Source organism: Agrobacterium sp. SORGH_AS 787 (assembly GCF_030819035.1).
Taxonomy (GTDB): Bacteria; Pseudomonadota; Alphaproteobacteria; order Rhizobiales; family Rhizobiaceae; genus Agrobacterium; species Agrobacterium larrymoorei_B.
On sequence record NZ_JAUTBG010000003.1, the window covers coordinates 1 to 115,343 of the forward strand.

Here is a 115,343-nt window from a genome sequence, read left to right on the forward strand (position 1 = left end):
CAGAGCATCGCATCGGATCGGATCAATCCTGGGATCGGTCCGAGCAATCGCTGAAAGCAGCGCTCGACAAACTGGGTCGCCACTACACCATCAATGAAGGTGAAGGCGCCTTCTACGGTCCCAAGCTCGAATATGTGCTGCGCGATGCCATCGGCCGCGACTGGCAGTGCGGCACGCTTGTCTTATGACAATCCTTGCTTCTTGTGAGAAAAAAGAAGCGCCGGCTCGGGTAGCGGCCCTTGCCGGCGATGGGGGATGGATCGAAGACACGCGGGCCACCATTTTGAATGCCGGGCCGAACTAAAGTTTGATCACCCCCATCTTTTCCAATCGTCCTGAACGGATAGCTGAGCTTTTAGCTCGGATGACAAGCATGGGAGACGGAAAAGATGACTGAGCTTACCATTGGTGCCGATATCTCGAAAGACCATATCGATCTGTACCGATTGCCAGATGGTGACAGGCTGCGCGTGAGCAACGATGGCAAGGGTTTTGAAGCCATCCTCGGCTGGATCGGCAACACGCCTGTCGCGCGTCTTGTCTATGAACCGACCGGTGCCTATCACAGGGCTTTCGAACACTTCATGCTCACTCGGAAACTGCCCGTTTCCAAGGTCAATCCGCGCCAGGCGCGTCGGTTTGCCGAGGCGATCGGAAAACTGGCCAAGACAGATCGTGCGGATGCCTAGATACTGGCGCAATTCGGCATGCTGCTGAACCCGCGTCTCTTGTCACCGGATGCCATTTCTTTTGCTGAACTCAAGGAGTTGCATGCCGCACGCCTGGCGCTGGTGAAGGACAGAACGGCTGCGAAGAACCGGGGCAGAAACATCACTCAGCCGCTCCTCAAACGGCACAATGCTGCCCGCCTGAAGCAGATCGAAGCGCAGCTCGCCCAGGTCGAGCAGGCCATCACCGACCAGATTGCAATCGACGAAAGCCTCACGGCGCGCTTTAACATCCTGGTCCATACCCGGTCTTTCAAAGATCACAGCCTTTACCCTTCTTATCGAAATGCCAGAACTGGGTGAACTCGATGAGAAGGCCGTTGGCAAGCTTGCAGGTCTTGCGCCGAGCGACAGGCAATCCGGGCGATGGACCGGACGCGCCTTCATCGTCGGCGGCTGTGCCATCGTCCGGCAGGCGCTCTATATGCCGGCGCTGGTCGCTACCCGCTTCAATCCGGATCTCAAGGCAAAATACGACGCTTTGCGAAAAGCTGGAAAGCCACCCAAAGTCGCCATCACTGCGATCATGCGAAAGCTCGTAGTCCTCGCAAACGCACTCCTGCGTAAGCAGCAAAAATGGACCCCAAAAACCAATTGATCAAAACGGATACTTCAGGTCGACTTCAACCTGCCGGAGCGCTTCGGCGCATTCTATATCAATACCGACGGCGAAAAGGTTACGCCGGTCATGCTGCACCGCGCGATGTTCGGTTCGCTTGAACGCTTTACCGGCATCCTGATCGAGAACTATGCGGGCAAGCTGCCGCTTTGGCTTGCCCCGGTCCAGGCCGTCGTTGCGAGTATTACGTCCGATGCGGACGACTACGCCCGGGAAGTCGTCGCGCAACTGCACGCGCGCGGCGTCCGCGTCGAACCTGACCTCCGCAACGAGAAGATCCCCTATAAGGTACGCGAGCACAGCCTCGCAAAGGTTCCCATGATCCTGGCGCTCGGCCGGCGCGAGGCGGCAGAGAGAACCGTCTCCCTTCGTCGAATGGGATCGCCCGACACGCAGAGGCTTGCACTGGATGAGGCTTTGTGCCTGCTTTTGGCCGAGACACAGGCTCCTCAATCGGGTATCGCCGACCCCGCCTCGGACAGAGGCGGTCGTGTTCTGCCGAAACTGGGCCTTGCAATCTGATGGCGGCGCGGTCGGCGAGCGGGAAGGTAGTGGGAGAGCTGCCCGGAATACTTGTTCAGGGGTCCGCGTGGCTGGCGACCATCGTCCTCGCGCACGTCGTGACCTGCGCCCGGTGAAGAGAAGGCGGTTGCTGCGCAGACAGCTGCAGCCGGCAGAGGCCAGACGACGCAACATACGCATCAACCAGGTACCTGGATGCCAGGCTTTACGAGAAGGCGCGCGGGCAGGCTTCCCTGACAAGCTTTGCAATATTGGTTATGTCACGTGGCAAAGTCGAACTGGCGCGGTCCTCGACGCAACCTTGGCAAATGCGAGCGGAACCGCAGGGCGCCAGGCGGCTTCGGATACGCTTAACCGCATGGATGATCGTTAACGCACCACATTGGCCACGGGCAAAGCCCCGCTTTACGGGATTGCTTGATTCCCCCTCGGTAAGCGCATTCCCTGCGGCTCGCGAGCAAGAGCCTCCTCGACCAAATCAGCCTGCGCTACTGCCCGATCAGCCTTTAAAAAGACGTCGGTCCGGGCATTGATGAACGCTGGAAAACCTAAGGAGTCAGCAGCTCGACGAGCGGCACGTATCCGAGAGACCTGATCTTCAACACTATAAAGACCCGGGCCATCTACGATCTGGTCCTCAAAATTAAAGCCGACAACGCCGAGCTCCAGCAATCTGCGAACGTTCTGCCCAACCGTTTCAGGATCGGCAGCGTACCCACCCTCAAAATCGACGGTAACTGGTAACTCGACCGATCTTGCAATCTTCGCAACGGTTGCCAACATTTCATCGAGAGGAAGCTGCTCGCCATCCTCATAACCGTGAGCCGCAGCTACGGACCAACTGCTGGTCGCCACGGCTTTTGAACCAGCGCTTTCCACGGCCTTGGCGCTGCCAGCATCCCAGATGTTATAGAGGAAGAGTGGGCTGTAAGGCACGTGAAAGCTTCGGAATTGTCGAGCCTTTTCGATCTGGGATATCACGCAGAGGTTTCCTTACTTATCGTTTTGAGTTGTCGTTCGATTTCTATCAGCCGCTGTTTGCGCCATAGCCCACCGCCATATCCGGTCAGGGAGCCATCTGCCCCGATGACTCTGTGACAAGGAATCATAAGAGCGATTTGATTGGCACCATTGGCACGGGCCACCGCCCGAGTTGCCGTCGGATGGCCGATCTGGCGAGCAATTTCAGAGTAGCTTCTCGTTTCACCAGCGGGGATCTCGCGCAAAGCATCCCAAACTTGCTGAGTAAATGCGCTTGCAGGCGCCGAAAGTGGCGTCAAAAACCTGTCAGAACGAGCCGCGAAGTACTCAGTGAGTTCTGCGGCAGCTTGCTCTGAAGGAGGCATCCTGCCGATACCGATACCCTCTCTGGAGGTCTTCTGTAGCTTCTTAAGCTCTGCTGGAAGGCCTTTTCGATCCAAGAATTCCAGAAGATGAAGATGGCTTCGGCTGCTGACCGCGATCATGTCGCCGAGCGGCGTCGGTATCCATGTTGCGCGCAGCAACTTATCGGATCGCAAATCAGAGGGAGATTGGCCGAGAAGGCGAGCAAAAGCGGCGCGAAACGCGCTGGCGGATTCAAAGCTGGCCTCATGCTGGGCCGTAACCACTTTCCCGCCGACAGCCAACGTCTCGAATCCTTCTCGGAGCCGCCGTTGACGCGCCATTTCGAGGAATGTCATTCCGAACTGCCTTTTGAAGCTTCGCCGCACCGTTGAGGGGTCGTAACCAAGCTTGATCACATGGTCTTCAGACCAACGGAGATCAGGCCGCGAGTCCAGAGCACTTAGAAGTGCTGCAATTGTAGGATCTGCAAGCGCAGCCGCCTGAAGAGGATGGCAGCGCTTACAGGGGCGAAAGCCGGCCTCAACGCATTGTCTAATCGTCGGATAAAATGCGCAGTTCTCGCGCTTTGGCTTTCGTGCGGGGCACGTCAGGCGGCAAAAAACACCTGTAGATGAAACACACACGAAGACCTGCCCGTCGAAACTTTCATTCCGTGCAAGGAGAGCGGCATAGAGTGTATCGGTATCTGGGAGATCGAATAGCATACGGAATTCTTAGACCCGCTTGAGGCGATATGCCGCCGGATTTCGGGCGTCTATTCTTTTTTCCGATGGGCTCAGTTTCCGCAACTCCGCCGCTCCAGAAGTTCAACCCATCAAACGATGCCTCGCAACGCGGCGACCTCTCCGTTGATGTTGAAGCCTTATTGCACGAAGTCTTTTGGATCGGTTTGAGCGGTGGGTACGGTGGCGACGGGACGCCGCCATCCGTTGGTTCAGACTATCGGAAAACTAGCCAGCGAGCTCTCTCCGGAGGATCTCAGCTCCTGCACTCAAGGCACTCAGCTTGCCTCTTGCCACACGACGAGACAGAGGGACCATGCCGCAATTAGTACAGGGGCAAAGGTTATCGGCGTCGACAAATTGAAGCGCCTTGCGCAGCGTTGCAGCGACCTCTTCCGGGGTTTCGATGGTATCGCTGGCGACATCTATGGCTCCAACCATCACTTTCTTCCCTCGGACAAGCTCCAGAAGATCCATGGGGACATAAGAGTTGTGGCATTCGAGAGAGATCATTCCGATGCTGGATTTCTGCAATTTGGGGAGAGTTTCCTCATACTGACGCCATTCTGAACCGAGGGTCTTTTTCCAATCCGTATTGGCCTTAATGCCGTAACCGTAGCAAATGTGGACGGCGGTCTCGCATTTCAGCCCTTCAATTGCCCTTTCCAAAGTCGCAACACCCCAGTCATTCACCTCGTCAAAGAAAACATTGAACGCAGGTTCATCGAACTGGATGATATCGACGCCGACAGCCTCCAGTTCCCTTGCTTCCTCGTTCAGTATCCCGGCAAATTCCCAGGCAAGCTTTTCACGGCTCTTATAATGGCCGTCAAACAGCGTATCGATCATCGTCATTGGACCCGGCAAAGCCCATTTGATGGGTTGTTTGGTCTGCTGACGCAAAAACCTGGCGTCTTCGACGAAAACTGGCTTCTGGCGAGAGACGCTCGAGACGACTGTCGGAACGCTCGCATCGTAGCGATCGCGAATTCTGACGGTTTCGCGTTTCTCGAAATCGACCCCTTCGAGATGCTCGATGAATGTCGTAACGAAATGCTGGCGAGTTTGCTCGCCATCACTGACGATATCGATGCCGGCCTGTTGTTGATCGTAAAGTGACAGGCGCAGGGCGTCTCTTTTGCCCTCCAGCAATTCCTCATCCTCCAGTTTCCAGGGCGACCACAGTTTCTTGGGCTCCGCAAGCCAGGAGGGTTTCGGCAGGCTGCCGGCTGTCGATGTGGGGAAAAGTGTCTTCACAATAAGGACCTCTTATAAGTGTTGATCAGGCGGCGCACTGGGCAAACAATTGCTCAAGGACGGCGCGGTATGGCTTGATGAAATGTTTTTCGGTGAATCTGCCCTGATCCACCGCTAGGCGATTGCGTTCTTCGCGGTCGTAGACGATCCGGGTCAGCGAATAATCCTGGTGCTTCAGATCGGGCTGGTAAAACGTCCCGGCCGCTGCATTAGCATTGTAGATCTCAGGGCGATAAATCTTCTGAAACGTTTCCATCGTGCTGACGATGCCGATGAGCTCGATATTGGAATAATCCCCCAGCAGGTCACCAACAAAATAGAAGGCCAGCGGCGCAACGCTGCCCGGAGGCATGAAGTGGCGAACCTCCAATCCCATTTTCCCGAAATACTGATCGGTGGACGAGAGCTCATGCTGCCGGTACTCGACGCCCACGACTGGGTGATGATTTTCGGTCCGGTGATAGGTCTTGCTGGTCGAGGCACTGATGCAAATGACCGGCGGCTTGCGAAAGTGCGACCGGTAGGCATCCGACTGCAGAAAGGACTTGAACAGGTTCCCATGCAGGTCGCCGAAATCGGCCGGAGTACTGAAGGCAGGAAGGCTCTTGTTATACGCCGGCAGCACGACGCTGAAGTCGTAGTCCCGCACATAGGAGGAGAAGTTATTCCCCACAATGCCGTCGATACGTTCGCCGGTCTTGTGATCGATGATCGTCGTCTTCAGTATCTCGATGAGAGGAAATTTCTCGCCTTTAAAATCGAGGCATATTTCGACCGAAATGATCTCTAGTTCGACTGAATACCGGTCCGATTTGGGATTATCCCAATACGCAAGGGCGTTGAAACGGCTATCGATCATCCGTAAGACATTGCGCAGGTTCTCCTGCCTCTTTTCGCCCATGGCCAGATTGGCGAAATTGGTGGTGATGCGCGTATGCTCCGAAGGGCGGTAGTCCTCGTCGAAGGGTACGCTCGTGATTGTGAAACTGCAGGTCTGAGACATGTTGTGCCCCTTTAAAGCTGGGGGCATGGGTCTGCGGACGCATAGCAAGACAGGCCGCTACAGCGCAGCCTTTGCTACGGCACACTGGGACACCCCGCCCGTGGACGTTACTTCGCCAAAGGCAGGTCTCCTGGCTCACGGTTCATCACTTCCGTCCGTCTTCCCGGGTAAACCAGTGACATACTGGACTTCAGCTCGCCGCTTACAGTTGCGGGGGCAGCGTCGGCATTTCCGAATGACACGGAGCACCGACTTCCCTCTTAGCTCCGGCACGTTGCGCGCAACGACCGGAGAACCTTAGGCACCATGACCATATTGAAGGGTAAGCCGTCAGTCAACATCATATAACGATATCTTTATATCGTTAAATCACAACTCGACCGCAGGCTTAGATCTGATGGATTGCGCGATTGCATGCGGCGTTGAAATACGACCCTTATACGCCGCAGCCGGACCCGCACCATTAACGGCATCGATCAGAATGTTGGCTTCAATCGCGCCCTATGGACGCTGGCCGAGGGAATGTAGCGCCTGAAAACCGCCAGATCGTAAAACCGTAGAGCCGCCAAACCGATCGTCTGGAAGCCCAGGGTCCTCAAGTCGGCGACGATCTTTTCCGGAAGTCGCAACAGAGAAAGCGGAAGCCTCTCGACCGCCTGAAGCGTCCCGCCCCTCGGGACAATGACGGTCTCTCTGTTGATCGCCCGCGCGCAGGCACGCGCCGCACCGCAAGTGTCTGCCACAGCAACGCGGGCATTGAGCTTCCTGCCTAAAAACTGGTTAACGATTGTTGTCGCCATTGGCAGCTCTCCGCCCTGCAGGTGATCGGCGCCCTCGGTATCTATCACGATGCCGTCGATCCCGTCGATGGCCACGATCGGCGAATAGACGGTCAATGCCCAAAGGGTGATCCGTTCAAGGGCAGCGGCGTCGGCCGCAGGGTCGGCCTCGACCATCATCAAGTCGCGGAAGATCGCCTGTGCTTTCGCGGCCGGCATCCCTGCTCTCACGCCCGCTTTCCCGGCGGCTGCATCGGCGGCAGAGACCCAGCGCTTCGACCCCGACTTGGCGATCACGGCAATGGCCTGTTCAGGCGGAATGGAGGGATCCGCGCGCCGTATTCGATCCGTCGGCAGATCGGGAAGATAGATGGATACGACCCTTGTCATCACACGCTCTCACGAGAAACTCAGCACACTCACCCACTTTCACGCGCATTAATTCCAGAAACCATTGTGCACTCCCCACCCCCGGAACCGGCAGTTCTTCCGACGGCATCACGCTGACCGGCCATCTGGTGGTCGAGGCCGCCGGTTGCCCGAAATCGTTCGCCTCCGTTTGCCGTCGCCAGCGTCGGACGGCGATGGCCATGGTTCTTGTCTTTTCAGCGACAAGCTGGAGACGCCGCGACGCCGTCATCGGCAACCGCACCAGTTCGCCGACGACAACGCCAAGGCCCCCAAATGAGAGGCACTCCTCCATGCTCGCCAGGACGTCCTCCTCCTTGTGTCCCTCAACGAATACGACCCGGTCAGGATGAAGGCCGACTTGCGCCAGCGCCGGCATGAAGAGGTCGGGCCTTGTCAAACACCATGCCATCTGGCCCTTTGTCCGGGCCGCTATTCCGGCAACGAAGAGCGCGGCGGCCGCGCCATCGACGGTGCCAGAACCTCCGCCTGCGAACTCATGAAGTGCCCCATAGGATCCCCGCCCGGCAAGACCGCATCGATCTCCAGCGCGCCGAAGGGAAGACAGCCGGCACGTCTGCTCGGCGCGCCCTGCATCGAGGCGATGCGCTCGCGCAGATCGGAGATCAACCTCTCTCGGGCAGCAGTCATCGTTCACGGCTCCCTTCAAGATCGTGTTCAAGGATCGACGTCATGTCGTTCAACCTATTTGTTCACTTTTTGTTCATGCCCGGCACAAGAGTCAAGCCGGGCTAACGTTCGGAAATCCGTCCTAATGTAAGGATAGAGAAATATTCTCTGCCGAATCAAACAACTAAAGATGAAAGAATTTTTTTGCAGCGGCATCCCTGGTTTGCGCGGGAATGTATATCGGAGGGTGCACATCGGTCAGCAGAGTATTCTTAAGGTTTTCTGTTGAACTGCCGCCATGACGACCCCCCCCCCCGAGATCTAAGCCGCTTCTTCGTGAGACTGAGGCCCCGATCCGCTCGAAGCCGCATCGGAAGCGAAATCCCGCGCAGCCACAGCTTCCGTTTGATCCGATGCCTGAACGCGTCGAGCCGGCGCTAGCGCAACTGAAAGCACATCCGCCAAAAGGTGATCAGTGGAGGTGGGAGCTGAAATGGGACGGCTATCGCCTAGCTGTCCATATTGAACCGAAACGTGTGCGAATCCTCACACGCGGTGGCCATGACTGGACGCATCGATTTCCAACGATCGAACAGGCGGCCCGAGCGCTCGGGCCGGCGACGATGATCATCGATGGCGAGGCGGTGGTGCTTGATGAGGAAGGCCGGCCTGACTTTGGCTTGCTACAGAAGTCGCTCGGCGCTTCCAGCAAGACGGCTGGCAAGGGCGAGTCTGACGCCGTTCTCTACGCCTTCGACCTCATATATCTCGACGGCCACGACGTGCGGGAGATGGAGTACCGATCTCGCCCTCATCTTCTCGAGGACACGCTTGATGATAGGGTTTCCAGGAAAAGTAAGGTCTTCGCTTATGGCTGGTGTTGTCCAGGCCCGGCCCCGGCAAGCATTAGGGCGCGGGTTTGCGATACCTCGAAACCCGCAAAGAGCCGACTTCAGGGAGGTGGCTTCACAACCAGCAGGTTGTGACACCTATCTCACCAGAGGTGCATCCCTGTGTGATCGACGATACTCCATGTCGCGCAGCAGATCGACGAAATGCCGTACGCGTGCCGAGCGGAAGCGTGCTTCGGGATAGACGGCGTATATACCCCCTTCGGGCAATGACCATGCGGGCATCAGGTGAACTAGTCGGCCTGCTGCAATGTCGGAAGCCACCACAAAGTCTGGCAGCACCGACAGACCGCCGCCAGCCAAGACGCAGGCATGGGCCGCCGGTGTTTTGTCCGCCATGATTGTCGGCTGCCCGACCACGCGATCGTCGACTCCGTCGTTCGTAAACGTCCAGTCGAGCGGATGACGCAGCAACCGGTTTCCGATCCACGACATATCTCGAAGCTCGTGCGGGTTTGTCAGTCGCGTCGCTCGCGCCGCCAATGCCGGGGTACAGACCAGCAGCTGTCGGAAACTCCCCAGCCTGCGCATCTGCAAACCGCTGTCGGCCAACCACCCCAGCCGGATTGCGACCTCGACCTCGGTATCGATCAGGTCGACGATGGCATCGTCGAATGTCACGTCGGCACGGAGGCCGGGGAAGCGCGACAGGAACTCGGCGATGGCGGGTGCGACCACCGTCCGGCCGTAGTCGCTGGGTGCGGTGACGGTCAGCGTCCCGGTTGGCGTCTCCAACCCCAGCGCGGCCTCGCCGAACGCGTCGTCAGCGTCGCGCAGGATTACGCTCGCGCGTTCGTGGAACCGGCGTCCTGCCTCGGTGAGATGGAGCTTCCGCGTCGTGCGCTTCAGCAGCGTCACCCGTAGCTCTTCCTCCAATCGCGCGACTTGATGGCTGACGACGGTCTTCGCCACCCCCAAACGCTCGGCTGCGCGGGTGAAAGAGCCGGCATCGACGGTGGCAGTGAAGTAACGGAGCCGGTTTAGGTTGGGCGCGTCAGTCATGTTCTCATTGTGCAATCCAGACTGACAGTCTATCCAGCTTGCACGGATTTATCCAGCGTAATCTCCGGCCTATCTCCTAACCAACAAAGCGGCCGAAGCCGCGCCAAGGAGCAGACCATGACCAAAATCGCGATCGTATACTTCAGCGGCTACGGCCACACCGCCCGCCAGGCCGAAGCTGTCCAACGCGGGGTGGAAGGTGCCGGTACCGAAGCACTAATCGTCCGCATCCCGCAGGATGGTGAGGTACCAACGGAGACGCTGGAGGCGATCGGTTCGGCCGATGCGATCATCTACGGCAGCCCGACCTACATGGGCGGCGTGCCGTGGCAGTTCAAACGCTTCGCCGATGCCAGCTCGAAGACATGGTTTGGTCAGTCGTGGAAGGACAAGCTGGCGGCAGGCTTCACCAACTCGGCGTCGCTTAACGGCGACAAGTTCTCGACCATGACCTATTTCTGGACGCTGTCACAGCAGCACGGACAGCTCTGGGTCGGGCCGGGCCTGCTGCCCTCGAACAAGCTGGCCAGCACGAACGAGGATACCAATTGGGCTGGCGGCTTCGGCGGGGCTTACGCGATTTCGCCCTCGGACTCGTCGCCCGAACAGGCACCGTTCGCCGGCGATCTGGAAACCGCTCGCATCCTTGGTGAGCGGGTCGCGACATTCGCCGCCCGTCTCGCCCAAAAATCTTGAGTGTGGAGGTAATCATGACCATCTACACCATGCGTTTCCGCTACTTCTTCGATCCGTTGTGCGGGTGGTGCTATGCCAGCGCACCTGCGCTCGCCGCGCTTGCCGAGCGTGCCGGCGACCGGATCACGATGATGCCATCCGGGCTGTTCACCGCGCCCCGCCCCGTGTCGACCATGGCCGATCATGCGTGGCGCAACGATCGGTGGATCATGGAGTTGACCGGCCAGCAATTCACTGAGGACTATCACCGGAACGTCCTGCTGGCGGCTGATGGAGTGTTCGACTCCACCGCGCTGACCAGAACCCTAGTCGCACTTGGTGAGCAGGACCGTGCCCTCGAAGCACGCTTCCTGCACGACGCCCAGATCGCCCGCTACGTTCGCGGCGAGGACACCGCCAAGGCGGAGGTCGTGGCCCGTGTCGCAGCGACGGTGGCAAACGACGCAGGTATCACGCTCGGCGCCGATGCGCTGGCGGACCGACTTTTGCGCGATGCAAGGCTGCACATGCTGACCGACGACCGGATCGCCCAGACGCAGCGCGACATGAGCGCGCTCGGGATACGCGGCGTGCCCCAGCTTGTCGTCGATGTGGACGGGCGCTCGCATCTCATCAGCGGCGAAGCGCTGTATGCAGGCGGAAACCGCCTGTTAGATGCGCTCTCCAGGCTAACCGTCGCAGCATAATCAGTACAGGAAAGAAACAGGCCGATGAACGTCGCTCTTATCGGTGCCTCAGGCAATGCCGGCTCGCGCATCCTCGCCGAACTCGTAAACCGTGGTCACACGGTCACCGCCATAGCCCGGGACCCTGCGCGGATTACCGCTGGCGAAGGCGTTCGTGCGGTCGCTGCCGATCTGCACGACCAGTCGGTGCTGACCGATGCCCTGCGCGGCCATGATGCCGTCATCAGCTCGGTCCACTTCGCCGCCAGCGATGCCGACAAGCTGATCGGCGGGGTGAAGGCGTCCGGCGTGCGTCGCTATCTCGTCGTCGGTGGCGCGGGTAGCCTGGAGGTTGCGCCCGGATAGCGTGTGATCGACACGCCCGATTTCCCGGCAGCGTATCGCGACGAAGCTCAGGGCGGCATCGATTTCCTGGACAAGCTGCGTGCGGAAGATGACCTCGACTGGACGTTCCTGTCGCCGACGGCGGTCTTCACCGCCGGCGAGCGCACCGGGACTTTCCGTCTTGGCAAGGACCAGCTCCTGACCAACGCGAACGGAAGCAGCATCTCGTTGGAGGACTATGCGATCGCGCTCGTCGACGAACTAATGGGTTAAAATTGCTATTTCGACTTGGATAAGGAGTTTTCTTTGCCTTCAGGGGGCCCAGGTGGAAGAGGTTTTGCCAAACCGGGGGCGGGAGACGTTTACGGGTTTCAAGGCCGGTGACGCCTCCAAACCGACGTCGCGAAAGTCAATAAATATCAGGAGCTTGCCGTCCGACTCTCGAAGAAGGAAAATTATTCCATGCTTCAGCGATACTATAGAAGCGTCATTCTTGTTTACAACTGAAGAACCATTACGGAAGTGGAGCATGACAGAATGGATTTCTATTCATGCCCCTCCTAGACGTTCGAAATATCTCGCATGCCTTTGGCTCCACTCAAGCCCTTAGCGATGCCCATCTCTCGATTGAGGCTGGTGAAGTTGTCGCGCTTATGGGCGCGAATGGTGCTGGAAAATCTACACTCGTTAGAATTCTGTCAGGGCTCTGCCGGCCAGATGGCGGAACGATGACATGGCAGGGCAAGCCGTTTTCACCACAGAGCGCAGCAGATGCCGCATCAGAGGGAATAGTCACCGTTCATCAATCGACGAATGTCATCGGCATTCCGGGTCTGACGGTCGCCGACGCACTTCTTCTCAACCATTTTGTCGACGGGCGCCAGCCCTTTTTCCTATCGAAAAAATCGGTTAGACGGCGGGCTGCGGCCATTCTGTCCGAAACCGGCTTCGAGCTACCGCTGGACCGCGACTTTGAAACATTGAGCGCAGCCGACCGGCAGCAGGTCGCCATTGCCCGCGCCTTGACGAATAAAGCCCGGCTGATCATTCTGGACGAGCCCACCGCCAGCTTGTCTGCTCGGGAATCGGCGCGCCTTTACGATCTCGTGCGCGGCCTGAAGGCGCGCCAGATTGGCGTTCTATATATTTCGCACAGAACTGCCGATCTTGAGGCGTTGGCAGACCGGGTCGAAATCCTTCGGGGTGGACGCAATGTCGGCTCGTTCCGCCGGCCAATCGATTTCAGCGCCGCGATTGAAACCATGATCGGGCGCTTTCTGAACGCGGCGCGGCCGCACCGGCGGCGCGATTTCGATAAGACCGTCCTGAGTCTGGAAAGCGTCGGCCTTATGCCGGATAGCGCACCCTTTTCTCTAGCCGTCGACGAGGGAGAAGTGGTCGCCATTACCGGCGTTATCGGCGCGGGCAAAAGCCGTCTTCTGTCCACCCTCTTCGGCCTTGGCTCTTTTTACCGCGGACAGGCTTCACTGGATGGACAAGCCTACGCACCAACCAGCCCTGCTCAAGCAATCGCCGCCGGCGTGGTGATGGCTGCCGAAGACCGCCACAAATCCTCCTTCATCCATGCGGACTGGCCAGGTGAAAGCATTGCGGCGACGATCAGTCTGCCGCATCTGAGCAAATGGTATCCTTCCGCTTTTCTGTTTTCCAACCGGGAGAAGGAAGAGGGTCGGAAGGCGATCCAGCGTTTGTCGATCAAGGCGCAATCTGCCGAGGCATCTGTCTGGTCGCTCTCGGGCGGCAATCAGCAGAAGGTCGTGATCGGTCGCTGGGAAGCGGAGCCCAGTCGCCTGCTCTTGCTGGACGAGCCTTTCCAGGGCGTCGATGTCGGCGCACGGCAGGATATCATTGCCGCGATCCGAAACCATAGCGGGCGCGCTACGCTGATCGCCACGTCCGATCCGGAAGAGGCATACGAAGTCGCAGATCGCGTTGTCGTAATGGATGGCCACACTCTGATCGAACAAAACATCGACGCCGACATATCAAACCGTCACAAGGAGCCTGCCTGATGGTCGAGAGCACCCGGGATGTTCCCGCACAGTCAAAAGAAGCGCCGTCGTTGGAAACGCTGCGAAACGCGATAAGGCGCGGTGCGGTCTTTCTGCTGCTCGCGGCGATGATCGTCGGCTTTTCGCTCGCGCAGCCTGCCTTCATCAACATCAACAACCTCATGAGCATCCTGCAGGCGGTCTCCGTCGTCGCCATCATCGGCGCAGGCGTCAGCGTTACTCTGGCCATCAACGGCTTTGACCTGTCGGTCGGGGCAGTAGCGGCCTCCAGCGTGATGGCCGCCAGCTATGCCATGATCGTGCTTGGACTGAATGCCTGGCAGACGGTGCCGCTGGTGCTCGCCTTCGGCGCTCTTGTTGGCCTCGCGAACGCTTTCCTCATCGTCAGGCTCAAAGTGCCAGACCTGCTTGCGACGCTCGCTACCATGTTCCTGCTAACCGGCCTCCAGCTCATCCCGACGGCTGGCCGCTCGATTTCCGTCGGCCTGATCCTACCAGACGGCTCGACGGCGAGCGGCAAATACGATCCGGCCTTTCTGACCATCGGACGTTCCAGTATGTTCGGCATCGTTCCCCTCCCTGTCATCCTGATGGCAATCGTCGCTCTTGTCCTGTTCATCCTTACCGAAAAAACGAGATTGGGCCGCCTGATCTACGCCACCGGTGGCAATGAAACGGCAGCACGCCTTGCCGGCGCCAATGTCGACCGGATCAAGACCTTCGCTTACGTACTTTCCGGCACGCTTGCGGCGCTCGGCGGCATCATCGTCGCCGCACGCGTCGGCCGGGGAGACGTCTCTTCCGGAGCGTCGCTGCTGATGGATTCGGTTGCGGGCCGCGCTGATCGGTTTTGCGGTTCTGGCCCTGCGCCGACCTAACGTCCTCGGCACGTTGGTCGGCGCCGTCTTCGTCGGCGTGCTGCTCAACGGCCTCACCATGCTCAACGCACCTTATTACACCCAGGACTTCATCAAGGGGGCCGTTCTTGTCGGCGCATTGGCACTGACTTACGGCGTGGCCCGCGCAAAAATTTGACCATTCAATATCCTAGAAGAGAAGTGAAACCATGTTCAAGACCGTCAAAAAACTGGCTGCGGCTGTGATGTCGCTCGCCCTCATTTCTAACAGCGCCTTTGCCGCGGGCATAGAAGGCGCACCCGCACCCTTCGACAAGAGGACAGTCAACATTGCCGTCGTCAGCTTCCTCGGCAGCGGCGACTGGCTGCAAGCCTTCGAGGCCGGGGTGAAGCGACAAGCCGACACACTTGGCATCAAGCTCACCGTTTCTCAAGCTCGCAACGACAATGACACGCAGCGAAACCTCGTCGAGCAGGCCATCAATCTTGGTGTCGACGGCATCATCATCAACAATGGCCGCCCGGAAGTCCTGAAGGACGTGGCGCAAAAGGCCCTCGATAAGGGTATCAAGGTCGTTGCCTATGACGTGGACCTCGACAACCCGCAAATCCCGCAGATCGAGCAGAGCGACAAGGACATGGCAAGGCTGGTGCTCGACCAGGCCGTGAAAGACAAGGGGGTGGGCTTTGTCGGTGGCGCCGTCTATGTGGCCGGCTTTGCGCCCTTGGACCGGCGCTACGCCGTGTGGAAAGAATTCGTGGCCAAGTACAATCTGAAGGAGAAAGCCGTCTGGGGCATCGTCAACGACACAGTTCCGGCCTCAGTCGCCGATCAGACGAAAGCAGTCCTGCGCGCCAACCCGGACATTTCCGTTATCTTCACGCCATGGGACGAATTCGCGAAGGGGGCAAAGCTTGCCATTGACGAACTCGGCCTATCGCAGCAAGTGAAGATTTATGGCGTCGATATTTCGACGGCGGATATCCAGCTCATCACCGAGCCGGATAGCGCCTGGGTCGCTACCGCCGCCACCAACGCCGCTGTTGTCGGCGAAGTCTCTGTCCGCGCCGTTTCGCTCTCGGTCGCTGGCCAGTCTCCCGGGCGGTCGGTTTTGTTGCAGCCAACCCTTATTACCCGCGACGATCTGGTCAAGAACGGCATCGGCTCCATAGAGGATCTCCAGAAGAAGTTTCCGGCATTTCTGAAGAGCGACGCCGCAAGTGCTGCGTGGATTCCTGCGGTCCAACACTGAACCCATTCACCACTTAGCGCCGCTGCCCCTTGGCAGCGGCTTATTGATAGCAACGTGAGAGAACATCATGGCCGCCCCTGACCTTCCGACACCCGATTTCGCCCGCAACATGAAACTCATCGGCCACAGCGATATCGGCGGCCGGGGCGATGGCCTGCAATTGATGGTTCATCACGGTTACGCTTATGTCGCGCATCCCTGGTCCCAAGGGTTTTCGATTATCGATGTGCGTGACGCCAAACATCCAAAGACCGTCAATTACGTGCAGGCTCCTGCAAACACCTGGAACATTCACCTGCAGACCCATGACGACCTGCTGCTGGTGATCAACGCGCTCGATCTTTTCGCCGATGTGCAGTCCTTTACCGATGAAAAGGCCTATTACACGAAATCGGTCGGGGAGACGGTGGCGGCTGAAAAAAGGGAACGGGTCTGGACTGCCGGCATGAGCGTGTTCGACATATCGACGCCCGATAAACCGAGAAAGATCGGTCAGCTGGATGTCGAGGGCATAGGTTTCCACCGCCTGTGGTATGTGGGTGGGCGCCATGCCTATGCTTCCGCGCTGCTGGACGGTTTCTCCGACTATATTTTCGTCACCATTGATCTTGCCGATCCCACGAAGCCGCAGCTTCTGGGCCGTTGGTGGCTACCGGGTATGAACACGGCAGCAGGTGAAAAACCCTCATGGGGAGACGGAAAACGATACGCCCTGCATCACGCGCTGGTGCATGGCGACACCGCCTATGCCTGCTGGCGTGATGGTGGACTGACGCTGTTGGACATCAGCGATCACTCGACCCCCAAACTCATCGCCCATCGCAACTGGTCACCGCCCTATGGCGGCGGAACTCACTCACCGCTGCCCCTGCCGGGACGCGACCTACTGGTGGTTGCCGACGAGGCCGTGCTGGATAATGAGGAAGACGGGCGAAAGCATACCTGGATTTTCGACATTCGCGTACCGGAAAATCCGGTCAGCATCTCGACTTTCCCGATCCCGAACGAGATCGATTACGCAAAGAAGGGCGGCCATTTCGGACCCCATAACCTGCATGAAAACCGGCCGGGCTCGTTTGTCTCGGAAACGCTGATCTTCGCCACATGGCAGAATGCAGGCATCCGCGCATTCGATATCTCCGACCCTTATCGCCCTGTTGAAACCGGCGCGCTGGTCCCGGCCGGGCCGACGACGATGACGGATCGCCGCCCTGGACGGCCGAAGGTCATACAGTCGGCAGATGTGTTTGTCGATGCTGAAGGCTTGATCTATGCCACCGACTATAACGCCGGGCTGGAAATCATTGAATATGGCGGCTGATCTACCGAAACGCTTTCATTAAAAGCGCACAGACAATCGCCTGTGATCGCCCCGGGGAAGCACGGGAGCGATCACGGTGAAGATTAAACTGTGTCAGACTGCTTCGTCGTGCGATGGCTTCTCCCACAAATTGATCCCACCCTCGACGGCGTAGCGATCGATTTCCGCCAATTCGTCCGCCGTGAAATATGGGTTCTTGAGCGCGGCAACGTTTTCTTCGACCTGTCTGGCGGAACTGGCGCCGATCAGCGCGGACGTCACCCTCGGGTCGCGCAGCACCCAGGCGATCGCAAGCTGTGCCAATGACTGACCGCGATTTCGGGCAATCTCGATTAGAGCCCGAGCGCGTTCGATATTCTCAGGCTTCAGGTGCTCAGGGCGCAGAAAATCGCCACCGGGGCGATTGACTCGTGCATCCTGAGGCACACCATCCAGATACTTGTTGGTCAACAGCCCCTGAGCCAGTGGTGTGAAGGCAATCACGCCCGCCCCGACCTCATCCGTCGCATCCAGGAGATCCTTTTCCACCCAGCGGTTGAAGAGGTTGTAGGCAGGCTGGTTGATGAGAAGCGGCACCCCACGTTGCTTCAAAAGCGCCGCGATTTCGCGCGCCTTCGCACCCGAATAGGATGACACGCCGACATAAAGCGCCTTGCCCTGGCGAACGGCCTGTGACAGCGCATCGGCCGTCTCTTCAAGCGGAGTTTCCGCATCGAAACGATGGGAATAAAAAATATCGACATAGTCCAGTCCCGGACGGGTCAAGCTTTGATCGAGGCTCGAAAGCAATGCCTTTTTTGAGCCGCCGCCACGCCCATAGGGACCGGGCCACATGTCCCAGCCAGCCTTGGTGGAAACGATCAGCTCATCGCGATAAGCCGCAAAATCCTGTTTGAGGGTTCGTCCGAAATTCACTTCAGCGCTACCAGCCGGCGGCCCATAATTATTGGCAAGATCGAAATGGGTGATCCCAAGATCGAATGCCTTGTGAAGAATGGAGCGTTGCGTTTCCAGTGGGGTCGTATCGCCGAAATTGTGCCATAGACCAAAGGAAATCGCCGGTAGTTTCAGGCCGCTGCGGCCGACACGGCGGAAGTTGGCGTCTTCATAGCGGCTTAAATCTGGTTGATACGTCATGGTCTCTGTTTCCTGACGGCGTTGATTGATCGCCCGACAATCGATGACTGCCGTCGCGCGTTGGAAAATGACAAGAGTGAAACCGGAGGCTGGCATTCGCCGCGAAACTGCGCTCGATCATTGCGTAAGCCATGTAATGACGGCGATGTTACCGGTTAGATAGCGCCGTGCCGTGGCGGCAGCACGCCGTTTAGGTAGAAGTTACCGATATGATGATATTTCCACCGGACGGGATCGTGCAGCGAATGCGTTCTAGCATTGCGCCAATAGCGGTCGAGCCCGTAGCTTTCCAGCGTGGATCGAGCGCCGCCGAGCTCGATGAGCTTCGTTGACGCCAGTTGAGCGACCTCAGTACCAAGCGACTTGACCTCCGCCACAGCGATTGACGCCGCCGCCACCGTTTTTTCGTCTGGTCCCGCACGCGCGTCATCGAGAGTGCGACCGGCTCTTGCAAGAAGCGCATCAGCGGCATGCACGCGGATAGCGACATCCCCGACGGCATGGATGGTGTGCGGGTCCTCATAACCATGCTCAATGCTCAACTCGAAGAACGGACGTGCATGGGCACGAACATAAGAAATTGTCTCGGCCAGTGCGCCGCGTGCGATACCCACTTGCACGGCAGCATGGATAATCTGCGCGAAAGGTCCCATAGCGGTTGGCCGCTCAAACACGAGGTCATGGTCCACAACCTGAGAAGGTGCGATTTCGACATCATCGAAGGTGACGGTGCCGCTTCCTGTCGTGCGTTGACCAAACGACGTCCAGTCATCGACCAGGGAAAGGCCAGCCGTTGCCCGATCGATGAAGACGATGTTCACTCGCTCGTCCGGCCCTTTGGCCACCGCGACGACGATATGGGCAAAGAGCGAGCCGGTGGAGTAGAACTTCTGCCCGTTCAGCAACAGCCTGCCATCCCGCTCCGCAAAACGGGTCTTGTAGTCCACCGGCGTTTTCGTGCCGATTTCGGTAAAGGCATTGCCCAGCCGGTCTCCTTCAAGGACCCGCGCGAAATAATGTTGCTTCTGATCCTCGCTACCAGCCAGCCGCAAGGCTTCGACCATGTAGAAATGGTTCTGCGGAATTTGCCCGATACTACCATCGGCAGCAGAAATGATCGCAGTCACTTCGGCGAGTGTGACGGTGGAAACGCCGGCACCGCCATAGTCCTTCGGCACGGTGATGGCCCACAAGCCGCTTTGCGAGAACCGTTCAATCTCGGCAAGCGGCAGGCGCCGCTCCCTGTCTCGCTGCGCCGACCCGGCGGCAAACTCGCGTGCAAGTTCCCGGGCAACGGCAACAGCCTCGGCATCATCCTTGATAATGTGGGCCTTGGCCCGGCGCGGCGGAATATGCGGCGCGGGCTTTCCAGAGGTCAGGGCAGCTTCGCGATGCAATTTCCGGTCAGTCGTCGTCATTGAGGCAACCTCAATTCCAGGCATGACGCGGAGGGTGCGCGCCGTTCAGATAGTAGTTTCCAACATGGAAGTATTTCCACCTGACCGGATCATGCAGCGTATGGACACGGGCGGTGCGCCAATGACGGTCGAGGCCATGCTCGGCAAGCGTCGAACGGGTGCCGGCAAGCTCGAAGAGTTTGTTGGTGGCGAGGATGGCGATTTCGGTGGTCAGAACCTTGGACTTACCCGTTTTGATGGTCGCTTCAGACACGGTCTCGAGGTTCGTGTTACGTTTTGCGGCGTCTGGCGTGCATTGAACATGCCAGCAGGTGCCCGCTCTGCAACCCACATGATTTCACGCATCGATGATTCGGTAATGCTCCTCTCTGCTCATCATGCAAGTGTCAGATGCGGAGCCCACCGGTTCCGCATCTCAATGTCCGCTTAGGGCGAAACGGAGACATCCTGAACTGCACGCTCTTGAAGGGTATCGAAATTATTTCCTGCCCTTACCTCAAACGCCCCAGAGACAAGATAGCGGTATCGCCGCAAGATTATCGCCAAATGGCAGGACCTTGTCGCCGTCGTACAGCACCCAGCCTGCCTTGAAGTTGCGCCCCGTGGCCAGGGCTACTTTGCGTAAGCCTTTGAAATCTGCTGCGGTCACCGTTGCTGCGGCCTTGACTTCGAGTCCAACCATATTGCCAGCTTCGTCTTCGAGAAGGATATCTACTTCGTCCTGATCCTTATCCCGGTAGTGATGGAAGGTTGATTGGACTTCGCTCCAGGTCGCAAGCCGGAGGATTTCGCCTACGACAAACGTCTCAAGCAACGAACCAAATAGTCCTCGGTCGCTCGAAATTCGATCGATGGTCATTCCGACATACGCAGCTAAGAGACCGCTATCAAGAAACAAGAGCTTTGGTGTCTTAACAAGACGCTTTAAAGGGTTTCGAAACCAGGGCTCGATGCGACGAACTAAGAATAGTTGTTCAAAGAGTCCGATATATCGCCGGGCGGTCTTGTCATCGATGCCGACCTGGCCGGCCAATTGGGTGAAATTGAGCAACTGTCCCGAATGGTGCGCGAGCGCCCGAAGAAGCTGCGGCATTTGGTCCAGGCGTTCGACGTCGGCAATTTCGCGCACATCTCGTTCAACGATGGCTCGTATGTATTCTCTCGCCCATGCGGATCGACGGCGGGGATCGCCACGACTGACCATCTCAGGATATCCGCCGATGAGCACTCGCTCCATCAGGTCGCTTCCGACCGTTGGATCGCGAGGGGCTATGACCGTTCCGGCAAAAGCGGAATCGAGAAAGTTCGACTGCTTGCGCCGAATTTCGGACTGAGCCAGGGGCAACAAGGTAACGACTTCCATCCGCCCGGCCAAACTGTCGGAAATCGTTGGGAGTGCGAGAATGTTTGCTGAGCCAGTTAACAAAAATCGCCCCGGCCGCCGATCGTTGTCTACAGCCTGTTTTATGGCGCGCAGCAACTCCGGTGCACGCTGCACCTCGTCTATGATGGCGGTATCAATCTGACGAACGAAACCGACTGGATCGGACTTTGCTGATAGTAAGGTTGTTTCGTCATCTAACGTGAAATACGGACGATCTGTCTGGAGCAGGGTTCGAGCCAACGTCGTCTTGCCACACTGCCGCGGTCCGTTCACAAGTACGACTGGCGTATCTTCGAGCGCGACCCTAATTCGCTCGGCTGCGCCTCTTGGATAAAGGAGGTCAGAAGGCTTTTCCCCTTTCAATCCATTTCCCTCCTGCTCGCTACGAAATCCTAGGGTTGCCGATGCGTCCAGGTCGGATTTTACATGCGTCCAATTCGGATTGCAACTTCGTCCAAACCGGAAATTACAAACGTACGTTTCGGAAACTTGATGGGACGGGCCAGCTATCGAGAAGAGTGAGCGGAGGCGTGTTGGAGTGAGTATGCAAATCGCATTGCTCTTGATGGCTATCGAACAACCGGCCTGCAATTTGAGAGGGCGCGTAACGGAGGGGTACTCAGGGCCGGCGGGATCTTTTGTTCCTTGTCCTGGCCCTATGCTCTTGAAAGGATCAGAACCACCGACCCCGTCATTGACTGCTCATTGACTGGAAGTTTTCCAACCCTGCAATGAGTTGTTTTCGCCAATGGCCCGTATCTCGTGGTGGAGCACTGTACGAAAAGGACCCTTTTGTTACACTCTGAACGTGTCACATTTGAATGTTACTTTAGGGCGGACCCAAAAGTGAACAGGTCTCACTGGGTTGCCGAGGTGGCGTGGAAACATACCTGCGCCTGCGACATCTGCGAACGTCGTGAATACCATCAAGTAAAAGGAAACTAACAACCTATCGTTGCTCAATTAACGTAGCAGTAACCAGTTATCCACATAGATTTGAACCATTAAGTATTGTCATATTTATTAGGCATAAGAATAAGGCATCGTTCTTATAAGCTCCGGGCATGATGCTCGTAATCCAGCCATTCTGTGAAGACTTTGTTTTTTGCAATGGCCGGCACAGCTCCTAAAAACGTCCATTTATAATCATGTGTGTCGCCGCACCCTGCGTGTGCTTGCGATAGGACACTCTGCTATGCATGACGAATCCGCCCGCATTGCCGCGCTCAAGAACCTGCGTCTCCTCGACACGATGCCCAGCGAGAATTTCGACCGTATCACCCGGCTGGTCGCTAATTATTTCGGTCTGCCGATCGCAGCGATCTCGCTCACCGACGTGAACCGCCAGTGGTTTAAGTCCAAGGTGGGCGTCGAGCACAATGAAATCCCCCGCGTCAAGGCGCCCTGCGCTGAAGTGGCGGAAACCTGCGCACCGGTTGTCATCCGTGACTTTGCCGCCGATCCCTATTATGCCGACAGCACGCTCGGCAATGCCGGCATCCGCTTCTACTGCGGCGTTCCGCTGCTCACCCCGAAAGGCTACGGTCTCGGTGCGCTCTGCGTTCTTGGCACCGAGCCTTTCGAGGTCTCGGACGAGCAGGTTGCAACGCTGTCGGACCTTGCCGCCATGGTGATGGACCAGATCGAGTTGCAGCAGTCGCTCGGCCGCATCGAACCCTCCAGCGGCCTGCCGAACCGCTATCAGCTGCTGAGCGATCTCGGCGACATGTGCACCAATTGCAATGGCCAGTCGCGCATCATCAGCCTGCTCGATCTGGCGCAGACCTCCCAATTCGACCGCATGTTGCGCGTCGTGGGCATGTCGCATGTGGACGGCATGGTCGAGAAGGTCGCGCGCATTCTCAAGCAGCATCTGGGCGACGAGGCGCATGCCTATCACGTCGCGCCCACGCAGTTTGCGTTCCTCGCCCCCGAGGCCGTTTCGACTGGCGAGCATGAGGCGTTCCTGAACGCGATCATCGTTTCACTAAGCGCAGAGCTTGAGTTCCAGATCGCTGCCACGCCGTCTATCGGCTTCATGCAGTTCGTCCCCGGCAAGACGGAGGTTGTCGAGGAAATCCTGCGTGCCTTACAAAGCGCCGTTCAGGATGCCCGCGACAGCGACAAGAAGATCGCGTATTTCTCGTCCGAAACCGATGTCCGTCACCAGCGCAACTTCGTCATCCAGCGGGATTTTCCCCGCGCGCTCGAAGACGAGGAGCAGCTGTCGCTGGTATTCCAGCCGCGTATCGATGCCATGAATGGCGGCTACAAGAGTGCCGAGGTGCTGTTACGCTGGAACCACCCGACCCTGGGCAACGTCTCGCCAGGCGAGTTCATCCCGGTCATCGAAGCGTCCGCCTTCGCCCGACCTTTGACGCAGTGGGTGGTGATGGCAGCCCTTCGCCAGCTGGCGACTTGGAACGCAGGCGGCCTGCGCATCAAGCTGTCGATCAATCTGTCTGCGATCAATCTGCAGGAAGGCGATTTCATCGAGCGCCTTAATACGATGCTTGCACAATACGGCGTCGCCTGCGACCAGATCGAATTCGAGCTGACGGAAACGGCGATGATGCTGGACACGACGTCGGCACTCGATCTTTTGAACCAGATGACGGCTTCCGGCATTCGCTTTTCCATCGATGACTTCGGCACGGGTTACAGCAGCCTTGCCTATCTCCAGAAACTTCCCGCCGACGTCGTCAAGATCGACCGGTCTTTTATCAGCGACTTAAAGGAGGGCCACCGTGAGCGCGTCCTCGTGCAGTCTATGATAGCCCTGTCGCACAGCCTCGGTTACGAGGTGGTGGCCGAGGGCGTGGAGACGCGCGAAGAGGCCGATCTTCTGGCAACAATGGGCTGTGACGAGCTCCAGGGCTATTGGGTCAGTCGTCCTCTCGACAGCAATGCCTTCCTCGAATGGTTGTCAGAGCGAAATGGTGCGGTGCTAGCCTACCATGAGAAGATATACGCCTGAGGCGTATTGTACGTTGCGCCTAACTCAAGCTGGATAGACAAAGAGGTAATAGGAATTACCGGCTTCTAAAAATCGTCGTACACTTACCGGGATGTCTCCAGATGTTCAGGGGCCGATGTGTTAAAGAGTTATTGGATTCCATCCGCGATATTCGCGAAGGAAACTGTAGAACGCGACGCCTCCTTCCGACGAGATGTAACCTATGCGCGCTGCGCTTGCTCGTAGCCTGGAAAATGTGACCGCTTCACATACGATTACATCACCGGCCTGGCCATTGTCGAAAAAAGCGTCGTCGTCGTCGACTACGCTCCTGAGGTGATCGCGATCCGCTCAAAACTGGGCACCATTTCCCTTCGACACCATGAAGATGCAGCGGCCTTATTCTGCTCTCAACCGGTTGTTGACTGATATATCATTCCTTTTAAGAACATAATTGAATGACTTTAAATCGCTTTTCTTGAACTTGCTTACGCCTTAGCCTCCTGCGACATCGACAGGCAAGGCGAACAGAATGTCTCTTCAAATATCAAATCGGGCGATTGCACTGAAGCCTTCGGCCAGTATCGGGGCCAAGAAAATGGTCTCGGATCTGCAGGCGCAAGGACACAAGATCGTGGACCTCACGATCGGTGAACCGGATATTCCAACCCCTGATTATATTCTCGAGGCTGCATTTGCTGCGATGAAAGCAGGGGATACCCACTATACTCCGTCTGCCGGAACGCCAGCGCTCCGCGCTGCCATTGCCGCCCATATAAACCGGGAAAAAGGTTTAGCAGCCAAGCCCGAGAATATTGCTGTCGGCTGCGGTGCCAAACAACTGATTTTCGAAGTCTTTTCGGCGACGCTAAACGAAGGCGACGAAGTCATTGTCCCTGCACCCTACTGGGTGTCCTACCCCGATTTGGCGACCCTGCACGGCGGCAAACCCGTCGTCGTGATTTGTGATGAAGATGTAGATTTCAAGCTAACACCAGTTGCGCTTGAAGCAGCAATTACCGAACAAACCCGCTGGCTCGTTCTCAACACGCCGAACAATCCGTCCGGCGCCATCTATTCCCGTGAGGAGCTTTCGGCTCTGGGCGAGGTGCTGCTGCGCCATCCCGACGTCTGGGTGATGACGGATGAGATCTACGAGTATCTTTCCTATAACGATGAACGCGCGCCGAGCCTCATAGAAATCGTACCATCACTGTTTGATCGAGCAATGATCATCAACGGTATGTCCAAGGCCTACGCCATGACCGGATGGCGAATAGGCTACGCGGTTGGCCCAAAGGCGCTTATCGAGGTGGTTGCAAAAATGTTAAGCCAGAGTACGACGTGCGCAAGCTCGATCGGTCAAGCCGCCGCTGTCGCGGCGCTGACGGGCGATCAGGCTTGCGTGCGTGAGGCAGCTGAAATGTACCGTCGCCGTCGCGACCGAATGGTCGAGATCCTGTCGGATGCGCCGGGCCTGTCGCCCCGCGCGCCTTCCGGAGCCTTCTATCTTTTTATCTCCGTCGCCAACTTGATTGGTAAGAACACGCCTGACGGTAAGGAATTGCGCACCGATCTTGACGTCTCCCTCTATCTTCTGGAGCAGGCCAAGGTGGCCGTTCTGGACGGTTCAGCTTACGGTGTTTCCCCTTATCTCCGGCTTTCCTTCGCAGCCTCCATGCAAGCCGTCGAGTCAGGAAGTCAAGCTATCGTAGCAGCGGTCAAGGCTCTTCGCTGAGCAGCATCGTGTCGCACTCAATCCAGAAAGAATCTCGATGATCGGAAACCGTATACTCCCGAGCGCGCCGCAGGCAGATGCCGAGCTCATCTCAGCCTATGCCAAGTCCTCGACCGCAATTATAAGCGACAACCTCGCTCGACTTCCGGGCGTCATCGGTATTCGGCCTTTCCATAAGGTCAATGGCACGATGGCCGGAACTGCTTTGACGGTTCGCGTGGCCGCAGGCGACAACCTTTTGATCCACAAGGCGCTCGATCTTGTTCGTCCTGGCGATGTCGTCGTCGTCGATGGTGACGGCGAAACCAACCGTGCTCTGATCGGCGAGATCATGGCAACGATCGCGCAAACACGAGGCGCAGCCGGCATGGTGATCGACGGCGCCATCCGCGATGCCGGCGCATTGGCGAAATCGGAATTTCCGGTGTTTGCCCGCGCCGCCATCCATCGAGGACCCTACAAAAACGGCCCAGGCGAGATTAACGTACCGGTCGCGATCGGCGGCTTTGTGATCGAACCGGGAGATATTGTCGTCGGAGACGAGGACGGCATTGTTGCCTTTCCGCAGGCCGTTGCTGTCGAGCTACTGAAGGCGGTTCATGCGCAAGAGCAAAAAGAAGAAGATATCCTGCGCAGCATACGCCAAGGAACTTATACCGGCGCTTACGGAGCGCCAGCATCACCGTGATTTTGCCGATTGCGGGAGTTTGCTAATACGTGAAGGTGTGTAGAATCTCTTGCAATCGAAACTTGGAACGCAGCCCGCTTGATTACCTTCAAACAACTTGAGGCAATTTACTGGATAGCCGATCTGGGGAGCTTCGCAGCCGCCGCGGCGAAACTCAATACGACCCAATCCGCCGTCTCGAAGAGGGTTCAGGAACTCGAGCAACAGTTCAACGTCGAGGTTTTCGACCGTACCAAGCGTACCGCCAGATTGACGGAAAAAGGCGCGGAAGTACTCGCTTACGCCAAGCGTCTCCTGGAAGAGCGCGACCAATTCGTTGAACGCGTCAGTTCCAGTCAGGTCCTCCTGAGGCGTTTCCGCATTGGCGTAACCGAGCTCACGGCGATGACATGGCTTCCCGGCCTTGTCGGTATGATAAAGACCGAATACCCGCGGGTCAGCATCGAGCCCGAAGTCGAGCTCAGTGCCACGCTGTTTGATCGGTTGATGGACGACACCATTGACATGATTGTCATTCCTGACGTTTTCAACGATTCTCGCTGCGTCGCCGTGCCTCTCAAGGCGGTTGAAAACGCGTGGATGGCCGCTCCAAGCCTCTATAAGGGGGATGAAGAGCTTTCCATGATTGAGCTAGTCAATTTTACCATGCTTGTGCAAGGCAGTCGATCAGGTACCGGACTTGTATACGGCCGCTGGTTAACGAGCCACGAGGTCGCGCCCTCTAAAACCATTCACTGTGAAAGTCTCGTGGCACAGATTGGCTTCACCGTGTCTGGACTTGGGGTAAGCTACCTCCCGGTACCAGTCACGGCAAAGCTTGTCAAAGACGGACGCTTGCGACGCCTGCCGATGAAGACCCGGCTGCCGCACGTGCGCTATGCCGTGCTGTATAGAACAGACCGCAGCTCGGACTTCAAAAAATCAGTTGCCAGTTTTGCGGAGCAGTCCTGCAATTTCGAAACCTTCTTCCTGCCAGCATAATCAGAGCCGGGACAGGGAGACGATCTCGGCACCCGCTTCCAGGACGGCTGAGCGTATGGTTTCGCCAAGCTGTACCGCGCCCGGCGTATCGCTGTGGACGAGGATTGACTGGACAGACATCTCGATCTCCTCGCCAGCCACGGTCACCACCGTCCCATCCTGTAACAGGCGGATGATCCGCTCGCGGATCTTCACCGGGTCTTTTACGATCGAGCCCTGCTTTTCACGAGAGACCAGCAGGCCGCGTTCGTCATAGGCCCGGTCGGCCAAAAACGAATTTACAACGTTCAATCCGTGGTTTCGGGCTGCCTTTTCCGCTTCCGTATTCGGCAAGGCCACGAAAATGAGGTCGCGATCGAAGATCCGGACGGCTTTGAGCAATGCATCTGCGACATCGCGATCCACGAAGGAAAGATTGCCGAGCGCGCCGTGGAAGTTAACGTGGGTGAGCCGATGCCCGGCCGCATTAGCAACCGCTGTCAACGCCCCGAGCTGATAGAGCGTCATCAATTCAAGCTCGCGCGGCGAGAACGCCATGTGTCGGCGACCGAAGCCCTGCCGATCAGGATAGCCAACGTGTGCGCCGACATCGACATTGTTTTTGATTGCCAACTGCACTGTGTGATCCATGACCACTGGATCGCCAGCGTGATAGCCACAAGCCACATTGGCGGACGAAACCAGAGACAGAATGCTCTCGTCGTCGGCAGCGCTGTAGATGCCGAAACCTTCCCCGAGATCAGAATTGATATCGATCCTCATCGCGCACCACCTTGTTGTGGAGTGATCTGAAAAACCACGTCGCCGTAACCGACCAGTGCCTTCTCGTGGTATCCGCAGCTTTTTAAAATTCCGCGCCGTGGGGCGCGAATGGCCTTCATAACTGGTCCGAGCCGCACAAAGGCCAGAATTTGCCCCTCATTTACCACCGCTCCATCGCCTATCGAAAGGTTTTCCGGCTGGTGAAATTCACCGAAACTCGGCGCTCGGACTGCTTCTAGTAGGGCCTGCGCGGGTCGAGCCTCGATAGGCGAAGCGGCTCTTAACTTGCTGCCGCCAAGCTTGAGCTTCAGCAATATCCTCGCCTCACCATCGCACCACTCCAGTTCGGAGACGCCGTGTTCTGACGCGTAGCGGGCAAGTGAGACTAGTTCGGCATTATCGAGCAGCTTCAATTCGTTGCCGTTAGCCATTACAATGCCTTCCTGCTCTTGTCGATTTGCGAGAACACCGACGCCATGCACGCATTATGGTCGCCAAGTGCCCCGATTGCCTCTTGGCGGGAAACCTCGACGAAGCGCAGCTTGCCGCCTAGCCTTGCCTGACCCAAGCGCCAGAGATCAGCCGTAATGACAACGCCGATCTTCGGGTATCCGCCGCAGGTATTGGCATCACTGAGCTGGATGACGGGTTGGCCCGACGGTGGCACCTGGATCGTACCAGGCATGATACCGTGCGAGCGCAGTTCCAGCTTGGCTTTCAGGTCCAGGACCGGTCCAGCCAGACGATAACCGATCCGGTTGCTATCCGGTTGAATGGTCCAGGGCTCGTCTCGAAACAAATTGAGCGCGGTGTCCTCGAAGGACGAGTATTCGGCCGCAGCGAGAAAGCGCACGGAAACTTCGTCAGGATAGCCGGCGTCGTAGAAGGGTGAGAGCGCGCGCGGATCGAGACCGAAATCCGAAACTATCGGCAAGGTGGCCGGCCTCGTGAGCGGTAACCGGTCTCCAGCTTGAAGGGCACGTCCGCAAAGACCGCCGAAGCCCCCCTTCGTGTCAGTGCTGCGGGAGCCGAGAACCTGCTCCACAGCAAGCCCGCCGGCAATCGCGAGATAGGTTCGCATACCATGGCGTGGAGCGGTTGCCTTGAGGACCTGTCCCGCCTTCACGCGAGTAGACCAGAATGGTGGAATTTCGACACTGTCCAGCTTGACGGCACAATCGGCGCCGGCCAAAGCGAAGACGGTATCCTGCTCAAAGCGGATTTCGAAAGAGCCGATCGTGAATTCGATCCCAGCCGCTCCGTCGTCATTGTCGACAAGCCTATTGGCGATGATAAGCGCGAGCGGATCCATGGCGCCACAAAAGCCGACGCCGATATCATAATAGCCATGGCGACCAAGGTCTTGGACCGTCGCCAGCGGGCCGGGTGTGACGATCTCGATCATGGTTTCAAACTCTCAATGCAAAAGCGGATGACGTCACCCGGTGCCAGCAGCGTCGGGGGCGAAGCAGCAGGATCGAAAAATCTCAGATCCGTCTTGCCGATTATGTGCCAGCCGGAGGGCGACGTCCTAGAAATAACCCCCGCCTGCGCGCCGCCGATCACGACTGACCCGGCTTCCACCCGCGTCCGCGGCACTTTGCGGCGCGGCACGGCAAGCGACGGATCGAGGCCCGCCAAATAGCCGAAACCCGGTTGGCTGCCGAGATTGAACACTGTGTAGCGGCCTTCGCTGTGCCGGCGGACATAATCTTCGGGGGAAAGTCCGGCTACCTTGGCGACATGGATAAGGTCCCCCCCATGCTCTCCGCCGTAATAAACCGGCACCTCGATCTCCCGACCAGCGACGCTGTCCACACGAAGCCCGTTCCAGCAGGTCTCGATATCCACCAACGCCTCAGAGCCACCGATAGCGGCTGCATCGATCATGACGAGCAGGTTGTTCATGCCGGGCACGACTTCCCGCACGAAGGCGCGGCCTTTTAGTTGCTCGGCAAGCGCCCAGAACCGTTCCTGCAGTTTGAGATCGATCGCTGCGTGTCCAGTGTCGCAGAGAATGGCCTGCTCGCCCATCCAGCTCAGCTTGAGGGGCTCAATCGTCATGGCGGCGCGTCTCCAGCCAATGTTCAAGGTGATGGATACCGAGATTGCCGGCGACGAAATCCGGGTTGGCCATGATATCACGATGCAGCGGGATGTTGCACGTAATTCCGTCAAGAACGGCCTCCCCGAGTGCTGCCTTCATGCGCGCAATCGCGTCGTCACGACTTTCACCATGGGCAATGATCTTTCCGATCATGCTGTCGTAATGCGGCGGCACGACGTAACCGCTTTCCACATGGGTGTCCACACGGATGCCTGGACCGCCCGGCGCATGCCAGCGCTGGATACGGCCGGGACTGGGGCGGAAAGTGTAGGGATCTTCCGCATTGATCCTGCATTCGATCGCATGTCCCTTCCAAGCGATGTCCTTTTGTTCGAAGCCGAGGCGCTCGCCGCCTGCGATACGGATTTGCCAGGCGACGATATCGATGCCCGTGACGGCTTCCGTTACCGGATGCTCCACTTGAACGCGGGTGTTCATCTCGATGAAGTAAAAAGCACCGTTTTCGTAAAGAAATTCAAAGGTCCCTGCCCCGGAGTAACCGATGCTACGGCAGGCGGCTGCGCAGCGCTCGCCGACTTCGGCGATCAAATTGAGCGAGATGCCCGGTGCGGGAGCTTCTTCGACGACCTTCTGGTGACGGCGCTGTAATGAGCAATCGCGCTCGCCAAGCCAGACAGCATTGCCGTGATTGTCCGCCAGCACCTGAATTTCTACGTGGCGCGGGGCTTGGAGAAATTTCTCCATGTAGACGGCGGGATTGCCGAATGCGCGTCCCGCTTCTTCTCGCGTGGTGACGATGGCTTCAGGGAGTTCGTTGGCGGACCGGACGATCCGCATACCGCGTCCACCGCCGCCCCCAGCTGCCTTGATTATGACCGGATAACCGATCTCATCTGCCATGTGAGCACAACGGATCATATCATCCGGTAGTGCTTCGTCGCCGCCGGGGACGCAAGGAACGCCCGCCGCCTTCATCCTCTGCTTTGCCACGATCTTATCACCCATGGTTTCGATTGACGCGGAATTAGGGCCGATGAAAGCGAGACCACTTTCCTCCGCGGCTTTCGAAAAGGCAGCGTTCTCAGAAAGGAACCCGTAGCCGGGGTGAATAGCATCCGCCCTCATGAGTTCAGCGGCCTCTAGTATTCTCGAGATATTGAGATAGCTATCCTTTGCCGGCGCCTGCCCGACGCAGAGGCTTAAACTTGCGTTTTGCACGTAGGGCGCATCGCGATCTGCATCGGAAAAAATCTGTACGGACTCGATTCCCAGGACCCGGCACGCGCGTTGAATGCGAACGGCGATCTCACCTCGGTTCGCGATAAGAACTCTCTTCAGCATCAACCTTGTTCCCTAAACCGCAAAGCGGTCACGATGCGATTTCGAACGATGCGTCACCAGCTTCAACCGATGCACCGTTTTCCACAAGAACAGCAGTAACTACGCCGTCTTCAGCAGCCTTTACGGGCGTCAACATCTTCATTGCCTCGATTAGCGCCAATGTCTGACCGCGCGTGACCTTATCACCGGGTTTGACAAAATACGGTTCCCCGGGACTTGCGGAGCGATAGAATATGCCGGGCAACGGCGCTTCCACCAGATTATTTTTGACGCGACCAAGGGTGTTCGGCGGAGCAGATTCTTCTTCTTGAACCGCCGCGGTCGTGTAACTTTTTTCGGACGCGGCTCCGCTCGAACAGGGAGCTGATGCCTTCAAAATCCTTAGGCGAACGCTTCCCTCGCTATATTCCAATTCCGAAATGGAGGCTTCGTCCATCGTCTTGATTAGGCCCCTGATCTGTTCGACGTTCATTTCAACACCTGTCAGACAGGCGCCGTGTGTGTCACGGCGCCTTTATTTGAATCCTTTTAGATGGCTTTCCGTTGGGCAGCAGGTTTCGCGGACGAACCATCCAGTGTATCGGCATCGATCTCCTCAAGGCTCTTGCGGTTGGTTTCTACGGCAAGCGTTGCGATCATCAAGGCCTGCACGACAAGAAGCGCTGCTACTGTGCCTACTACGGCCACGAGACCACCAGCCTGAACGAGATAGACCGACACAAACGGTATGCCGATCGAGGTTAGGCGACCCGCTATGACTGCCCAGCTCGTGAGACGCATGCGAACCTCTGTTGGAAACAGCTCGGGCAAATACCCGGCCTGAACGACAGAGACCAGGAAGTAAACCAGACCGAACATAAGAAAACCGAGCGCGGTGGCGATTTCCTGCGATTGTACCAGGGCGAAGCAGGGACCGATGATGGCGCCAAGAAGCGAAGCTCCGATGATCGCAGGCTTGCGGCCAATGCGATCAGTCAAGAAATAGGCGGCAAGCGCGCCGGCAGGGCCGCCAAAGGTCATCAGAACGGACTGACCGAGCGACTTGTTAATCGGAATGCCTTGTTTCGCGAGGAAGGTTGGCAGGAGGGCGATGAAGCCGTAGATAGCTGCGCTCTGAACGATCTGGGTCACGGCGCCGATCGCAAGCGGCTTGTGGAAACGGGCCGCGAGAGGGTTGATTCTGCCCAGCAACGCTGATTGCTGAGAAGGAGCGACAGGAGCAAGCTCTCCGACATTTGTTTCGGATTCGATCTTGGTGACGATCGCATCGGCTTCCGCCTGCTTGCCGTTCCGCTCCAGCCAACGTGGAGACTCGGGAATATTCTTGCGGGCGATGAAGACGATGAGACCACCAATGCCGGCAATAATGAACATCGCGCGCCACCCCAGTGATGGAATGACAATCCAGCTGGTCAATGTCGCAGCAAAGAGGCCGAACTGCGCGATGCAAGATAGCAACGCCGCCCAGCGACCGCGATGGCTCGGCGGTACGAATTCACTCAACAGTCCGTATCCGATCACAAGCTCCGCCCCTAAGCCGATACCGGTCACGAAGCGGGCGACGATAAGCCATTCCATAGTCGGCATAAACGCGCAGGCAATCGACGAAAGGCCAAAGATCAGAAGATTGAACTGGTAGGTAAACTTGCGACCGTAACGGTCACCGAGAATACCGGCCATGACAGAGCCTAAGAGCATGCCGAATGCGGTGGCCGAAAGAAACGCGGCGTTCTTGTCGACGGTCGACCATCCATCCTGAACGAGTGCACCGAGTACGGAGTTCGCGAGGTAGATGTCGAAGGCATCAAAGAAGAGGCCCGCCCCGACGAGCAGAAGAATTCTTTTATGGAAGGGCAGAATTGGTAGTCTGTCTAGACGCTGCGAGACTGTGGCTGTTTGCATTGCCTTGTTCCCCAATTAATATTTATGGGCAAAGAATGACAAAACCCAATCGCAAGAAAAAGCGATATTAACGCATCTCTGGCTATCGCTTTTAGGAATGTTCCTGCCCTTCTCCTGTCAACGGCAGAAGTCTACTGCTCGAACGTTCGAATACGCTTCCCATTCGTTCTCTTGATGGCAAGATCGTTATATCGATAAGCTTAATCGCCGAGATCTCATTTAGCTTTGGCAGCGATCGTCCGTTCGCGCAGAAAAGTCGATGATCATAGTCTTGTTTTATGCGGCGGCGCCGATTGTAGGGTGCTGACTTATTGTCGTGACCGAGACATAGGCGCAGTTGCGCAGATGGTGCTTAATGGCCGACACGCACTCAGAACAAGCGGAACACTCCCGGTCATCCCGTCAAGCGTGGCCGCTGATCGTCTATTCTATTTCAGCAAGCGAATGGTGACGACTGGCGTCCGGCTTGCGGTTGGCCGCGTCCGGCATTCGAACATTTTTTGCAAACTGGCGCACCCGGTTCTGTCCCTCCTCTGCCGCCCGGACCTGGCCAGAGAGCGCAGACGACACCGGCACGATCCAACGCGCTGAAGATAGCAGTTGTCCCGAGATCACGGGCGGCGAGGTTCGCAAATGCCTCAACCTGAGCTTGCCGATGAGCGCTTACGCAATGCAGCGCACGGAGGCTAGGTGCATGGCACCGCCCGGTCGCTTCGCAACTGGATCTCGAACTCTGCCTCGGTCTTGCTGCTGATCTCCTCGATCGTAGCACCTTCGGCGACCTCGATCAGCGTCATTTTTGGAGCGCCTCTCCTGGCGACTTCGAAAACGCCTAGGTCCGTTATCACGAGATCGACCACCCGGCGCCCGGTCAGCGGAAGTGTGCATTCCTTAAGTAGCTTCGATTGTCCCTTCGCTTCGTGTTCCGTAACGACGACCACACGTTTGACCCCGGCAACCAAGTCCATGGCGCCGCCCATGCCTTTCACCATTTTGCCCGGAATCATCCAATTGGCCAGATCACCACTTTGGGAGACCTGCATCGCACCCAGGATCGAGAGGTCAATGTGTCCACCTCTGATCATGGCGAAGCTGTCCGCTGAGGAAAAGAAGCTTGTTTTGGGGAGGGCCGTAATTGTCTGCTTTCCCGCGTTGATCAGGTCAGCATCTTCCTCGCCGTCAAAAGGAAAAGGCCCCATCCCTAACATGCCGTTTTCGCTCTGAAGCGTGACCTCCAGTCCGTCGGGAATGAAGTTGGCCACCAATGTGGGAATGCCGATGCCAAGATTTGTATAAAAGCCGTCGCGCAGTTCTTTTGCGGCTCGCGCCGCCATCTGTTCACGTGACCAAGCCATATCAAGCATTCTCCATCCTGCGAGAACGTACGGTGCGCTGCTCGATCCGTTTCTCTAAATCCATCACATGAACGATCTTGTTCACGAAAATACCGGAGGTATGGACAGCGTCTGGGTCCAAGCTGCCGTCGGGCACCAGGAGCTCTACCTCTGCAACTGTCGTGCGGGCCGCAGTCGCCATCATCGGATTGAAGTTGCGGGCTGTCTTGCGGTAAATCAAATTGCCTTCGTGATCCGACATCCAAGCGTGGATCAGAGCCACGTCAGCCACAAGTCCGGTCTCCAGGATGTAGTCGTCATCGCCAAAACGTCGGTATTCCTTCCCCTCCGCGACTAGGGTGCCCACACCTGTTTTCGTATAGAAAGCGGGGATCCCCGCACCGCCAGCGCGGATTCTTTCGGCAAGGGTTCCTTGGGGATTGAACTCGATCTCGAGTTCGCCAGCCAAATACTGCTGGGCAAAGAGCTTGTTCTCGCCAACGTAGGAGGAGATCATCTTCCGTACCTGTCGCGTTTCAAGGAGGACACCCAAACCGTAACCGTCAACCCCGGCATTATTCGAAATGACCGTGAGGTTCCTGGCACCGGACAGGCGGACAGCCTCAATGAGTGTGACGGGTATGCCACATAAACCAAAGCCCCCGGACATTATTGTCATTCCGTCGTGTAGCTTGCCGGCCAGAGCTTCTGCCGCATTGACGCATGTTTTCTTCATTTTTCCCTCGGTAAGGTCGCGCTCCAAGCTTCGAGTAGGACGTTCCCAGAAAACAGGATCTGGCTGCGATGCTTGAACGTCGATCATCAGCTTCGATTTTCTGTCAACATTGCTACTGCCCGGCACCATCCAGCCGAGCCGCCACGAATCTTGACCGGCAGGCACGAGATTGTGAAGCCGCGCGCCGGTAAATGATCGAGACAAGTTAGCTTTTCCATATGCAGGAAGACGCCGTCTCGCCCTGCTTTATGGCCTTCCCAGATCAGACCGGCGTTTCCGGTGGCAGCGAAGCGCTTGGCGGTGATCGGAAACGGTGCATCCCAGGACCAGGCGTCGGTGCCTGTGATATGTACGCCTTGCGACAAGAGCCAGAGGGTCGCTTCACGGCCGATGCCGCAACCCCGTCCGATATAGTCCGGTCGCCCGAAGGCTTCGCCGGCGGATGTGTTGACGACAACGATGTCAAAGGCTTTTAGGGGGGCCCCCGTTGCTTCGACGGCGACGCGGATTTCGTCGGCGGTGGCGACATGACCATCCGGCAGGTGGCGAAGATCAAGCTTTACGCCGGGGCGAATGCACCAATCTAGCGGAACCTCGTCGATCGTCCAGGCGCGCTCGCCACCGTTCATGGTAGAGGCGAAGTGCCAGGGCGCGTCGAGATGCGTGCCCGCATGCGCCGTCAGCGTCAGCTGCTCCACTGCCCAACCTTCCGCGCCCGGCAGATCCTCCCGGTCGAGACCGGGGAAGAAGCGCGTCACCTCTTGGGCTCCCGCCTGATGATCGGAGTAGACGATTTTCGGCCCGAGCCCCGGTGGGTCAGCTACCGTATCATTGTCGATGGCGACGGACAGATCGACGATTTTCATGATGAACCTCCGGAAAGGGCCTTGCGGGCCAGGGATGTGAGATCGGCGTCGCCGGCAAAGCCGAGGCGACGCGCAAGCGATGCATCGATCTTGGGCATAGAGCCGAAGATCCCTGTCAGTCGCGCGTCATAGCCCCACTGAATGGAAGGATCCCGCCCCGTGACGGTTGCAATGGCCTGCGCCATCTCTGCCATGGTGGCGCAGATGGCCGGCGGCAACAGCACGGTCGGCGCATCCGAAGACAAGGTAGCGGCATGAAGCAGCGTCTCGACTGCCGCCGCCATGGACATCCACCAGCATCGGGCCGAAGCCGGAACCGGGCTCGCAAAATCTTCACCTGCGCCGAGCTTGTGAAACATGAGGCTCATGAAGGCGGACCCATGCCCGCTTTCCGCCGGCGGCCGCGCCACTAGACCCGGAAAGCGCAGACTAAACACGCTGAGTTCTCTGCGCCGCGCAAGATCGCTCAAGAAGATTTCCGTCATCAGCTTGTGGGCGCCATAGGATATGGCCGGTGCGGTCGGCGTCGCTTCTGATATGGCCAGCGCATCGACAGCCCCATAAACAGCGATGGAGGAGGCGAAAATGAAGCGCGCTCCGGGCTGACGCGCCGCTGTTCGCCAAGCAAGATCCATAGGTAAGGTCAGGTTGATGTCGCGGCCCCGCTCAGACTCTGACTCCGCTTGAGCGCCCGGAAGGCTCGCAAGGTGAAAGATGACGTCAAAACCGGGCTCCAGGAGGGTACCGAGAAAACTTCCGTCAGTCAGGTCGCCAGGCACTAAATCCGCCCCGGCGAGGCCTCCATGATCAGGACCGTCGAAATGCCGGTCGGTCAAGGTTAAGCGGCTCAGTTGCGGTACTCTTCCGACCAAGCGGCGGGCGAGGCCACTCCCGAGGAAACCGTCGGCGCCTGTCACCAGAACCCGCATCAGGCTTGTACAACCCGTTGATCAATAACGCCGAACGGGGAAGATCCATCGGGAAGCCTTGCCTCCATCCGGACCCGGTCTTGCCAGGTCAGGAATGGCGTGACCGACGCACCCTGATCGAGGAGTTCGATCACGCGGATTTCTGAAATGCAGGAGGAGCCAGCCGCACGATTGGCGTTCGACACCGTCCCCGATCCGATGATCGAGCCGGCGGACAGCTTTCGGGTGCGGGCGCAATGGGCAATAATATCCCCAAACGAAAAGTGCATCTCCGCGCCGTTCGCGCGGCCAACCTCGCGCCCGTTGATCGCCACATGCAGAGGAAGGTTCACTCGCCCGTTTTCCCAGAACGGCCCTATCTCGTCGGGCGTGATGGCAAGCGGTGCGAAGGCCGTGGAGGGCTTCGCTTGCAGCCAGCCGAAGCCCGCCCGCATTTCCCGTGGGCCGAGCTTGCGCAGAGACCAGTCGTTGATCTGAACCAGAAGCCTAATATGCGGGATGGCCCCTTCAGCGCTGACCCCCATCGGCACGTCGGAAACGATCACGCCGAACTCGCCCTCCATGTCGATCGACAGGCTGTCATCCGGAAATTCCACATCGCTGAGCGGGCCGCGAAGGTCGTCACTCGCCCCTTGATAGACCAGGGGAATGGTCTCAAAATCCGGATTCACCGGATTGTTGAATGCCTCGTCCATCAACCGGCCATGCTTGAGAAAGGCCGAGGCATCGAGCCATTGCGGCGCACGCGGCAAAGGTGCCATGCAGCGTTCCGGTTCAAAACGTGTGGCAAAGGCTTCTTCCCGGGCGTTAAGACGTTCGTAGAGCGCATCAAGCCGAGGCGCCACCGCATCCCATGTCTCGATAGCCGCAAGCATGGTCGACGCCACGCCCACTGCGGGAGCGGCAACCGCCAAATCCTTCGAGACCACCCACAACTGCCCATCGCGGCTGCCGTCTTTATAGGTCGCAAGCTTCATTTCTTTCTCCAACGACATGTGACCGCTCAGGGAGCGGACAGCGCCTCTGCGATCACCGGCTCGTAGACGCCGTCGATCAAAACGAACAACATGCGGCCGCTCCGGCCCGAGCGATTGGCCCAGGCATGATTGGTGCCGCGCTGAATGACGACCGAGCCCGGCTTCAGATGCGTCTCACCCTGATCGAGTACCAGCGTCATTTCGCCTTCGATCACCACGCCGTAGTCGATGGATTGGGTCCGGTGCATCAGCGGGTGCGGGGACGCTTCTGTCACCGTCGAAGCGTCCCTGTCTCCAATCTCCGAAAAGGCCGCGCCCACTTTCGCCGCGCCATGAGCAAGAAACTCTTCCGTATCCGGTGGAATGTCGACAAAGCGAAAGCGAGTCCCACCGCGCGGTGGCGGAAGTACAAGTGGCCCCAGTGTGGGGTCATCGCCGTTGCCGACGATCACAGGCTTACCAGTCGTTGCCCAGACCTCGTGAAACACGGTGCCGGGAATGGCTTCCAGTTCAACGACGGTTGGCAGCGGCCCGACATGCGCGACAAACGAGCGTCCAGCGTCGTCATGGCCGGTCACGACCCGGCTAATGGGTGGAAACTGGGTCATGCGGACCTCGCTTTGGTGAACAAGACAATGGAAACAAGCGCGACGACCACCGCTGCTGCCCCAAGCGCCCCGAAGCCGAAATTCTGGCCGAGCGCTCCTCCAACGATCGGGCCAAGCGCCGCCCCGATCATCAGCATGGCTGGTGTCGCCGCCACGGCCCTGCCGGTCCTATCAAGGCGGGCGATCAGGCCGAAGGCGAACGTATGGGTGAAAATCTGGATAGCGACGAAGAAGGCGGCGACCGGCGCCCACAGCGCAAAGACCGTGGCGGACGTAACAATCACCGCGAAGACAGCCTGCACCGCGGGGCCGATCTGGACCACGGTCTCGGCGGCCAGCCGTTTCTGCAGAACCGCCGCCAGTGGAGAGGGAATGAGGAAATTGACAATGCCGAGGGCGATCAGCACCCCCAGTACGCCCTCAGCGGAAAAGTCTCTGAGCTTTCCGATCACTTCCACGAAGGAAAAGACCATCGCCTGATTGAAGGTCATGACGCTGATGCCGCAGACGGTGAACCAGATCGCGCGACCGAACGGCGCCGATGCATGTGCCTCGCCACGATCAGTATTCACGAACAGCGCGGCGCAAAACAGACAGGCGATGGCCATGAAGAGACCGAAAATCTGGAACAGAGCCTCGCGGCCAAAGGCGATCAATAGCTGCGGCAGTACGCCGAGCAGGACGATGCCAAGAAGGCCGATTGCCATGCCGGCCAAAGCAAAGAGGCGATGGGGATTGTCAGATTTGCCGATCGCGCCGTGCACCATCGACAGTCCCGTGCCGACCGCAAGGCCCGCGACCAGATGGAGCGCAGCCAACTGCACCAAGCCGCTTTGCGTCGATGCTATGAAGAAGGCGAGCGCGGCGACGCCATAACCGACGGTGGAGGCCAGTTTTTGATTGATCCGGTTCAGACGCGGTGCAACGAAGAGGCTCGCCGCCACCGCGCCCAAAAGAAACAAGGTTACGATACCGCCGGCCTGTTGCGGACTGAATCCGAACCGCTCGACAAGCGCGCCGACCCAGACCGGCAATGCAGTGAGATCGAGCATGCCCGCGCAGTGAGCCACCACCAGCGCTGCCGTTCCGCCCATGCCGTATGTCTGTTCCGTCATTTATGATCCTCCCGAACTGGAGCAACATCACGCGCCCGGCCACTGGTTCCCCGGTGTCGTTTTGCCCACTCAGATGACTTCGGCCAGCGTTTTCATAGAAGTGCCCATGATCGCGGCGTGCTCCTCCCGGCTACCGCCGTGAATCTCGATGTCGGCCAGACGCCCTGAATTCTCGACCACCATCCGACACCGCTCCCAGCGCCGGGTCTCGAAGGCCGCCAGCGCTGCATCAACGGTTGCGGCACGTCCTATTTCCTGCGCCAGCACCATGGCATCTTCGATACCCATGCAAGCTCCTGCTGCCAGATGCGGCGTGGTCGCGTGAACAGCATCGCCAATAAGTGCGACGCGTCCTTTCCGCCATGGACGTGGCATCAGCATTTGTTCGAGTGGCCGATAAATGACCTGATTTTCCTCGGACAGTTGATCGGCGACGCTTTGGATGATCGGCGAGGGAAACTGCCGCAGAAGCGCGCGAAGCGTTTCCACAAACGTTTCCGGTGCCACGAAATCGTTGACTTCCTTGTCCTCGGTCAGGAAGAGGTAGGCCTTGTCGGTTGACACACCGTTGATACCGACCTTGAGCTTCGGGCCAAGCCACATGGTGACCGTGGTGATCTCCGCCGACCGCGGCAGCACCGCGCGCCAGACAGACTGGCCAATGAAGCGCGGCTTAGGGGCTTGCGGAAACAGCGTGGCGCGAATGCGGGAATAAAGACCATCGGCGCCGATGGCGAGGTCATAGCGCTTGGGAGAGCCATCCCCGATACCGACCCATACGCCGTCTTCCCGATCCTCGATCGTCGAAAATGTCGCACCGAGCCGGACGTTGACACCTGCGGCGGCAACCTCCTCCTGCAGGATTTTGGCGAGGGCCGGACGCATGATGCCACCTCCGCCAGGAACGTCGGGACCGGTAACGCGCGGTGTCGGTAAAGTTACCAGGATGCGATCGTCGGGACCACGAATCTGGACGCCGTCAGATGCAAATCCTTCCTCCATGAAGCGATGAAGAAGGCCGAGTTCGTTTAACACGCGCAATGTCGAGCCATGCAGGCTGATTCCCGCTCCATAGGATCGCCAGCCGGGATCGATCTCGAGAAGATCGACCTCGACGCCCTGGCGCGCCAGTCGCGCTGCTGCCGTCATTCCGGCGAAGCCGCCGCCGATGATCAAGGCTTTTTCGATGCCTGCATTCATAGTGCTTTCTCCTCCTCGGCCAGAGCGGCGAAAACCTCGCCCTCCTCGGTGACCGTCAACTCCACCCGCGTCAGCCCCTGCCCCAGGCAGGGACCCAACACGCATTCTCCCGTTTCCATGTCGAACAACGCCCCATGCGAATGGCAGGCGATATGCGTGCCGTCGCCATTCAGATAGGCGTTGGATCGCCAGGCCATCGGCGTGCCCTGCGGATAATGCGGGCAGGCGTCTAGCCAGGCGTGAAGTCGTCCCTCTTTGCGAAGAACAATGATCTTCCGGCGATATCCTCCCACCGGACCGAAACCTCGCGCTTCACCCTCGCCGATGTCCTCTGTGCGACAGAGACCCACCTGATGCGAGTCTAGCGCCGTCATCGGATCAAGCCTTCAAGCCGGGAGGCGGGCCTCCGGGCATCCATTTCTCGCGCATTTCGAACAGCACGATCTGCGATGCCTCCGCACCCATCGGCGCTTCGCGCGCCACCCAGTTGTCGTCGTGCTTGTCCATGTCGGCGTCATATTCGACATGACAGCCGAGCGGACTGTTGAAATACCAGAACCAGTTCGAGCCGAACTTATGGCGCCCCGGCCCCCAGAAGCTTTGATAGCCCTTTTTGACGAAGCGGGTACCGGCAACCATCAGTTCGGTCGGGCCGCCCATATGGAAGGCCAGGTGTTCGCAGCCCTTCATATATTCCGGCGTGCGGATGAAGAACAACGTGTGATGATCGTCATTGGCTTTGGGCCTGAGGAATGGTCCGGCGCCTTTCAGCGTATCGGTGATCACGAAACCGAGCCGGTTGCAGTAGAAATCCACGGCGATATCGAGGTCAGGCACGAAGAGCACGACATGGCTGAGGGTCCGTGGTGCGGCGGGCATTTCTTCCCAGACACCGATCTCGTTCGGCTTGCGTTGGGCGGGAGCGCCTGGCGCATTGATCTTCTCAGCCGGCATGTTGAGCTCGCGCCGGATCGTCACCTGAAATTTAAGCTCGAAGCCAAGCGCGTCGCGGGTCTCGATGGAACCGTCGGCAAGGCGGGTGACACGCCGGTCCTTGGAAAGCTCCGCTTCGATCGCGTCGAGGTCATCAGCCGAACGTACGCCATAAACTTGCTGGCGCAGAAGATTGGCAGTCGGAAGCGGCGTGGGTAGCGACGGGTCGGATTTATGCCGGATGACGATTCCGGTTCCGTCGAGCGCGGCAAACAGTCCTCCTGTCTCATCGACATCAACGGGCTGCAGGCCGAAATCACGGAGATATTCTGTGGCGGCGGCGACGTTATCGACGCCGAACACGAGATGGTCGGGTCCGATGATGTTCATGATGATCCTCCCTTGGACCGGCGCCTCAGCGGCCGGCAAATAATTTGTATTCGCGGGCGATGAGATAGGCGGCCGAACGCCCGCCTTCTTTCTCGCCCGTTCCGAGCGCCTGGCGGCAATGATGGAGAAGTCGCGCCGCCTCCGCTTCGTCGCGCGTCCAGAATTCGTCGACGAAGGCAATCGGTCCCGGCACAAGAGGCGTGTTGCGACAGTAGCCGGAATAGGCGACTCCGCTCGAAGCGATCCGATCATCAAGATCGAATGCCATCGCGCCTGCAGGCCTGACGACAAACAATTTGACATCGATCGATGAGGACGCCGGCTCTAGCATGCACTCTTCCGAGAAGGGCTGGCCGACGACATTTGCGTTATCGACGAAACGTGGTTCGTCGGGACGTAGGCGCTCTTGGTAGAACGGCGTTTCCCGCGACGCCTTTACCGATCCGAGATCATCGAACCAGAGCTGAGTCACGAAATCCAGTCCCAGCCGCAGAGCAGCGGGGGCGGCGTCATCGGCGGCGAAGACCCCGTCCAGCCCGTGATTCTGCGCATATTTGCGCGGCGCATTTCGCGGATCGTCGGCAATGTAGCCGAGTACGATCCGGCCATGGACGTCTTTCATGTGATGGCGATGTTCGGCTAGAGTCTGACCGGGAGAACGTCGTCCGAACATCATGAGCTTGATGGTCATGGTGCCTCCACAAACACCGTGCGTCCGCCGAGAACCTCCGCCACCCAGTCGGCAATATAAGCGCCTGCATTGGCGGAATTGTCGAAACTCGAATGCTGAACGCCGCCGGTGCGGGCATCGAAGATTTTCAACTCGCGCTTAGGGCTGTTGACCAATTGATCATAGGTCGCTTGCGCCCAGTGCAAGGGGATCTGACTGTCCTTCTCGCCATGGGTGACGAGGAAGGGGACGTGAATCCGGTCGAGCACGCCGTCGAGATGCACGTATTCCGCAATGCGCATGAAGTCGTCCATGTCCTTTGCACCCCAGACCCAGCGGACATGCTCCCAGTAATGCGGTACCGGAAAGTCGCCTTCCCGGGCGAGGCGCTTTTTCTGCACGTCGCGCCAATCGTGGTTGGCGCCCCACACGACGCCGCAGGCGAAACGGGGTTCGAAGGCCACGGCACGGGGGCAGTAATAACCTCCGAGAGAGACGCCTTCCATCCCGATGCGCTTCGAATCGATCTCCGGCCGGGTTTCCAGCCAGTCCACGACACGGCTCGCCCAGTGCTCGCTATCAAAACGGGCCGGGAGGCCCTCCAGCCGGAGTGCTTCGCCGGTTCCAGGCTGGTCGACCACGAGTGAGGCGACGCCGCGCTTGGCAAGCCATTGGGGAAGGCCGACGAGAAATTTCATTTCCTTGGTGCTGTCGAGCCCGTTGACCTGGACGAGCAAAGGCTGTGGCGCGCTGGCGTCCTCGGCCGGCACATAGAGCGCCGAAAGATGCGTTCCCTCATAAGGAATCTCGACGCGACGACAGGAAGAGCCCGACAGTTGCAAACCTTTTTCGAACGTGTCGAGAAAACGGCGATAAAGTGCCAGACGCCCTTCCGATCCATGCGCCTGCAGCCGCTCGGCCGTCAGCAGATAATTTGCGGCGCGGATGAGCTTGTCGCCGGCGGATATCTTTCGTCCCTTGGCTTCGTCTTCCTCGGCGAGTGAAATGAGCTTGTCGCCCATGCTCGCCCAGGTCTGGCGAAAGGCCATGACGCCGGCCGCATCAGGTGCCTTCGCGGCCTCCTGGAGAGGGGCGCACATTTCCTCAATCTCCCCGATGCGGGCGCCCATCTCGATAGACAGGTTGACCGACAGGTTCCAGACGTAATTGGTGGGGAAATATTTGAACACAATGCCTCCTCAACGCTCTCGTCAGTCACTCTGACGGTTCAGGCGGAAAACGACGGCGGCTCGATGGCCGGTCGATGACTCCTCCCACGTCGAGCTCTAGCGAAAAGCGTAGCGTTTCTGAAATTGGTTGTTTCAATCCATGCTATTGATAATGTGAATACATGGAGGGGCCATGCGATTCAAAAATCTCGATCTCAACCTGCTGGTGGCGCTCGACGCCCTGATCCGGCTGCGTAATGTCAGTCGCGCGGCGGATGAGATGTTCATAACCCAGTCGGCGATGAGCAATGCGCTCGGACGTCTCAGGGAGTATTTCGATGACCCATTGCTAATCCAGGTTGGGCGGATGATGGAGCTATCGCCGCTTGCCGCATCTCTCGAGCAGCCCCTGCGGGATATCATCGTGCGCATCGACAGCGCGGTCGTATCGACGCCATCTTTCGATCCTGCGGATTCCAGACGGGTGATCGGCATGGTGGTGTCCGACTACTCGCTGCATACACTGATCCCGCTTTTCATGGCGGTCGTCGCTGCGGAGGCTCCCGGCCTCAAATTCGAATTCAAGCCCCAACAGAATTTTCCGCATCTGTTGCTGGAAAAGGGAGAAGCTGATCTTCTAATCGCACCGTCCGTTTTCTGCTCCACCCACCATCCGGCGGATATACTATTCACCGATGAAATCTGTTGCGTTGCGGACATCTCTAGCCGTTTTGCAGCGGGAGCGAGAATGACCCGGGAACAGTTCGAAACCTCAGGTCACGTGGTGATGCGTCCGCCGAATGGCGGGGAAAGCTTCGCAGAGCGCGCATGCCGCGAGGTCGGCTTGGCTATCCGGGTGGACGTATCGACGTTCGCCTTTTCCACGCTTTCAGTGCTGGTCAGAGGAAGCGACCGGCTCGCACTTGTTCAACGAAGTCTCGCGAGAGAAATGGTGAAGACCGGCGGCCTCACGATAGTCGATCCGCCCCTGGACCTCCCGCTCATTCAACAGTCGGTGCAATGGCACAACTATCGCTCACGCGATCCGGCTTTAACCTGGGTGCGGGAGAAACTGAAGGTGGCAGCATCGACTCTCACGCCCGAAGTCCTCAAAAACGCGCCGTAATTCTCGTGCGATGACGCACTACGACAGACATTACACCGAGCGCACGGTACCATCGCTACGAATTATGGTTTTGGATCAGGAAAATCACCTTTGCAAATAGATGGAGCCTGCCTAGGCTCAGCTAATTTCAATCGACACTTTGAACGCGCCCGCCCTGCCAGAATTTCTGCTTGGGTGTGGAGGTAGGCGACATTTGTGGCGCTTGACAGCGATCGCTCGGGGGGAGCCGAGCGAAATCCAGACATAGGTGGAGGAGGCCACAATGGCTACGAAAGAAACTTGGCACCCGCGCTTGGCGCTGCTCATCGCGCATGTTGCGGGGATGATTGACCTGGTGGCATTGCCGGTTTGGATCAGTACCTTGATCACGGAGTATCATTTTGATCCGCAACAAGCCGGAACTTTGGTTACGCTTTTCCTGGTTGGAACCGTCGCTGCGAGCCTGCTTTTTGCACCGCGATTAAATGACTTCAATGGCCGGATCGTAACGACGGTGTCGCTCGCCCTGGCGGCGATAGCCTGGGCCGCGGCAACGCAACAAACCCATTTCATTCCAATGGCCATTTGCCATGCAATGGCCGGATTCACTGCCGGAACGGCGCTTTCCTTTACTCATGGCACGATCGGGCGAAGCCTGAACCCGCACCGGCTGTTCGCGATGGCTGGCGGGGCGATCGGCGTCTTCGGCACGATGTTCCTCGGAACCGTCCCGATGCTCGTGGCCACGCAGGGTCGGGAAATGGTGTTTTTTGTTTTCTGCGGTCTCATGATCTTGGCGAGCCTGACATCGCTGCTCGCATTTCCAAAACCCACCGTCGATTATGATCATATTGCGGCGGCTGGCACGCAAAAGCTCAGCCGCGCTGTTTGGGCTGGTATTTTCGGCATCAGCCTGATGGCTGTAACCCAGTCGATGGTCTTCGGGTTCTACCAGGAGATCGGTACCGGACACGGTTTCTCCACAGATGCGATTGCCGGCGTCTTGATCGCTCTTGGAATCGTCAACCTGTTACCAGGACCTGCCGCCGGCCTTCTTGAAAAGAGACTGAACCCGGAGAAGGTGGTTCTTGCCGGACCGGTTGTGCAGGCTATTTTCGCGCTAGTGATAACCTTGAGCTCTACTTTTCTTCCCTATGCGGTAGCAGGTTCAGTATTTGTGGCGACCATGGTTTTTACCCACACATTTGCATTCGGTCTCTTGTCTCGGCTGGACGGTAGCGGTCGGGCTGTTGCAGCGACGCCGGCGATGCTCATGACCGGCGCGGCCGTTGGCCCAATCCTTGGCGGAACTCTGATACAGATATCGGGCTTTGCCTCGATCGGCTTCGCGGCCTGCGTATGCGCAACGCTTGCGGTTATATCTTTTACCAAGGCGCGGTTCATCCACAATCATGTTGCGGCCCCGGGCGAATAGTTATCGGTCATCATCGAACGTGCCACCCCAAGGGGCCTCGCCGTCTTACCGACGGCGAGGCCGGCTTTCTTCTATCGGGATATAGCAAACTTCCCAGTCCGCGATCATGCAGACGCTCCGTTGAGCGTTCGCGCGTGGGCCTCCATTCGTTCAACAAGCCATTGAATCGCGGGATCGCCCCGGCTCGAAGCGCGCCATTGGACGCATTCTTCGAAGATTGGGAGAGCCGTGGGGATCTCGAATATTCTAAGCGGAAAATGCCTCGCATAATCACTGGCAAGCCGTCGATGAAAAATTGCAACCCTTGGTGTCCCCATTAAATAATGTGGCACCAGACTCCATGCTGGAACGATCACCTCTATCCTTCGAGGTGTAAAAGATCTTTCGAGAAATGTGGCGTCAGTTGTCGGCAAGCCGGAACCGCCCAGTCTAACAAGGACATGTCGCATCGCCATGAAAGAGTCGATGTCCGCCACATCATCCACGGTATGGTTGTTGGCGCAGGCGACCCCGACGAAATCGTCCTTGAAGAGCGGCTTGAAAGGATGGTTTTGCGAGAGCGCCTGCTGGGGGCCGAGGAGCACGTCGATGCGCCCCGCGTCCAATGCATCACCCGGGATATCGGCGTACTGATGCAGATCACGCCTGCTGGGGGCCGAGGAGCACGTCGATGCGCCCCGCGTCCAATGCATCACCCGGGATATCGGCGTACTGATGCAGATCGAAAGTCATCCCCGGCGCCTCAACTGCAACAGCACGCAATACATTCGCCAGAAAGATCGTCGCCGCATAGTCCGACACCATAACGGTGAAACTCCGCCGAGCATCCTCTGGCAAAAAACGCGTTTGTACGGCCAAACGCGAACGGACGGTTGCCAGTATTTCCTTGGCCGGAACGGAAAGCGTCGAGCCCAGAGGCGTTGGAATCATCTGCTTGCCGTTCTGCGTTAGAAGATCGTCGTTGAAGTATTGTCGCAACCTGTTCAGCGCACCGCTCATGCCGGGTTGACTGATATTCAACTTCTCGGCCGCGCGGGTGACGTTGCGTTCACTGAGTATCGCGTCGAGTGCGACGATAAGGTTGAGATCCAAGCCGTTGAAATGCATTTTGTTTCCCCCGAAAATCGGCCGGTAGCCTTTTTGCAACGGCGACCGTCGCGCCCTAGGCGCTTAGGCCATCAACCAATCGCGCTAGTTATGGAAATACATAAATGAAATCACTTTTGCAAATGGTTCGGGCCCCGATACAATCTTCACAAGTGAAAATTTATGACGTGGACCGGCTGAACCTCTTTGCGCTGGGCACACGTGCTCTGGGAGGAAATCTTGACTATATCAACGACATACGATTTCATCGCGATCGGTTCGGGACATAATGGACTGATCGCCGCTGGCTATTTTGCCAAAGCCGGCAAGAGCGTTCTCGTCATTGAGAGCCAACCCTGGCTCGGAGGCGGTGTTGTCACGCGCGAATTGACCGCTCCGGGCTTCTGGCACGATCAACACAGCACCGCTCACATTTTTATCCAGGCCAATCCAGTCCTTGCGAAGGACGAACTCAGTTTGAAATCGCGCTACGGTCTTGAATACATCTATCCCGATCCGCCGCATATTTCAGTCTTCGAGGATGGTGAGACGCTAGCGCTTTATACCGATCGGTCAAAGAATTATAAGGCGATCGAATACTTCTCAAAAACGGACGCGGAATCGTTTCTGAAGCTTGCTGAATTGGGCGATCGCATCCTGCCCATGCTTCTGTCGGGCCTCTACTCACCCCCGATACCAAACGGCGCTATGAGCGCCATGCTCGACCAGAGCCGGGAGGGTCGTGAAATTCTGATGATCATGCAGAAAAGCGCCCTCGACATCATTACCGAGTATTTTGAGAACGACTATGTCCGGGTGCATTTTCTCAAGCTGGTCACGGAAAACCTGCAACTCCCTGACGAGATGGGAACGGGAATTGGGTTGTTTATGTTCGTTGCCTTTCTCGAACGCTACGGAATTGGTGTCGCCAAAGGCGGCAGCGGTGCGCTGACTGATGCACTCGTTGCCCAACTGCGCGATCACGGCGGAACCATCCTCACGCAAACCAGAGTCGAAAAGGTCCTGGTCAAGGGCGACCGCGCCGTCGGGGTACGGACCGCGCAGGGCGAATATTTCGCAAGGGATTGCATCATTGGCGCACTCCACCCCCATCGTCTGCACGCATATATCGACAACCTTGATCCTTACGTCGATATGGCCGCGCGCAAGACACGGTCAGCAGCATTCAGCGCATTTGTCGTTCATGGCGCGCTCAAGGAACCTGCGAAATTTGCTGCTGGCGACCATGTGAACGGCACGATCATCACGGAGTTGCTCCCCACCAGGCTCGAACATTTGCGACGGTCCTTTGATGAACTGCGTTACGGCGTGCTGCCTGAAAGACCGCTTTTCGGGGCGAATTGTCCGTCTAATGTCGACCCGTCGAGAGCACCTGCGGGGAACGCGACATTTCTGATGTTCAGCTATGCGCCCTATGGCCTCACCGACGGCGGGGCTGCGCGCTGGGATAGCTACAAGGAAGAATATGCCGATTGGCTTTGCGAAAAAGCCGACACATTCATCACCAATCTCAGCAAGGATAATTTCATCGCCCGTACGGTTTACAGTCCGCTCGATTTGGAACGCGATTCAGAAAGCTTCCAAAAAGGCGACATCCACGGCATCGCGCCCTATTCCTACCAATTCGGATCGCACCGACCGACACCCGACCTTGGCGGCCTGACGGTTCCCGGCATCGAACGCCTGTTCCTCGTCGGTCCGTTCATGCATCCGGGAGGCGGGGTATTCGGCGCAGGCAGAGCGGCCGCGATGAAGGCTTTTGAGGCGATCGGGCTCGATTTCGACAAGGTAAGCGCAGCATGAAAATCTTTACCACAGACAAAACCGAACTCATGACGATCAGCTCGATCGAAGCTAAGGGCGCCGACTTACTGATCAAAGGCAAGATATTTGGCGCGATGCCGATGTCTGCCGTCATTACGCCGGAACAGGCGAGACTGGCTTTCCGGCTGCTAACGCCCCGGTTGATCTGGTTCTTGTTGAGCCTGCCGTTCAAACGTCCCCAGGGAGAGAAGAAATGAGCCTATCGAGAACGATGCTGTCGGTTCGCTTTCACCAAACAGGAGGCCCCGAGGTTTTACGCGTGGAAACCCTGGCCCGTCCAGAACCCAAGAAGGGTGAGGTGATTGTCCGGATTCTCGCTGCAGGCGTCAATTTTGCCGATCTGGTCAGGCGGCGCGGCGACCATTACCCCGTCCCTACCCCGCTGCCCTTCAATCCGGGATGCGAATTTGCCGGAATCATCGAAGATTGCGGCGAAGGCGTGGACAGGTCGCGGATCGGTGAGTCAGTCATCGGTGCCAATATTGTGGGTGGTGCTTATGCGGATTACATCGCCGTCGAGGCCACGAATCTCATGCCGTGGTTCGAGGGTCTTTCACCCGAACAGGCGGCAATGCTTCCCATTCAGGGCCTGACGGCCTATCTCGCTCTCACAGATGCAGGCATGTTGACGAAAAGCGATACGGTCTTCGTGCAGGGCGCTACGGGCGGCGTCGGCTCCTTGATCGTACGAATTGCGAAGGCACTGGGCGCCAAACGCGTCGTCGCCGGCGTCGGCCATGAAAGCAAGGCCCGTCTGGCTCTAGCCGCCGGCGCAGATGCGGTGGTCGATTATTCCCAGCCGGATTGGGTTGACGCCTTGCGCGCAGCCAGTGGTGGCCTTGGCGTCGATCTCGTCATGGATGCGACCTCGGGACGCATTCTGGAAGGCGGGATCGACTGCCTGGTACCGAGCGGTCGCGCCGTGGTCTTTGGCCATGCGGCACCAACTTCCAATCCCGTCAATGTCACCAGATTGCTGGAGGGCAATCTCCGCGTCACAGGCTTCTTTCTCGGCTACTACCACATGAAAAGACCAGACATCGTGGTCGCCGCACTAAAAAGTCTAGAAACTCTGGTCAAACGCGGCGAACTCGACCTCGCGCCGGCGAAAGTTCTGCCGTTCGCCAGGGCAGAAGAGGCGCATCGCCTAATGGAGGAGCGAAACAGCGAAGGCAAGATCATTCTGGTGCCATCGAACCGAATGGAGGACCAAAATGGCTGAAGATTTCGACGGCAAGGTGGTAGTGGTTACCGGCGCAACATCGGGAATCGGATTCGCCACGGCTCTGGCCTTCGCCGAGAAGGGGGCGCGGCTCATCCTGAGTGGACGCGCATCGCTAGACCCCGTTGTCTCGCGATGCCGCACGCTGGGCGCGGAGGCTTTCGGTTTGTCCGGTGATCTTGCGAAGGCGGAATTGAGCCGCAGTATCATAGGGGAAGCGATCAACCGGTTTGGCACCGTTGATATCCTGATCAACAACGCGGGTTTCGGGACTTCCGGCGGTGTCGAGACTGTGAAGGAAGAGCAGCTGCGTGCGGTCTGGGACGTGAACTTCCTGGGTGCCTTTCGCATGTCGCGCCTCGCCATCCCCATCATGCGCGAGCATGGCGGCGGCGCAATCCTCTTCACCACCGCGCTTGCCGGTATGTACGGCATGGCCAACGCGCTCGCTTATTCGACCAGCAAGGCCGCCGTCATCAATCTTTGCAAGGCGATGGCGATGGAGGTCAGTCGTGACGGCATCAACTGCAATTGCGTAAGCCCCGGCCCCGTCGACACTCCAATGCTGCAGGAAGCAATCGATGCCTACGGGCTTTCGCGCGAAGATTTCCAGGCAGTTTCGCCGACCGGACGTATTGCCACGGCGCAAGATGTCGCCCACGCATTGTTGTTTCTGTCATCTGGCGCTGCCCGCTCGATTAACGGTCATGTCCTTGTTGTCGACAACGGCATGTATGCAGGCATGTTTACTCCAAGCCCAGCATGAGGCGGCGCGCCCTAACACGCCAAACAGAAGTCAATACAGGAACGACAAAAATGAGTGAGAGAATTCAGCCAAACAGGGAAATCGCGTTGGATTTTCACCACCGCGCCTTTGTTGAAAAGGATCCGGACTCGGCTATTAAAGCCCACGTCGGTTCAACATACATACAGCACAATCCCCAGGTAGCCAATGGTCCTGAAGGCTTTGTCGCCTTTGTTAAAGGTTTTCACCAGCAGTTTCCCGATTTCAAAATCGAAATCAAACGCACGATCGCCGACGCCGATCTCGTTGCAATACACTTTTGCGCCTATTTGAACAAAGAGGACCGCGGTACTGCCGGCGTCGATATATTTCGTATTGAAGGGGGTAAAGTGGTTGAACACTGGGATATTCTTCAGCCGATACCCGAGCAGGCCGCCAATTCCAACGGCATGTTCTAAGAAGGGATTGATGTGGCGGACGGCCTCCTGCCCAGCGCCATAATGGGGTTTGTTAGGAGCCGCAATGAGGAAGGCCGTCCGCCTCATCCGGCCTCTCCTGCGCCTACACATAATATCAAACATACTTCTGCGACACCAGGCGGGCCTCGTCACACCGGGAGGCGAAACGCCGGATCAGGTGGTGAGCACTGCCGCACGCCTGCATAGCAATCGTGCAAGTTGGGATCTTGCTGACAATCTTTAAGCGTCTGCCGCCGCATCGTTTGGCGGAAAGTCACGGGAGCTTGTTGTTGACGTGAACAACGCTGCAGATGGTTTGTCATTGATAATCGTCATGGAACAGCTGTTGCTTTAACAATGAATCATCATACTCGATACCCTTGGAAGGCGGCCACCCCATAATCATCGTTGCGGGGATGCACCCGTGGGAGGCATTAAAGGTGCTGCTTATTTACAAAAGGCATTGTCATCCAATGGCGAGACCTGAACGGGAGTAGGCACGTAGGAATACATCGACAGCAGCGACCACAGCCTCCCTTGGCGCAAATTCCGCTTCCGCTCCATATTGGAGTGGCTCGACGATCCCCGCCTCGAGAAGCCCCTTGAGATGAGCGGCGGCGATGCGGGGATCGGCGGTATTGATGATATTTCGCTCCTTCAAATGTCTCATATATGTCGTTAGATGTTCCCAACCCATTTTGGGACCACGCACGTATAGTTCGGGTCCAAGTTTGGAATTAGCCGCCTCCGCAACGGCAGTGCGAACAATCGCCAATATTTGGTCCGACGTCACCAATCGCAAATAGGCTTCACCGAAGCTTTCGAGAACACGGCGGAGATCGGGCTTCGACGGGTCGAGCATCGCCGTCAGCTGTCGGCCTTGCTCTTCCATCGCCTCCGTCATTGCCGCCGCAAACAATTCCTCTTTTGACTTGAAGTATCCGTAGAGCGTGGTCTTCGATCCGCCGATCCTCGCGGCGATCATGGCAATGCTCGCGCGCTCATATCCCAGCTCGCGAAACACCTGCGTCGCGGTTTCGAGAATCGCCCGGCGACGGGCATCGGTTCTGACACGCATTTCGACCTACCCTTCCGATCGTCTGTTTTGGACCGACTTGTACTGTAATCCATTGACAACGCAACTCGGCACCGTTAACTAAACCGTACAGTACGGTTTTAAAAAAAGTCTAATATGGCTCCTGCCTTCGGCGGTCTCAAATGGTTCCAGGCGCGCAGATAAATCATCATATGAAGAGCCAAAGTATAACGAGCCAGCCGCAGGAATGGCAGCGACATCGGGTGGTCGTGGTGGGGGGTGGAGTTGCTGGCCTCGTGATCGCCTCCAGGCTCGGACGCCGGTGGAAACAGCGAGATCCCTTGTTCTTCTTTTCGCCGTCTATGACGCTGATCGAGTCCGACACCGCCCATGTCTGGAAGCCGATGCATCACATCATCGCAGCGGACACGCATAGTATCTCGCAGCAACAGACCACCTATCTGGCTCAGGCGCGCGATGCCGGGTTCATCTACGAATTTGGTGAGGTTTGCGGATTGGACCGCGCCGTCCGGGAGGTGGCAATCGCGCCCGTATACGAGGCCGACGGGCGTCTGCTCATTCCCGAGCGCCGAGTAAAATACGATACGCTGATCCTAGCCGTTGGAAGCCGCGCAAATGATTTTGCGACGCCCGGCGTAAACGAGCATTGCCTCACCCTTGATTCCCGCCTAAAGGCCGAGGCATTTAATCACGAGGTCCGGATCCGGGTACTCCAATGCGTCAAGCTTGGGCAAGAGTTGTTGATTGCCATTGTTGGCGGCGGTGCGACCGGTGTGGAGCTTGCTGCCGAACTGCTGCAGCTCATCGAGGCCTCCTCCGCATACGGTGTGAGTCAACGGACCGAACGCATCGCCATCACCTTAATCGAAAGTGGGCCAAGACTGCTTTCCACCTTTCCGACGGATATTTCCTCCGCCACCCAGGTACGCCTTATCGCCCTGGGTATACGAGTGATCACCAATGCATGTGTCAGCAGGGCCGAGGCGCATGAACTAACCCTCACAGACGGTCGGAAAGTTCCAGCATCGCTGAAGATTTGGGCCGCGGGAAACAAGGCGCCGGATTTGCTCACTCGCCTCGACGGACTTGAAACCAATGACAGGAATCAACTGCTGGTCCTGCCTTCACTGTGCACCACTCTGGACACCAATATTTATGCACTTGGCGACTGTGCGAGTTTCGCGCGGCCTCGGGCATCCCATCCGTTACCACTGACGGCTCAAGTCGCGCATCAACAGGCGCAGCACTTGATCCGCCATCTTGAGAGGAACATCGTCGACGGCATCCCGGTTCCCGACTTCACTTATCGGGACTTCGGCTCCCTTTTCTCGCTCGGAGATTACGACGCCTATGGACCACCGGGTCAGTTCGGACCTTTCGCTGGCGGGTTCTTTCGGGGGCGCCTCGCTCAGCTCAGCCATAGTCTGCTCTATCGCAGCCACCAGTCGTCGCTTCATGGCTTCTACCGCGGCAGCCTCCTCTGGCTGATCGACTGGCTGAATGCGCGCCTGCGACCTACCATTCGCCTGGACTAAAACAACAAAAATTCGAAACGAGGACTGCCATGCGCAATGTCTCTTGCCATCTCCTGACCCTTGCTTGTCTATCCTTCGCCGCCGCCGCATCGGCCCAGATGCCGGGAGCCGGAGGTCCTCCGTCGGTCGGTATAGTTACAGTCGCCGAGACGGCGATCGCCGAAACCACAGAGTTCAACGGTCGTATCGAAGCGACCGACAAGGTCAACATCGTTGCACGCGTCTCGGCGTTTCTGGAAGAGCAGCTGTTCAAAGAAGGCGCTGACGTGAAGAAGGGAGACCTTCTATTCCGTTTGGAGCGGTCGCCCTACGAGGCTGACTTGGAGGCTAAGGCCGCCTCGGTTGCCGAAGCGCAGGCCACACTTGAAAACGCCAACATCGCCTTTGATCGGGCAGATCAATTGCGCAAATCCGGCTCAGGTTCGCAAAGCACGCTGGATAACGCGCTTGCTACGCAGCGGACCTCGGCCGCACAGCTTCGTTCTGCCCAGGCGGCATTGCGGTCGTCAACGATCAATCTGGATTACACGGAGATCCGCTCGCCGATAAATGGCCGTATCGGCCGGGCCTCAGTCGCCGTTGGCAACGTCGTTTCCGCCTCGTCGGGAACGCTCGCCTCCATCGTCAGCCAGGATCCGATGTACATCACTTTCCCGGTGCCAACCCGTCAACTTATCGAATTCCAACAGAAGCGTCGGACCGGAGGCAGCCAAGGTTTGCTGCTGCGGCTTCGGCTGCCCGATGGCCGCATTTACGATCAGACCGGCAAGCTCGATTTCGTCGATGTCAGCGTTGCTTCGGACACCGATTCCATCACGTTGCGGGGCACCATTCCCAACCCGCTCATGCACGATGGACAGCGCGAACTATTCAACGAGGAATTCGTCCGCGTCATCGTAGAGGCTGTGACGCCGCAGAAGGTTCTCGCTATCCCACGGGTCGCGGTCCTGACCGACCAGCAGGGCGATTATGTCTATACGGTCGGTGCCGACAATGTGGCCAAGCTTCGCCGCATTAAACTTGGGCAATCAACCGCCGAAACTGCGGTGATCCTCGATGGGCTCGCGGTCGGCGACAAAGTGGTTGCCGAAGGTGTCCAACGCGTGCGCCCCGACGCGCCGGTGACGCCGCAGCTTTTGACGACCCAACCCGGCACGAAGGGCTGATCCCGATGATCTCCAATCTTTTCATCGACAGGCCGCGCCTAGCCATCGTAGTTGCCATTGTTATCTCGCTCGCAGGCGCTCTGGCGTTGACAAGTCTGCCGGTGTCCCAGCTTCCAGACATCGTGCCGCCACAAGTGTCGGTAACCGCCACCTATCCCGGCGCCTCGGCCGAAGTCCTCGAAACGACCGTCGCCCAGCCGATCGAATCAAAGGTCATCGGTGTCGACAAGGCGCTCTACATGAAGAGCACCAGCGGCAATGATGGCAGCTATACGCTCACGGTCAGCTTCGCGCTTGGCAGTGACCCGGACATCAACACGGTCAATGTAAACAACCGCGTGCAGACGGCGCTCTCACAACTGCCGACGGAGGTTCAGACCCTCGGTGTCACCGTGCAGAAGAAGTCTTCTTCCATCCTGCAATTCATCACCCTCAGCAGCCCGGACAACCATTTCGACCCACTATTTATGACGAACTATGCGACGATCAATGTTCTTGACGAACTTTCGCGCATACCTGGTGTCGGCTCCGCCTCGCTCTTTGGTCAGATGAACTATTCCATGCGCATCTGGTTCAACGTGGATCGCCTGTCGAGCCTCGGCATGGTGCCCTCGGACGTCGTCAACGCCATCAACGCGCAAAATGTCCAAGCTCCCGTCGGCCGTATCGGCGCGCGGCCTGTGCCGGATGATCAGCAATTCCAGTTCAACGTGCAGACCCAGGGTCGCCTGACCACGCCGGAGGAATTTGGAGACATTGTCCTGCGCGCCAATTCGGATGGATCGGTGCTAAAGGTAAAGGATGTCGCCAGGATCGAACTCGGAGCCCAGAACGAGGACTCGTTGAACCGGTTTAACGGCAAATCTTCGGTCGCGGTCGGTATCTATCTGTCTCCGGGCGCTAACGCGCTCACGGCGGCGTCCGCCGTCAACCAGAAGCTGCAAACGCTGCAATCGCGCATGCCAGAGGGCCTGAAGGCCCAAGTCGTGTATAATTCCACCGACTTCGTATACGATACAATCGAAGCGGTAGTCCACACGCTGATCGAAGCCTTTGTGCTCGTCGCGCTCGTCGTCTTCATTTTTCTCGGCAACATACGCGCGACGCTCATTCCGATCATCGCCGTCCCGGTTTCCGTTATCGGCACGTTCGCCGTGCTGCTCGTGTTTGGTTATTCCGCCAATACCGTCTCACTCCTCGCCCTGGTGCTCGCCATCGGCATCGTGGTCGATGATGCGATCGTTGTGGTGGAAAATGTCGAGCGCGTGCTGGAAGATGAGCCGGAGCTGTCGCCGGCCGCCGCCACCAAAAAGGCGATGGCACAGGTGACCGCTCCGATCATCGCCATCACGCTCGTGTTGCTGTCGGTATTCGTCCCAATCGGGTTCATCCCTGGCATTTCTGGCGAGTTATTTCGACAGTTCGCCGTCACAATCAGCGTGGCTATGTTGATCTCGGCACTGAACGCCTTGACGCTCTCTCCCGCGCTCTGCGCCGTCTTCCTGCGCCACGGAGGCGAAAAACGTGGCGTCATGGGTTGGATCAGCCGCCGTATCGACGGTGTGCGTGACGGATATGGTTGGATCGTGCACAAGACCTTGCGGCTTTCCATCCTCTCGCTCGCAATTATCGGGCTCTGCGCCTTCGGCGTGTTCGGTCTTTCCAAGATTACGCCGAGCGGCTTCCTGCCGGAAGAGGATCAAGGAGCATTCTTTATCAACGTACAGCTTCCGGACGGTGCCTCCGTCGCTCGCACAAGCGACACCGTGCGGCAGGTCGAACAGCTGCTGCGCGGCTTGCCGCAGGTGACGAACGTCACCTCGGTGATCGGTTACTCCCTTCTCGACAGCTATTCCGCCAGCAACAATGCCTTCATGATCGTTCAGCTGAAACCATTCGAGGATCGCAAGGCGGCCACCGACAAGGTGCAAGTTGTCATCGGTCAGGTCTTTGGTGGTGTGCAGGAGATCCGCTCGGCAATGATCCTGCCTTTCAACCTGCCGCCGGTCATCGGCCTCTCCACGAGCGGCGGCTTTGAAGCAATGGTCGAGTCCCTCGCTGGCGCCGACCCAGCAACTATGGGGAGTATCGCCAACGGCATTGTCGGGGCCGCAAATCAGGACCCCGCGTTGAGCCGCGTCTTCACCACCTATGCGGCCAATGCGCCGTCGCTTTATCTCGATATCGATCGCGAAAAAGCACAGGCGCTTGGTATCAGCATCAGCGACATCTTCTCCGCGCTGCAGGCAACCCTCGGCGGCTCCTATGTCAATAACTTCAACCTGTTCGGGCGCACTTGGCAGGTCAAGGTCCAAGGCGACGTCGACAATCGCAGAGACATTCCCGCCCTCTGGGATATCTATGTTCGCAGTTCGTCAGGGGCCATGGTACCCCTTCAGTCCATCGCGGAACTCAAGACCATCGTCGGTCCCTCCGTTATCACGCGCTATAACAATTATCGCGCAGTCACCATTAATGGTTCGCCAGCGCCTGGAGTTTCCTCGGGCACGGCAATGAATGCTTTCCAGGCCGTGGTAGGGAGAGCCTTGCCCGCCGGTTATGCGCTCGAATGGACTGGCACGTCCTACCAGGAACGCCAGGCGGGCGGACAGACGACCATCATTCTCGGGCTCGCGCTACTCTTCGCCTATCTCTTCCTAGTGGGACTCTATGAGAGTTGGACAATCCCCATCCCCGTACTGCTCTCAGTTATCATCGGCGTGTCCGGTGCCTTTGCCGCAGTGGTTGGTTGGGATCTTACCCTCGACCTTTACGGTCAGATCGGCCTCGTCGTACTCATCGCTCTGGCGGCGAAAAATGGCATTCTGATCGTTGAGTTCGCCAAGGAGCAGCGTGAACGTGGCATCGACATCCGCGACGCTGCGGAAAATGCCGCGAAGCTCCGCTTCCGTGCCGTGATGATGACCTCGATCGCCTTCATCCTTGGTCTGGTGCCGCTGGTCTGGGCGAACGGCGCCTCGATGCTGGCTCGTCAGAACGTCAGCTCGCCGGTCTTCATGGGCATGGTAGCCTCCAGCACGCTTGGGATCATAGTCATCCCGATGCTCTACGCCACCTTCCAAGTTGCGAGAGAGAAACTGAAAGCGACCTTCGCGCGAAAACCCCCTTCCCAAGCTTCCTCAAGGCACTCCAATTGAGGAGGAAGGATGTCTACACTCCCGCCCCTATTGGACATCCTCGAGACGCGCGCATGCCGCCGCGCGCGTCTCGGACCTGCTATCTGTCTTCGAGCCGATCGTTCAGTGGCGCCGCAGCAGGGTTTCCGGTCGCTTTCGAGGAGCGTATGATTGGCGCCGCTTCAAGCCCTTGGCGTCAACCTGGACGATCTGGCAGTTCTCACCATTGCGAAACGTCTTGATCGGCGCAAGGCTTTTGGGTTACTGGCCCGGAATAAACGCGATCCTTGGTGGTCTTCTGTTATCAATCATCATCATCAAATTAGGCGGTCCCTCCTCTATCACGATTGGATCGCGATGGGCCTGTTGCAGGTCGGGATGAGGTTTCTTCTCGTAAATCATCCTTGCTGACGACAGACTGGTCGTTTGCCCTGTTTTGTTCCCTGCTGGCGATGGTTGCAACTCTGACGACTTGGATCGGTAAGACGCCGGATATCAATGGCGGCCTTTGGCTTAAGGCAGGCGGCCTGACAAATTTCAGCTGCATTGCCTGGAAAATCGTTGGTCGTAAGGCGACCCCGCACGTCGAGCCCGACATCTCGCGGCCTCCATGCTTTTTTGGCTTATCTATCATCGGCTTGGGATTCTCATCGCGAAAGCATCCCTCAACGCGGGAATCTGCAGTCCAGTTGTCCAACGATGTTGCGCTTGCCCGTAAGGCAGTTAACCCATCGCAGGAGACGCTGTGAAATACTCTTCCCATTAAGTCGTCGCCAGCCATAAGCCGTCTTAAGCGTGGCCGTCCTCCCATCGATGCTACTTTTCGCCATGAAGCAATCCTGCTCTAGGCAGAGGAAGCATTCGTAGAGCAGGGCTATTCTAGCACTACTTTGGCAGAATTGAATTTTTGCGCTGAAAGTGCTGTTGACAATGCGGACATCGTATTCGTGCTGTCGCTACAGCAAGTGCATTGATCACGGCTCGACGGACGGCTGGCAAGGTCGGTTCAGGCGGTCCGCGGCGCACGCGTCGCTTCTTTTTTTTCCCGCTTTGCAGTTTGCAATCTCTGGTGCTGGAGGAAAGCATAGGCGATCATCGTCATCAGGGCGTGTCGGTGCAGCCCTTGCCACGATCGGCCTTCGAAGTGATCGAGACCAAGCTCCTCTTTCATCTGCTGATGAGCCTGTTCGCAGACCCACCTCGCCTTGATCGCGGCTGCCAGCACTTTCAAGCCCGCATCGGCTGGCAGGTTGGACAGGTAGTATTTGCGTTTGTCATTTGATCGCCATTCGCCAATGAGCCAGGCTGCTTCGCTCGGCATGTACTGCTGTCCCTTATCAAGAATGCGTTGTGGCGTGCCGTCGGCGATCCGGATGCGCAATGCTGCAAACCGTACGGTCAGGCGACCTTTTGTGCCACGGCGCCAACTGACTTTCTTCCAGCTTGCAGATGCCAACATCGTTTCGGCGGCCACCGAAAGGGTGTCAGGGATCGAATGCTTGCGAGAACGGCCATGACCGGAGACGGGAAAGATCAATCCGACATCATCGGGATAGACCTTCTGATGCTTGGGAATACCGACCGCCCAGGTGAGGCCACGTCCACTCAATCCCTTTCGGAACGCAGCCGACAGGCCATAACCTGCGTCAGCCAGCACTGTGCCAAACCGCACGCCTGCGGCCATCAGTCGATCGATCTCGGCAAGAGCAATCTCCGGCTTCGTGCGAGAGACCCTCATATCCTCTGGGACCCCGGCTTTTGCCATACGCTCCTGATCACCGATCCAGCTCTCCGGCAGGAAAAGACGCAAGCCAATTGGAACAGGAACCTCGTCTTTAGCAAGCGTCACCGACACCAGCGTCTGGCAGTTTGCTCTCTTGCCCAGCATCGAGGCGTATTGCGGCGCCACTCCGACCGAGTGATCGCCCTTCTTCGGCAGGCCGGTGTCATCGATCACCAGAAATGCATCGGATGCGCCAATGATCCTGTCCGCCTGCAGCGCAAGCTCGGTCTCAAGAGGGACAGCATCCCAGAGGCCATCGGATATGAAATGGTGGAGGCGGTCGTATTGGCCTGGAGCGAACCGTTCCGCTATCGGCTCAATACTTTTGCGGTCACCGGGGCCAATGAGCCCGGACACGTAAAGAGGGCACATCTGTCGCCGCTTCCTGTGTCCGACCTTCTCCAGAAATGGCTGCAAAAATGCCGAAAGCTGCGTATCCCAATCCGCCATATCGCGCCCCGAAAGTGAGAGCGCAAATCATCTCAAACCAAGCTTGCCTAAATCTGCCAAAGTAGTGCTAGTAAAGAGACGTCCACTACTTTACCACTCCAACTTGTTCCGACGCTGGTCCCCTCGCCTTCTGTATACTTCCCAATGGAGATCGTTCGCCTAAGCTCTCCAACAGGCGTCTTGTGAGCCGGTATTGCGAAGTTCTCGGTCATGCGACCGCTTGTTATGGCCAAGCTCAAGCTTCCAGGCTTCAAAGTCGCCTTGTTGCGGGCGCCGCTCCGGTGAGCCGACTAGGTGTTTAGTCCCACAGTGTGGTGGCGTATCATTATCGCGATCAAAGAGGGACACGCTATGGGCCAATTTCTTCATGGCAGCGCCAAGACCACGTACGCCATTCGAGCAGAGTTACAGCGCTCGAAAGCTTCAGCCGCGGCGCTCGCGCGGCGGTACGGCATCAACGAAAAAACGGTGAGGAAATGGCGATCTCGGCCAAGCGTCGAAGATGACGCGATGGGTCCCAAAGAGCGCAGAAGTACGGTATTGTCGGCGCTTGAAGAAGCCGCGATTGTTTCATTGCGAGTGCAGGCTCGGTTGCCACTCGACGACGTCTGTATCGCTCTGAAAGATGTGATCCACATCTGTCCCGCTCAAGCCTGCATCACTGCTTGCAGCGCCTCTCGCGTCTGCCGAAGGTTGATCGTGAAAAGCCCAAGGGGTTCAAATCCTACGGGTTCGGCTATTTCCATATCGATATTGCAGAGTTGCGATACGCGGGTGGAAAGGCTTTCCTCTTTCTGGCGGTCGACCGCACCTCGAAGATCGTCGTCGCCAGAATTTATCGCAAGGCGACAAAGCTTATCGCAGCCGGCTTCCTCAAGGCCTTGGTCAAAACAGTACCCTACAAAATCAACACAGTGCTCACCACAACGGCGTCCAATTCGTGCAGCATGAGAGAGCAACAGAACGTGGGTTTGTCGATCACATCTTCGTCGCAGTATGCGCCGCAAACGATATCGGGTATCGTCAGACCAAGCCTTATCATCGATTCACGAATGGGCAGGCTGAACGCATGGTCAGAACGATTAAGGATGCGACTGTGAAGTCATTCCATTACGCCTCGCTCACTTGTCAGCTGACAAGGTTTGGTTGAGGCGTCTGTAAGATATGTCGGAAATATCGCCTCGCCGACGAGGCCCCAAGGATCACCACCCCTGCTCTCCCGTAACCTTGTCAGCTGACAAGGTCGAGAACACATTCCCCTGGCCCGATTTTCTAAGCGGACTTTCAAGCTACCGCGCGGGCCGAACGCTACTTTTGCGGTACGCGATCTTCCAAAGGTCGACATGCCTGCCGTCTGTTCTCCAAAACATCGTAGTATCTTCGCGCCGAAATCGACAGCACCTGAAAGACTATTGACCTAGGCTGCTTCACTCGCGCTGCGTTTAAGCAAATCTCTATCTGCACGATACCGATCTTTGTCTTGTCCCGGAAAGGAGAGTCAAGCGCTTAAGAAGTCGTTCAGTAAGACCAAGGTGGAAAGCGTAGCTGAAAGTGTGATGACTGGACCTAGCAACGCCCTGCATAGGAAAAGTTCACCAATCGGCCATTGAGGGTGAAGAGGGGAGCGCGAGGAGAAGGGCCGAAGGGGTTACTCCCGCCACAATAGCTGCCGAACGCATCCCTCGTAATCACGCTACTTGTCTTTCTGACACCATCATCATATCGACGTGACTATTGCTGGACGGGCAGTTTTACGCACCGTGCTAGCCCTTCCCAACTAGTCCAAGCTCGACCAATGCCGACGCGCCATAAATGCAGGCGCTTTGCGTCCTGATCCAACCTGTGCGCAATCTCACGCACGCTTGCGGTTCCGCTTCCGAAAAGGACGTTCAATAGCTCTCAACGACACTCGGCGATGCGCGCGAAAAATGTTCCCGCCGTCTCAAAGTTAAGCGTTTCACCTTGATGCTCACCACTACCAAGTCCCAACACCAGCGCGCTTTCTAGCTGCAGGTAATGCTGATTTCCAGTTTGCATTTGCCGCGATTGTCAAAGTTCTCATGACTGCCTCCGATCTTTGACCTCGAGAAAAAGCCCTTGCTCAGCTGGTAGATTGTTGTGAACTGGTGCTGATACTCATCCGAATTACCGGGAATGCCCCCATTAAGGTAAGTGATCTGCGAGAACGTTCATATTCACATGGCGGCAGTAGCCGATATCTAATCATGCCAGACAATGACGGTTTTCATAATTGATCCGCGCTTAGCGAACAGATCAGTCGGAATTCGACGAGGAGTGTTCGGGGACGATTTCCCGGCAAGTGCGCTCATTACGGTTTCGGGCCTCAAAACACCTGATCGCCCGGTCAAAGTGGAGGCGATTGCCGTGAAGCAGCAGCAGGGGAGATGTGGCTACTCTGTCGCGGAGGCGACCAAGCACGCTCGGTTACAGAGAAGCCGATGGCATTCCGCCGTGAACAGGTCCCTTATGATGGGCGGGCGGGGGAGTGCGAGGGGAAGGGCCGAAGGGGGTTCCCCCTTGCCCCGAAGCGCCTCGACTTCTCGGCCTGCGATCAAGCCGACGAACGTTACCGCGCATGGTGCGCTGGTTTGGCAGCTTTCACGCGGCAGTTTTCGCAGTCACGTCGAACTCGAAGTGGATACCATCGTAGGGGAACTCCACTCCCTTTTCGTGACGGTCGATCACTCCGCTATTGATGAGCGTAATCACATCGCGATGAACAGCCTGAACATCGCGGTTGACGCGACGGGCAACCTCACGAATTGCCAAAGGACCTTGCGCGGTCAGAACTTTTACGATGTCGAGCCGCGATGGTGCAAGAATACGATGCATAGCCTCGTAGCTCTCAAAACCAAGGACCGGGGGTGCATCTTCAAGCGTGTCCGACGCGGCGCGTTGAGCTTTTGCCAGAATTTCGGCTTCAAGATCATCAAATGTCGTCAACCTTACAGTCAGTTTCGTCATGATATGATCCTTTCCATGTCTGCCTTGAAGGCTCGAAGCAGGTCACGAAGACCTGTGAATTCTATCTGCTCTTCGCGACCTTCGATGTATCTATGGTCGCCTTTGCCGCGCTCATTGTCGTAGCGAAGCACACAGGTTCCTTCGACCACAAGCGCTAAACGGTACTTGTATGGATGAGCGCTCCCGGGAACCGGCTCGGGCAACTGCCACATCACGATCTCGTAGAACGAGCGTTCAGAAAGAACGATACGAGATTTCTGGATAAGCACTGCCTTCATGTTGTTCATCCTAACAACATCTTTCCTGTTGTCAAGCGGAACAACGGGCGATTAAACAAAGAAACCCCGCCGCAGCGGAAAGACGCTGCGGCGGGCGACGGCTGGTTTCACTTAGCCGCCTCGGGGAACTGCATCAGTTCATCTTCGGCTGATCGGCCTCGTCAGCCTCATCGGCTATACCGTGCACCTCGTCGCCGCTGTCATCATCTACGCTCAACGGATCAGCAACAATCGCCGCTGCCTTCGCTGGCCGGATGGGGGAGGGGAGCCACGCGGAGCCTTTGGTCTGCGCCTCTGCATAGGCTGCGGCCTCTGCCTTCTTCATCCGACCGACGCCACTTGCGAAGTCCGGTCCCTTGATGTCCATCAGCACCGCCTCGATGCTGTCACGGGTGAGGTGGTTGAAGTAGCTTTCCGCCGTCGCCTCGAAATAGTTCGTCATATCGAGGTCGAGTGCATCCGCCAGCACCTCGGCATGGGCGCGCTGCGTCTTGCGGTAGTCGTACTTGTCCTTCACCGCATCGATGGAATGGGCTGCTGCGAAGGCCAGCAGTTCGACCAACTCGTGCTGATCGCGCTCAAGGCACCATTCGAAGATATCGGCCGGGTTGCCGGGGACATGATCGCCAAAGTGTTCTGCCAGTTCGGCAAGGCCAACGATGGCAAGATTGCTTGCCGGTGCCTTCATGCTGGTCTCGACCGATCTGCTGGTCAAGACGGTATCGACGCAGGAATGATCGCGCAAATGTGCCAGGACGGTCTGAACAGGAGGGCGTGCACAACCCGTGAAAGCGCGACATGATGATTGTTGGTAAGTTTCAGCCGCAAAGCTGCGGTGCGCTGCGCCGTCAGGTCCCCGACGAGCGTCGCGGAGTGCACGAGGGCGGGCACGACAGGAGCCTACGGTTTGGCAGCGTTGCTGGCTGTCAGCCTCGCGGAGCGCAACAAAATCTTATGGTATCAAACCCCCTATCCCTAGTCATCCACTGGGGGAATGCGGTAGACTATGGACAGGGGAGACGCCCGGGGTCAATCGGTCCTGTGGTAACTCCAACAGAACCTCTGGAGATCTCAACTCTTGCTAGGTATCATCAGTTAAACGGGTTTTCGTCCTCGGATGGGACCTCACCGTCGAACATGTGATACAACGTCCACTCCTCAACTACCTTATCTCCGGGCAGATAGCACAGGCCGATTTCGTCACCCGACTGCAGTTTCGCACTGACAGACCTGCCACCCATTTTGACGCAGAGCTCGGACGCGGGATTAGCCATTGCTTGAGCTGAGGTTGTCGCGCCAGCAAGATTGATGAGGGCCAGTACGCTCAGTACAGAGTAGTAAAGACGCATAGTATTTTTCCTTGAATCGCTACGCGCACACGTAGCTGTTATGTGACATCTGGCGCTGGTATCAGCGCAGGAGAAAGCAATCTGTATATGTCCAATCACGGCACTTTAGCGGACCGCTAATCGACCATCCGGGCGGATTTCGGGTCGCGAGGATGGAGATGACGACCATAAGAATGGCCCCTACGAACACCACTGCTGGAAGAAAGCGTGTGACCACTTAAGAACCTCAATGAACTGACAGCATTCAGATTGCGAAGGTTTGCTATATTCGAGAGGATCTGACAGCAGCTTGAAGCTGTTGTCAGCAAACTGTCATCTTTGTTCATCTATAGGCCAGTCTTCGTGGGAGACGAACGTGAGCAATATTAGCATAGTGCAATACAGGCAGATTTGCTTCGCAGCGATGTTTTTGATCGCAGTCGGTTTATCGCCGCAAGCTCACGCTGAAGACGGTCCAAGCGACGAGACCCATTCGGAGGAACCCTCTCAGACTGACGACGGCTTTGGAGCGGTTGGCAGCGCTTACAGCGGCAGTGAGACCGGAACTTCCCTGAGCCGGCCTTCAATGGATGCAACACCTGGTGAAGGGCAGAGCCAAGGGGAGAAGACCGCTCTACAAAACCAGCACATCCTGCCACTCGATAACATCACGGCAAGCACTCAAAAGCTTACGAATGGTCGCATCTTGGATGCTGAGCTTACACAGCGGCGTGGTTCTCTTAGGTATGAGCTCAAAGTGCTCGAGAATGACGATCGGCTGCGGAGATACTGGTTCGATGCCCGAAGCGGACGCTTGATTGGAGTAAAGTGAAAAATGCGGATCCTGATTGCTGAAGATGACAGGCGAATAGCCGAATCTCTTTCCCTCGCACTCTCTGCAGCCGGTTTCGTCACAGAGCTGTCCACGAATGGGGAAGACGCATGGTTTAGAGGAGATTCCGAGGCGTTCGATGCTGTTGTTCTAGATCTCGGCTTGCCGGTCCTTGATGGACTGACCATCCTCAAGCGGTGGCGCCGCGAGGGACGCTTCACCCCGGTATTAATCCTGACCGCTCGCGGAGACTGGAGTGAAAGAGTGGAGGGCATCGAGTCAGGCGCGGATGATTACGTTGTGAAGCCCTTCAGAATGGAGGAGGTTGTCGCTCGTGTGAGGGCGCTGGTTCGGCGATCCGCTGGCTTCGCCTCACCGACGATTGCGATCGGAAAATACACCCTCGATACAAGGCTGAAGCAGGTTTCAGTGGCGGGAGTGCCCATTGCTCTTTCCCCACAAGAGTATCGTCTTATAGCTTTCATGGCTCACAGACCTGGAAAGGTCATTTCCCAGTCGGAAATCACTGAGAATCTTTATGCGCAAGATGCTGATCGTCTCTCCAATGCCGTTGAGGTGTTGATCGGTAGGGTCAGGCGTAGATTGGGCGCCGACATCATCATAACCCGAAGAGGATTGGGATATATGCTCGGCGGCGCTTCAGAATGACTTCAAGATCGCTGAAGTCTCGCATGATCAGCGCGGGTACAGTCTGGATCTTACTCGCTCTCATCCTTGCAGGATCGGCAATATCCTACCTATTTATCGAGAATGTCGAGAAGGGCCTACGTTCTGATCTCAATGCAACCCTTTCGCGTCTGATCGCAATCATCGACATTGAAACGAAGGGAAATTCTCCAAGGCTTACACGTCACCTTCCGGACCCGAGGTATGAAACGCCCTTTAGCGGTGTGTATTGGCAGATCGTTGATCTCGACAGCCAAATGGTAACGCGCTCACGATCGCTTTGGGACAAAATTCTCCAAGTCGCGCCGACTACGGATGGTGAACACTTGTCGAGTATCAGTGGCCCGGCTGGTCAATCCCTTTCGGCACTGTCGCTGACGACGTCATTCCAGGCCGGAGATAAAGAACGGCACTATCAGGTAGTCGTTGCCCAGGATCGCTCGATCCTTGACGAGACGATAATGCATTTTACGTGGGAACTGACAGCAGCTTTCGTTGTGTTGGGGGCTGCGCTTATCATTGCAGCCGTTCTACTGGTCAAATTTGGCTTGGTGCCATTTCGGCAACTGCGATCCGAGGTGGAAGACGTCCGTAAGGGTATTTCTTCATGTCTGGAAAAGCAGTACCCGGCAGAAGTTTACCCTCTTGTTGCGGAAGTGAATGAACTCCTTAAATTGCAAGAAACATCGATGGAATTCGCGCGAGCACGAGCTTCCGATCTTGCTCACGGCCTGAAGACCCCTTTGTCTATTCTTGCAACGCTTGCCCACGAGCTTGAAGGGCGCGGTGAGAAAAGCGCTGCGGCACTTTTGTTCAGTTTGTCTGACGAGATGAATAGCAGAGTCGAGTATCAGCTTAAATTATCCAAACTTCGACAAAGAGCTAAGTCTCATACTTTGCGAACCCACCTAGAATCAATCGTCAGTCGCGCGGTCGCAGTCCTTGAAAGAACCCGCGATGGCGAGCGGCTCGATTGGCGAATCGAAATCCTGCAAGATAGCGAGGTAAATATCGATGCCAATGATCTCGTTGAACTTGTGGGAGTAGTCTTGGAGAACGCGGCGAAGTGGGCCAAATCGACGGTAGCTGTAACAGTTACCGCTCAGGGGGACGTTGCAGAGCTGCGAGTGCATGATGATGGACCAGGGATCGAGAAGTCGAAGTTAGAGCTGGTCGGCTTAAGGGGCCAGCGTTTTGATGAAACTGTAAACGGTTTTGGACTGGGTTTGGCGATAGCGAAGGAAATTCTGGCGATCAACCGCGGTTCCATCGCCTTTGAGAGCGGTCCGGCGATGGGCACACTGGTTACTGTGAGACTTCCACTGTCGGCTGCAGGCGACTGACAGCTAAATGACATAGATTTCAGCGATGCGTCAGTAGCAGAATGATACACACTCTGGAAATCTTGCAGCACGTCCTGTGTCGTCAGTTGATGCCTGCGAGGGTTGGGAAATTCACAAAAAAGGCATGGCGTAATGATGAGCAAGCTTCCTCTGGATGAGTTAGATGACGAAGGTTCTCCGGGGGCTGTCATCGGGCTGGCAGCTGCATCAATCTCCGGATTTACTGTTGGCATCCTGATGAGAGGTGAGCTCTTCGTCGCAGTGGGTGTTATCGTCGTGGCGATAGTCTTTGCATTTGCTGGATGGTTGGCAAAGGGCATGATCCCTTGAAACTACGTGTCGAAGTGGACCCACCTCGGGTACGAAACCAACCTGCGCGAAAATGCAGCGACAAGTCGCAATGATGGGACTGTCGCGTATTCGGTCAGAGCAGCCTTGCAGCCCTCCCGCTTCTTCTTGTGGCACTGTTGTAATAGCTGGATGCCTGCTGGACGGATCGATGACGTGACTGCTCCATCGCTTCTGGAAGCGGAATGCCGCGGTTCGCGGCCTCGGTAAGATATCCTGATCTCAGACCATGAGCAGAAAACTCTGCGGGGTCGAGACCAGCAAGCGCCGCGCGGTGCTTGACGACATCATTGACCGACTTTGGATCGAGCGGTCGAGGAGACAAGTTTCCCCAACGATCGATTTTGCGAAAGATCGATCCTGACTTGATGCTGGCTGCCTTCATCCAAGCATTAAGCGCCTCTACCGGTCGACCCGTGAGATAGACGATCTCATCGTGATCAGCGCCAGAGGTTTTGGTACGGCCGAGATGGATGGATAGCGAGGGGAGGGGAGGGCCATCCTGGCGCTCGATCGGCGGCTCCTGTGTCAGTTGCTCTTTGCGTAGTCCCGCAATTTCACTACGTCTGCGGCCACCCGATGCGAATGCCACCATGAGGATAGCCCTGTCGCGGAGATCACGCAGACTGTTGCTACCGCATGACGCAAGAAGCTTCGCCAACACATCTCCCGTCACGGCTTTTGCGCTCTTGCGCTTGCGTGGTCGTGGTGTCGCGCGAACCGCGAGGCGAATGGCTTGCTTCAGGGCAGGGGAGGCGAACTCCCCCGCCACACCGCGCCATTTGGTAAGCGTTGACAATGACGCAAGACGCCGGCGCACGGTGTCTGGCGCATGCGGACCGAGTGACTTGAGGAACCCCTGGTCGCGCAACAACCGATCCACATCCTGCGGCATGCCGTGGCCAGGATCGTCACGCCGGCGCTCCGCGTCCCACAGATGATGGGCAACGAACTTCAGAAGTAGCGCTTCGGGAGCTGGCCACGGAAGACTCTTGCCAGTCGATGCCAGACACCATGCCTGGAGATATGCTAGGTCCGAGGTCAGTGCGCGAAGGGTGTTCTCGCCCATGCCTTCGTTAACCAGATGCTTCAGCGTTTCGATGTCCTGATCGGTCAGAAGCTCGGCTAGCTCATCGCGGCGCTCAATCGGCAGGACGGCGGCGATGGTGTCAAGTTTTTCGGCCCGTTCGGAAATCGTCCTATCGTCAGTCGCCATGGGCGAACGGACCCAGTACTTCAACATCCTGCTTCCGGGCAGCGGCGGCGAGTTTGCGGTCGAGCGTGGCTAGCGCCAAGCTTCTGTTCATGGCAAGAGCAAGATAGGCGGCGTCATAAGCACTTAGTACGTGCTTGTTCGATAGGACAAGCACCATTCCATCACTGCCTATTCCCGCGTCGTCCAGCGGAAGACGCCTGACCCGCTCCATTCCAACAAGTGCATCGCCCGGTCCGATGCGCCCACGCCGCTCTGACATGGCAAGAATATTGCGGATCTCAAACCAGAACAGCGACGGGATAGGGCAGGTTGCAGATATCGACCCTATGATAATTTCAGCCTCGGCGGTAAATTCTTCTGGCAGTAGCCATGCGGCTGCCATGGACGCGTCGATGACAAAACTCATCATCGACGGCCTTCATCGCGCCAGGATAAAATTTCCTCATGTGTCGATGGCGTCGCCCTTGAACGCGCGGCACGCACCTCGTTCATCAACAGTTGCAGGTCACTTTCTTTTCGGATTCTCGACATGCGCACGATTGGGTCATTGCCACGTGAAATGATCACATCCTCACCGGCTTCAACTCGCACCAGCAGTTCGGACAGATGCGCCTTCGCTTCAGATACTTTGACGGTGGTGCTCATGGTGGCTCCGATGACAACGATTTGACCAAAAATATCGAACCGCGCCGACATGGTCAACCGCAGAGTCTTCTCACCTCCGATAAGGGGTACTTATCAAAGGTTATGCACCCAACTATGACCCATACGAAGTGCTGAATCTTAATGCCGAGATCGCTTTCATTTAAGCTTCTGTTAACCATGATTTCAACGACTTACGATATCACGAAAATCAGCATGACAGACCGAAAACTTGCCGGCAGTGCTACAGGCAATCATAGCCCTCGATGCTTGGAACGAGCTGTCCGTGCTTCAGCACGCCCCTTGCTGGGGGCTTGTTCGCTGCTTCCATCCTACGTTAGGTCGGCATCACGTCAGCTCCGCATCTGGCCGCCATCAATCTCGCCTGAAAATCATCCCGGTGGATCGCCGCCGAGGCCGCGATCGCGAGACGCGGTTGCTGGCCATCGCTCAGGGTTTGCTGGCGGCCGCCGAGATCGGCATGAAGAAGCATGACCGGCTAACCTTGGCGAAAACGATGTTCGAGCCAAAACTGGAGGGGCGGCGGACGTCTTCAAAACTGCCGGAACTGGTCGAACCCGTCATGGCAAGGCCGCTCGTTTCGGCCGGGATGGTGGCCAAAACCTTGGAGACGACGCCGCAGGCGGCGCGGCGGAGCTCGGAACGATCCGGGTGATGAAATCGGCGGTGAAGAAGATGCGGCTAGGCCAGCAGGAAGAACTGCTTGCTATAAAGCGTCTTGATGATCAGGCGCGTCAACTGGAGCGGTACGTGACTGGGCCTGACCTTAAAGAAATCATCGCGGGCGAATTCCAACATTCGGCCGAGTTTGGGGGCCGGTCAATATTTGGGCCTGAAGTCGATCCCGAATAAAGAAACCGAGATAGCTAATTTCACAGTTTCTCGGCTCATAGAATTCTATAACACCGAAGTGGTAGCGAGAGCTTACAAACCGCGTTGCGAAAACTCTCTAAAGCAGTCCAGCCCAGCTTCTCGGAAGTGATCGCAAGTCCGTCAGGCTGGAGCTGTCTCCGTTTCAAAATCAAGGATCGAATGCAGCACGGTGACAGGAGCCAGTCCGATCGCAGTGCGAGCGTGGTCCGACGCAAGCGAGATTCGCTCCACGCCAAGTTCGACTGAAGCCGTTCTCAAGGCCGCAACTCCTGCCGATAACGAGGTGGCGACTGCGGCGAGCCAACTGGTCGGGTTAACATAAGCATAGCCCACCATGCCTGCGGCAAGATCCTTGGAATACGGCGGCTGGCGTTCGATGAAGCATCCTAGACCGTCCGCCGCCATGTAGCGGCCGGAGATATCACCCGGATTTCGCAAAGGCTTGGCTTCCACCACAAACGCGACGGCGCGCCCAGCCTCGAACTTCCGCTCGAAACGGAAATCGGCCTTCGACTTGCGCGTCCCATGCCTCTCGTCGCCCGGAGTTGGGCTTTCATAACTTACATGGATCCGGTCACGATTGCTGTCTATCTCGGCATCATTTCGAAGCCGCCGCATCCGGTCGCCGAGGCCCGAGGTGATCTCGGGCTCTGTTGGGTTGTTACTTTTGCAACCGCCTAGAAACGAATTCCATTCGTCGGCCGTCCGCAACAGCGTGTGGCTGTCCTCTAGCAGGAGCAGTGCATCTGAGATGAACTCGCTCCAGAGGTCGGCTTCCTGGAGAGTTAGCCCTCGCCCAACGAGCCATTGCTGCAACGAAATAACCGCCGTCATACAGCCTCTTTGCTATCGAATCCCGCCATCGCGGCGGCCGAGATAAGGTCCGCATCGGCAAACGCGCGCTCCAGCGTCCAGTGCATCCGTTCGCCCGGTTTGACAAGGACGCTCGCCATCTCCTCTCGCGACTGCCACAAGAAACGGCTTTGCGTCATGGCGCTCGCGCTGTTGCGGTTATAGGTCTCTATTGCCTTGTTCGCGAATTGGTAGGCCCGACTGGCAAGGGAGCGGTTACTGGTCACGTATTCGATAACAACGGCGAGCAGGTCAGCGTCGACCCGCAAAACTCTCGCGCTGTATCGCTTTCGCCCGCCGTCAATCTCGTGCAGTAAGCCGGCAATATAGGTCTCGAGCTCGGCTTGGTCGCTCGCTCGCAATGCGTCATCGGGCGTCCCACCATCCGTGAACCCTTCTCTAAACGAATTGAACTCGTCGATCAGACGCTGATAAAGCGGCGGTAATCCGAGTTTCGCGCAGATTATTGCTTCGCGTTCCTCGGGCGTGACCGTCAAGAGGTCTGCCCAGTCATCCCTCTCAAGACCGCCAAAGGGCCATGGGAGATCGAGGACGGTACTCAGTTCGATATTCGCCCGATCGATCGTCATTCGACGTCCACTGACGAAGCACAGATAGCGGAAGGTGCGTGAGCCCATGTAGAGAGCAAGGGCCTCGAGGAACCGGCGATACCGGGCCGGAAGTTCCTTGCCCGCGAACTTTGGAAAGCAGGCAACGATGAAGAAACTTGTGGCGACGGGCAGCTCGACAAAGATGGCCGTCTCGCAGTTGCGCGGGAGAAGAACAACGTTGCCCATCAGGTAGGGTCGTGAACCCGGAACGGCCCGTTCCAGCTGTGAGGAAGGAAGTGGCACAATGCTTCGAGCTGGGAACAGGCTTCGCTCACGACCAAGCTGATACTTCCAGAACGTATCCCGCTTGGAGTCGTTGCTAAGGACAAATCGGCTATCAAGATTTTGGTCGACCTCGATCTTAAATTGAAGGCCGATGGTATCGTTGAGCTGTCGCATCGCCTGCAGCCGCCCGGAAGCGATTTGCCGGTCGAGCTTGGCAAGCACTCGCCGGTCGACCGGGGAGCAGGTAAACAGACGGCGCCATCCAGCATCGGTCAGATCGTCCGCGTCCTGCCAAAGAACCTGCGTCCAGTCTTGAAGAAGTGTCCAAAGGCGCCCCTTCCTGCTAGCCGGCTGTGTGGATCGCAGCGGGCGATACAGCCAGAAAGGCTGGTTCGATTCTCCTGTCGCCTTGCGCAAGATGACAGCGGCCGTTGCTTGACGCGCGCCTCGTTCGGCCTTCTTGTCCGCGGTGCCGGCGGTACGTGCGGAAGAGCGGCGAAACAACGCGTAGCGAAGATGCGCGAAATCAGCGATACCGATCAACTCGGTTTTCGTTCGCAACTCCCGCGTAAACTTGTCGGAGAAGGTGTTAACAAGGCTTTTCTGCGGAAGCAGGAGAGCCGCGACGCCGTCTTGCTTCAAATGTTCATGATATGCCTTCCAGAGGAACAGTTCAGCTACCTGCTTGTCGCCAATGGGAACCTTGGACCGTTTGTGGTAGTCGTTCGCATGGTCGCTATCGAGTGTGCCTAGCTGGACCCAAGGCGGGTTTCCGACAACAACATCGCACGCGATCCCGCTCGATACATCGGAGAAGAAATCTCCGACTCTGATGTTGGCCCCGCGCTCGGGTGTTGCCGTCAGCATCGGAGGAAACAGTCGCCGGCGTCCGACCCGGACCGGCCACCGCGCATAATCGGCCGCCTCCTTTGGCTCAACATAATCGAGCATCGTTAGATACAGGCTAAAAGCTGCAACATGACAAGCAGTAGCATTCAGTTCGACGCCAAAGATCCTTTCCGTCATCAGCGTGTGGAGATAATCGAGCGGAAGATGCGCCTCGCCCGCCGTAAGTGCAGACTCCACGATCCGTCGATAGGCACCGACGAGAAAGACACCGGATCCCGCGGCCGGATCGAAAACGCGGGTGTCGGCATTCAGCGATGTCGCCTCTTCAACGCGATCGAGCGCGTAGTCGGCAAGGAATGGCGGCGTGTAAAAGGCTCCGAAGCGTTTGCCGGCTTCTTTGTTCTCGTTCCTCAGGAACATCTCGTAGATGGCTGAAAGCGTTTCCGTTCGAATGCTTGCAAAGTCGTAGTCGAGAAAGCTCAGTTGAAGCGCGTCGTTTGAGCCCAAGTCGGCGCCGTGTCGCAGTACCCGTCTCAATAGGTTAAGGTGCTCGGCGTCATACGCGTCCGCATAGTCCTTGGGCATTGGGAAGATGCTGCCGTTGAACACTTCATCGAGACGGCCGAATAGCGTCTTGATGTCGGCAGGCGACCATTCGCTGTCGACGCCCAGGCCTATTCCCGTCAGTTCCCACTCAGCCAGTCGCTCGGGGGTGATGAAACCGCGATCGACCAAGAAATAGAAATAGAGCAATCGTGCGATGAGCGCATTGATGACACTCGGCGCCAAGGCGCGGCGCGACCGCGTCTCCGCGGAAAAAGCAACAGATAAATCTGCGAGAGATCTTAGGAGACGTTCATCGACGAACTCGTCTGCTGTGCGCGCTTCGTCGCGCCAAGCAAGAGAACTCCGCAGAACCCTCGCTGATAAAGGCGCCAATGCGGACTGTCCGCCAATGCCGACCAGCTTGTCGGACGGATCGATCGAAATTTCCGTCGCATACCGCTCCCAGCGGGACGACGAAAAACCGAATCCTTGACACACCCATAGGCGATCCGGCCCGACGGCCACGAGATAAGGTGCGAGCCCTTGGCTCCAGACGCTGCGATGCACCCGCATGGCATCGGCCGCATCCGAAACCGCAGCCAGATAGACCAGAGGGGTAAACCGCGCTTGCTCCGGGCCGAGCAACGTTCCTTGAGAGCCAGTCCAGAGCCCGAAGGCGGCCCGAACGTTCATTAACTGCGCTGCAAGCCGCAAGGCATGACGATGGTTCGGCTGGCTCGCGAAGGAATCCGCCAGAACATAGCCTGGATCCCTCCGATAATCGAGTAAGTCCGCGACTTTATCGAGCAAATCGCTCATCGGTGCTTCCTGCCGACAGCCTGAGGTGCGAAGGGAAGCGGTATTTGTGGTTGCTCCGCGCTTGAGGAAAAGGCCGCATCCCACAGGCGATCGACGATCGGCTCGCAGGGAATCAGGATTGCAGGCTGTTCGTACAGCAATCGCGAAGGATCGGACAATTCAATTGCCTCGGCCGTCACCATAATCCCCGCTGAGCGGAGAGCCCCCGGTCGTTGCTGCGCGCAAAGATTAAAAAGTTCATCCCAGCGCTCCGAAAATTTGGCGATTCCGATATCGAGGGTATGCACAGCCGCCGCCAGTGCCGCCAGTGCGATCAACTCGCCTGCAGAAAAACGTGCGCTCTTGCCCGTTTTCTTCGCGAGGCACGGGATGACCTTACGCCAGTGGCGCCAGGCTTCCGGGCTAACGCCAGCGAACTTGCGGGCTTGTTCGCCCGTATATTGAATGGTGGTCGCTGACATGTTTTCTTGGGGCTAACAACAAGAATCTTGTTCTACTGCACCTTTATCCTTTTGCCAATCCTTGTGATGTGGATACCGATGTTCGCAAGAAAGAACCTTGATGAGGTACCAAAGCCTCAGGCCGAGCAGTGACCGGTTCTTCGTGGGCGAGAAAAGGAGGAATTGCGGGATCACATAGCGCAAGTGGGAGCGCCTAATCCTGCGGAACCGTCTCAAGGTAAGCTTTGATGCCGGCAAGTGCTACATGCATATCGATACGATCTGAAAAGGGATCCATAAGGACACCGATCTGCTGGGCCATCGCAGGATGGATCGGCACCTTCGCTGCTCCCGCCTTTTTCTTTCCGTAGCGACTCAAGCCGCACATGGCGACTGTTTCGATACCCTTATCCGTAAGAGGTTTGACGACTTTCCCGAACCACTGGATGTGATCGGCGTAGTTGTCAAAATGGGGATGAACAATTTTGTAATGCTCAGATCGAGTTGGGAACCGCTTGAGCGCGGGATTGACCCTGACCTCTTTCTCCTTCTTGGTAAGATTACAATCCTTGCAGGAAATGCTGAGGTTTTCAGGTACGAACATGAATCTGGCTGCTGCGTCACGGGAAATGATGTGTTCCCCGTCCCAGACAGCATTATTGTTGGTCGCGATCTCAAAGGTGCAATAGCAGCACCGCTGACCCTGTTCACCGATGTAATGATCTTTGATTTGTTTTCTTACTGGAGCTACTTCATCTTCACCCCAATAGGATCCAATCTGATCGACAGCAGGTCGGTTTTCGAATTCATTGACAATTAGCTGGTTTGCGTCGGAATAGACAACGGGGTTCATTACGACGCCTTCGTTCCCGCAGCCCGAGCGACGTTAGCGATATCCCCGATGATATCCGCAATCGGATCATCCGGTTTCAATTGCTCACTAATCTTCTGAAGATCGGCGGTCACTTCATTGAATTCGGGAGACTTCGACTTGCCTTCCGAGATGAGGCCAAGTGCTGCAACGACCCTTTCCCGGACGTAGAGGTTCCCGGGCATTGGCGTTCCGAAAACTTCCGCGAGCAGGTAGTCTGCCGATTGACCGGTGATATCTTCCGTCGCGGGGAGAGACGGTTGGTCAAGCGCGATGACGTTCGCGTGCTTGGGAAGCTCAGATATGACCATGGGAGAATGTGTGGCAATAACGAAGTGGCATCCATTGAAGCGGGCGAATGTCTTAATCAAAAGGTCGACGTAATCGACCTGCCATTCGGGATGAAGGCTGAGTTCCGGTTCGTCGATCAAGACAAGGCTTGCATTGTTGATGACCGATGCCAGTGCGAGCAACGCGCAGATCATGCTCAGCTGGCCGGAACTGGCACGTCGCAGGTTCGAAACCGGACCGTTGATTTGCTTAACCTCGACGCCCGATAGCCTGAGAAAACCTGCTCGCCGTAGCGGTTGCAGGATGCGAAACGTTTCGTCGAGGTCGCCTCCATAGTTGAAGTCGGCGACTGTCCTGACGAAACCGTCCTCCGCGCGCGCCATCGCCAGCTCCAGAAGATTGTTCAACTCTACTTCGTCAAAGCCGCTCCGAAGCATTTCCTCTACATTGCGGCTCTCCGAAAAGTTGCCGATCGATTTCCAATTGACCCTTTCTCCACGTTGCAAACGCCGCAATACGGACGAATGGATTCGTATCTTGTAGATGACGGTCAAGATCGGCTCTAGGCCGAGGAATTGAAACACCGAGCCAATGTTGATGCGACGAAGAGCTTCGTTCTCGCCTTCCTCGAACAGGTTGTTCAGGGAACGGAACAGAAGCGATTCCATCGACGCTTTGCCGAATTGATCGCGAAGACCCAGATATTCGTAGACCGATGGATCAGCCGGCTTCACAGAATGCCTTATGGAGCGGGGAACTGGGAATTTGTCGAAGGGGCTGATGGTGAGGGCGACCACGCGCCTTGGGAGTGGCAGATCGTAAATTGGTACAAGCAAGCCATCGACATGGCATTCCAGGCTTTGCTTGCCATGGTAGTCAATCGTGCAACGCCGACCATCGATCATGTACGAGAGGTGCTCGAGAGGAAACTCCTTGATCGTACGCCGCTTTCGCGTCTGCAACTGCTCCAACGTGACGAACGTCTGGACGATGGAGCTGAGAATATGCGACTTTCCAGTTCCGTTCTTGCCAATCAGTGCGGTAATGTGTTCCGAAGAAGATGACTGAAGGCTTTGAGGCGGCTCGCTAAACGAAACATGGGGATTCATCCACTCTCGTTGTCGACGCCAGGGAAGGTCTACCTGGACCTTCGCCGTGCGAGCAGCCAGCAGCTGAAAATCGTCCCGTGCGTACATAGTTCCCCTCACACTGACCCTGTGGGCCATGCACCTGCATATCCATTCTTTGCTGCCTACTAAATCACGTTTACAGGTTGTAGCATGGCAATCCACAACAACATTGAAAATAGCAGCTGATAAGCGTCATTGACGACGGCGCCGCGCCATCTGCGGGCATGACATGTCGATGCTCCAGCTGAGGATTGAGGTTTATTGCAGGACGACCAGGGCTAAAACGAAACAGACTGAGGAACAGCAAGCCACGGGTGAAACTAAGCATCTGCAAATCAACGGTAATTAATAGTGCAGTGCGCCGGGAAATTGGCCAGTCATTGGTTCAGATACCTTCAAGAGCTTAAAGTGCTTCGCGCGAAATCTCGGCACTCCAGTCTAGAAATTGTCATGCAAATGCATTACTGTCTCATAAAATGTTGGAGATAGTTATGGCCGCAAACGCTCTTGTACAAACACGTATTGATTCCGAAATCCGGGACCGTGCTTCCGCTGTGCTTGAAAGCATGGGCCTCACGGTATCCGACGCGGTTCGTATCATGCTCACCCGGACTGCTAACGAGGGCGCGCTGCCTCTTGAGCTTCTTTCTGGCAGTGAAGCACATGATGCCTGGTTTCGGACCAAGGTGCTCGAAGCGTTGAACGATACTCGACCGGATTTATCGGATGACGAGGTCGAGGCGCACTTTGCCACACGTCGAGCGGCGGCCCGCCTCAAAGCTGGTGTGCCAAAAACATGAAACTGACTTGGTCTGCGTTTGCGTTGTCCGATCGTGACGCTATTTTCACATACATCGAGGCAGATAATCCTGCGGCAGCCATATTGATCGATGAACGGATAGTGGCCGCCGCCCGTCGCTTGCTCGATTTTCCTGCCAGCGGGCGCGTCGGTTGAATTGCCGGGACACGCGAACTCGTCATCAATGGTACGCCTTACGTCGCCGCCTATTTGATTGCCGAGACAACAGTTCGAATTCTCCGAGTACTCCATGGCGCGCAGGAATGGCCAGAACAACTGCCGCTAAGCTGATGATCGCGTTCGCGCAGGGGCGACGGTTCGATTCCAGTCAAGAGCTTGAAAAAGTAACTTAGGAAAAGTTTTCCAACACGGCCAGGAACGTGTGCCGATCGCCTTGTCCTTCAGTCAGCCTTACGCGCCCCTCGATATCGGCGAGGTGGTGGTCCATCAACTGCTGTGCCTTCGCTAGGTCTTTCGCCTTCAGCGCAGCGACGATCATGCGGTGGTGGTCGGCGCCGCAGTCGTCCTTCTTGTCTTCTTCATAGAGCGCCATGACGAGGGAAAGGCGCGCGACGATTTTGGAGAGCATTTCGGTCATGACGGTATTGCCGCCAATCTCCGCCAGAACAATATGGAATTTTCCGGAAAGCACTGTCTTTGACTTTTCGTCGCCGTGGTGGTGGATGTGCTCTTCCTCGTCGGTCAAATTTTCAAGCGCATCGAGTTGTTCTGTGGTAGCGCGGGACATGACAAGGTCGAGGATCGCATGTTCGATCTTGCGGCGCGCCTCGAATAGAGCCTTGGCTTCTTCGATGCCTGGTTCCGCGACGAAGGTTCCGCGGTTGCGCTTGCGCTCCAGCAGATGGTCGCTTTCCAGCACGCCGAGAGCACCACGGACGACGGTTCGGCTGACGCCGAAATGGTCGGCAATGGCATCTTCGAGGATCTTTGTGCCGGGTTTCAGCGCGCCTTCGCCGATGGCAGTGGCAAGCGTCGTGCGAATGCGCTCGGAGACGTCGTCATTGGCATTTGTCTGCCGCTTCGGCAGTGCTCGGCGCCTTGGGGGCAGATCGCGGGGTCTGCCGACGGGTCTTCTTCATGTCCTGCTCCGCATGCATTCGAGCGGTCGGTCGCTCGATCTGATTACATCCATACACATATTGGTGCGTACATTGATACGCGCTGGAAATCCACTTGATCTTGGGTCTTGCGCGATGACGGCAGAGATCTCCACCGTCATCGCGTGGTTCGAAATCAGGCTGCCTGCCGGTTTGCCACGGATGGGGAAAGATCGATGCCATTATCGGCGCAGATCGTCTCGATATGCCTGGCCGAATTGCGGATGAAGATGATGGCCGCGTCGAAGCCGTAGGCCTGCTTTTCATAGGACGGGTAGCCGTAATTGGTCGCCTCATAGGTCTCCCAATCCGGGATCTCGCCAGCAGCAACACGCTTTTCAAAGGCGCTGATGAGACATAGATAGGCGTCGAGCTCTTCGGCATCGAGGTCCGGGTGCGCAGCGCGCCAGGCAGGGTCGTCAATCTCGATGCACTGACGTGGATTGGCCTTGCGCGGCTTGTCTTCGACCGAGGCGACAACTTCCAATGAGAGATTGAGATCCGGGTTCGCCGCTGCCAGGATTGGAACGATCGTGGCAAAATCCACGATCCCGCGACCGACGGGGCGGGTCTGGAAATCGAGGCCACCCGGAGCGCGGCCCACATAGGCGTCCTTGATATGGGTCTGGCGAACGTATGGCGCAACGCGTCTTGCGGCGTAAACCGGATGCTCCCCGCGCTGCAGGCCGTTGGCCGTGTCGAAGACGACGCCCATGCAATCCTCACCGACCTTTTCGATCAGCCTGAGGATTTCGAAGGACGTAATCTCGTCATGGGTTTCCATATTGAGATGGACACCATTGGCGCGCGCTACGGGAGCAAGTTTCAGCAGGACCTTCTCCATGGCCAGCAATTGCTCGTTCCAGGTGACGTCGGTGCGAAAGCGGTCGTTTGCCAGCCTGCCACGATACTCCGCTTTGAAGTTTCCGGGCGAGATCCACAGTTCGCGGCAGCCGATGGAGGCGCTTGCCTCGATCATGCGGGTAAAGCCCAGAATGACGTCGCCATCGCCGATCGCACGGAACTCTGGAGCTTCGGCACTGCAATAGGGATTGATCTTGCCGACGCCACTTTCGAGGTAGAGCCCCAGTTCATCGGCTTTCTCGCGGACGTCGCGAAGGGCTCCCTTGTCGAGCCTCGGGCTCATGTCGAGAACTGTCGGGAAGAACAGGCCCGCAAGGCCAAGCTCCTTGACAAGGTTAAGGCTTGCGAGCGGTCCGCGTTTCACGAACTCGGGAAGCTTCTGGCTATCGATACCCAGTCTCATAATGGTCTCTCCTTGATGTTTCCTGATGGGATGCGCTGCAGTGGCGATCCCTTGGTTGGTTGATTTTCTGGCGTCATCGACTGCGCGCTGGCGCCCCCAAGCTCAATTTTTGCCGCTGTTTGAGCGGCCTTTTGGCGCAAGCTTCCGTTCCAGATAGTGCTGGCCGATGGAGGCGATCGTGGTGATCCCGAGATACCAAAGCGAGGCAACGCACAGGAGTTCGATGACGAGGAAGTTGCGGGCATAGATGGCCTGCGCCTGTGTCAACAAATCCTGCATGCCGATGACTGAAACGACGGCACTCGCCTTCAGCATGCCGATCGCCTGGTTTCCGGTCGGCGGGAGGATCAGCCTTACTGCCTGAGGGAGGACCACCGTTCGCAGAGTCTGCAATGGTCTGAGGCCCAGAGACGATGCGGCTTCGCGCTGTCCACGATCCACCGCAGTCAGGCCACTACGAATGATCTCGCTCATGTTTGCCGCCTCGTGCAGACCAAGCGCCAGAAAGCCGGCCAAGGCGGGCGTGACGATGTCGTTTACCGAAACCGACCAGGACCCGAATCCGATCTCGGGGACGAAGAGCGCGATGTTGAACCAGAAGAAGATCTGGACGATCAGCGGTACGCCGCGGAACCACCAGACAAAGGCGACGGCGATCGCCTTGAGAACGATGTTCTGGCTCGTCGCCATAATGGCAATGAGGCATCCGATGACGATGCCGGCGACCATGGCGCCCGCCGTCAATTCGAGCGTCAGAGCGACGCCGCCAAGAATGACGGGGTCGATCATGTAAAGCGGGATCTCGCTCCATTGGACGCTCTGATTTCGCCCGACAGCCAGGACCATGAGGGCCAGCACAAGGATCGCAATGCTTCCGGTTGCAACCTGCCCCCAGCGTATCGGCTTGCGGACTGGAGGCACGATGGTCATGCTGATCGGTTGAGCAAAGAGTGCCATGGCTCATTCCACCGGCATGGAGGCAGCATCGTTGAACTTAACGGTCTTGACGGCAAGCGGGCCAAGGGTCCATTTCTCCATGATGGCCTGATAGGCGCCGCTGTTGACCATGTGCTGGAGCGATGCGATCACGGCATCCCGGAGCTCTGAATTATCCTTCGAGACCAGCATGCCTAGATAACCGACGGCGAGGCGGACATCGGGCAAGGCTTGCAAACCGACGCCTTTGCCGGTCTGCTTTTCGGTGGTGTAGACGCTCGTTGCGTAGCCGTTGACGGTCGCATCGGCGCGGCCCGTTCGCACGGCCTGCAAGACGTCCGGCATTTTCGGGATGGACATGATCTCGATGGGCGCGGTCTTGCATTTTGCCGAGGCAGCAACCACGAGCCTGTTCTGGAAGGTCCCGACCGGCACGGCAACCTTCTTGCCGCAGAGGTCTTCCATGCTCTTGATGCCAAGTGGATTGCCCTTGACCGTCATGATGGTTGTTGCGTCAAACATATAGTCGATCACGTCGACCTGCTTTTCCAGCTCCACATCGTCGTTAATACCGGAAAGCGTCATGTCGAACCGCTTGGACAGCACTGCGGGAACGATGGCTGCGCCCGCGCCGACATTGGTCATCTGTACATCGACGCCGAGAATGACGCCGAGCGCTGCCGCGAGGTCGGCATCGATGCCAATCAGCTTGCCGGCCTCGTCCTGGAAGCTGATTGGCGGGGTGAGATCCGTTGCCACCTTCAGCACCTTCTTTTCCTTAATCGCTGCGGGCAGACGGTCTGCCAGTTGCTGATTGAAGGCGACGCCTGGAAGCTTGGCCACATCCGCCTCCGGCACCATCTTCACGGGCGTACCTTCTGCGGCCTGCGTGGTTGATGCGAGGAGAGCTAGAGCGACGCCAGCCACGGCGGCTGTGAGAGTCTTCTTGAAACTATGCATGCGGAACCCCTTGTTCACATTATCTGTTGTCGTGAATTTTCAGATTGGGCAAAGCAATCAGCATGCCAGATTGATATATCGGTTCCTATGTAACTGTTTTTAATTTCTTATTTTTTCGATTACAAGATTAAATGATTATGCGATTTTATATCCGCATAAAGTTTCGCAAATTTTTGATTAAAAATTATCCATCGGTCAATCTTAAGCATTACGTTCACAAACAAACTCATTAAATAATTGATTTAATTGTGTAATTTCTGGACCTGACAGGCGCGCCCTGCTACTGTCATCCTCGCAAATGGCTGGAAACTGAAGCCGTTCGGAGCTGCGCGCGCCAGAAACCTGCACAACAAATCACCGAGACCGCGCTTAAATGCACAACGAATGAATTCACATGAAAATTCGCTTCTCATTGATTATAAAGTTACGAAAGCAAATAAAGCAAAAATATATTAATGTAATCAGTTGTTTGATCATTTATGCGAGATGTTGTTAGCGCAGTTGGCATACCAATTGCAACTGCCGTTTCCATGACCCAAAGCGAACTGAAAATTGCTGATCGACCATATCTCCGCCTGCTGCCGACGAGCGCTAAGCCCGTGGCCATGAAGGCGCAACCCAAGGGGACATTCATGTCGCAGACCTCGAATGCAGGAGAAGGCAAGCAGCTTAGCGTTCGTGGCCTGACCCATAGCTACGGCGGACAGAACGCCATCAGCGATATCTCGTTCGAGATAGAAGCGGGTGAGATCGTTGCGCTACTGGGGCCGAGCGGCTGCGGCAAGTCCACGGTGTTGCGCGCCATCGCGGGGCTGATCCAGCCGAAGAGCGGCGTGATCCAGCTCGGTGGCGAAGACCTTGCCCATGTTTCGGCGCGTGCGCGCGGGATCGGCATGGTCTTCCAGAACTACGCGCTATTTCCACACCTGACGGTCGTCGAGAATATCGCCTATCCGCTGGCTTGCCAGAAGGTTGGGCGCTCCGAGAGGCGCGAACGAGTCGAGGAGATGCTCTCGCTCGTACAGTTGAAAGGCTTTGGTCATCGGCTGCCGCGTGAGCTCTCCGGTGGTCAGCAGCAACGCGTCGCGGTGGCCCGTGCCATTGCCGGACGGCCTTCGCTTCTGCTCCTCGACGAACCGTTCGGCGCCTTGGACCGCGCTCTGCGTTTCGACCTGCAGGTCGAGCTTCTCCATCTGCAGAAAACCCTTGGCATCACCACGCTGATCGTCACGCATGACCAGGAGGAGGCGCAGAGCCTCGCTGGACGCCTGGTCCTGATGAACAAGGGCAATGTCGAGCAGATTGATACGCCGATGGCCGTCTATGACCGGCCGAGGACTCTCTTCGTCAATACCTTCATTGGTCAGGCCAATGTGTTGCATGGAACGGTGAACCGCGTGGAGACGGAAGCGACCGAGATCTCGCTGGCAAATGGCAGGGCCCTCGTCCTCCCGCGTCGTCTGAATTTCACCACCGGCTCCAAGGTCACGATCACCTTCCGACCCGAAGATGTGAGTCTCTGCGCCACGCCGAGCGCATCGGCCCTGCCGGCGCGGCTGACCGTGTCAGTGCCGCTTGGGCCCACCCTTGTCCATGATCTCCTTCTCGAAGACGGGACAAACCTTCGTTCCTCGGAGGTCCGCGGGCCTTCGACCTTCATTCCCGAGCCGGGAGCACAGCTCTTTGCCGAGATAGACACCATGAGGTGTCACGCCTTTCCGAGCGAACCGGAAGCATTCCGTGAATAACAACAACAGAGGTGAACAGATGCAAGACTTCAACATCACAAGACGCCGTTTCGGACTGCTTGCCGCCGGTGCGGCCGTGGCAGCGACCGTTCCTTTCGCCGCCCGTGCGGCTGGTGGCACGGCGGTTGCCGCGACCTTCCCAGGCAACTGGGAAGACGGCTATCGCACCGTGCTGACGCCACTCGTAAAGGAGGCCGGCTTCGATCTGACGGTCGCCCCGGCAATGGCGCAGGACCAACTCGCCAAGGTCATGGCAAGCCCCGGCAATCCGCCTTACGACACGCTTCTGATGTCGCCCGGTCAGATGGCCATCGCCGTCGAAAACGACCTCATCCAGAAGATCGACCCGTCCAAGCTCAAAAATTGGGGAATGCTCGATCCGGCCTTCCAGGGCGAATACGGCCCAACCGTCACGGTCGAGGTTAACGGCATTGCCTATAACCCCGATCTCGTCCCGGCGCCGAAGGGCTACCGCGATCTCTTTGAAAACCCGGCTTATAACGGCCTGGTATCTTGGACCGGCTTCGCCTCCAACACGGGCGTGATGGCCTATACCGAGATCGCCAAGATTTACGGCTCGGGTCCAACCGACATGGATGCCGTCTTCAAGCTGTTCAAGGAACACCCGGAGCAAATCAAGGGTGTGGTGGCCAGCACGAACCACCAGATGACGCTGTTCCAGCAGGGTGAAATTGCAGTCTTCATGTGCTCGACGGGCAATGTCGCGAAGTTGAAGGCGATGGGGCTGAAGGCCGAATTCGTTCAGCCGGAAACGGGTTCGCCCGCAGCGCCAGTCAACATTCATCTGACCAAGGGCGCCAAGAACGTTGACGCGGCCTATGCCTATATGGATGCCGCGATTTCCAAGGCCGCGCAGGACAAGCTGAAGATGCCGCCAACGGAAATGTTCCCGACGAACAAGCAGGTCGAACTGACGCCGGGGATCGAGGCCTATGTGAAGCGCGAGCAGCTTGCCTCTCTCGTTTATCCTGACTGGGCTGCCATCAACAAGAACCGGCCGGAATGGATCCGCCAGTTCGACGCCCTCGTCGCTGGTTGAGGTAGCACCATGAAAGCGAGCGGCTTTCCCTACGTTATCCCGATGCTTCTGCTGTCGGTGGCGTTCTTCGCGACGCCGCTCGCCGTCCTTGTCGGGTTCAGCTTCATTGGACCCGACGGCCTGTCCCTGCACAATTACGCGCGCTTTCTTGGCGACGCGTTCAATTATCGCGTTCTCGTCAACACCGCCAAGCTCGGGGTACAGACCATCGTCACCACGACGCTGCTCGGTGTGCCGATCGCGCTGTTCTACTGGCACAGCGGCAAGACCGCACGCCAGATCATCATTTTCCTGACGCTGATCCCGATGTTGACCAGCAATGTGGTTCGGACTTTTGCCTGGATCGTCATTCTCGGGCGGCAGGGACCGATCAGCGAGACATTCGTGGCGCTTGGACTGGCCGAACGTCCGTTCACACTCATGTCGACGGAACTCGGCTTGATGATGGCCATGTGCCAGATCGACCTGCCGCTGATCATCCTTCCGCTGGTGGCGATCCTGTCGCGCATCCCCGTAACCTACACCGAGGCTGCGCAGGTTTCGGGTGCCGGGCCGTGGCGCATCCTGGCCACGGTCCTGTTGCCGATGATGCTGCCTGGGCTTCTGGCGGGTTGGATTCTCGTTTTTGCCAGCACCAGTGCTTCCTTTGTCACCCAGGCGGTGATTGGCGGCGCGCGCAACGTCTATGTGCCGCAATTGATCTATCGAGAGGTCGGCACGCTGTTCGACTGGCCGATGGCCTCTGCCATCGCCGTCGTGCTCCTCATGTCGACCGGCTTTCTTCTCGTCGGCATGACCACGATTTCCCGTCACCGGAGGCTTGTCGGCCATGCGTAGAAAATCCGGAAACCCGGTCCCCGTCATTCTCTACAAGGCTTTCGTCTTCGGCTTCGGCGGCCTGAGCCTGATCTATCTCGTAGCCCCGATCGTCATCGCGATCACCCATGTCGTTCACATCCGGGCAGACGCTCAAATACCCACCGGAGGGCTTCTCGCTGCGCTGGTATGAGGCGTTGCTCGATCCGATCCGCTCCGGGACGGAGCATATTGCCGCTGGCAACTCGCTGAAGATCGCAGGCCTTGCCGTCCTCGGCTCGCTGCTCTTCGCCGTGCCCGCCACGATCGGCATGGCTCGACTGCAGCGTCGGTCGGTCAACACAATCGAGCCGTTGCTTCTCGCGCCGCTGGTCTTGCCGAGTCTGGTTTATGGTCTGGCTGCGCTGATAGTCGCCAATTCCGTTGGCTTGCAGCCTTCGCTCTGGCTGACGGCCGTCGGCCATGTGGTGGTTTTCGGGCCACTGATGTATCGCGCCGCCTCGGTCGTCGCGCAAGGTATCAATCCCTCGCTGGCGGAAGCTTCGACCGTGATGGGAGCCACGTGGTTCACTACACTCAGGCGCGTGATCCTGCCCTTGCTGACACCCGGCATTCTCGCCGGCGCATTTCTCGTCTTCATCCAGTCGCTCGACAATGTTTCCGTCTCGCTCTTCCTGGCCGATGCGCAAACGACAGTGCTGCCGCTCAGGATGTTTGCGCTGATCGAGGAGTCGCTCGACGTGCGCGTTGCGGCAATGTCCGGCCTGCTGATCGGCCTGACGCTGGTGGTGATGCTGGTGGCAAGGCGGGTGCTGGCGCCTACGCGACAGGCCTGACGAACAAGAACAATATTGGAAGGAATAGCCCATGAACATGACCGCCACCAGAACAGGAGCCTATCGCATCGGCTCGCTGCTCGCCGACTTTCAGCCGGATTTCGATTTCGCAGCGCCCTTGCCCTTACCCGTCGAGGAATTCGAGGACCGTCTGCGGCGTATCCGCCGCCAGGCGGTGGAGGCCGGACATGACGCCCTGATTGTCCATACCGGCGGTGTGGGCTGGTTTCACACGTCGAACCACTATCTGCGCTATATCTGCGACTGGATGCGCGAAGGCGTCTTGATCATTCCGACGGATGTCGACAAGCCCATGGTGCTTTTGTCATTCTTTACTCAGTCCGTGCTCCTGCCGCCGGGAGGCGAGCCGGTTCTTGTCGAGGATATCTGGCAGATTGGCCCCATCGGCCGGGAATATGCTGATCGTCCGGGCGACAGCGTCATCAAGACCGCCGAAAAATGTGCTGAACTTCTGGCAGGGATGGGGCTATCGAAAGCGCAGATCGGCCGCATCGGCGACCGCACCTCGCTGACCTTCTGGGCGGGCCTCGACGCATTGATGCCGGGCGTGAAATTCGTTGCCGACAATGCCATTCTCGATCGCATGCAAAAGGTCCGCTCGCCACGCGAGATCGAGATGTTTCGGGCGGCCGCCCAATTGGTCAGCATCGCCACCCAGGCGGCCTATCACGTAGTGAAACCCGGCGTGAGCGACCACGAGATCTACGCGGCCTTCACCCAGGCGCAACTCTCCTTCGGTGGCGAGACCGGTGACGGTTACCAGATTGGCATCAACGAATTTGGCACCCATTGCGGCAAGCCCTACGGGCATGTCGTGCGACCGGGAGACCTGATCAACCTCTACGTCTCCAACGTCACCTATCGGGGTTACACAGCGCAGACTGCGCGAATGATCGCTGTTGGCGAGATCACCAAGCGTCAGGAAGAGGTGCTCACCGCCAGTACCGAAGGTGTCAAGCGGGCGGAAAAGCTGATCCGCCCCGGTGCCCTGATGCGTGATGTCAACAATGCGGCCTTCGAGCCCATGATTGAGCGCGGCATGCTGGCGTCGCCGGAAGCCCGCACCATGCCTTACAACTGGGCACCGATGGATGATGGCAGTGCGAGGCTTATTCCGCGCCAATATGTCAAGAACATCGACTGGGAGGCGCAGGGCCGCACGCTCATGCATGTCTATCCGGCGACACATGGGCCGCATAACCCCAATCTCGGCCATTCGGTCGGCATGGCCGGCGGCCAGAATAGCTTCAACATATCCTCCCATAACTACGATCGGATGGAGGAGGGCATGGTCTTCGTGCTCCACACACAGTGGCTTGAGCCACTGTCGGCCGGCTGCAATGTCGGTGACATGTATGTCGTGACCAAGGACGGGTTCGAAAACCTGTCGCGCCACACTCCGCTTGAAACCTACCGCATTGCGACCGAGGCCTGAGATGACCGACATGACCCGAGCTCACACCCATTTCAATTTCTCACGCCTCACCGAGCGCGAGCGCTACAAGATCCTGATCGGCACCGTCATCCCGCGCCCGATCGCGCTTGTGACAACCGTCGATAGAGACGGTCGCCCCAATGCTGGGCCGTTCAGCTTCTTCAATGTGCTGACCCATGATCCGGCTATCGTTGCGATCGGTGTCGAGAACTATGCCGACATGCGCTTCAAGGATACGGCCCGCAATATCCGCGAGACTGGTCAATTTACCGTTCATATCTGCGACAACGCACTCGTGGACCAGATGGAGATCTGCGCCATCAAATTCGGCCCAGGCATGAACGAGATGCAAGAAGCGGGTCTCGAAACCGTGCCAGGTGAAATGGTGTGCAGCCCGCGCATTCTCGCAGCCCCTGCAGCACTTGAGTGCCGTCGTCATACCACGTTGCAGGTAGGTCCCGCCCGCGAGATCATCCTCGGCGAAGTCGTCGGCGTGTTCGTGCGCAGCGACGCCGTCAACGCATCCAACCTGCATATCGACCAGCAAATGATGGACGCCGTGGGCCGCATGGGCGGCCATACCTACAGCCGCACCCGCGACCAGTTCGATATCAAGACGATGACCCCACAGGAGTGGGAGAGCCGGAAGATTTTTGGGGCGGCCGAGGCTGGGTGAAACTTCGATCACCAACGCCCTGTGGACAGATTGCTCGCCTAGCTTTGATTATGTCGGTCGTGGGTTCGATTCCTGTCAAGGCGAAGCAGGGCAGGATCGTTTCGAACGTTTTCCGCAAAACCACGCAACACGATGACTGCGAAGGTCTCATCATCGCGGCGAGTGATACGGGCCGCGATATGCCCGTCAGTGTCGTCGCCGATTGCCCGACTAGGACCGGAACGTTCCCCAACTAAAGTGGGAGCTAACAGCTGGAAAACTTCGGACAAAAACCCGTGTCTCAGGAGATTATTATCGTGCCGGAAAAATGAAACCTTACAGCATGAACTACATGGACTGGCAATTCCATTCCTGTTTCACGAACCTTCAGGCGCAATCGTCGCAGAACGGCGTCGAGGCTGCGCGTCCGTCGGCGTTGTCCGGAAGGGGAATCCGCTAATGTCCGCGCCGTTAACGCCGGAACGTTTTGCTGCCGCCCGGCATGCTGTCGTGTCCCGGCGCGGGCAATTCACCGGGCCGGTCGATGACGCTCTTGAGACGCTCGGCCTTACCGGCGAGATCGTGGCCGTGATGCCAGGCTTCCCCGATGCCTTGCGGATTGCACGCCAGTCCGATCTCGTCGCGCTGGTCACGCAATCCTGCCTGTCCGATCCATGGTTCGAAGAAGGGTGGTAAGCTTCCCGCTACCGGTGGAAACGCCGGAGATCGCCGTCGTGGCGCTTTGGCATCCCCGCATGGAAGCAGATCCCGCGCATCGCTGGCTGCGCGAGACAGTCATTGCCGTATGCCGGTCCTCCGCGCCGTCGTCGAAACCGGAGGACAATGGCGGCGCGGCAGAATCTGCAAGCCACGTCCGCCACAACAAAAATGACAGGCAGCCCACATAATTCTCCAAGCCCACATCGACGGAGCCCGTCCCACCGGCTGTCATGCGAATTTGCCTCCGACGCTCAATTGTGATCCACGTCGGCATCGCCTCGATCAAGGGCGGGTCCGTCCAGTTGCAAGTGCGCTTGCTTGGTGACGCTGGCTGGAAGAGCCTCTCAGCGATCGAAGGAACGATCCGCGCCCTGCGCGTGCGGAGCCTGATGGCGACGGCGTCTCAGGGCAACCTTACGCGATTGGGAGCATGTTGCCCGCATGGCACAAGCGCCTGCCAAATCAAGGTTCGTCGATAGAGCCAGCTTATCGCGATACGAGCTTGATTAGATTATCGAGTGATGCGTTGTTCCCGGTTTCTGTTCCTCGGATCATTGCGTCGCCGCAGAACGACGTTACCTGAACCGTCATCTGGACCTTGGTTCCGCCGTCCCGATCTTCAAGCAATGTGGTGATAAGAAGCGCCGCCAGGGTTTGCCCACCCGATTTCACAACCTCAACCCACACGATCCGGGTATTGGGCACGATGGAAATATAGGTGGCCGTACCCGTGTACTGCGGATCATCCTTGCTTCCACATCGGAAAGCATCCTGGCCGCCTTCCCGGAAATCGGCCGCGTCGTAAAGGAATGCCGCATCCTCGGATGGCGCGCTCCAACTCGCACGCTGAGCCGGGTCGGACATGGCGGAAAAGACGCGCTCCCTATCGGCGTCGCACTGACGCTCGAAAACGAAGGTGTGGTGTTTGATCTGCTGGTCCATGACGCCAAACCGCTTGCAAAGTGCAACCAGATAATCTTCTATTATATCCGCTTGCGATGCGCAATCTGTTTGAAAGGTTGGCAATGGACCACCGCTCGGGCTGTCCGATCAATTTGTCTATCGAGGTGCTGGGCGACCGATGGAGCATCATCGTCTTGCGCGATATCATGTTTGGAAAACGGCGAAGCTATCGCGAGCTTCTTGGCAATTCAGAGGAAGGGATCGCAACGAACATCCTTGCCGCCCGTCTGAAGCATTTAGAAACCGCAGGGCTGATTGAGATGGCCGACGACCCTTCCCACAAACAGAGGAAGATGCTGAACCTCACCGACAAGGCGATTGCACTTGTTCCTGTCATGGCTCAGCTCGGCGCATGGGGCGTGCGGTTTACGCCTTGCACTCCAGAACTGGCGATCCGGGCCAGAATGCTCGCGGAGGGTGGGCCGCCCATGTGGGAGGATTTCATGGCCGAGCTGCGCCATCTTCATTGCAAAACGCCAAGGCCAGCCTCGGGGCGCTCCGTGCTGGCTGAATTGGCAGAGGCATATCAATGCGAACTGGCTGCACCAAGGCACCAGTCACGGATCTAATCCTCTTTTGCTGTCGCAACCGTCGCGGCGGCGACCCTTCCCAGCAATCTGCCCATCACCTCGCCGCCGAGCCGGCGGTCGGCGTCCGAGCACTATTGGCAATCGGGTGCCCGTACCGCACCAGCGACAATGGCTACGTCCAGCTTGCCATTGCAGACCAGCGCGATCGCTTCCGAAGATCGACGGTCTATGATCGCCTCCTCGATTACCGGATAGCCAGTGCGGTATCGAAGAAACGATCAGGATGTGGAGGGCGATGCGGATGCGCCATTCGACACCGTGCAAAATATTTCCGGCCATGCGCACGACATGATCCAGTTGCTCAATGCCGACCGCAGCTCGGCTACGAACTCACGTCCTGCTTCGGTTGGCCGGACACCTTGATGGCGCCGCCCGAACACCGGGATTTAAGTTACCTCTTCCAGTGCCTTAATGCGGGTGCTGGCGCTCGACTGGTTAACTCCCGAGGGCATTCGCAGCATGGCAAAAATCGAAATCTCTGCGGCAGCTTAAGCCTGTATCGGGAAATCCGGCGATGTCATTCTTTTCCAACTAAGAATGATATCGCGCAGTTGCTCTTCTCGATGCGTTTCTCAACAGGATCATGCTGAAACAGAGCGGTATACCGCTCGGTCTTCGGCCGCGTCCGCAGGCAATGCCGGCTTCCCACCACGGCGCTCGTGGAAGGCTTTCATATGCAGAATGGCGGCATCTAAGCAGGTTTGGTCGCGCCACACGACATGAGTGACCACGTTGTACTCCCCATCACCTGCCGTCTTAAGTAAAACTTCATTGCGAATGCAGCCTTCAAGATCATTTATGGCGCGATGCGTTTCGGAGACTCGCGCAACGAAACCATCGATCTCTGCTTGAGCAACTTTGAATTTATCGATCCTGTGAATGAAGTCGTCACCGGGCATTTTCTATCTCTCCTATGAAAGTTTTGAGGTCATTGGCCACGCTCTGGGGAACCTCGAAGCCGGGGAAGTGGCCCCCCCTTGGAAGCTCGGTCCACCTGCGGATGTTAAAGCGGCGCTCGGCCAAGGCTCTGATGGGCAATACAAGGTCGCGCGGCATAACGGCGACGCCGACCGGGATTGTCGGAAGCGATATGCGATCCATGCGGCGATTGGCATGATAGATGTGCGCCGAAGTGCCAGCACAGCGAGTGCACCAGTAGAGCGTGGCTGTTTCAACAAGAGCCTGAAAAGCTGTCGGTAGACGCTCGTCGGCCCAACGGAGAAAACGGTCTCCCAGCCATGAAAGGAGTCCCACTGGCGAGTCATCAAGCGCCAATCCCAAGGTGTCAGGGGTATCCGACTGGACGAGCCAATATGGCGCTCGTTGTTTCATGTAGAAGCGCATACGCTCGGCCCTTTGTTCGTCTTCACCGCTGAGTGTGGCTGTGTCAGGCGGTGGCGTCGGTAGAAAGGTGAGATGTATACCTCGAACGCGTTCCGGTGACCGAGCGGCAAGAGACTGTGCCAGTACCGATCCCCAATCACCGCCATGAATATAGAACCGCTCATGCCCAAGCATCGTCATTAGCCCGAGCATATCATCAGTCATGTTTTTTAGCGTCGGTGATTTCGTCAGAGGCGTTGAGAAGGCGAATCCGGGCAGTGACGGACATATGCAATCAAAGCCAGGCGCCGCATTACCCTGTTCGGTCATAAAACTAGCAATCTTCACAGTTTCCAGAAAAGACCCCGGCCATCCGTGAAGAAACAATATGGGAATCGCTCCAGATTTTTCGCTGGAAACCCTTACAAAGTGCAGATTTTGTTCGAATAAATTTAGATCGTAGTGATGCAATTCTGAGATTCTGCGCTCAAAGCTGATAAAATCAAAATCTGTCCAATGCCGAATGGCTTCTTTCAACTCACGAGCCGTTAGTCCGTTTTCCTGCCAGATACATGCAGGCACGCGATTGAATGAGGCAAGCCTCGGCAAAATCTCCTCACGCCTGCTACGCCACGATAAGCTGAGGCAGGGCTCCACCTCTTTGATGTGCATCAAGCCTCGCATCCGACCCAAGGAACCATAGTTGACAACCTGTTGTCATTATGGATATCGACAGCATGTTGTCAACGATCTATAGAGACAACAATGACCGATGCGCACGAAACCAGAACCGGTGAGCTGATATTCGAGATACTGCGGTTGCATGGCCGGCTGATCGCGGCAGGCGACGCGTTGGTTGGCCCCCTCGGCTTGACGAGCGCCAGATGGCAAGTCTTGGGCACTGTGGCTAACGCACAAGACCGCATTACGATGGCTGATATTGCAAGGTCATTGGGTCAATCGCGCCAATCGGTACGCCGGATCGTAAATGAACTGCTCGATGCAGGCTTTGTGGAAATGGCAGACAACCCGCGCCATCAACGCGCTCCGCATATCATTCTCACTTCCCGAGGGACGGAGACTTACGCGGAAGCGACGGCTGTTCGAATTCCTTGGAACCGCAGGCTTTCGACAAAGGTGGCTCCACAGGATGTCGACACCGCGTTGGCCGTAATGCGAAGCATTCGAGCGGAACTGTGATAGCTTTTCGTGATGACGGCGGCTCCGTGACAATGGCGTATCGACGACGTCTTGATGGCCATCCAACTCTCTGGAAGAAGCTCGGCCGTCTAAGCTACACCACGTACTGGCGCACGGTTCTGGCGAGCGGCATTAATGTCGACGGGTGATTGACGGCTGCGGTCCATTGCCCTGCGGAGGCATTTCGGAGAGGCGAGACATCTCACCGACTCTGACTGGCCAGCTCCTCGTTCGCCAGTCGGGTCAGCGCGCATAATTCCGCCGCGCTCGCTCCGTCGCGTGCCTGCACCGACATGCCCTGGATGATCGCGCCGATGAAGCGGGCAAGGGCTGCGGGATCGGCAGTGGGCTTCAATTCGCCGTCGGCCTTCGCGCGTTCCAACCGCTCGCGGAGGCGGGCGATCGTCGCCTCGCGCCGGGCCGCGACCAATCGCGCAACGGGATCGTTCTCCACCGCGCAGCCAAGCACCGCAGTCGAGATCATGCAGCCGGGGGGATGCGCCGGATCGGCAAAGCCCTTCGCCTGCGCTTCCAGCCACGCGCACAATGTGCCGATCACGTCCGGCGCGGCAAGATCCTCCTCCGTCAGCGTCGCGAAAGCATCGCCATACCAGCCGAGCGCGTCACGATAGAGATCTGCCTTCGAGCCGAAGGCAGCATAGAGGCTTTGTGGCGTGATCCCCATCGCTGCCGTCAGATCGACGATTGACGCCCCTTCGTAGCCGAGCCGCCAGAATGTTTCACCCGCCTTGGCCAGGACCTCGGCGCGGTCGAAGGCCGGCGGACGGCCACGACGACGAACAGGGGCCTCACTGTTGTTTGCATCAGTATTTTTCACATCGTTCACTCTAGAAATATCTTGGGTATTGTTTATTATGGAGCGATCATGGTGATAATATAGGAGCATCCTCGATGAGTCATCCTGCTTCTCTCAAAACCCGGATCGACGCTGCCATCGGCCGCGCCATCACCGATAATCGTCTCGTCGGCGCGGTCGTGCTCGTCGCAGAGGACGGTGAGATTACCTGCAGCCACACGGCGGGTCTTCTGGACCGGGAGGCGGGCACGCCGATGCGGGAAGACGCGATCTTCCGCTTCGCCTCGGTGTCCAAGCCGTTAGTGACGGTGGCGGCTTTGCGCCTTGCCGCGCTTGGTACGATCGCGCTCGACCAGCCCGTTACGCGCTGGTTGCCGGCGTTCCGCCCAGCGCTGCCGGACGGATCACGGCCCGATATCACCCTGCATCATCTCCTGACGCATTCGTCAGGCCTCAGTTACCGCTTTCTCGAACCGGAGGGCAGCACCTACCACCTGCTCGACGTGTCCGACGGTCTCGACCAGCCGGGCCGTGCGATGGACGACAATCTTCGCCGTCTGGCGCAGGCGCCGTTGGCTTTCGCGCCGGGCACCGCGTGGCGCTATTCGCTCGGCATCGATGTGATCGGCGCGGTGCTGGAAGCAGCCACCGGGCGGACGCTCGATGCGATCGTTCGTGACGAAGTGACCGGCCCGTTGGGCCTGGCGGATACCGGCTTCAGCGTCACCGATGATAGGCGGCTGGCGACACCCTATGCAAATGGCGCCGATGGCCCGGTGCGCATGGATGGCACGATCACCGTACCGTTGCCGCCGCAGGCCGGCGAGGGCGCCATCTCCTTCGCCCCGGATCGCATCTTCGACCCCGCTTCCTTCCGTTCGGGTGGGGCCGGCATGGCCGGGACGGCGCGCGATCTGCTGACCTTCCTTGAAGCCATCCGAACCTCCTTAACGGAACGAGGCGGACCGATCCTGCCACGAGAGGTGGTCGCCATGATGATGCGCGATCACGTCGGGCCACAAGCCGAGACGCAAGGCCCCGGCTGGGGCTTCGGCTATGGCGGCGCAGTGCTCATCGATCCCGCTGCGACCGGTACGCCGCAGGCGGTGGGCACGCTGCAATGGGGCGGCGCTTACGGGCATAACTGGTTCATCGACCCGGTCAATCGGCTATCGGTTGTGCTGCTCACCAACACCGCATTTGAGGGCATGGCAGGGCAAGTCGTTATCGATGTCCGGGACGCCGTCTATGGCTGAGGCTTCGTCTGTCCTGAGCCCGCCGCTATTGGCGCTCGCCACTGCCGCCTTCGGCATCGGCACGACCGAGTTCGTCATCAAGGGGCTTCTGCCTGAGGTCGCGGCCGACCTGCGTGTCGGCCTGCCGGCAGCGGGGCTTCTCGTCTCGAGTTACGCACTCGGTGTCGCTGTCCGCGGTCCGCTTCTTGCGATGTTGTTGGTGCGAGTCCCCGCGCGGGCGACACTGGTATAGTTGATGGGGTTGTTCGTCGCCGACAATCTCGGCTGCGCCATCGCGCCCACCTACGGCGTGCTCATGCTGGCGCGGATCGTCACCGCCCTGTTCCACGCCGCTTTTTTCCGGCGGTGATTGCCGCGCGCCGCGCGCTGCCCGACTGCAGCGCTCGGGCGATTGCCCTCATGATCAGCGGACTGACCATCGCCAATGTCGTCGGCGTGCCGCTCGGCACCTTCATCTGCCAGGCCGCAGGCTGGCGTACGGCCTTCCTCGTCGTCGCCGGTATCGGCACACTCACCCTGCTGGGCCTGGTTCGTTTCCTTTCGTCGATCGAAACCGCACGCGATCTGGGTGCAAAAATCCGCGTGCTGAAGGCGCCGGCGGTCTGGCTGACGCTGACGGTCAGCACGCTCGCCTCCACCAGCATGTTCGCCTTCTTCACCTTTGTGACGCCGATCCTGACACACGTCGCCGGCGTCACAGAAGCACATGTCGGTTTCGTTTTGCTGGCTGTCGGGATTGGCCTGACGGCGGGTAATTTTCTCGGCGCAAGGCTCGCGGACTGGCGAGCGGGGCCAAGCCTGATCGCGGTGCTGATCGGCGTGGCAATCGTGATGGCCACCTTCGCCGGTTTCGGGCGAACATTCTGGTCCGCATTGGCAGTCGTCACCCTGTGAGGGTGTGCTCGCCTTTGCTGTCTGCGCGATCACGCAGGCCATGGTGGTGGTGGCCTGGCATAGGTCTCGTCTTCACCCGGCGCGGCGCGCGAGTTCTCCGCCGCTTGCTCTCTAAGGTTCGATATGGCCGCCGAGCGCGACGTTTTGTTTTTCGGGCTGATTGAGACGAGTACGTTCAGGCGTTTGACAGCAACAAAATTCGAATGGGGTTGGCCGGAAAAATACGTGCGCGTCCCGGAGAGTTTCGTCAGACGTCACAGGCTTCCCTTTCGAGAAACTGAAAGCTGGCCTTTTACCGCTAAGCAAGAAAATGCATCATCGCGCACGCAGGGGCGGTAAGCCTCGCCTTGACGCCCAACATCAGCGCCTTCAATTTCATTGGCCGCGTTCGCAAACGGGTCCGGAAATTACGAGCTTTGAGTGACGCGGTCGCATCCGAGGTTGTTACTCGATATCGATTTTGTCATCTTTGTATGTAACGAAGTGGTGAGACGATGGACTATGCCATAAAGACTGAAATTTACGATACCGATGCCGTGGAGTACAGGTTTCCGGAACAGAAGACGATGTATGGCGGTAAACATGTTAAAGTCGGCGATACCATCTATCTGTTCGCAAGCGAGAACGAAGGCGGCTTTGGCCTCGTAGCCCGGGGCACCGTTATCAGTGTCGTAGCAGTTCCGAGGAAAGCGAATGTCGCGCGGCAGACGCCGCGCGTCACCCTGGAAGTGAAAACCGCCGCCCTCTCATTGCGGCCGCTTGGCAGGCGCGAGCTGGCGCGACACAAGGACTGGGATGACGGCGCGCCTGAAACCGAGCTAAACTTCAAATTCTACCGACAGGCAACAAACAAGGTCGTTGGTCTGTCCGATAGCGCAGCCGCGTTCCTAAATAGCTTCTTTCAAACTTAGGCCGCAGGCTTTGAACTCGGGCTCGTATTGAGTAGCCTCTGTCAAAATCAATCGAATTCCATTAACCGCGTCGAGAGTGCCGACGACAAGCTGCGGCTCCCATCATCCTCCGCGGTACGTCATTGTCGTTCGCTCTTGATGGATGTGCGGTTAAAGCCGGAATTCGACACCAGAAAGCGACGACGTTCAACGCTGCTCTATTACGCAAACAAGTTCATGTGAAGCTGCAATCAGGGAGTTCGTCCTCGTTGTGGCAATGGCCCTCCGCTAGCGAGATAGACTCCGAGCGAAACGACAAAAACACCAAGCCAGTCCATTGGAGACGGCACTTCGTGCATGATCGGGATAGCAAGTAACGCGGCCAGCGCCGGCACGAGCGCTCCGAACGCAGCTCCTGCGGATCCGCCCAAGATCGATATGGCCTTGCCATACAGAAACAGAGAAAGAACAGTTGCGGCACCCCCCTGAAAGGTGGCTTGGAATAGAATATCTGATAACGGCGCGTTAGGAGCTCGAAACTCGTTCATGAATAGATATACCGGCAGGAATATTAATGCCGATCCGACCGATACGATTGCCGCTCCATGCAGCGGAGCCAATCCAGACTGGCGCAAGAAAATTGTATAGCAGGCCCACATAAAGGCAGCTGAAAGAAATAGAAGAGGCCCGGCAATTTGATCTCCGGCCGATATGAGCGTTTGGATGCCGGCAACTATTACTATCCCAACGCCGATCAGGATGTATCCCGCCTTCCGCGTGGCGGAGAATGTCTCATTAAGAAATACGGCCGATAGAAGAGCCACGAACAATGGCATGACTCCGGGGATGAGAATGCCACCTTGAACGGCGGGAGCAAAGCGAAGGCCACTCGCAGCGACAAGAGAGTATGGTGCGCCTGCTCCGAAAACGAGCACAGCGAGCCGCCACCATCCAAGACGTTCAAGCGCCAATCCTTTCTGAACCAGCACTGGGAGAAGTATAAGCCCAGCCGTTCCAAAGCGGAGCATTGTTAAATCGTAGACGGTCAGCGACGTCGTCACACCTAATCGGGTAACGGCCATCCAGCCAGCCCAAATGCTGACGGCAGCAAGGCCGCATAGTGCACCGGCGAAATAGGGAGTTCTTCTTTTCAGGGTGTGTTCGATTACGTCGGCCATCGCATGTCCCTCCGTTGGCGATGCCCGAAAATACCGTCACGTCGATCATAAGAAAAATGAATGATAATCTTCAGTACATGAAAATCCCTCATGTCAACACCACGATGCTGCGAGTGCTTGTGTCGCTTGCTGAAACTCGTAGCTTCAGTCGGACCGCCGAGGGGCTCTGCATCACACAATCCGCAGTCAGCCATGCCATACGAGGACTTGAAGAGGCTGTCGGCGCGCAATTGGTTATCCGCGCTAGAAGCGGATTGGAACTTACCTCAGCGGGACATAAGGCGCTTGGTTCCGCCTCGGAGGCGTTAAGCGCATTGCAGGCTCTCCTATGCGCGGGCCAGCAGGCGCTGGTCGGCACGGTGCGGCTGGCCGCCGTCGTCAGCGCTTCGACAGCGATTGTTCCAGCGGCTCTGTCACTTGCACGCCGCCATCATCCCGGTCTGAACGTAATGCTCCTGGTCGGGACTGATGCAGAAGTCACGAGATGGGTAGAAAGCGGGATTGCGGATATAGGTCTCGCTTACGACATCGGCGGCAGTGGTTGTGCGCCACTGATCGAAGACCGCCTTTATGCGATAGGAGCGGTCCGGTCACCGTTCGGACGGGAGAGCGCTCCTGCCTGCCCGTCTGATTTCGATGGCGCTGATTTTGTTATGTCTGCTGCCGGATGTGCGCCCATGCTGGAGAGTTTATTTGATCGATGGAACGTGAAGCCGAATATTGTTACGAAAGTGTCTGATATGAGCGCTCTGTTTGCGATAGTTGGAGCCGGTCATGGAGTTTCGATTGTTCCCGGACTGGCCTTTCCGTCAGATTGGCAGGAACGGGTAACGCGGCGCCACCTTCATCCGATAGAGCGGCGATCGCTGAGGATGACTTTGTGCAAGTCGAATATCGATCAATCGGTCTCGGGGTTTATGTCACTACTGAAAGAGTCCTGCCGAGCGGAAACAAACGGTCGGCATGTTTGAACGGGTGGTGGAGTTGCCTTGATCGAACAGCGGAAAAGCCTAAAGTGCTAATCCGCGCTGTCGTCCAAACTGTCATGACGCCGATGCAGCCTGCGCGACGCCCGTCCGACTCGTCGATCAGCGGATATTGCCAAAACAGGCACGACCAGAGGCGATCGCATGCCCGATACTGGGCTGCGACATCAGCGCGGTGGCTGTAAAAGTCCTGCGATGATCCGATCCAGAACTTTAGCGTAGTCCGACGCTACGTCGCCACCCCGATGCGTTATTCCCGGTCTCTGTTCCTTGGATCATCCCGTCACCACAGAAGGATGTGACCTGAACCGTCATCTGAATCTTGGTTTCCTCGCCATGATCTTCGAGCAAGGTGGTAATCAGAAGCGCCGCGAGGGTCTGACCTTTTGATTTAACGACTTCACTCCAGACGATTCGGGTATTAGGTACGATGGAGATATAGGTGGCGGTTCCCGTGTATTGCGGATTACCCTTACTACCACATCGGAAAACATCCTGGCCGCCTTCCCGGAAATTGGTTGTATCGTAACAGAATGCCGCGCTCTCGGATGGTGCGCTCCAGCTCGCGCGTTGAACAGGGTCAGACATGGCGACAAAGACGCGCTCCCTGTCGGCGATGCAATGACGCTCGAAAACGAAGGTGTGGTGTTTGATCTGCTGGTTCAGGGTTTCAATCCGCTCGCAAATAGCAACGGTAGGCTTGTATGGCTTCCACTTACAAAACGCAATCTCGTTAGGGCACCGACTGAACGTCAGCCCATGACCCAGTCGGCAGGGCCGGGTCGCATTGCAGGGTGGGGCGCGTGATAAAGCTTGCTCTTTGTCTGTAGCTTCGTAGTCTGAAATGACTGCTCTGCGCCGACGGTTAACCTGCGGCTACGCTCGCAGGTTCCATAACCCCCTTTACCCTTCGGCACCGCTCGCACACCAGTAACAGATGTCCCAATTACTTAGAGGATCGTGTAAGCAGGTCGCGGGCTCATATCCCTTCAAGAGCCTAAAGCTGACTAGCCATTGATACAGCTCGTTGGGAACTGCGCGCCATATTGAAGGTTTGCTATGGACGTAGGAAAAACGCATGCAGGACCAAGGCGATAATAGTGTCATAAGTAGCAATCTGACCGAGTTTGGCGTCCTTAAACGTGAAGGCAGTAGCCAGGGAGACTGACGGTTGAGCAGCAGAAAGTTGTCGCTTCCCGACGAGCCTAATGACTTGGGAGGGGTTCTGGAAACACCTTTGCCAAGAACTCGCTTTATCAGATCATGCATCTGACGAAAAGCCGACCGGCTGAACACAATAAATTCCAGTCCTATCTCCGCGACCGCGTGGCATGGAAATGCCTACCAGCCGGCGAGTTCGGACGCTGAACTGAAGACGGGTAAAATGGAAGACTTTGTACAATCGATGATGGAACGCCTTGGTCCTTTTGGGATCGGCTTGCTGATGTTTCTAGAAAATATCTTCCCGCCAATTCCTTCCGAGCTGATTATGCCGCTTGCAGGCTATCTCGCCACACGGGGTGACATGAACATTCTTTGGGTAATTGTAGCCGGCACCGTCGGTTCGCTGATCGGGACATTGCCGTGGTATTATTTGGGCCGTCGGCTTGGGCACGACGGGGTTCGGCGTTTGGCCTCCAAGCATGGTCGGTGGCTCGCGATGTCACCGTCGGACGTCGATGCGGCCGCAGAGGGTTTCAAGCGCCACGGCAAGGTTTCGGTTCTCGTTGGGCGGCTCATCCCAACGGTAAGAACACTGATCTCAGTTCCGGCTGGTGTGGCGAACATGCCGATGGGCTCGTTCCTGTTGTTCTCTTTGGTGGGCACATTGATGTGGACCGCGGCGTTGGCCCTGGCCGGTTTCCTGCTGGGGCGGGCTTACGACGTCATTGAAAAATACGTTGATCCTGTCTCGACGGCGGTTCTCCTCATTCTGGTTGCGCTCTACATTTATCGCGTTGCAACCTACAAGGAGGACCGCGCTTGAGTGAGTGGCTTGCTTCGCAGGGCGTGGAACTGGATATCGTCCCGCACCTCGTTGCTTTGATGGTGGCCTATGTGTTGGCGCTGCCGATTGCATGGGACCGCGAGCGTAATGAGAGAAGTGCAGGTCTGCGCACCTTTCCTTTGGTGGCAATCGCGGCTTGCGGCTTCATTCAGGCCACCGAGCCAGTGACCGTTGGCAGCGCCGAGGCTACTGCCCGGATCGTCGAGGGCATTATCAACGGTGTTGGATTTATTGGTGGTGGAGCCATACTTGTTGGCAAGCTCGGGACACGCGGAACTGCAACAGCCGCGAGCATTTGGGCAACGGGAGCAATTGGCACGGCGGTCGGCTTGGGCGCCTACGATACAGCTATTGTGCTCTCCATCGTGACCTTCGCAACGCTGAGAGTTATGGCGAATTTCAAGTCAGCGCGAAATCTACCGTATAATGGCGAATAGTAGACCCTGCAGTTGCCGCCATTCTATTTCTTTTAGCCCAGTGTTTCATCTATCGAAGGGAAAGTGCAGGCTCATGGAACGTGCTCGGCTTCAATCGGAACGGCTTCCTCGCCGAGTAGCTAGAGCCGGGGATACCATAAACGATTTCGCCGCGACCGGCGGCCGTGTCCCACGACATTCACCTGCTCAAAGATGTGGAGAAGCAGTACTAAACTGTGCGCAGACGAGTTACATTTCTCGGCTAGCTTCACGCCTCGATAGCTCAGACTCGTGGAGTGCAGGACTGGAACAGCGTGTCGGCGGTTCGGATCGTTTCAAGGTTGCAGTTCAGGATGTCTCCGTTTCGCCCAAACCGGTCATTGTTGGCCGAATACGAAGAGGCAGCTTCGAGGCCTCATAGTGGCCATTGACGCTCTCTGATTAAGCGTACAGAAATTACCCCGCTAACGTGAGAGATAATAAGGCGTTATCATGTCCATCGGCGTTGGGACCCAATGTCTATTTGCACCCTGACAAACCCCTCGCACTATCATAAATGGCAAACCGCGCTTATATCTCAACGCCACATACTGAATGGCAGGAGCATGAAAACTAAATCTCCCGTCATGAGTATTGAATTGAAAGCAGCCCTCAATGCTGTCCGCGAAAAGCTTTATAGCGGCAAGGCGCTGCACGGTGAGGTGGAGGCGGTTATTCGCCTGTTGGATGACCTGTCACCGCTCAGCGTCACTCGTCTGTCAGGGGCTATCCGCAACGAGGCAAACTTGTTCGGTGCGGTCAAAACCCAGCCCTTCTGGAAAAGCCTCGCAACACCGCTCAGCCACCGTGACCAGTTGCGCAACACACCGGGATTGGAGCTGCTGTTTCTGTTTCATGGCAACGGGCAGTTGCGTGAACTGGCGTTGGAGAAAATCACGCAAGGGCTAGTCTCGCCCTTCTGGGTGGCAGCCGTGCTATTTCGCATGAATGACTGGGCGGTGCAGGTGCGTAAAAGCGCCAACCGCTGCGTGGAGCGCGTGCTGCCCGTCACGTCACCACACCTGCTGGCAAAGGTCGCGCTCACGCTGTTTCCCAGTCAAGGCGAGTGGGGCCGCTGGAACGACACCGGGCAAACGCTTGCCAGAAGCCTGATGACGAGACCGGATATCAGCGCGGAGTTTGCAACGCTGCTGATGGCCAATACCGCCGGGCCCGTGCCAACCGCCTTCCGGCTGGCGCTGAGAACCCCGTGGCTGGATACGTATCTAAGTGACATCGCCAGCCACGCCACCAACCCCATTGTTCGCGCCATTGCCGTGGAAACCCTGCTGCAAGGCACGGCGCGATGGCGCTCCGGTTATGAGCACAAGTGGCTGGACAAGCGCTACAACATTACCCAACTCGTTCCAGTCTACACCAGCCGAACCCTCGATATTGCCGCACAGCCGGAACCGATCGCCAAAATGGCAGTAATAGACCGCTCCGCCTTCGTGCGCCGCGCAGTCCTGCAATGCGCCGACCGCCACACAATTCCCGCAGAACTTTCACGCACCTGCGCACAACACCTAACCAACGACCCCGCTAAATCCGTGCGGGACCTCGCGGCGTTTATTCTGCGCAGGGGATGAAGGCCGCATTGCGGAGGAGATCGCGGTAGAATTCGATGATATAGAGCATGCAGCATCGCGACCTCTAAAGGGCGTAGTTTTGCCACCATTCCCGGAGGTGTCCGGTGGGTAGAGCTTCATCGGCTCATGACAGCTTTTGGCGCTGAGCTGCCGAGGTTGCTTATAAACAGGGACAATCAGGGGAGCAGGTCAAGATCTGTAAAACGTCATTAATAGGCACGCCGAGAGTAGCTGCTATCTCATGAAGCTTAGACGTCTTGATGCGGTTCGTTCCAAACTCGTACTTTTGAACCTGTTAGAACGGAATTCCGAAATTTTCCCCGAGTGTTGACTGCGACACTCCTATTTGTCTTCACCGCATGCGCGCGGCCCGTCTGGCTTTGCGCCACCGGCAGAAAACGCGCTACGATTTTTTTTACTATCCTTATTGAGCGCCGGCTTCACCCGCAGGTCCGACTTTTGCTAACCGGTATCCCTCGGCGTACAGATCTGCAGAATGCTTTCGAAGAACGCTACAATAATCAACAAAGATGTGGCCTTCGGGGACTGGCAGACTGAGGGGAGTAAATGAGCAGCGGCGGCGCAAAACGATTTAACGCCCTTAACCGTTAACTTGTTCATAAAATAGAATATATTGCGAAAATATTGTCTATATAACTCGGATGTTGCAACCATATACACCCTATATACCTATCTAATATTCTACTCCATGTTGCATTTACGCCTACCTCGTGGCGAACTCAGGGCGGGCTCGACGGCCCAATACTCAAACCCAAAGGAGAGAGTAAATGACTCGTAATAACCAAGCAGAAGGCCGCAAGGTCGCCGATCTCAAAATCGTGACGGTTGATAAGAGTGCCGTCAAGAGCACAATGGGCGGCAGTGGCCCCATCCAAGAAGTTGATGTCACCGGCGGCACCAAATATGGCTGATCGGAGGACGAAGGGCGGCCGACAGGCCGCCCTTTGCATTGCGATGATTTACTCAATCAAGAAGCACTTGCGTGTTGCGTCCTGTAACGATGACGTGGTCGTCTTGAACCTGAAGACAGACCAGTTTCATATTCTGGCCGATTTACCCGCGGAACGCTTAAACCTAGCGATGGAGGGGGAGGATATTGGACTCGCCCAAGCGCTCGAGGACGCGGGTATCGTCGAGCCATCCAAAATGTTCACTCCTGTCCCACTCCATCGAACTAACGGGTTCTTCGAGCAGCGCTGGATGGCACCTCTCGTAGACGCGACTTGTGGGTTTAAGGACAAGCTATTCGCGGCCACTGTCGTATCTCGCACCAACTGGAGGCTGAGGCGATCCAGCATGAACGACATTCTGAGCGACTTGGCCGGCAAACCTTCCGATACTACGTTGCCTCATGAAAGCGTTCAACGTCTAGCCGTTCTGATGAGCGCTCTCAATACCGCATTCGCTTTCGATAGAACACGCAATCAATGCCTTGCTTATTCGTACAGCTTGGCGTGGATGGCGCGGCGCCAGGGAATACCTGCCTCGCTCGTCATTGGAGTGCGAACGAAGCCTTTTTTGTCTCACGCCTGGGTGGAGTATGGCGACCGAGTTATCAATGACGACGAGAAGCTTCGCGCAAAACTATCGACTATCGCGGTGGCCTAGATGCTATTCATTGCACCACTTAATCACCCGTCCTTGCACTCGATCGAAGTACAGACAGCTATCGAACGGTGCGCCAGATATGAGAACGAGCAGTCCACGTTTCACTACGATGGCGATTATAGTGTACTTCACCTTACTGACGGCATAGCGCTCGTATCAGGGACGGGTTTCGTAGGTGATCAAGATATAATGGCGTGCATAACGACACGCGAGCTGGCGGCCTTCCTCAAAGAGGCAGTTGGATTCTTCACTGTAATTTCTATCCGGCCCGACAGCTTCGAAGTGACGGCAAGTCTTTATAGGCATAAGGACGTTTTTTATTGGCAGGGTGAGGATCAGTGGCTTTTAGCCGACACACTTACCCCCTTCGACAGGACTATTGGTCCCCGTGGCCTCAATGTTGCATATGCCAGAGACTTTGTCCTTGATAGTCTCGCTTCGGGTCAGGAAACCGTCTTCGACGGCGTTTATCAAGTCGAGATCGGCTCGACCGTAAAATTCAGCCAATCCGGTGGGGTCGAGCGTACCTTAAGGAACTTTCCCTCTCCCCCAAAGCAGGAACTGGCCCAGCAGATCATCGGGAACATACGGCGGTTTGGGCTTGGAAAGGATCGCGTCATCGTCAGATTCTCTGGTGGGATAGATTCCAGTCTCATACTAGCTGCAGCGAAAGAGGCATTAGGATCCTGTGAAGCCATCCACACGATTATTCCCGAAGAGAGCCAGAATACAGAGGTTGAAATCGCTCAGAAGGTCGCCCGAGACCTTGGCTGCGACCTTCAGGTGCTGCAATCAGAATATCGGTTATCTGCCCCCCGAGATCAATTCTGTGGGTCAAAGTCCGTCACCTCGCCCTTCGACGTTTACCCTTTTTCGCACGACGCCACAGACCGGAGTGCGGCATTTTTAGAAGGCTTCGATGAAGGCGTCACGGATCGGACCTTGTTCCTTTCCGGTCAGGGGGGCGACAACGTTTTTATGCAGAATCCGACGCCATACGTTGTAAAGGATGCGCTCTCACGCGGGCCTTTCGCCTTTGTTCGAGAGGCTATCAAGTTCAGCCGCCTGAAGAACATACCTTTGCTCGACGTCATCAAACGCGCCTTCGCAAAGGAGACCGCGAGCAGCGAATTTGTTGAACGGGTGGTCGACGCGCCAGCGACCCTCCCTCATCTCGCGCTGGAGAAACACTCCCCTGATACCTCAAAGTACTATCACCTAAGGAGTATTCTGGAGGCCCTGCAGCAATATGAGACCAGCAAAGAATTCGGTGTCACCAGTCTTCACCCTTTGCTATTTCAAAACGTCATAGCGTCTGCTCTGCACACAGAGCCAAGTAACCTATATTCGGAGCGATTTGATCGCATGCCGCAACGGCAGTTGTTACACTCGCGTTATCACCTTGACGTCGCGTGGCGGCGAACCAAAAAAGCTGCTACCAGCGCCGTCTTCATGTTTTTCATGAATAATAGGAGCCTGATACAGAATACTCTTGTGGACGGGATGATCGCCCCGGCATTGAACGTCGATCAAGCCTGGCTGCGGAAGGAGATCGATTATAACGGCACGGTCGCGATCACTGACTATTTTGCCATGTTTTACAATATGATGAGGCTCGAAATATTTTGCCGACAACACTCGGGAAAGCTACGTTGCTATCGATAGTCTCACCGGTGTCGCTTCTCTCACTTGGTGAGTCTACAGACTCCAGCTACTAAGGCGCGAATATTTCTCATCCGCTCGCCACAAAATTGCCCCTCTTTGGCTAAAGATGAGTTTAAATCACCACTTGTCATAAGGCTTCTCGATGCGGTCATCGAATGATTCCATCGTCGTCGCGGAATTACGTCGTCGGCTCTTCACCGGAGATCTCCGACCCGGCCTTCCGGTAAATATAGCTGATGTTGCCGATGATTTGGGGATCAGTACGGCCCCAGTTCGGGACGCTTTAATGAGGTTGTCGGAACGGGGCCTGATCAATCGTGTAGAAGGCCGGGGCTTTTTCGTCGCTGTGACACCGGATCATGAAGCCTCGGAGCTGTTGGGAATACTGCACAACATCATAACTCTTGCCATTGAAAAGTCCCGCCTGCCGAATGGGTTGGACCGCGACGAGGTGTCGCCAGACAACCCTCCTTCGCTGATTTTGACGGGCCATGACCAACTTAATGAAATGCTGGAACGGATTTGCTCGCCCACTGTTGCGGCGATAGCTGTCTCTGTCGCAGACAGACTTTGGGATGTCCGTAGGCGCATCGCTGACCACGCGGGACGTGCTTGCCCTGAGGCGAGACTCGTCGCAGCCATCATGCGGTTACTGGCTCGTTCGGACAGGCCTAGGGCAAAACGTCTCGTCGACATAGCTTACAAGTCAAGTCAGAAGTTTCTTCTGAAGCAGATGGTCAACGGCTAAGACGGATCGAATACGAGGATTCCGATGTCAAACAGATCTCAAGTACGTAATGCTCTTTCGCACGTGCTGACCCAATTCGTCCGGCGCTCATATGGCTTGTTGATACTAGCGTTTCTCGTCATCGTAGGTTCGGCCACGTGCGCAGTCCTTGCGCCTTACGTGTTTTCAAGCGCTATTGACAGTATCACGGCTGGTTCGGTGGGCAGAGGACTTGTTGCAGGTTTCGCGCTCTATGCACTCGTGATCGGACTTTCTCTGACATTAAGCCAGCATGGTGAAGTACTTGGCAGCTATGACTGCAGAGAGCCTAACTCGCGTTTCCAGTACCAGCTTTTTCGACAGATTACTCAGCAAAGAGGCGACGTTTTTCATTGAGCATAATTCCGCTGAGATTCAGTCTGCCCAAGCCCAAGGCACGGGCGCCATGAACACGATTGTTCAGCTCGGGCTGATGTACATAGTTCCCACCACCGTCCAGCTTACGTTGACGCTATTTATCCTTGGCTCGAAGATCAACGTTGGGGTCGCGTCGATCGTGTTCGTATACGGTGCTGTGTACATATTGCTGACGTCGTTCTCGAACAAGTGGGCACGACCTCACCTCCAGAAGGCCACAGAGGCAATCCAACAAAATGCAAAGTTCATCGGCAATACCGTCCCTGCTCTCGAAACCCTGAGATTTTTCGGAAGCGCGAAGTGGATAGGTGAGCGTTTTAGCTCGACCGCCGACGAAATCTATCGCAACTGGCGCGCCTTCTGCATCAAGCGGATGTGCTATTGCGTACTCTATGGCTTGGCGATCGGAATTCAGTTCCTTGTTACCTACTCATTATTGCTACCACGTTACAGCGCTGGGGCACTTTCCGTGGGAGACATCGTCCTTTTCAATCTGCTTCTCCTACAGTTAAATCAGCCTTTCGAGATGGTTGGACAAACTATCGATAATTTCGTGCGTGCGTTCGTCCAGTTGGTTCCTTTCGCGAAAATTTGGAACGCCGCCGAGGAGACAGAGCAGCCCACGGTGACAGAGTTTTCACCGAAGAAGGGGACGCTTGAATTTAAGCAAGCGCGATACAAGTATGAGAATGGACGGGGGCTTGAGGGTCTCTCATTTTCGGCAAGCCGGGGTCGAATAACTTTTTTAACCGGTGCTACCGGAGCAGGAAAATCGACGGCCTTTAAGTTAGCGCTTCGTTCACTAGAGCCTCAGTCCGGTTCTATTATGGTCGATGGCCAGGACCTTAGCATGATTTCCCGCCAAAATTGGTATTCCGCTGTCGGAGTGGTTCCTCAGGAGGTGATACTGCTTAACGACACTTTGGCCGCCAATATCGTGCTTGGACGAAAATTCGATAAACAGCGGCTAATTGAGTCAGCGCGTAAAGCAGCGATCTATGATCGGATAATGTCGATGCCCGAGGGTTTTGAAACGGAAGTGGGAGAGCGCGGGCTGAAGCTTTCTGGTGGCGAGCGGCAACGTATCGCAATCGCGCGAGCCTTATATTCCCGCCCAGCGTTTCTTTTCCTTGATGAAGCAAGCTCGGCGTTAGATGATGCGACGGAAGAGCAGATTATGCAGGAAATACGTGGACTTACAGAAGACGTTACAGTCATCGCGATCACCCACCGCGCAAGCGCAATCACGGCGCAAGACCAGTTGATCGAACTTGGCGCACAGAAAGTTGCGTCACCCTAAAGGGAGACCAGAAAGGTCATTTCTGCAGTGTCGTCTTTTGGAGATTTTGCATTTGACTATTAGAACCTACCGTAAGCACGTTCTAATGGTCTCTCTGACAGTCGCCGGTGTCGGGTCACTCGTATTCAACTTCACCTCAGCCTTGGAAGATGAAATCGCGGTGAAATGAGGGCGTTGTTTCGCGTGGTTCTGTCAAAGAGTTTGTGCTCGCCCTTGGTACACTTGAGCCTTCGTCTATGGTGCGAGTAGGTACTCAAGTTACTGGACAGATCAAAGCAGTTGACGCCCGCGTTGGACAGACGGTTATGCCCGGAAAGCTTTTTTGGCGATACCAAAAGCCCCGTAGGAGAGTTCAGAATGTCTGCGGATGCAAAGGAATTCGCAGTCGAAGATGATAGCTCTTTTCACGCGCTTCTCTTCGCAAGATTATGCCAGGTCAGACTACTTGAGTTTGAGGCGATGGCAATGTCGGGTGTTGGCGCGAAGCTGCCGAGGTTGCCTATCTAACTCGACTATTCCAAAGAGGAAGTAGTTGCCTACATTGGAAGGATTTAGCCAGACAGAGCCAGCTAAACGGAGGGTCGGCGATTCGATTCCATTCAAGGTGTTCCAATGACCCTCGGACACAAAACCACTTTGTGATTCACAAAAATCCACCAGCACTTTGCCATTTGATGAATGTTGCGAAGCGTATAAGGTCCATGAATACCACCAGCGCGATGAGATCGCAGCGATAATTGGAAGCGAGTCAGACCCCGTTCCCATGATGAAATCCTCCCTCGATCATATCCCGCACAGAAAGCAGCGAGAGCTTGCCCGTGTGCTGGAGATCCTTCACGAGGAGTTTGAGGACGCGCTGAACGAAGGTACCGCCGACTTCAAGAAGCGCGGACGCATTCTTAAAATCATCCTGTTCGGTTCCTATGCACGGGGCACCTTTGTCGATGAGCCGCATACGATGAAAGGCTATCGCTCAGATTTCGATTTGCTGGTGATCGTCAACAATCGCAAGCTGTCGGATCATGCAACAATAGGTTAGAATGCAGGCTTGGCCTCCCGCGACCACCAATTCCTGTCACTACGCTCAGACGGGCAAACACCCAGCCACAGGCCGATGGCCCGTCACTCGGCAGAATCAACGAAGCTGATCTCGGTTTTGCTTGAGAGAATGATATGAAGGTCTCGGATCATACCGGCGGCCCGAAGAAACGCATCCCGGACTTCATCATCGCTGTGCCATCCATTTTCGATCGAAAGAGCGAGAGTATGAATGTCGAGAACTCGGTCCCGACCGGGACCCGACGGCATGCCGATTGTTTCGCGCAGGTCGCGGATCGTCGCCACTGCCCGCTCAAGCATCCGCCGCTTTTGATAAGCGTCTAATAGCCCAAGCCTGTTGGCGTCGAGCACGAGTTCAGCAATGAATTTATTCGTCAGTGTCATGGTGTGAGTGTCATTGGGCACGCAGCTAGCGTCAATATCAATCAAGCTACCCCCGTGCTAGAGACAATTGTTTCGAATTGTGCTGTGACGATGGTGCATCAGCCGGTCCCTTCCAATGGTAACTACATCGGCTGCGCTCAAAATGAACCGCCGCGCCACAGCATCCAAACTACCAACGAGCGATCTTTCATCCCGTTGCCTTGTCCGACTGCCCCGCCGCACGCAACAACGCCATGAGTACAGGCCCTAGCGAAAATTCGCCACGCTTCGACCTATTGGTGAGATCTCGCAAATATCCGCCAGGCGAATTGATGTGACCGCCGCGCTCAAGAATACAGGCGATCGTTACCGCCGCATTTTCCGGGCCCATCGCCTCACACGCCTCCTGATACGCGGAGGGGCTGACACCCAGCATCGATCGCACCACGACCGCGGCCGTCATAAGCTCGCGCCAGTTACTGATCCGGCCATCGGGACCGTAGTTGGAAATTTCAGGGCAAGCCCGAAGTACAAGTCTGATAGGAAACGCCTTGATCGGCACACTCTTGGCCTGCTTCTTCTCGCTCGGCTTCGCTCCCTGCTCTTTTTCGGAGCTAGGTTCAAGTTCATTAAGGGCGTTGGTGTTTGAATTCTGTATGTGACGCTCATTATGAGCATCATTGGTGCTCGTATTTGCAGAAATATCCTCGAAATTCAGGAGCTTGAGCACGTCCTGGCGTAGAACGCTCATCTCCGCGGCAATATTCCTCAAGTCGTTGAGGGTAGGATTGCGTGAAATCCGTCTGACAACGTCAAGATAGCGCTCTTCCATCTGAACCCAGTCACCAGGCGAACCCTCTTCAAAGGCGGCTGTTATCAGCTTGCGAATGTCGCGCCTACAAATTGTCAGGGCCTCTTTTTCTCGACGAAACGCTAACCGCTCCGCAGCCACCTGCTGAGCGAGCAAAGCGAGTTCTTCCGCGCGCGTCAAAAGCGGCGAAATATCGAAACCGAAGGCGTGCTCTATCGAACCATCTTCGTCCTTGCGCGCGTAACGCTTGCCGTTTGCGCTGTCCTTGCGAATGATCAGCCCCGCTTCGACAAGAAGAGCCAGATGCCGGCGCAGTGTTGCACCTGCAATGCCATGAGCACGAATGGACAGTTGGATGTTTGATGGGAACACGACCAGTTGGGCATCCTGGCGCAATTCGTTTTCGGGATAAAAGCTCAGCAGCGCGTCAAGGACCGCGAGGCTGCGATCCTGTAACCCGAGTGTTTCACGCGCTTCAGACGCGTCGCGGAAGACCTTCCATTTGTCGGCTGTTTTGCCCTGCTTCATTTTCGTCGTGGCTATCTGCCGCTTCACAAGCGCAAGCGTTACCGGTCGCCGCCCGAAAGGCGTCGATACCTGTCCGTCTTCCATGTCCTTGCCCCATCAAAAAGGCAAAAGAAGAACGCTCACCAAAACGGTGCCGAATACTCTTGACTGGGATTCAGGGAAATGCGATTCTCTCGTTGTCACACATCGAGAAGGGCTTCCATGACGGCAACGTTTCGGGGGCCTTTTTCTTTTGCGCGTTTTCCTTCTTTTGAAGTCAGTTTCTCGGTTGGCTTGCAACCAGATTAGTCTTTCGATCGCTCACGCTCGAAGCGCTCCGCCAGCTCGGGCAGCATCGCCTCGATAAACGAGAGGAATTCTGCGCCGACAGTGGTGCTGGCTGAGATACGCATATCTTTTTTTGTCCGCACGAACCTACCGAGCTCTTGCCCAGCAGGGTCTGCAATCGTGGTGCCGTTGCTTTGAGCCGGCTGCGATGTCCGCAGTGCATTGAAAGCCGCTAGGAACTTCTGATTAGAAGCCTGGCGCTTTGCTGTTGCTTCGGAAATCGCTGAGCGTAGTTGATCATGCAGCCCGGCTTGCTCAGAAAAGACTTTGGCAAACTCAGCCCACCTTGGACGTCCAACCTTCGGAGCTCGACCGATGGCTTCGATGACGTCTAGCGGAACCGTGCGATAAACCGCGCGCATTCTTGCAAGTTCGGGATCATCGATGGATAGCGCGGCTTTGATATCGCGAGGCTTGACGTTTGCGCCATCCATACGAGAAGCAAACAACGCGCGCTCGATCCAAGTCAAATCCTGCCGGTCGGCATTCTCGATACCTTGCGAGATAACCAGTTCGACATCGGAGATTTCGACTTCGATCGCCTTGACCGGAATTCCGAGTTCCTTGGCCGCACGTAGACGGCGATGGCCATAGATAACCTGATATCTATCTGGAGACGAAGGCGACCGGCGGACCTGGATCGGGACCTTCTGACCTTCGGCTCTGACCGAGTTGCGAAACGTCTCGAAATCCGACGCGTCATCATCTGGTAGACGATCGGGAAACGGCGACGGGTCGATCATGGAAGGATCGATTTCGCGGATGGCGCCGCCACCTGACTCCAAAAGCGCTTTCAGACGGTCGCGCTCGGATTTGATGTCATCAATTGCCCGGTGGGCCGCGCCGATAACGCCGGCACCAACGCGAACGGGCGCCGGTGCGGCCGGTGACTGCGGCGCATCAGTACCGTTCGTCGACAGCCGGTTTTCCAACTCAGCGGACAGCAATCCAAAATTGGCAACGATGGACTTACGCGATGACTTCGAGGTCATGTGCGCCCCCAGCTATTGTTGATGAGTTTCACGATTGCTTCATTGACGGCATCGACCGCCTCACGAGCACGCTTATGCGTATCTCGCCCAATCTGCCCCATCTCAAGCTCGTAGATGGAGCGTTTCGCGAGCCCTGCTGCCTCTACCGCAGTGCTTTCGATCAGGGTCGGAAGAAGCACGTCTGAACCAAACAGGTGACGCATCATAGCAACGACCTGCGACTGCGGTGCATCATTGGGATCGTGACGAGTGACCAGATAGCGGATGAAATCCTGATCGAGCTGTGCCCCGTTTTCGTTTAGGACGCTGATCAGGTCTCCCATCATCAAAAGGAACTGGCTCATAGAAGCCACATCAAGCATCGCCGGATGGACGGTGATAATCATGCTGGTGG

General features: G+C 57.1%; 103 protein-coding genes, 15 pseudogenes and 1 riboswitch (1 of these 119 running past the window's edge). Of the genes and pseudogenes, 59 read left to right on the top strand and 59 right to left on the bottom strand.

What is annotated here, in order from left to right; genetic code table 11:
• The 3 genes and pseudogenes from QE435_RS23460 to QE435_RS23470 all read left to right on the top strand — a co-directional run.
• A partial coding sequence (locus tag QE435_RS23460) for a hypothetical protein (RefSeq protein ID WP_349042945.1) occupies positions 1-188 on the top strand: 188 nt, incomplete at its 5' end.
• A gap of 201 nt (positions 189-389) precedes the next feature.
• A pseudogene (locus QE435_RS23465) lies at positions 390-1,326 on the top strand (IS110 family transposase).
• Between the two features lie 15 nt (positions 1,327-1,341).
• Positions 1,342-1,869, top strand: a pseudogene (locus tag QE435_RS23470) (His/Gly/Thr/Pro-type tRNA ligase C-terminal domain-containing protein); the annotation flags it as partial.
• Between the two features lie 405 nt (positions 1,870-2,274).
• On the opposite strand, the gene QE435_RS23475 reads toward QE435_RS23470, so the two are convergent.
• From QE435_RS23475 to QE435_RS23500, 6 genes and pseudogenes are all read right to left on the bottom strand, one after another.
• Positions 2,275-2,850, bottom strand: coding sequence for an isocitrate lyase/phosphoenolpyruvate mutase family protein (locus tag QE435_RS23475; protein WP_349042946.1), 576 nt, complete (start codon positions 2,848-2,850; stop codon positions 2,275-2,277).
• Complete coding sequence (locus QE435_RS23480) at positions 2,847-3,920, bottom strand: trifunctional transcriptional activator/DNA repair protein Ada/methylated-DNA--[protein]-cysteine S-methyltransferase (protein ID WP_349042947.1); 1,074 nt, start codon at positions 3,918-3,920, stop codon at positions 2,847-2,849. The genes QE435_RS23475 and QE435_RS23480 overlap by 4 nt, the downstream gene beginning before the upstream one ends.
• Positions 3,921-4,166: 246 nt before the next feature.
• On the bottom strand, positions 4,167-5,195 hold the full coding sequence (locus QE435_RS23485; RefSeq protein ID WP_349042948.1) for a methionine synthase: 1,029 nt from the start codon (positions 5,193-5,195) through the stop codon (positions 4,167-4,169).
• Positions 5,196-5,220: 25 nt separating this feature from the next.
• The gene (locus QE435_RS23490; RefSeq protein WP_349042949.1) at positions 5,221-6,198 is read right to left on the bottom strand and encodes a DUF1852 domain-containing protein; all 978 of its coding nucleotides are present in this window, start codon (positions 6,196-6,198) and stop codon (positions 5,221-5,223) included.
• 102 nt (positions 6,199-6,300) lie between these two features.
• Positions 6,301-6,513, bottom strand: a riboswitch (cobalamin riboswitch).
• 254 nt (positions 6,514-6,767) lie between these two features.
• Positions 6,768-7,367: pseudogene (locus QE435_RS23495) on the bottom strand (DNA polymerase Y family protein); the annotation flags it as partial.
• A pseudogene (locus QE435_RS23500) lies at positions 7,288-8,036 on the bottom strand (ImuA family protein). The pseudogenes QE435_RS23495 and QE435_RS23500, both read right to left, overlap by 80 nt.
• Positions 8,037-8,368: 332 nt before the next feature.
• Between QE435_RS23500 and QE435_RS23505 the strand changes: the two are divergent.
• A pseudogene (locus QE435_RS23505) lies at positions 8,369-8,848 on the top strand (ATP-dependent DNA ligase); the annotation flags it as partial.
• A 156-nt stretch (positions 8,849-9,004) separates the two neighbouring features.
• Here QE435_RS23505 and QE435_RS23510 read toward each other — a convergent pair.
• Complete coding sequence (locus QE435_RS23510; protein WP_349042950.1) at positions 9,005-9,928, bottom strand: LysR family transcriptional regulator; 924 nt, start codon at positions 9,926-9,928, stop codon at positions 9,005-9,007.
• A 117-nt stretch (positions 9,929-10,045) separates the two neighbouring features.
• Here QE435_RS23510 and QE435_RS23515 point away from each other — a divergent pair, with 117 nt between their 5' ends.
• The 7 genes and pseudogenes from QE435_RS23515 to QE435_RS23545 all read left to right on the top strand — a co-directional run bounded on the left by QE435_RS23515 (position 10,046) and on the right by QE435_RS23545 (position 17,098).
• On the top strand, positions 10,046-10,624 hold the full coding sequence (locus QE435_RS23515) for a flavodoxin family protein (RefSeq protein ID WP_349042951.1): 579 nt from the start codon (positions 10,046-10,048) through the stop codon (positions 10,622-10,624).
• Between the two features lie 14 nt (positions 10,625-10,638).
• Positions 10,639-11,310 carry a DsbA family protein gene (locus QE435_RS23520; RefSeq protein ID WP_349042952.1) on the top strand — a complete coding sequence of 224 codons (672 nt, stop codon included), beginning with the start codon at positions 10,639-10,641 and terminating at the stop codon, positions 11,308-11,310.
• Between the two features lie 24 nt (positions 11,311-11,334).
• Positions 11,335-11,907, top strand: a pseudogene (locus tag QE435_RS23525) (NAD(P)-dependent oxidoreductase).
• A gap of 278 nt (positions 11,908-12,185) precedes the next feature.
• Positions 12,186-13,667 (top strand): sugar ABC transporter ATP-binding protein, encoded by a 1,482-nt coding sequence (locus QE435_RS23530; RefSeq protein ID WP_349042953.1) that lies wholly within the window; start codon positions 12,186-12,188, stop codon positions 13,665-13,667.
• Positions 13,667-14,702 (top strand): annotated as a pseudogene (locus tag QE435_RS23535) (ABC transporter permease). Before QE435_RS23530 ends, QE435_RS23535 begins: the two are co-directional and overlap by 1 nt.
• A gap of 31 nt (positions 14,703-14,733) precedes the next feature.
• The gene (locus QE435_RS23540; RefSeq protein WP_349042954.1) at positions 14,734-15,777 is read left to right on the top strand and encodes a substrate-binding domain-containing protein; all 1,044 of its coding nucleotides are present in this window, start codon (positions 14,734-14,736) and stop codon (positions 15,775-15,777) included.
• Between the two features lie 67 nt (positions 15,778-15,844).
• Positions 15,845-17,098 carry a hypothetical protein gene (locus tag QE435_RS23545; RefSeq protein WP_349042955.1) on the top strand — a complete coding sequence of 418 codons (1,254 nt, stop codon included), beginning with the start codon at positions 15,845-15,847 and terminating at the stop codon, positions 17,096-17,098.
• A gap of 93 nt (positions 17,099-17,191) precedes the next feature.
• On the opposite strand, the gene mgrA is transcribed toward QE435_RS23545, so the two are convergent.
• From mgrA to QE435_RS23565, 4 genes and pseudogenes are all read right to left on the bottom strand, one after another.
• The gene (gene mgrA, locus QE435_RS23550; RefSeq protein WP_349042956.1) at positions 17,192-18,235 is read right to left on the bottom strand and encodes an L-glyceraldehyde 3-phosphate reductase; all 1,044 of its coding nucleotides are present in this window, start codon (positions 18,233-18,235) and stop codon (positions 17,192-17,194) included.
• A 155-nt stretch (positions 18,236-18,390) separates the two neighbouring features.
• Positions 18,391-19,653, bottom strand: a complete 1,263-nt coding sequence (locus tag QE435_RS23555) for an SfnB family sulfur acquisition oxidoreductase (RefSeq protein ID WP_349042957.1) — start codon at positions 19,651-19,653, stop codon at positions 18,391-18,393.
• A 10-nt stretch (positions 19,654-19,663) separates the two neighbouring features.
• Positions 19,664-19,924: pseudogene (locus QE435_RS23560) on the bottom strand (SfnB family sulfur acquisition oxidoreductase); the annotation flags it as partial.
• Between the two features lie 225 nt (positions 19,925-20,149).
• Positions 20,150-21,400: an ATP-binding protein gene (locus tag QE435_RS23565; protein ID WP_349042958.1), complete on the bottom strand. Its 1,251-nt coding sequence runs from the start codon at positions 21,398-21,400 to the stop codon at positions 20,150-20,152.
• Positions 21,401-22,232: 832 nt separating this feature from the next.
• Between QE435_RS23565 and QE435_RS23570 the strand changes: the two genes are divergently transcribed.
• The 4 genes from QE435_RS23570 (at position 22,233) to QE435_RS23585 (ending at position 27,400) form a co-directional block, all read left to right on the top strand.
• Complete coding sequence (locus QE435_RS23570; protein ID WP_349042959.1) at positions 22,233-24,014, top strand: EAL domain-containing protein; 1,782 nt, start codon at positions 22,233-22,235, stop codon at positions 24,012-24,014.
• Between the two features lie 577 nt (positions 24,015-24,591).
• A complete protein-coding gene (locus tag QE435_RS23575) occupies positions 24,592-25,731 on the top strand; it encodes an aminotransferase class I/II-fold pyridoxal phosphate-dependent enzyme (protein WP_349042960.1) in 1,140 nt (379 codons plus the stop codon).
• A gap of 37 nt (positions 25,732-25,768) precedes the next feature.
• The gene (locus tag QE435_RS23580) at positions 25,769-26,419 is read left to right on the top strand and encodes an RraA family protein (RefSeq protein ID WP_349042961.1); all 651 of its coding nucleotides are present in this window, start codon (positions 25,769-25,771) and stop codon (positions 26,417-26,419) included.
• Between the two features lie 78 nt (positions 26,420-26,497).
• Positions 26,498-27,400, top strand: coding sequence for a LysR family transcriptional regulator (locus tag QE435_RS23585; RefSeq protein ID WP_349042962.1), 903 nt, complete (start codon positions 26,498-26,500; stop codon positions 27,398-27,400).
• On the opposite strand, the gene QE435_RS23590 is transcribed toward QE435_RS23585, so the two are convergent.
• From QE435_RS23590 to QE435_RS23680, 19 genes are all read right to left on the bottom strand, one after another.
• The gene (locus QE435_RS23590) at positions 27,401-28,162 is read right to left on the bottom strand and encodes a 5-oxoprolinase subunit PxpA (RefSeq protein ID WP_349042963.1); all 762 of its coding nucleotides are present in this window, start codon (positions 28,160-28,162) and stop codon (positions 27,401-27,403) included.
• The gene (locus QE435_RS23595) at positions 28,159-28,593 is read right to left on the bottom strand and encodes a biotin/lipoyl-containing protein (RefSeq protein ID WP_349042964.1); all 435 of its coding nucleotides are present in this window, start codon (positions 28,591-28,593) and stop codon (positions 28,159-28,161) included. Before QE435_RS23595 ends, QE435_RS23590 begins: the two co-directional genes overlap by 4 nt.
• Entirely contained in the window at positions 28,593-29,567 is a 975-nt protein-coding gene (locus QE435_RS23600; RefSeq protein WP_349042965.1) for a biotin-dependent carboxyltransferase family protein, read from the bottom strand. Before QE435_RS23600 ends, QE435_RS23595 begins: the two co-directional genes overlap by 1 nt.
• Positions 29,564-30,226, bottom strand: a complete 663-nt coding sequence (gene pxpB, locus QE435_RS23605) for a 5-oxoprolinase subunit PxpB (RefSeq protein ID WP_349042966.1) — start codon at positions 30,224-30,226, stop codon at positions 29,564-29,566. The genes QE435_RS23600 and pxpB overlap by 4 nt, the downstream gene beginning before the upstream one ends.
• Complete coding sequence (gene accC / locus QE435_RS23610) at positions 30,216-31,571, bottom strand: acetyl-CoA carboxylase biotin carboxylase subunit (protein ID WP_349042967.1); 1,356 nt, start codon at positions 31,569-31,571, stop codon at positions 30,216-30,218. Before accC ends, pxpB begins: the two co-directional genes overlap by 11 nt.
• Positions 31,572-31,599: 28 nt before the next feature.
• Positions 31,600-32,043, bottom strand: coding sequence for an acetyl-CoA carboxylase biotin carboxyl carrier protein subunit (locus tag QE435_RS23615; protein WP_349042968.1), 444 nt, complete (start codon positions 32,041-32,043; stop codon positions 31,600-31,602).
• A 56-nt stretch (positions 32,044-32,099) separates the two neighbouring features.
• A complete protein-coding gene (locus tag QE435_RS23620; protein ID WP_349042969.1) occupies positions 32,100-33,473 on the bottom strand; it encodes an MFS transporter in 1,374 nt (457 codons plus the stop codon).
• A 686-nt stretch (positions 33,474-34,159) separates the two neighbouring features.
• Entirely contained in the window at positions 34,160-34,828 is a 669-nt protein-coding gene (locus QE435_RS23625) for a 3-oxoacid CoA-transferase subunit B (RefSeq protein WP_349043197.1), read from the bottom strand.
• Position 34,829: 1 nt separating this feature from the next.
• Positions 34,830-35,543, bottom strand: coding sequence for a CoA transferase subunit A (locus QE435_RS23630; RefSeq protein WP_349043198.1), 714 nt, complete (start codon positions 35,541-35,543; stop codon positions 34,830-34,832).
• A gap of 86 nt (positions 35,544-35,629) precedes the next feature.
• Positions 35,630-36,409, bottom strand: a complete 780-nt coding sequence (locus tag QE435_RS23635) for a cyclase family protein (protein WP_349042970.1) — start codon at positions 36,407-36,409, stop codon at positions 35,630-35,632.
• On the bottom strand, positions 36,406-37,338 hold the full coding sequence (locus tag QE435_RS23640; protein ID WP_349042971.1) for an NAD-dependent epimerase/dehydratase family protein: 933 nt from the start codon (positions 37,336-37,338) through the stop codon (positions 36,406-36,408). Before QE435_RS23640 ends, QE435_RS23635 begins: the two co-directional genes overlap by 4 nt.
• The gene (locus tag QE435_RS23645) at positions 37,338-38,315 is read right to left on the bottom strand and encodes a fumarylacetoacetate hydrolase family protein (RefSeq protein WP_349042972.1); all 978 of its coding nucleotides are present in this window, start codon (positions 38,313-38,315) and stop codon (positions 37,338-37,340) included. The genes QE435_RS23640 and QE435_RS23645 overlap by 1 nt, the downstream gene beginning before the upstream one ends.
• Before the next feature lie 26 nt (positions 38,316-38,341).
• Complete coding sequence (locus QE435_RS23650) at positions 38,342-38,923, bottom strand: cupin domain-containing protein (protein WP_349042973.1); 582 nt, start codon at positions 38,921-38,923, stop codon at positions 38,342-38,344.
• Positions 38,920-40,038, bottom strand: coding sequence for an MFS transporter (locus QE435_RS23655; protein WP_349042974.1), 1,119 nt, complete (start codon positions 40,036-40,038; stop codon positions 38,920-38,922). Before QE435_RS23655 ends, QE435_RS23650 begins: the two co-directional genes overlap by 4 nt.
• Positions 40,039-40,107: 69 nt before the next feature.
• Entirely contained in the window at positions 40,108-41,238 is a 1,131-nt protein-coding gene (locus QE435_RS23660) for an FAD-dependent oxidoreductase (protein ID WP_349042975.1), read from the bottom strand.
• A complete protein-coding gene (locus QE435_RS23665) occupies positions 41,235-41,612 on the bottom strand; it encodes a Rieske 2Fe-2S domain-containing protein (protein WP_145646299.1) in 378 nt (125 codons plus the stop codon). Before QE435_RS23665 ends, QE435_RS23660 begins: the two co-directional genes overlap by 4 nt.
• A 4-nt stretch (positions 41,613-41,616) precedes the next feature.
• On the bottom strand, positions 41,617-42,561 hold the full coding sequence (locus tag QE435_RS23670; protein ID WP_349042976.1) for a VOC family protein: 945 nt from the start codon (positions 42,559-42,561) through the stop codon (positions 41,617-41,619).
• Between the two features lie 25 nt (positions 42,562-42,586).
• The gene (locus tag QE435_RS23675) at positions 42,587-43,252 is read right to left on the bottom strand and encodes an EthD domain-containing protein (protein WP_349042977.1); all 666 of its coding nucleotides are present in this window, start codon (positions 43,250-43,252) and stop codon (positions 42,587-42,589) included.
• Positions 43,249-44,421: a prolyl oligopeptidase family serine peptidase gene (locus QE435_RS23680; RefSeq protein WP_349042978.1), complete on the bottom strand. Its 1,173-nt coding sequence runs from the start codon at positions 44,419-44,421 to the stop codon at positions 43,249-43,251. Before QE435_RS23680 ends, QE435_RS23675 begins: the two co-directional genes overlap by 4 nt.
• A gap of 172 nt (positions 44,422-44,593) precedes the next feature.
• Between QE435_RS23680 and QE435_RS23685 the strand changes: the two genes are divergently transcribed.
• On the top strand, positions 44,594-45,526 hold the full coding sequence (locus QE435_RS23685; RefSeq protein WP_349042979.1) for a LysR substrate-binding domain-containing protein: 933 nt from the start codon (positions 44,594-44,596) through the stop codon (positions 45,524-45,526).
• A 262-nt stretch (positions 45,527-45,788) separates the two neighbouring features.
• The gene (locus QE435_RS23690) at positions 45,789-46,940 is read left to right on the top strand and encodes an MFS transporter (RefSeq protein ID WP_349042980.1); all 1,152 of its coding nucleotides are present in this window, start codon (positions 45,789-45,791) and stop codon (positions 46,938-46,940) included.
• A gap of 104 nt (positions 46,941-47,044) precedes the next feature.
• On the opposite strand, the gene QE435_RS23695 is transcribed toward QE435_RS23690, so the two are convergent.
• Both QE435_RS23695 and QE435_RS23700 read right to left on the bottom strand, forming a co-directional pair.
• Positions 47,045-47,545, bottom strand: a complete 501-nt coding sequence (locus tag QE435_RS23695) for a LysR substrate-binding domain-containing protein (RefSeq protein ID WP_349042981.1) — start codon at positions 47,543-47,545, stop codon at positions 47,045-47,047.
• 34 nt (positions 47,546-47,579) lie between these two features.
• The gene (locus tag QE435_RS23700) at positions 47,580-48,047 is read right to left on the bottom strand and encodes a LysR family transcriptional regulator (protein ID WP_349042982.1); all 468 of its coding nucleotides are present in this window, start codon (positions 48,045-48,047) and stop codon (positions 47,580-47,582) included.
• Between the two features lie 201 nt (positions 48,048-48,248).
• Between QE435_RS23700 and QE435_RS23705 the strand changes: the two genes are divergently transcribed.
• Genes QE435_RS23705 through QE435_RS23725 form a run of 5 tightly spaced genes read left to right on the top strand, consistent with a single transcriptional unit; the run spans position 48,249 to position 52,296 of the window.
• Positions 48,249-49,850: an NAD(P)/FAD-dependent oxidoreductase gene (locus QE435_RS23705; RefSeq protein ID WP_349043199.1), complete on the top strand. Its 1,602-nt coding sequence runs from the start codon at positions 48,249-48,251 to the stop codon at positions 49,848-49,850.
• Positions 49,847-50,068 (top strand): hypothetical protein, encoded by a 222-nt coding sequence (locus QE435_RS23710; RefSeq protein WP_349042983.1) that lies wholly within the window; start codon positions 49,847-49,849, stop codon positions 50,066-50,068. The genes QE435_RS23705 and QE435_RS23710 overlap by 4 nt, the downstream gene beginning before the upstream one ends.
• On the top strand, positions 50,065-51,093 hold the full coding sequence (locus QE435_RS23715; protein ID WP_349042984.1) for an NADPH:quinone oxidoreductase family protein: 1,029 nt from the start codon (positions 50,065-50,067) through the stop codon (positions 51,091-51,093). The genes QE435_RS23710 and QE435_RS23715 overlap by 4 nt, the downstream gene beginning before the upstream one ends.
• Positions 51,086-51,859, top strand: a complete 774-nt coding sequence (locus QE435_RS23720; RefSeq protein ID WP_349042985.1) for an SDR family oxidoreductase — start codon at positions 51,086-51,088, stop codon at positions 51,857-51,859. Before QE435_RS23715 ends, QE435_RS23720 begins: the two co-directional genes overlap by 8 nt.
• A gap of 50 nt (positions 51,860-51,909) precedes the next feature.
• A complete protein-coding gene (locus QE435_RS23725; RefSeq protein WP_349042986.1) occupies positions 51,910-52,296 on the top strand; it encodes a nuclear transport factor 2 family protein in 387 nt (128 codons plus the stop codon).
• 466 nt (positions 52,297-52,762) lie between these two features.
• On the opposite strand, the gene QE435_RS23730 is transcribed toward QE435_RS23725, so the two are convergent.
• Complete coding sequence (locus tag QE435_RS23730) at positions 52,763-53,374, bottom strand: TetR/AcrR family transcriptional regulator (protein ID WP_349042987.1); 612 nt, start codon at positions 53,372-53,374, stop codon at positions 52,763-52,765.
• A 170-nt stretch (positions 53,375-53,544) separates the two neighbouring features.
• On the opposite strand from QE435_RS23730, the gene QE435_RS23735 reads away from it, so the two are divergent.
• The 5 genes from QE435_RS23735 (at position 53,545) to QE435_RS23755 (ending at position 59,940) form a co-directional block, all read left to right on the top strand.
• On the top strand, positions 53,545-54,888 hold the full coding sequence (locus tag QE435_RS23735; protein ID WP_349042988.1) for an FAD-dependent oxidoreductase: 1,344 nt from the start codon (positions 53,545-53,547) through the stop codon (positions 54,886-54,888).
• A 29-nt stretch (positions 54,889-54,917) separates the two neighbouring features.
• A complete protein-coding gene (locus tag QE435_RS23740) occupies positions 54,918-56,054 on the top strand; it encodes an efflux RND transporter periplasmic adaptor subunit (RefSeq protein ID WP_349042989.1) in 1,137 nt (378 codons plus the stop codon).
• Positions 56,055-56,059: 5 nt separating this feature from the next.
• Entirely contained in the window at positions 56,060-59,212 is a 3,153-nt protein-coding gene (locus QE435_RS23745; protein WP_349042990.1) for a multidrug efflux RND transporter permease subunit, read from the top strand.
• Positions 59,213-59,362: 150 nt separating this feature from the next.
• Positions 59,363-59,602, top strand: coding sequence for a hypothetical protein (locus QE435_RS23750; protein WP_349042991.1), 240 nt, complete (start codon positions 59,363-59,365; stop codon positions 59,600-59,602).
• Entirely contained in the window at positions 59,596-59,940 is a 345-nt protein-coding gene (locus tag QE435_RS23755; RefSeq protein ID WP_349042992.1) for a hypothetical protein, read from the top strand. Before QE435_RS23750 ends, QE435_RS23755 begins: the two co-directional genes overlap by 7 nt.
• 125 nt (positions 59,941-60,065) lie before the next feature.
• Here QE435_RS23755 and QE435_RS23760 read toward each other — a convergent pair.
• Positions 60,066-61,424: pseudogene (locus QE435_RS23760) on the bottom strand (IS701 family transposase).
• 351 nt (positions 61,425-61,775) lie between these two features.
• On the opposite strand from QE435_RS23760, the pseudogene QE435_RS23765 reads away from it, so the two are divergent.
• A pseudogene (locus QE435_RS23765) lies at positions 61,776-62,547 on the top strand (IS481 family transposase); the annotation flags it as partial.
• A 1,496-nt stretch (positions 62,548-64,043) separates the two neighbouring features.
• Here QE435_RS23765 and QE435_RS23770 read toward each other — a convergent pair.
• The 4 genes from QE435_RS23770 to QE435_RS23785 all read right to left on the bottom strand — a co-directional run bounded on the left by QE435_RS23770 (position 64,044) and on the right by QE435_RS23785 (position 66,036).
• The gene (locus tag QE435_RS23770) at positions 64,044-64,409 is read right to left on the bottom strand and encodes a transcriptional regulator (RefSeq protein WP_349042993.1); all 366 of its coding nucleotides are present in this window, start codon (positions 64,407-64,409) and stop codon (positions 64,044-64,046) included.
• Positions 64,406-64,687: a DUF6516 family protein gene (locus QE435_RS23775; protein ID WP_349043200.1), complete on the bottom strand. Its 282-nt coding sequence runs from the start codon at positions 64,685-64,687 to the stop codon at positions 64,406-64,408. Before QE435_RS23775 ends, QE435_RS23770 begins: the two co-directional genes overlap by 4 nt.
• A 133-nt stretch (positions 64,688-64,820) precedes the next feature.
• Positions 64,821-65,402, bottom strand: a complete 582-nt coding sequence (locus QE435_RS23780; RefSeq protein ID WP_349042994.1) for a hypothetical protein — start codon at positions 65,400-65,402, stop codon at positions 64,821-64,823.
• 376 nt (positions 65,403-65,778) lie between these two features.
• Positions 65,779-66,036, bottom strand: a complete 258-nt coding sequence (locus QE435_RS23785; RefSeq protein ID WP_349042995.1) for a DUF333 domain-containing protein — start codon at positions 66,034-66,036, stop codon at positions 65,779-65,781.
• Positions 66,037-66,391: 355 nt separating this feature from the next.
• On the opposite strand from QE435_RS23785, the gene QE435_RS23790 reads away from it, so the two are divergent.
• The 4 genes from QE435_RS23790 to QE435_RS23805 all read left to right on the top strand — a co-directional run bounded on the left by QE435_RS23790 (position 66,392) and on the right by QE435_RS23805 (position 69,207).
• Positions 66,392-66,847 carry a hypothetical protein gene (locus QE435_RS23790; RefSeq protein ID WP_349042996.1) on the top strand — a complete coding sequence of 152 codons (456 nt, stop codon included), beginning with the start codon at positions 66,392-66,394 and terminating at the stop codon, positions 66,845-66,847.
• A gap of 3 nt (positions 66,848-66,850) precedes the next feature.
• Positions 66,851-67,516 carry a response regulator transcription factor gene (locus QE435_RS23795; RefSeq protein WP_349042997.1) on the top strand — a complete coding sequence of 222 codons (666 nt, stop codon included), beginning with the start codon at positions 66,851-66,853 and terminating at the stop codon, positions 67,514-67,516.
• 23 nt (positions 67,517-67,539) lie between these two features.
• Positions 67,540-68,877, top strand: coding sequence for a HAMP domain-containing sensor histidine kinase (locus QE435_RS23800; RefSeq protein WP_349042998.1), 1,338 nt, complete (start codon positions 67,540-67,542; stop codon positions 68,875-68,877).
• A 132-nt stretch (positions 68,878-69,009) separates the two neighbouring features.
• Positions 69,010-69,207, top strand: a complete 198-nt coding sequence (locus QE435_RS23805) for a hypothetical protein (RefSeq protein WP_349042999.1) — start codon at positions 69,010-69,012, stop codon at positions 69,205-69,207.
• A 94-nt stretch (positions 69,208-69,301) separates the two neighbouring features.
• On the opposite strand, the gene QE435_RS23810 is transcribed toward QE435_RS23805, so the two are convergent.
• Genes QE435_RS23810 through QE435_RS23820 form a run of 3 tightly spaced genes read right to left on the bottom strand, consistent with a single transcriptional unit; the run spans position 69,302 to position 71,086 of the window.
• Positions 69,302-70,468, bottom strand: a complete 1,167-nt coding sequence (locus tag QE435_RS23810) for a tyrosine-type recombinase/integrase (RefSeq protein WP_349043000.1) — start codon at positions 70,466-70,468, stop codon at positions 69,302-69,304.
• A complete protein-coding gene (locus tag QE435_RS23815) occupies positions 70,431-70,850 on the bottom strand; it encodes a type II toxin-antitoxin system VapC family toxin (protein WP_349043001.1) in 420 nt (139 codons plus the stop codon). The genes QE435_RS23810 and QE435_RS23815 overlap by 38 nt, the downstream gene beginning before the upstream one ends.
• Positions 70,847-71,086, bottom strand: a complete 240-nt coding sequence (locus tag QE435_RS23820; protein WP_349043002.1) for a type II toxin-antitoxin system prevent-host-death family antitoxin — start codon at positions 71,084-71,086, stop codon at positions 70,847-70,849. The genes QE435_RS23815 and QE435_RS23820 overlap by 4 nt, the downstream gene beginning before the upstream one ends.
• 229 nt (positions 71,087-71,315) lie before the next feature.
• Between QE435_RS23820 and QE435_RS23825 the strand changes: the two genes are divergently transcribed.
• Positions 71,316-71,759, top strand: a complete 444-nt coding sequence (locus tag QE435_RS23825; RefSeq protein WP_349043003.1) for a DUF1612 domain-containing protein — start codon at positions 71,316-71,318, stop codon at positions 71,757-71,759.
• A pseudogene (locus tag QE435_RS23830) lies at positions 71,747-71,956 on the top strand (DUF763 domain-containing protein); the annotation flags it as partial. The gene QE435_RS23825 and the pseudogene QE435_RS23830, both read left to right, overlap by 13 nt.
• A 141-nt stretch (positions 71,957-72,097) precedes the next feature.
• On the opposite strand, the gene QE435_RS23835 reads toward QE435_RS23830, so the two are convergent.
• The 5 genes from QE435_RS23835 to QE435_RS23855 all read right to left on the bottom strand — a co-directional run bounded on the left by QE435_RS23835 (position 72,098) and on the right by QE435_RS23855 (position 78,773).
• Positions 72,098-72,811 (bottom strand): hypothetical protein, encoded by a 714-nt coding sequence (locus QE435_RS23835; RefSeq protein WP_349043004.1) that lies wholly within the window; start codon positions 72,809-72,811, stop codon positions 72,098-72,100.
• Positions 72,808-75,879 carry an N-6 DNA methylase gene (locus QE435_RS23840; protein WP_349043005.1) on the bottom strand — a complete coding sequence of 1,024 codons (3,072 nt, stop codon included), beginning with the start codon at positions 75,877-75,879 and terminating at the stop codon, positions 72,808-72,810. Before QE435_RS23840 ends, QE435_RS23835 begins: the two co-directional genes overlap by 4 nt.
• The gene (locus QE435_RS23845) at positions 75,876-76,340 is read right to left on the bottom strand and encodes a hypothetical protein (protein ID WP_349043006.1); all 465 of its coding nucleotides are present in this window, start codon (positions 76,338-76,340) and stop codon (positions 75,876-75,878) included. The genes QE435_RS23840 and QE435_RS23845 overlap by 4 nt, the downstream gene beginning before the upstream one ends.
• A 193-nt stretch (positions 76,341-76,533) precedes the next feature.
• The gene (locus QE435_RS23850; protein ID WP_349043007.1) at positions 76,534-77,172 is read right to left on the bottom strand and encodes a hypothetical protein; all 639 of its coding nucleotides are present in this window, start codon (positions 77,170-77,172) and stop codon (positions 76,534-76,536) included.
• Positions 77,172-78,773 carry an ATP-binding protein gene (locus QE435_RS23855; protein WP_349043008.1) on the bottom strand — a complete coding sequence of 534 codons (1,602 nt, stop codon included), beginning with the start codon at positions 78,771-78,773 and terminating at the stop codon, positions 77,172-77,174. Before QE435_RS23855 ends, QE435_RS23850 begins: the two co-directional genes overlap by 1 nt.
• Before the next feature lie 329 nt (positions 78,774-79,102).
• Here QE435_RS23855 and QE435_RS23860 point away from each other — a divergent pair, with 329 nt between their 5' ends.
• The gene (locus QE435_RS23860) at positions 79,103-79,411 is read left to right on the top strand and encodes a type II toxin-antitoxin system RelB/DinJ family antitoxin (protein WP_349043009.1); all 309 of its coding nucleotides are present in this window, start codon (positions 79,103-79,105) and stop codon (positions 79,409-79,411) included.
• Positions 79,408-79,701, top strand: a pseudogene (locus QE435_RS23865) (type II toxin-antitoxin system RelE/ParE family toxin). Before QE435_RS23860 ends, QE435_RS23865 begins: the two are co-directional and overlap by 4 nt.
• 58 nt (positions 79,702-79,759) lie before the next feature.
• Here the strand turns inward: QE435_RS23865 and QE435_RS23870 are convergent.
• From QE435_RS23870 to QE435_RS23885, 4 genes and pseudogenes are all read right to left on the bottom strand, one after another.
• A pseudogene (locus tag QE435_RS23870) lies at positions 79,760-80,510 on the bottom strand (GntR family transcriptional regulator).
• Between the two features lie 154 nt (positions 80,511-80,664).
• Positions 80,665-81,795: a sugar phosphate isomerase/epimerase family protein gene (locus QE435_RS23875; RefSeq protein WP_349043010.1), complete on the bottom strand. Its 1,131-nt coding sequence runs from the start codon at positions 81,793-81,795 to the stop codon at positions 80,665-80,667.
• Positions 81,796-81,897: 102 nt separating this feature from the next.
• Positions 81,898-82,752, bottom strand: a complete 855-nt coding sequence (locus QE435_RS23880) for an amino acid ABC transporter permease (RefSeq protein ID WP_349043011.1) — start codon at positions 82,750-82,752, stop codon at positions 81,898-81,900.
• 3 nt (positions 82,753-82,755) lie between these two features.
• Positions 82,756-83,691 carry an ABC transporter substrate-binding protein gene (locus QE435_RS23885; protein WP_349043012.1) on the bottom strand — a complete coding sequence of 312 codons (936 nt, stop codon included), beginning with the start codon at positions 83,689-83,691 and terminating at the stop codon, positions 82,756-82,758.
• Positions 83,692-84,323: 632 nt separating this feature from the next.
• Between QE435_RS23885 and QE435_RS23890 the strand changes: the two genes are divergently transcribed.
• The 7 genes and pseudogenes from QE435_RS23890 to QE435_RS23920 all read left to right on the top strand — a co-directional run bounded on the left by QE435_RS23890 (position 84,324) and on the right by QE435_RS23920 (position 90,958).
• On the top strand, positions 84,324-85,439 hold the full coding sequence (locus QE435_RS23890) for an ABC transporter ATP-binding protein (RefSeq protein ID WP_349043013.1): 1,116 nt from the start codon (positions 84,324-84,326) through the stop codon (positions 85,437-85,439).
• 19 nt (positions 85,440-85,458) lie between these two features.
• Positions 85,459-86,499, top strand: a complete 1,041-nt coding sequence (locus tag QE435_RS23895; RefSeq protein WP_349043014.1) for an extracellular solute-binding protein — start codon at positions 85,459-85,461, stop codon at positions 86,497-86,499.
• Between the two features lie 9 nt (positions 86,500-86,508).
• Positions 86,509-87,336: an ABC transporter permease gene (locus QE435_RS23900; protein ID WP_349043015.1), complete on the top strand. Its 828-nt coding sequence runs from the start codon at positions 86,509-86,511 to the stop codon at positions 87,334-87,336.
• Positions 87,329-88,151: pseudogene (locus QE435_RS23905) on the top strand (ABC transporter permease). The gene QE435_RS23900 and the pseudogene QE435_RS23905 overlap by 8 nt, the downstream one beginning before the upstream one ends.
• A gap of 31 nt (positions 88,152-88,182) precedes the next feature.
• Complete coding sequence (locus QE435_RS23910) at positions 88,183-89,607, top strand: Xaa-Pro peptidase family protein (RefSeq protein ID WP_349043016.1); 1,425 nt, start codon at positions 88,183-88,185, stop codon at positions 89,605-89,607.
• Position 89,608: 1 nt separating this feature from the next.
• A complete protein-coding gene (locus tag QE435_RS23915; protein ID WP_349043017.1) occupies positions 89,609-90,283 on the top strand; it encodes a flavin reductase family protein in 675 nt (224 codons plus the stop codon).
• Positions 90,284-90,721: 438 nt separating this feature from the next.
• Positions 90,722-90,958: a hypothetical protein gene (locus QE435_RS23920; protein WP_349043018.1), complete on the top strand. Its 237-nt coding sequence runs from the start codon at positions 90,722-90,724 to the stop codon at positions 90,956-90,958.
• A 510-nt stretch (positions 90,959-91,468) separates the two neighbouring features.
• Here the strand turns inward: QE435_RS23920 and QE435_RS23925 are convergent.
• Positions 91,469-91,924 (bottom strand): SRPBCC domain-containing protein, encoded by a 456-nt coding sequence (locus QE435_RS23925; RefSeq protein WP_349043019.1) that lies wholly within the window; start codon positions 91,922-91,924, stop codon positions 91,469-91,471.
• Between the two features lie 77 nt (positions 91,925-92,001).
• On the opposite strand from QE435_RS23925, the gene QE435_RS23930 reads away from it, so the two are divergent.
• On the top strand, positions 92,002-92,514 hold the full coding sequence (locus QE435_RS23930) for a helix-turn-helix domain-containing protein (RefSeq protein ID WP_349043201.1): 513 nt from the start codon (positions 92,002-92,004) through the stop codon (positions 92,512-92,514).
• Positions 92,515-93,116: 602 nt separating this feature from the next.
• Here QE435_RS23930 and QE435_RS23935 read toward each other — a convergent pair.
• Together QE435_RS23935 and QE435_RS23940 are read right to left on the bottom strand one after the other, a co-directional pair.
• On the bottom strand, positions 93,117-93,434 hold the full coding sequence (locus tag QE435_RS23935; protein ID WP_349043020.1) for an antibiotic biosynthesis monooxygenase family protein: 318 nt from the start codon (positions 93,432-93,434) through the stop codon (positions 93,117-93,119).
• A complete protein-coding gene (locus tag QE435_RS23940; protein ID WP_349043202.1) occupies positions 93,424-94,530 on the bottom strand; it encodes an epoxide hydrolase family protein in 1,107 nt (368 codons plus the stop codon). Before QE435_RS23940 ends, QE435_RS23935 begins: the two co-directional genes overlap by 11 nt.
• Positions 94,531-94,623: 93 nt before the next feature.
• Between QE435_RS23940 and QE435_RS23945 the strand changes: the two genes are divergently transcribed.
• On the top strand, positions 94,624-95,058 hold the full coding sequence (locus tag QE435_RS23945; RefSeq protein ID WP_349043021.1) for a MarR family transcriptional regulator: 435 nt from the start codon (positions 94,624-94,626) through the stop codon (positions 95,056-95,058).
• A 202-nt stretch (positions 95,059-95,260) separates the two neighbouring features.
• Here the strand turns inward: QE435_RS23945 and QE435_RS23950 are convergent, their stop codons facing one another.
• Entirely contained in the window at positions 95,261-95,905 is a 645-nt protein-coding gene (locus tag QE435_RS23950; protein ID WP_349043022.1) for a TetR/AcrR family transcriptional regulator, read from the bottom strand.
• Between the two features lie 65 nt (positions 95,906-95,970).
• Here QE435_RS23950 and QE435_RS23955 point away from each other — a divergent pair, with 65 nt between their 5' ends.
• From QE435_RS23955 to QE435_RS23970, 4 genes are all read left to right on the top strand, one after another.
• Positions 95,971-97,131: a serine hydrolase domain-containing protein gene (locus tag QE435_RS23955; RefSeq protein WP_349043023.1), complete on the top strand. Its 1,161-nt coding sequence runs from the start codon at positions 95,971-95,973 to the stop codon at positions 97,129-97,131.
• Positions 97,124-97,363: a hypothetical protein gene (locus QE435_RS23960; protein WP_349043024.1), complete on the top strand. Its 240-nt coding sequence runs from the start codon at positions 97,124-97,126 to the stop codon at positions 97,361-97,363. Before QE435_RS23955 ends, QE435_RS23960 begins: the two co-directional genes overlap by 8 nt.
• A 113-nt stretch (positions 97,364-97,476) precedes the next feature.
• Positions 97,477-98,025 (top strand): MFS transporter, encoded by a 549-nt coding sequence (locus QE435_RS23965; protein WP_349043025.1) that lies wholly within the window; start codon positions 97,477-97,479, stop codon positions 98,023-98,025.
• Between the two features lie 494 nt (positions 98,026-98,519).
• Entirely contained in the window at positions 98,520-98,936 is a 417-nt protein-coding gene (locus QE435_RS23970) for a hypothetical protein (protein ID WP_349043026.1), read from the top strand.
• A gap of 230 nt (positions 98,937-99,166) precedes the next feature.
• Here the strand turns inward: QE435_RS23970 and QE435_RS23975 are convergent, their stop codons facing one another.
• Positions 99,167-100,093 (bottom strand): DMT family transporter, encoded by a 927-nt coding sequence (locus QE435_RS23975; RefSeq protein WP_349043027.1) that lies wholly within the window; start codon positions 100,091-100,093, stop codon positions 99,167-99,169.
• A gap of 20 nt (positions 100,094-100,113) precedes the next feature.
• Between QE435_RS23975 and QE435_RS23980 the strand changes: the two genes are divergently transcribed.
• The 10 genes and pseudogenes from QE435_RS23980 to QE435_RS24025 all read left to right on the top strand — a co-directional run.
• Positions 100,114-101,064 carry a LysR family transcriptional regulator gene (locus tag QE435_RS23980; protein ID WP_349043203.1) on the top strand — a complete coding sequence of 317 codons (951 nt, stop codon included), beginning with the start codon at positions 100,114-100,116 and terminating at the stop codon, positions 101,062-101,064.
• Positions 101,065-102,463: 1,399 nt separating this feature from the next.
• The gene (locus QE435_RS23985) at positions 102,464-103,066 is read left to right on the top strand and encodes a DedA family protein (protein WP_349043028.1); all 603 of its coding nucleotides are present in this window, start codon (positions 102,464-102,466) and stop codon (positions 103,064-103,066) included.
• Positions 103,063-103,524: an MgtC/SapB family protein gene (locus tag QE435_RS23990; RefSeq protein ID WP_349043029.1), complete on the top strand. Its 462-nt coding sequence runs from the start codon at positions 103,063-103,065 to the stop codon at positions 103,522-103,524. The genes QE435_RS23985 and QE435_RS23990 overlap by 4 nt, the downstream gene beginning before the upstream one ends.
• A gap of 584 nt (positions 103,525-104,108) precedes the next feature.
• The gene (locus QE435_RS23995; RefSeq protein WP_349043030.1) at positions 104,109-105,131 is read left to right on the top strand and encodes a hypothetical protein; all 1,023 of its coding nucleotides are present in this window, start codon (positions 104,109-104,111) and stop codon (positions 105,129-105,131) included.
• Between the two features lie 788 nt (positions 105,132-105,919).
• Positions 105,920-106,063, top strand: a complete 144-nt coding sequence (locus QE435_RS24000; protein WP_349043031.1) for an acinetodin/klebsidin/J25 family lasso peptide — start codon at positions 105,920-105,922, stop codon at positions 106,061-106,063.
• A gap of 289 nt (positions 106,064-106,352) precedes the next feature.
• Positions 106,353-106,760, top strand: a complete 408-nt coding sequence (locus QE435_RS24005; protein ID WP_349043204.1) for a lasso peptide biosynthesis B2 protein — start codon at positions 106,353-106,355, stop codon at positions 106,758-106,760.
• Complete coding sequence (locus tag QE435_RS24010) at positions 106,761-108,425, top strand: asparagine synthase-related protein (RefSeq protein ID WP_349043032.1); 1,665 nt, start codon at positions 106,761-106,763, stop codon at positions 108,423-108,425.
• A 142-nt stretch (positions 108,426-108,567) separates the two neighbouring features.
• Complete coding sequence (locus tag QE435_RS24015; protein WP_349043033.1) at positions 108,568-109,173, top strand: GntR family transcriptional regulator; 606 nt, start codon at positions 108,568-108,570, stop codon at positions 109,171-109,173.
• 283 nt (positions 109,174-109,456) lie between these two features.
• Entirely contained in the window at positions 109,457-110,869 is a 1,413-nt protein-coding gene (locus QE435_RS24020; RefSeq protein ID WP_349043034.1) for an ABC transporter ATP-binding protein, read from the top strand.
• Positions 110,870-111,632: 763 nt separating this feature from the next.
• A pseudogene (locus QE435_RS24025) lies at positions 111,633-111,890 on the top strand (nucleotidyltransferase domain-containing protein); the annotation flags it as partial.
• Between the two features lie 101 nt (positions 111,891-111,991).
• On the opposite strand, the gene QE435_RS24030 reads toward QE435_RS24025, so the two are convergent.
• The 4 genes from QE435_RS24030 to repA form a co-directional block, all read right to left on the bottom strand.
• Positions 111,992-112,312 (bottom strand): hypothetical protein, encoded by a 321-nt coding sequence (locus QE435_RS24030; protein ID WP_112360111.1) that lies wholly within the window; start codon positions 112,310-112,312, stop codon positions 111,992-111,994.
• A 187-nt stretch (positions 112,313-112,499) separates the two neighbouring features.
• Entirely contained in the window at positions 112,500-113,714 is a 1,215-nt protein-coding gene (repC, locus tag QE435_RS24035; protein WP_349043035.1) for a plasmid replication protein RepC, read from the bottom strand.
• A gap of 200 nt (positions 113,715-113,914) precedes the next feature.
• The gene (repB, locus tag QE435_RS24040; protein WP_349043036.1) at positions 113,915-114,949 is read right to left on the bottom strand and encodes a plasmid partitioning protein RepB; all 1,035 of its coding nucleotides are present in this window, start codon (positions 114,947-114,949) and stop codon (positions 113,915-113,917) included.
• Positions 114,946-115,343, bottom strand: the end of a protein-coding gene (gene repA / locus QE435_RS24045; protein WP_349043037.1) for a plasmid partitioning protein RepA. Its footprint extends 826 nt past the window's final position; the window shows 398 of its 1,224 coding nt (coding positions 827-1,224); its start codon lies off the right edge, out of view; its stop codon occupies positions 114,946-114,948. Before repA ends, repB begins: the two co-directional genes overlap by 4 nt.

Bases quoted from the DNA above. Each gene is read 5' to 3' on its own strand.
- QE435_RS23480 (WP_349042947.1), bottom strand. From the start codon at position 3,920: ATGCTATTCGATCTCCCAGATACCGATACACTCTATGCCGCTCTCCTT.
- QE435_RS23490 (WP_349042949.1), bottom strand. From the start codon at position 6,198: ATGTCTCAGACCTGCAGTTTCACAATCACGAGCGTACCCTTCGACGAG.
- QE435_RS23510 (WP_349042950.1), bottom strand. From the start codon at position 9,928: ATGACTGACGCGCCCAACCTAAACCGGCTCCGTTACTTCACTGCCACC.
- QE435_RS23515 (WP_349042951.1), top strand. From the start codon at position 10,046: ATGACCAAAATCGCGATCGTATACTTCAGCGGCTACGGCCACACCGCC.
- QE435_RS23520 (WP_349042952.1), top strand. From the start codon at position 10,639: ATGACCATCTACACCATGCGTTTCCGCTACTTCTTCGATCCGTTGTGC.
- QE435_RS23530 (WP_349042953.1), top strand. From the start codon at position 12,186: ATGCCCCTCCTAGACGTTCGAAATATCTCGCATGCCTTTGGCTCCACT.
- QE435_RS23540 (WP_349042954.1), top strand. From the start codon at position 14,734: ATGTTCAAGACCGTCAAAAAACTGGCTGCGGCTGTGATGTCGCTCGCC.
- QE435_RS23545 (WP_349042955.1), top strand. From the start codon at position 15,845: ATGGCCGCCCCTGACCTTCCGACACCCGATTTCGCCCGCAACATGAAA.
- mgrA (WP_349042956.1), bottom strand. From the start codon at position 18,235: ATGACGTATCAACCAGATTTAAGCCGCTATGAAGACGCCAACTTCCGC.
- QE435_RS23555 (WP_349042957.1), bottom strand. From the start codon at position 19,653: ATGACGACGACTGACCGGAAATTGCATCGCGAAGCTGCCCTGACCTCT.
- QE435_RS23570 (WP_349042959.1), top strand. From the start codon at position 22,233: ATGCATGACGAATCCGCCCGCATTGCCGCGCTCAAGAACCTGCGTCTC.
- QE435_RS23575 (WP_349042960.1), top strand. From the start codon at position 24,592: ATGGTCTCGGATCTGCAGGCGCAAGGACACAAGATCGTGGACCTCACG.
- QE435_RS23580 (WP_349042961.1), top strand. From the start codon at position 25,769: ATGATCGGAAACCGTATACTCCCGAGCGCGCCGCAGGCAGATGCCGAG.
- QE435_RS23590 (WP_349042963.1), bottom strand. From the start codon at position 28,162: ATGAGGATCGATATCAATTCTGATCTCGGGGAAGGTTTCGGCATCTAC.
- QE435_RS23595 (WP_349042964.1), bottom strand. From the start codon at position 28,593: ATGGCTAACGGCAACGAATTGAAGCTGCTCGATAATGCCGAACTAGTC.
- QE435_RS23600 (WP_349042965.1), bottom strand. From the start codon at position 29,567: ATGATCGAGATCGTCACACCCGGCCCGCTGGCGACGGTCCAAGACCTT.
- pxpB (WP_349042966.1), bottom strand. From the start codon at position 30,226: ATGACGATTGAGCCCCTCAAGCTGAGCTGGATGGGCGAGCAGGCCATT.
- accC (WP_349042967.1), bottom strand. From the start codon at position 31,571: ATGCTGAAGAGAGTTCTTATCGCGAACCGAGGTGAGATCGCCGTTCGC.
- QE435_RS23615 (WP_349042968.1), bottom strand. From the start codon at position 32,043: ATGAACGTCGAACAGATCAGGGGCCTAATCAAGACGATGGACGAAGCC.
- QE435_RS23620 (WP_349042969.1), bottom strand. From the start codon at position 33,473: ATGCAAACAGCCACAGTCTCGCAGCGTCTAGACAGACTACCAATTCTG.
- QE435_RS23625 (WP_349043197.1), bottom strand. From the start codon at position 34,828: ATGGCTTGGTCACGTGAACAGATGGCGGCGCGAGCCGCAAAAGAACTG.
- QE435_RS23630 (WP_349043198.1), bottom strand. From the start codon at position 35,543: ATGAAGAAAACATGCGTCAATGCGGCAGAAGCTCTGGCCGGCAAGCTA.
- QE435_RS23635 (WP_349042970.1), bottom strand. From the start codon at position 36,409: ATGAAAATCGTCGATCTGTCCGTCGCCATCGACAATGATACGGTAGCT.
- QE435_RS23640 (WP_349042971.1), bottom strand. From the start codon at position 37,338: ATGCGGGTTCTGGTGACAGGCGCCGACGGTTTCCTCGGGAGTGGCCTC.
- QE435_RS23645 (WP_349042972.1), bottom strand. From the start codon at position 38,315: ATGAAGCTTGCGACCTATAAAGACGGCAGCCGCGATGGGCAGTTGTGG.
- QE435_RS23650 (WP_349042973.1), bottom strand. From the start codon at position 38,923: ATGACCCAGTTTCCACCCATTAGCCGGGTCGTGACCGGCCATGACGAC.
- QE435_RS23655 (WP_349042974.1), bottom strand. From the start codon at position 40,038: ATGACGGAACAGACATACGGCATGGGCGGAACGGCAGCGCTGGTGGTG.
- QE435_RS23660 (WP_349042975.1), bottom strand. From the start codon at position 41,238: ATGAATGCAGGCATCGAAAAAGCCTTGATCATCGGCGGCGGCTTCGCC.
- QE435_RS23665 (WP_145646299.1), bottom strand. From the start codon at position 41,612: ATGACGGCGCTAGACTCGCATCAGGTGGGTCTCTGTCGCACAGAGGAC.
- QE435_RS23670 (WP_349042976.1), bottom strand. From the start codon at position 42,561: ATGAACATCATCGGACCCGACCATCTCGTGTTCGGCGTCGATAACGTC.
- QE435_RS23675 (WP_349042977.1), bottom strand. From the start codon at position 43,252: ATGACCATCAAGCTCATGATGTTCGGACGACGTTCTCCCGGTCAGACT.
- QE435_RS23685 (WP_349042979.1), top strand. From the start codon at position 44,594: ATGCGATTCAAAAATCTCGATCTCAACCTGCTGGTGGCGCTCGACGCC.
- QE435_RS23690 (WP_349042980.1), top strand. From the start codon at position 45,789: ATGGCTACGAAAGAAACTTGGCACCCGCGCTTGGCGCTGCTCATCGCG.
- QE435_RS23700 (WP_349042982.1), bottom strand. From the start codon at position 48,047: ATGCATTTCAACGGCTTGGATCTCAACCTTATCGTCGCACTCGACGCG.
- QE435_RS23710 (WP_349042983.1), top strand. From the start codon at position 49,847: ATGAAAATCTTTACCACAGACAAAACCGAACTCATGACGATCAGCTCG.
- QE435_RS23715 (WP_349042984.1), top strand. From the start codon at position 50,065: ATGAGCCTATCGAGAACGATGCTGTCGGTTCGCTTTCACCAAACAGGA.
- QE435_RS23720 (WP_349042985.1), top strand. From the start codon at position 51,086: ATGGCTGAAGATTTCGACGGCAAGGTGGTAGTGGTTACCGGCGCAACA.
- QE435_RS23725 (WP_349042986.1), top strand. From the start codon at position 51,910: ATGAGTGAGAGAATTCAGCCAAACAGGGAAATCGCGTTGGATTTTCAC.
- QE435_RS23730 (WP_349042987.1), bottom strand. From the start codon at position 53,374: ATGCGTGTCAGAACCGATGCCCGTCGCCGGGCGATTCTCGAAACCGCG.
- QE435_RS23735 (WP_349042988.1), top strand. From the start codon at position 53,545: ATGAAGAGCCAAAGTATAACGAGCCAGCCGCAGGAATGGCAGCGACAT.
- QE435_RS23740 (WP_349042989.1), top strand. From the start codon at position 54,918: ATGCGCAATGTCTCTTGCCATCTCCTGACCCTTGCTTGTCTATCCTTC.
- QE435_RS23745 (WP_349042990.1), top strand. From the start codon at position 56,060: ATGATCTCCAATCTTTTCATCGACAGGCCGCGCCTAGCCATCGTAGTT.
- QE435_RS23770 (WP_349042993.1), bottom strand. From the start codon at position 64,409: ATGACGAAACTGACTGTAAGGTTGACGACATTTGATGATCTTGAAGCC.
- QE435_RS23775 (WP_349043200.1), bottom strand. From the start codon at position 64,687: ATGAAGGCAGTGCTTATCCAGAAATCTCGTATCGTTCTTTCTGAACGC.
- QE435_RS23785 (WP_349042995.1), bottom strand. From the start codon at position 66,036: ATGCGTCTTTACTACTCTGTACTGAGCGTACTGGCCCTCATCAATCTT.
- QE435_RS23795 (WP_349042997.1), top strand. From the start codon at position 66,851: ATGCGGATCCTGATTGCTGAAGATGACAGGCGAATAGCCGAATCTCTT.
- QE435_RS23800 (WP_349042998.1), top strand. From the start codon at position 67,540: ATGATCAGCGCGGGTACAGTCTGGATCTTACTCGCTCTCATCCTTGCA.
- QE435_RS23805 (WP_349042999.1), top strand. From the start codon at position 69,010: ATGATGAGCAAGCTTCCTCTGGATGAGTTAGATGACGAAGGTTCTCCG.
- QE435_RS23810 (WP_349043000.1), bottom strand. From the start codon at position 70,468: ATGTTGAAGTACTGGGTCCGTTCGCCCATGGCGACTGACGATAGGACG.
- QE435_RS23815 (WP_349043001.1), bottom strand. From the start codon at position 70,850: ATGATGAGTTTTGTCATCGACGCGTCCATGGCAGCCGCATGGCTACTG.
- QE435_RS23820 (WP_349043002.1), bottom strand. From the start codon at position 71,086: ATGAGCACCACCGTCAAAGTATCTGAAGCGAAGGCGCATCTGTCCGAA.
- QE435_RS23835 (WP_349043004.1), bottom strand. From the start codon at position 72,811: ATGACGGCGGTTATTTCGTTGCAGCAATGGCTCGTTGGGCGAGGGCTA.
- QE435_RS23840 (WP_349043005.1), bottom strand. From the start codon at position 75,879: ATGAGCGATTTGCTCGATAAAGTCGCGGACTTACTCGATTATCGGAGG.
- QE435_RS23845 (WP_349043006.1), bottom strand. From the start codon at position 76,340: ATGTCAGCGACCACCATTCAATATACGGGCGAACAAGCCCGCAAGTTC.
- QE435_RS23850 (WP_349043007.1), bottom strand. From the start codon at position 77,172: ATGAACCCCGTTGTCTATTCCGACGCAAACCAGCTAATTGTCAATGAA.
- QE435_RS23860 (WP_349043009.1), top strand. From the start codon at position 79,103: ATGGCCGCAAACGCTCTTGTACAAACACGTATTGATTCCGAAATCCGG.
- QE435_RS23875 (WP_349043010.1), bottom strand. From the start codon at position 81,795: ATGAGACTGGGTATCGATAGCCAGAAGCTTCCCGAGTTCGTGAAACGC.
- QE435_RS23880 (WP_349043011.1), bottom strand. From the start codon at position 82,752: ATGGCACTCTTTGCTCAACCGATCAGCATGACCATCGTGCCTCCAGTC.
- QE435_RS23885 (WP_349043012.1), bottom strand. From the start codon at position 83,691: ATGCATAGTTTCAAGAAGACTCTCACAGCCGCCGTGGCTGGCGTCGCT.
- QE435_RS23890 (WP_349043013.1), top strand. From the start codon at position 84,324: ATGTCGCAGACCTCGAATGCAGGAGAAGGCAAGCAGCTTAGCGTTCGT.
- QE435_RS23895 (WP_349043014.1), top strand. From the start codon at position 85,459: ATGCAAGACTTCAACATCACAAGACGCCGTTTCGGACTGCTTGCCGCC.
- QE435_RS23900 (WP_349043015.1), top strand. From the start codon at position 86,509: ATGAAAGCGAGCGGCTTTCCCTACGTTATCCCGATGCTTCTGCTGTCG.
- QE435_RS23910 (WP_349043016.1), top strand. From the start codon at position 88,183: ATGAACATGACCGCCACCAGAACAGGAGCCTATCGCATCGGCTCGCTG.
- QE435_RS23915 (WP_349043017.1), top strand. From the start codon at position 89,609: ATGACCGACATGACCCGAGCTCACACCCATTTCAATTTCTCACGCCTC.
- QE435_RS23920 (WP_349043018.1), top strand. From the start codon at position 90,722: ATGTCCGCGCCGTTAACGCCGGAACGTTTTGCTGCCGCCCGGCATGCT.
- QE435_RS23925 (WP_349043019.1), bottom strand. From the start codon at position 91,924: ATGGACCAGCAGATCAAACACCACACCTTCGTTTTCGAGCGTCAGTGC.
- QE435_RS23935 (WP_349043020.1), bottom strand. From the start codon at position 93,434: ATGCCCGGTGACGACTTCATTCACAGGATCGATAAATTCAAAGTTGCT.
- QE435_RS23940 (WP_349043202.1), bottom strand. From the start codon at position 94,530: ATGCACATCAAAGAGGTGGAGCCCTGCCTCAGCTTATCGTGGCGTAGC.
- QE435_RS23945 (WP_349043021.1), top strand. From the start codon at position 94,624: ATGACCGATGCGCACGAAACCAGAACCGGTGAGCTGATATTCGAGATA.
- QE435_RS23955 (WP_349043023.1), top strand. From the start codon at position 95,971: ATGAGTCATCCTGCTTCTCTCAAAACCCGGATCGACGCTGCCATCGGC.
- QE435_RS23960 (WP_349043024.1), top strand. From the start codon at position 97,124: ATGGCTGAGGCTTCGTCTGTCCTGAGCCCGCCGCTATTGGCGCTCGCC.
- QE435_RS23970 (WP_349043026.1), top strand. From the start codon at position 98,520: ATGGACTATGCCATAAAGACTGAAATTTACGATACCGATGCCGTGGAG.
- QE435_RS23975 (WP_349043027.1), bottom strand. From the start codon at position 100,093: ATGGCCGACGTAATCGAACACACCCTGAAAAGAAGAACTCCCTATTTC.
- QE435_RS23980 (WP_349043203.1), top strand. From the start codon at position 100,114: ATGCCCGAAAATACCGTCACGTCGATCATAAGAAAAATGAATGATAAT.
- QE435_RS23985 (WP_349043028.1), top strand. From the start codon at position 102,464: ATGGAAGACTTTGTACAATCGATGATGGAACGCCTTGGTCCTTTTGGG.
- QE435_RS23995 (WP_349043030.1), top strand. From the start codon at position 104,109: ATGAAAACTAAATCTCCCGTCATGAGTATTGAATTGAAAGCAGCCCTC.
- QE435_RS24000 (WP_349043031.1), top strand. From the start codon at position 105,920: ATGACTCGTAATAACCAAGCAGAAGGCCGCAAGGTCGCCGATCTCAAA.
- QE435_RS24005 (WP_349043204.1), top strand. From the start codon at position 106,353: ATGGCACCTCTCGTAGACGCGACTTGTGGGTTTAAGGACAAGCTATTC.
- QE435_RS24010 (WP_349043032.1), top strand. From the start codon at position 106,761: ATGCTATTCATTGCACCACTTAATCACCCGTCCTTGCACTCGATCGAA.
- QE435_RS24015 (WP_349043033.1), top strand. From the start codon at position 108,568: ATGCGGTCATCGAATGATTCCATCGTCGTCGCGGAATTACGTCGTCGG.
- QE435_RS24030 (WP_112360111.1), bottom strand. From the start codon at position 112,312: ATGACACTGACGAATAAATTCATTGCTGAACTCGTGCTCGACGCCAAC.
- repC (WP_349043035.1), bottom strand. From the start codon at position 113,714: ATGGAAGACGGACAGGTATCGACGCCTTTCGGGCGGCGACCGGTAACG.
- repB (WP_349043036.1), bottom strand. From the start codon at position 114,949: ATGACCTCGAAGTCATCGCGTAAGTCCATCGTTGCCAATTTTGGATTG.